The following is a 113,126-nucleotide window of genomic DNA, read 5'->3' on the forward strand; positions in this document are numbered from 1 at the left end:
TTTCACTCATTCCTTTTCTATAAAAATTGAATTGATCGATGCTCGTTGATCAGCCGTTGTAAGTCAACGGATCGTTTCCCCGTCGGCCGCCGCACTCTAAGGAGTTAATGAGCTGTGTTTCCTCTGGCGTTAGGGAGAAATCGAACACATCAAAGTTCTCTCGGATGCGGTCGTAGTGGCTGGATTTGGGGATGGGGATCTGCTGGCGTTCCAAGTGCCACCGCAGCACTACCTGATTGGCCGTTTTCCCGTATTTTTCCCCAATGGACAATATGCGGGGATCCCCCATAAAGGCCCCACGCTTGATGGGACTGTAAGCCACCAGGGCGATACCCCGATCCAGACAGAACTGGCGCAGCTCCCGCTGCTGAAAGGCGGGGTGTAACTCGATCTCGTTGATAGGGGGATAAGCCCCAAAGACTTCCTTTATTCGTTCCAACTGATCTACCTGAAAGTTGGACACGGCCACCGATCGAATCAATCCCTGGTCTTTCAACCTGAGAAGCTGCTCATAGGCGGACAGACGTCGCTTCTCCTCCGTTCCAGGCCAATGGAGCAGGCAGCAATCCAGATAATCCACGCCCAGATCCCTGAGGGACTGTTGGGCCGAGTTGGCGGGCACCTCATAGTCCTTAGGCCAAACCTTGGAGAGTATGTAGACCTTCTTCCGGTCTAACCCCGCCAATCTGAGTCCTTCGCCCACGTCTTTCTCATTGGCATACATAGCGGCGGAGTCGATATAGCGATAGCCGCACTCCAGCGCCCAGGCAACAGCCTGGGATATCTCATGTCCATAGGAGGCATAACATCCAAACCCATACCGCGGAATCTCGGTTCCATCCAGCAATGGCATCATTCCAGGCTTTGTTTCCATGACTTCACCTCCATCGAATTCAGTTTGCCCACCTTGTTTTTTATTTTATCACGATTTTTTTAAAAGTAAAATACTCTGTTACATAACTTGGTATAAGAATTACCATATAAGTTACATCATTAATGTCATCTATGTTCCTCTCTATGTGGTATGTGGATCAGTAAGACCTTTTAAATCTCTCATCGAGTTTTACAACACACAGAGGCCACATCGCACATTGAAAAACCGAACGCCCTGTCAGATGGAAGATACGTTCATGAGCGACAAATAAAGAGAGCACCTTGCTGACATAACGGGGGTTCAAATCTCGCCATTTAGACGTTTTGCGTTTTCATTTTACTCGGTTTATATGATTGGTGAGAGTGGCACTCCGCATAAGAATGCCAGAACCCCTTGCCGAAAGAGGTTCTGGCATAAAACACCCCCAACTGATCGAAACCATGACAAGCATTTGTTCAGATCGGATGGGGGTGTTCATTCGCAGTTTACCGTTGTACACGGCCGGAGCCGTCTCCGCCCACCAGGCGCTTGACCTCGTCAGCGGTGGACAGGTTGAAGTCCAGCTCAATGGTCTGCTTGAGACAGGATGCGGCGGCGGCATATTCAATAGTCTCCTGGGGGCCGTAGTCGTTCATGATTCCGTAGAGCAGACCAGCGGTGAAGGAATCTCCGCCCCCCACCCGGTCTACTAGGTGGATCATGTACTGCTTGGAGAAGTAGGGCTTACCGTTTGTATACAGCATTGCGCTCCACTCATTGTCCGAGGCACTGATGCTGCGCCGCAGGGTGACGGCTACCATCTTGGTTCCGTAGGTCTGGCAGATCTGCTCCGCCACATCTATGTAGCCCTCCCGGTTGAGCTTACCCTGGGTCACATCAGTATCACGGGCCTTAATGCCCAACACCTTCTCTGCATCCTCCTCGTTGGCCACCAGCACGTCGATGTAGGGCATCAGCTGGACCATGCACGCATTGGCCTCAGCCTCAGTCCACAGATTTTTGCGGTAATTCAGGTCACAGCTGACGGTCAGTCCCATCTCCTTGGCCTTTCTGCACGCCTTGATACACACCGAGGGGATGGTTTTACTCAAGGCGGGGGTGATGCCCGTCATGTGGAAATGGGTGGCCCCGGCAAAAATATCTTCCCAGTCAAAATCCTCATAGGCGCAGGTGGCGATAGAGGTATATTTGCGGTCATAGACGATCTTGGAGGGGCGTTGGGATGCCCCCTTCTCCGCATAAAACACACCCATCCGCTCCCCGCCGTAGGCGATATGGCTGGTCCCCACATTGAACTTGCGCAGCTCCGCCACACCGCAGGCGGCAATATCGTTGTCAGGCAGCCGAGTCACGAATTCCGTGTCCATCCCCATCATCGCCAGGGAGACGCACACGTTGGCCTCCGCACCAGTATAATTGATCTGGAAGTGGTCCGCCTGGATAAAGCGCAGATACCCCTCTGGATTGAGACGGAGCAGATAATCTCCGAAGCCTACCATTTTCTTCATTGTGATCTCTCCTTATTTCTGGATACCGTTATACAGGCCCTGAACGAGCAGCATCCCGGCAGTGGCGCCCTGGTCCTCAGTTCCCAGGGCCTTGGCCGCAAAGACGGCAGCCTTGCCGTATTTGGGCGTCATCTCTTTGGTGGACTCCAGGCCCCGCTTTGCCCCCTCCAGGGCCGCAGCGGCGGTGTCCTCCAATCCGCTTCCAGATGTGGCCGCCTGCTCCGCCGCATCGGCAGCCGGGAAGATGGCGTCCAGCACAGTGCGCTCTCCGGGGACACACTTGCCCCGCTTGGCAATTCCATCCGCGAAGCCACGCAGGAATGCCGCAAAGGCGGAGGCGTCCACCTCTTCCTTCCCTATCAGGCGCTTACCGCCCTCCATCCATCCGGAGGACATCAGTGTACCCATGGTAGAAGGAACTACGCTGGACATCTTCATGCCGGCCTTGGACAAGCGCTTGCCCATGTCTGCTTCCTCCAAGCCAGCATAAATCTCCGGCAGGGCACAGTAGCCTTTCTTCATGGTCAGGCCCAGGTCCCCGTCGCCCATGCGGGCGTCCATCTCGCACAGGTGGTCTGCCTGCTCGGTCATTATCTGAGCTACCGCCTCCATAACAGCGGTCCAATCCTTCGCTTGAATGACTTTCATGGTCGACGCTCCTTACTTCTGGCAGTAGAAGGGGGTGCTGACGGGCATATCCAGCATAGCCTTAGTCTCGCTGTCCACCTTCATGATGGAGATGGACGCCCCCATCATCTCCATGGAAGTAGCGAACTCGCCCACAAAGGTGCGGTAGATGGAGATGCCTTTGTCCTCCAACTGCTGGGAAACGCTGTTGGACAGAATGTACAGCTCCTCAATAGAGGTGGCGCCCAGGCCGTTGATGAGCAGGGCGACCTCATCGCCGGAGGCAAGGGGCATATCCTTCAGCAGGGTGTCCAGAGATTCAGCGGCCAGCTCGTCGGCCGTCTTGATGGGGCCGTTCCACACGCCGGGCTCTCCGTGGATACCCATGCCCATGGCCATCTCGTTCTCGCCCAGGGTGAAGTTGGAGTGACCCACCTCAGGAATGACACAGGGGGTCAGGGCAAAGCCCACAGTACGGGTGTTGTCCTTGGCCTTCTGGGCCGCAGCCAGCACCTCGTCCAGAGTGCCCATCTGGGCGGCCTTGGCACCGGCGCACTTGTACATAAAGAAGATGCCGGCCACACCCCGGCGGGCGGCCGGATCGGCGTTGGAGTTGACGTCGTCCGCGCCCACAATGGAAGCAGTCTTGATATCCTCCAGGTCGCACATCTCGGCGGCCATGTCAAAATTCATGATATCACCGGTATAGTTGCCATAGAGGTACAGGATGCCGCCGCCGTTGTTGACCTCTTTGCTGATCTCAAAAATCTGCTCGGCGCTGGGTGACTGGAACACGCTGCCCACAGCGCAGCCGTCCAACAGGTTCTCCCCCACATAGCCCAGGAACAGGGGCAGGTGGCCAGTGCCGCCACCAGTGATGATGGAAACCTTACCGGGAACCTTTTTCTTTGTGCAGTAGCAGCGCAGATCGTTATTGACATATCCCACCTGGTCGCTGTGGGCACGGTAGATACCCTTGAGCATATCGTCGGTGTACTGGGCGGGATCGTTGATGATCTTTTTCATGGAACAGACCTCCTTCAAGCTTTTTTTACAATGTGGACGGCAAAGCCGCCGACTTCTTCCTCCAGGTAGACCGCCACCAGGTTGCCCTTGGCGTCCACGTTCTTAAACTCCTCCCGCGTAGGGATACCCTTGGCCTTGAAATAAGCCAAGGCCCGATCGGGGGAATAGGTAAAGATGCCGATGTGTCCGAACTTGCCCGGGAACTGCTGGTTGCAGCACTCCACATAGGTACCGGCGAAGTTGGAGCGGCCGCCCTCCTTGACCTGGAAGCCGAAGCGCTCGGCGAACCAACGCGCGGTGGCCAGCCCCTCCTCCTTGCTATCCCCGTTGATGCCGATGTGGGCCAGGGAGAAGCCCAGGGATTTCTCCACTGACTTCTGGCACAGGGCGGTGATTCCTTCCCAGTCCTGGGCTTCCACCATGGCGGCGGGAGCCATGAAGCTGCCACCCACCGCGGCGATCTTGTCGCTGGAGAGATACTCCTCCATGTTACTCAGGTTGATGCCGGCGGTGGGAATGAACTGGATGCTGCCGTAAGGGCCGCACAACTGCTTAATGGTGGCCATGCCGTTCATGGGCTCGGAGGGGAAGAACTTAAAGGTGGTCAGACCCATCTCCAGCCCCGCTTCAATCTCAGTTGGGGTGATGCAGCCCGGAACTACAGGCATCTCCAGCTCCAGGCAGCGGGCTACCACCTTGGGATTGAAGCCTGGTGTGACAACGAAGTCCGCTCCGGCCTCCTTGGCCTGGTCCACCTGCTCGCAGCGCAGGATAGTACCGGCGCCAGCCAGCATCTGGGAGTCAGTTGATTTGATGGCCCGCAGACAGTCCATAGCCTTTTCCGCCCGCATGGTGACCTCGATGAGAGGCAGTCCGCCGCGGCGCAGGGCGGCGGCGACTTGGGGCGCGGTGTCCGGGTCCTTCAGGCCCAGAACGGGAACGACCCCGTGCTCCTTGATGATTTTTATTGCATCCATATGAAGAAAATTCCTTTCCAATGGCCGTGATGAGCTGCCACGGGCAGCTCATCATGGACCACATACATTCGATTTAACTCAGCCAGCCTTCTGAGCGCTAGCCTCCTTGCGCTTGCGCAGGACAGCCTTCAAAACGGGCCAGCACAAGGTGAGGATGATGGCGATGAAAAGCACACAGGACACCGGACGGGTCACAAAGGTGGCCCAGCTGCCGTGGCTCATGACCAGGGCGCGGCGCATATTGGACTCCAGCATGGAACCCAGCAGCAAGCCGAGAACGAAGGGGCCATTGGGGAATTTGAATACCTTCAGGAAGAAGCCCAGAACGGCGGCGGCAAACATAATAGCCACATCAAAGAAGGTGTTGTTCAGGGCGAAAGACCCCACCACGCACAGGATACACACGGCGGTCCAGACGGTGGGCTGGGAGACATTGAGCACCTTGGCCGAGATCTTAGCAGTAGCCAGGCCGAAGATGAGGAATACCACGTTGGCCAGCAGCATCATCAGCATGATCTGGGCGGTAAAGGAGGCGTTCTCAGTGAACATCTTGATGCCGGGCTGCATTCCGTACATGGTCAAAGAACCAATCAGGATGGCGGTCACCGCATCGCCTGGAATACCCAGGGTCATCATGGTGGTCATGGCGCCGCCGATGACGGCATTGTTGGCGGTGGAGCTGACGGCCAAGCCCTCCAGCGAGCCCTTGCCGTACTCCTCGGGGTGCTTACTCATTTTCTTGGCGTTGCCCCAGGAGATAATGGAGGCGATGTCGCCGCCCGCCGCGGGGATGGCGCCAATAATGGTGCCCTCAACTGCCGCAATCAGGGTAGGAACTGCAAGCTCCTTAGCCTGCTTGGCTGTGGGCAGGACGCGGCCAAGGGCCAAGTTGACTTTCCGAGCCTCCAACTCCTTCTCCTGGTCGGCCTTGCGGAAGGTGTAAATCTGATAGAACACCTCACCGATGCCGAACATACCAATCATGACTGGGATGAAGGAGATACCGCCCAGCAGAGCAGTCTGGCCGAAGGTGAACCGTTTGATGGACAGGATGGGGTCCAGGCCTACACAGGAAAGCAGAATGCCGGCCATACCCAGGATCAGCCCCTTGAGCACGCTGCCCTCTGAGACAGCCACCATCATCGACAGGCCAAACAGGGCCAGCATACAGTATTCGGGCGCATTAAAGGAAATGGTAAAGTTGGCAATGGGGGTAGAAAACAGAATGAGGCAAAAGGTGGAGAAAATGCCTCCAATGAAGGAGTAAATGACGTTGATGCCCAGCGCCAGACCACCTTTACCCTGACGGTAGAGGGAATAGCCGTCAAAGGACTGGGTAATGGACGCAGGGGTGCCGGGGGTGTTGACCAGAATTGCGGAAATACCGCCGGCAAAGATGGCAGCGTTCCACAGGCCCATCAGCATGGCGAAGCCGTCCGCCGGCTCAAACCAGAAGGTGATGGGCGTCATGATGGCAATGCCCATGGTGGCAGACAGGCCGGGCAGAGCACCGATGACCGTTCCAATACAAACGCCGATACACAAAAACAGGATAACAGAGGGCTGCAGGCACAGCTGTAGTGCGCCGAGCCAAACTTCAGCAGACATTCGGGTTCATCTCCTTTTACTGCTCTACTGCCTTATCGGTTGAACTGGATGGAGAAGCCGACAACAAAGGCCAGGTAGATAAACGCGGTAAAGACCACGGTATAAATGATGTTGTACTTCAGCTTTCGGCCGAAAATGGCGTTCAGGGCAAAGCACAAAATGGGCACACAGACAATAAACCGCTTTGTGGTCTGCCACAGGATGAAAAAGATTACAATGGACACAGCAGTCAGGCCCAGGCGCTTGAGGTTAAACTTGATTTCGGGGTCGACTTGGAAATACTGCACGGATCCTTTTTGCAGGATTCCGCGCACAAACAAGATGGTACCTAGAATGCCCACAGCAAAGCCCAGCAGCACTGGGAAGAAGCCCGCACCGGGCACACCGTCGGAGGACTGGGCGTTGACTCGCATGGTATCCTCCAAAAGCGTATAAATCGCCACCGAGTATCCAAAAATGGCGGTAATCAGGCCGGGAATTGTATCGCCCTTATGCATGGGAACCCTCCTTTTTTTATCAGCGAGGAAAAGCCGCGCTCACGCCCGAAGGCCTGAGCGCGGCTTGCAACAGTTATAGGTTAGGCAATGCCCAGTTCAGGAATCAGTTCGCTGTAGTAGGCCAGCTCCTCCGCGGCCTTAGCGTCCATGTCGGCGCCGTTCAGATAGGCATGCTCATAGCCGCGGTCGGCCAGAGTCTGCTTAACGGAGTCGGAGTTGATAGCGACCTCGGAAGCTTCCTCCAGGATGTCCACGATAGCCTGAGGGGTGTCCTTGGGAACAGCGAAGCCGCCCCAGCCTTGGATGGTAATGTCGTAGCCCATCTCCTGCGCTGTCTCAACCTCAGGCACTACGGAGGAACGACTCTCGCCCAGGATACACAACACCTTGAAGTCACCGGAGTCCACGTTGTTCTTTACCTCAGAGGGGCTGACGGTAACAGCCTGGATATTCTTGCCCAACAGAGCGGCCACAGCGGGAGCCGCGCCGTCGAAGGGCACATGGGTAAACTCTACGCCGCACTCCTTCTCAATGGAAGCGGCAGCAATATGCCAGATGGAACCAGTGCCGGAGTTGCCGACCTGGACCTCACCGGGATGCTCTTTGGCATAAGCCAGGAAGTCCTCAAAGGTATCCCAGGGAGCGTCAGCACGGACAGTGACGGCGGCAGGGATAGTCATAGCACGGCCCACAAACTTGAAGTCGTTGGTAGACAGGTCAGTGAAGCCCAAGGCGCTAAGCATGGTGGACTCAACGGGCATATAAGCCATGGTATAGCCGTCGGGATCGGCGTTGCGGACCTGCTCCAGGCCGATGGCGCCAGAAGCTCCCTCAACATTGGAGACGATGACGCTGGTGTCAAGGGACTGCTCCAGCTCAGAGGCGTAAATACGGGCCACGGTGTCAGAGGCGCCGCCAGCAGCGTAGGGAACGATCAGAGAGATCTGCTTTCCGTTGGGGAAATTGACCTCTTCCTGCTGGCTGGTGTTTCCAGAGTTGGAAGCGCTGCCGGAATTGCTGCTCTGAGAGGTCTGGCTGCCGTTGTTACCACAGGCGGCCAGTGACAGGGCCATCGCCGCTGCCAAGGCAAGTGAAAGAATCTTTTTCATTTTTCTGCTCCTTTTCTAGATCATAGTTATTTCACACGCTTACGCAGTGGAATACAAGGTAAGAATTAAATGTAGGGAGCAACTTGCTGCTTCAGCTGGGCAACCTGCTCGTCGGTCAGGTCCAGCAGGGGCTTGCGCATATGTCCTCCTGTCACACCGCGGAAGGTAAGGATGTTTTTAAAGATGGACATGTCTCCGCCAAACTGCATCAGCTTGACCAACTCGGTAGCGGCCACCTGCGCCTTGCGGGCTCCCTCCAGATCGCCGCTCTGGAATGCCTTGTAGACCGCTACAAAGGCTTCGGGGAATGGGCCGGAGCAGCCGGAGACAACACCGTCGCAGCCGCACACCAGGGCAGGCAGGAACAGGTCGTCCGCGCCGGGCACCACAGAGAAGTTTCCATTTCGCACTTGCAGATATTCGTTGATGCGACGCATATCGGCGAAGCTGTACTTGACGCCCACCACATTCTTGCAGGCAGCCGCAATCTGCTCCATCGTGGCAGCGCTGATGTCGTTATGCGCCAGCTGGGGAATGACGTACACATATACCGGGAAGTCATCAGGCAGGGCGGCGCACACGGTCTTGTAGTACTCCACCATGGCCCGATCGTTTACCGTAAAGTAGCTGGGGGTAACGACGCCCACGCCGTCGGCACCAATTTTGTGGGCGTGCTGGGCCAGGCGAATGGTCTCGTCCACCGTCATTGCACCCACGTGGATGAACACTGTAACTCGTCCCGCAGCCTTTTTCACAACGGTCTCGGCCACCAGTTCTCGCTCCTCCGCGGACATGAGGTACATCTCCCCCGTCGTTCCGCAGGGATACAGACACTGAATGCCCTTTTCAATCAGGTATTCTGTCTGCTCCTCCAGCGCCGCCGTATCTACCTTCCCGTCTGCGGTAAAAGGGGTAGTCATGGCGGTGATGACACCATATAGTTTCTTCAAGTTTCTCTCCTCCCAACAATAGGATAAAATGCTTTTGTGTTCAGTATTACTGAATGATTATTCAGTTATTTCACACTTTATTTGGATTTTAGCACGGCTAGTTATCATTGTCAATATAGTTTTATTATTTTTGGAATATTTGTTCTCTTTTTCACTTTCCATTTGACAAATACGTCAATGGAGGTTAGGATAATATACGATAGCAGATGTAAATGCCTCTGCATCTGTATTTTATTTGGACCAATCGCGGGCATTTTTTTCAATATGGATTGCAAAGGATGTTGCACCATGATTCTTTTAAAAGAGGATTCCGCTGAGATGGAATCCGCCTCTACTGTCAGCAGTAGAGTCACATCTACCGCCAAAGCGCTGCGGATTCTAGACTGTTTTTCTCCTGCCAGGACTGAACTGACATTGGCCCAGATCAGTCGGCTGCTATCCATGCCCAAAAGCACACTGCTCAACCAGATTCGCACGCTGGAGGAAGCCGGCTATCTGCTGCGTATCCGGGACGGCCAGGCCTACCGCCTTGGGTACAAGGTCATGCAGCTCAGCTACTGCGCCCAGGCAGGCAGTCCTGTGGCCCAGTATGCCATCCCTGTGATGGAGGACCTGCAGTCCGCCACTGGAGACATCATCTACCTTACCTCCCATATTGACGGCAAGGTGTTCTATATGGAGTGCGTCTATCCCAGCCGGCGCTCCATCTCATACTCCGTCTCCGGCAAAACACTCCCCATGCACTGTACCGGCTGCGGGAAGGCCATGCTCAGTCAAATGCCCACCGAACAGGTGGAAGCCATCATTCGCAAGCATGGCCTACCTCCCATCACACAGAACACTATCACCGACCACGACCAACTGATGGAGGCACTTGCCACATACCGCCGTAAGGGATATGCACTGGATAATGAGGAGGAAACCATGGGTGTAAAGTGCGTAGCCATGGCCATCCGCACCGGACGTGGAGACGTGGCGGGTGCCATCAGTATTTCCGGCCCCGCCATCTCTATCACACCCGAAGTAGTAGATCAATACTCCGACCTACTGGCCAGGGCCTGCAACACACTGACCCAGTGCGCCCACCTATTTCCCGCCATTCAGTTGGCCTCCAACTGAATGGCCGGATGTGGTCTGGTCAATCTGTACCTTTGAATTCTGAAAGGATGGTCGCTTATGTCTCGTATCCTCAGTTATGGCTCCCTAAATCTGGATTATGTCTATCATGTCCCCCACTTCGTTGCTCCAGGAGAGACCCTCGCCTCCTGCAGCCGGGATGTCAACTGCGGCGGGAAAGGACTTAACCAGTCAATCGCATCTGCCCGGGCAGGGGCCACCGTCTGTCACGCTGGAAAAATTGGGCCGGATGGACAGCTTTTGGCCGACACACTGGCTTCCAGCGGTGTCGACACCTCCCTCATCTCACTCAGCAGCGGCCCCAGCGGCCACACTATTATCCAAGTGGATTCCCAGGGACAAAATTGTATCCTGCTATATGGCGGCAGCAATCAGAAGATCACACACCAGGAGGTGGACCTGGCGCTGGAAGGCTTTGGTCCCGGTGACTACCTGATTGTGCAAAACGAAATCAACTGCCTGGATTACATCATGGAACAGGGCGCCAAAAAGGGCCTGTCCATCGTATTCAACCCCTCCCCCATTGACGAACATATCTCCACCCTCCCCCTGCATCTTGTCTCGCTTCTGGTTTTCAACGAAATTGAGGGGGCCGCCCTAGCCGGCACCAGCGAGGAGGGGCAGATTCTGGATATACTGCGCAGCCGCTGGCCCTCCTGCCAGCTGCTACTCACGCTAGGGAGCCGTGGATGCATATATGATGACGGCACACAGCGAATCACCCAAGGCGTTTACCGCACCAAGGCTGTAGACACCACAGCTGCCGGAGATACCTTCACGGGGTACTTTGTAGCCTGTTTAGCTGCCGGTATGGATGCGCCGTCCTGTCTGAACCTCGCCTCCCGTGCCGCCGCCATTGCTGTCTCCCGTCCAGGTGCCGCTCCCTCTATCCCTACAATGGATGAGGTGCGCGGCTCCACCCTCTCTCTGGCATGATGCCGCAAACTTTATCTGATTCTCATCTGTTTGAAAAACGCAGGCAAAACGCCTGCGTTTTTTCCTGCCCCACCCTTGTGTACTGCCTCATTTTGTGCCAGAAAACTTGTTATGGAAATATTCTGCAGACTCCCGCTTTGCTTCGATGTGTCTCCATTCATCAAATCATAGCTATATAAAAGTTTCATCGCTTTCTGACTTTATACAGTATGCTTTGCTTTGATTCATAAGGTGTTCAATTATGTCTTGGGAACGACGCAGTCCAGAAGCCAAGCTTATTTTTCATAGTGACAGAGGTTCTCAATATACATAAGAAGCCTGAACCCTTTGATACAACAAGGATTCTAGGTAAAAATTGACCCTACCTAATCCGAACAATGACAACAAATCGTTCAGATTGGGTAGGGTCATTCATTTTGGCAGGGGGTAACAATGCTGAACCCCCGGCAAAATCGCTTTCGCTGCAATGAATCCAGCCTCTGTACCTGTCACTGCTCTATGCTCTTTGGCCTATGGCATAACCTCCACGTATTTCTCTATCAGGTTTTTCAGGCAGTGGCCCGTGCTACTTAAATCAGTAGATACGATGATTTCCCACAAGAGACTGCATAATCTGTTTTACAATTGCTTTCAGTATGTACGTCAGATTTTAAATTAATTTGTTTTAAAATATTTTTATTAGTGCTTACTTGTATGTCAAATCTTCCCAGTGAGGCCGAAATAAAGTTTGGGTTGAAAATCACCAAAAATATTAATCCATCTTGCATTGTCTCAAAGATATTATTTTGACGGGTTAACGGTTGTTACATCTGTATTTTACTCAGTTAGTTCTTTTTCAGCCTTACTCATCTTATTTAGCTGATTTTTGATTGCCTTCAAACACAAATCTTCATCCCGCCCAATGGAAAAGCAGTGGACGCCTTTTTCTTTTAGCTCTTGAAGCCTTTTAGGGTCTGAGACAGATAACGTAAGAATTTTTCCGTGCTGTTTTGCCTTTTCGACAATGTAGTTTTCTGCTGCGATTACATCAGGGTGGTCCTTTTGACCGGGTACGCTAAGTGCCTGAGACAAATCAGCTTTTCCAGAGGCCACCATATCGATTCCGTCCAGAGAGAGAATTTCGTCGATATGTTCCAACCCTTCTCGACTTTCGATTTGAACTACTAAATTGAGACGATCATTTCCTATTCGCATATATTCTTCTCTGGAATAAGGTCCAAAGCGCACATTTCGAGTACCTCCATTCATTCCTCGTTTCCCAAATGGAGGGAATTTTACTGCATCAATCGCAGCCAAAGCCATCTTGCGGCTGTTTACATCAGGCAAAACAATGGCTGCTGGTTCTAAAGCCAAAATTGCAGAAATATTGTGCAGGTCTGGTACTCTAATCTGAGCAGGTAATCCTAGATGTCGTGCTGCGTTGAAAAAAGTCTGGAGAGTATTGTAATCATATAGTACATGCTCACAATCGATACGAATAAAATGATAACCCGCACAATAAGCCATATCGATTATATATGGGTCGCTCATTCCAACTACTAAGCCGAAGCTAGTTTCGGCTCTGCGGGCACGGGCACGAATATCTTGTATCTCCATCATGATTTCCTTCCTTATTAGCCTAATGTGCTTTGCTTGTGGCAGGGTACGCTTCCGGAAAAAAGAATCCACACAGGAACCGGAGTTTCAATCACGTTCCCTGTTTGTGTCAGACATCCGGTTAACAGATCAATCTCAAACTCTACGATTGTATCCGACATCTGGTTACATGCATACAGATATTTTTCGCCAGGCTCAATGGTAAAAAAGCGAGGCTTAACACCTTTAGTGGATGCCCACTGTATCGGCGAGAGTCGACCATCCTCTTGGTTGACAGAGAATACGCCGATACTATTCATTCCGCGATTGGAAACATATAAATTTTTTCCTCGGTTACCAACCATGATTTCCGAAGAAGTATTTTTGATTTCCACGTAGTCGTCAGGAATGGAAGGGACAATTTGAAAGGGAGCGAGTGTACCATTTTCCGGATTATAATGACAGGCAACCACTGTACTGGTATACTCGGTATTCACATAAGCAAAATGCCCGTTTGGGTGAAAAGAAATGTGTCGTGGGCATGACGCAGGGCGAAATGGAAGATGTTGAATTTCTTCAAAGTGCTTGGTTTCAAAGTTGATACGGTAGCTGTGAACTAAATCCAGGCCTTTGTCCGCAATCAGGATGTATCGGCCATCTGGACTAAATGGTACATGATGTGGGCGGGAATGAGGTTGAATTTTTTCATTCAGAGGTCCTTTTTGGCCGGGTAATGTAAAACCACCGAACTCTTTTTTCAGTTTTCCATCTTCTCCAATGGGTAAACAGGCTACCAGGCCACTTTTATCGGCGCTGATTAAGCAGTCTCCACTAGGACTAACCGACATAACCATTACGTTTTCGCCCGGTGTTTTTTCACTGTTTAGGTAGGTTAGAAGACCAGTTTGTTTATCTCTCTGATAGGCAGAGCAGTTTCCGCTGTTTGTGTTGACACAGTAAAGATAATCCATGTTTCGTCCGAAGGCCAAAACAGCGGGGTTCAATCCTTCGGCAATCTGCACTTGAATCCAGGTGCCATTTTCTTCGATGCGAAAGACGTAAATTCCTTTCCCGTGAGCATTACGATTATTCTTGTAATTTTCTGTCGTATATGTACCGACATAGGCATAGACAGGCATTATATACACTCTTTTCTACTTATTTGGAATGATTCTGAATTGCTTTTTTTAGGACAGGGCCGAGCAAACATACCACGATAAGAACCGCCAGGATAATACAGACGGGACGACCGAGGTAGTAACCTAAAACATCTCCTCTGGCCATAGTAATGGAACGACGCAATCCCTTTTCCGTAATAGTTCCTAATACAAGCCCTAGGGTTAGCGCGGAACTGTTGAATTTGGAAACTCGACAGAAGTAGCCCACCAGGCCGAAGATCGCAGCGATGATAAGATCGTTGATAGAGTTGGAAATAGAATAGCCACCTATTGCCACCAGCACTACAATCATAGTGTTAAGTACGGCAGGTGGAATATCTACAATATGACGAAGAAGGCGGATAAACACTTTGCCGATAAAGAACATGCCAATGTTAGCAAGCAAAAAACCAAAAATGATGGGATAGGTAATATCTGCTTCCTCAGTAAACAACTTATACCCAGGCTGCAGGCCATGAATCATCAATGCGCCTAAAAGGATGGCTGCTACTGGACTACCCGGAATACCCAAGGTCATCAATGGGATCATACTGCCCCCGGTCACAGCATTATTAGCGGCCTCCGGGCCAGCAATGCCTTCAATACAACCTTTCCCAAATTCTTCTTTGTGTTTGGAAATCCGCTTGGCCTCATTATAGCCCATAAATGCGCCGATACTGGCACCAGCACCGGGAAGGATGCCAACAAATAAACCAACAATAGAGGTATAAAGAATCGTAGGAATCAAACTGATCTTTTCTTTTAGAGTTAAATCTTCCCCTTTCAAGTTAATCATATCCTGCTTTTTTTCTTGATTTTTTCCAGATTTTTGGGCATTCAATGCATCACGAACAAGAACAAAAACTTGTGAGATAGAAAATAGCCCCAGCAATACGATGGTAGCGTTCAGCCCAGTGCGCAGATGCTTAACGCCAAAGGTGTAGCGATAAGCGGATTCCAGTGGAAATTGCCCCACGCAACTCATGCACAAACCGAAAAGGCCGGCGATACAGCCTTTTAGTAAAGAATCGGAAGCAAGGCTAGCGATTAAGCTGATTCCAAATAACCCAAGGAGAAAGTATTCTGCGGAGTCGAAAGTGAGGGAAACCTCAGCTAGTATAGGAGAAATCAACAACAAGGCAATAGCAGAGATAATACCACCGATAGTAGAAGCATAGGTGCTGGTACTTAGCGCCTTAAGTGGTAGCCCTTTTTGTGTTAAAACATAGCCATCAGTTAGAGTGGCCACCGCAGAGGTAGTACCAGGGGTATGCAGGAGAATGGCAGTATAACTGCCACCCATAATACCAGCCGTGTATATGCCCATGAGCATAGTTAGAGCTGGAATCGGAGACATACTATATGTGATTGGCATCAAAAGCGCGATGCCCGCTGCAGGATTCAAGCCGGGCAACGCTCCAATAATCAGGCCGCCTACAATGCCAACCAACAGAGCAATCACCATTTCCACAGAAAATAGAGCATTAAGAAAAGCTGGAATAGAGTCTAGAATGTAGGAATACGTATTGAACATTGTGTATCACCCCACTAAAATAGAAGCCCAGCAGGTAGACGTAGATGGAGTTCAAAAACGAACACAAACCAGGCCAGAATTTCAAATCCAACAGTAATGACCAACATAGGTATTAGCTTTCTGAAATTTTGAAAATACATGAACACCATCATGAATATAAAGGTTGAAACAAAAAAACCGATGAACGAGATACAAAGAGCATATATAATAATCATTAGGAAAGTAAGAATGGGGCCCTTCAATTCTCGCCAGGAAATTTGGAAAGTGGTATTTGTTTCACTTTTCTTGTTCATGGAGATAGTCTCTTTTATCCCGCGGATCAGGACAGGGATACACAAGATTATCATGCCTCCCGCGCACATCAAGGGGAAGTAGGTGGTTTCTGGGGCAAGATCTCTGCTGCTTAAGAAGAATAGCAGACCTACCAAAATGAAAAATACGCTTGTTAGCAGGTCCTCGTGGACATGTTTCTTCATATGATCCTGAGTGCGGTACGGAATGTATGTTAATGTACCGCCACGTACTCCCTTCTTTATAAAGATTTGACCGAGACGGATCTCCATTTAGGCGTATCCGCCTCGGTCGGCGTTAATAACAAGCTTCTTTTTAAGAAGTTCGATTCATTATGCCCAGCCGAGCAAGGGGGCGATCTCCTTGAGTTGCGCCTCTTCTTCCACCATCATCTTGGTGTACTCATCCGTGGGCTTAACATTCAAAGTAAAACCGAGACTCTTCAAAGTTTTTTGGAATTCAGGATCCTCTGTGGCATTAACAATATAATCAGCCAGGGCGTTGATAATCTCTTTATCACATTCAGGGTTCATAACAACCCCCAAACTTACGCCATTTACCACATCGATACCCTGCTCTTTAGCGGTAGGTGCATCGGGGAAGAATTCGCTGCGCTCTTCGTCAAACACGGCCAAGATCTTTAGATTACCGTCGTTGTAAACAGAGAGGGCCTCCGGGGTATTGCTCATCAGCACATCCACATGACCACCCAGAAAAGAAGCCATGTTCTCCGAAGCAGAGGAAGCATTCAGGTGAATCAACTGCTCATTGGTCAATCCGGTCTCATTCTGTAGCTTATATAGCGCGATGTCATCGGCCCCCTTATTGGATTTCACTGCCACCAGTAAGCTCTCATCAGGATTGGATTTGCACCAGTCAATAAAGTCGTTCAGGTCATTAACATCTGCAAAACGCTCATCATCAGGGCGCACACCAATCAGGTTTGGATAAGTCACAATGTTACACACTAAGGCCAGATCACGCCAAGAGGGATCGTCCTCATTCGCGGGATCCAGATCACGTTTGAAAGCGTTAGGGGTGGGAATGTTGGAAACTGTCAGACCATCGGGCTCGGCGGCCAACATATTTTCCAGTGCGGTATTCCAAAGATTGTTAACTGGCACGATAGTCTTCCCCATTGCAGGTTCCAGTTCAGTAATCAGGGCACGCATCAGGGTATCAGGACCACTGCCGGCATTACCGGCCAATTCCCAGTTGATGTCACCGGCCGGATAAGTGAACTCACTGGGCTGACTTGCCGAGAAAGATGACTGGGAAGATTGTCCAGAGGCGGAGGATTGAGATGTTTTGGAGCTGCTATCAGAGCAAGCAGCCATGCTGAGCACCATTGTACCGGTCAGGATTAGAGAAAACAATTTTTTCATACTTGTGACTCCTTTTCTTATTTGTTTTTATATCGAATATGCATTATTACATCATTTCCGCAGCGCGGTACACAAGTTTACCATCTAGGATAGTAGCTCTAACCGACAAAACCTGCTCTCCTGGTTGCTCGTTACCAAAACAATCTTGGTAAATAACTGGCCGATTTTGAATCTTAATAATCGCTGCATCCGCACAGGTACCAGGTGCCATTGTTCCCCATTTACCTGCCTGTCCAAGTATTCGGGCAGGGTTGCAGGTGACCTTTTCAATGACCCGGTCCAAAGACATCCCCATGACTAAGAATTTCCCCATGACAACTGGAAGACTCACCATAGGCGTTTTGTTCCAGTTGGCTTGGCTGGCATCGGTACTAATAGTGTCTGGTTCCAAGCCAAGATTTAACGCTGTACGGGCCACTGGGAAAGAAAAGTTCAATCGCCCGTGTGCTACATCGTAGATTACCCCCCTTTCTCTGGCCTGTAACAGGCCTTCAGATAGATGGCCGTTTTCGATGCAGGTCATTCCAACACCTTGAAAAATATGGCAAAGAATGCTACCTGGGTCTAATAGTTCAGCCAGTTCCCCCATCGGGACGGGTGGGTCTGTAGGATGAACAACTAAAGGCATTGAAAAGCGCCGCGCCAGCTCGATTGCTGCTTTCAAAGGTTTCAGGCCTAATTCACCAACTACCTTTTTACTGGTTCTAACTTTAAGTCCAAGAATCCTTCCGCGTCCATCTTCAAAGGCCTTTTGAAATAATTCGTCCTCCCATTTAGAAGGGTCAAGGGGCTCTGGGAAGTGTTTGGACATGATTTGCCCACCAGCACTGACATTGATAAAAAAACGAGTTTTTACCATCCATGCATCCGTTTGGTGGAGTAGTGCGCGATAATTTGAAACGCCTATGCTTCCTGCATCAGCTACGGCAGTCACACCGTTAGGCAGGCAGAACGTGTCGCCTGGCAATCCATTTGCACTACCTAAATAGTTGATGTGGGTATGCAGGTCAATCAATCCCGGTGTCACAATATGATCTTGGGCAGGTAGAATTTGTCCGGCCTCTACTGGTTCGCCCATGGGGATTTCCAGGAACTTTCCGTGCCGGATGGCAACGTCCCTTTGTTCGTGAATTCCACGCGCTGGGTCGATTACAGTGCCACCATGAATCAAAATATCTGCTTTCATCTTAGCTTGTCACCTCCTACTGCAGATAATCATTTGCCAAAAGATGGGGGAAGTTAGTTACGAGGCTCTTGTCACAAAACGGGAACGTTTTTTTCAGTTAATGTACGATCGATCCAATCCCTGTTGGAAGCAGATACAGCACCACTTTTATATTTTTTTCGTTTGTCCAACTCTTGTTCGTGCTTCTTGCGAGCTGCGCTTACAATATCGGCAGCATCATCAGGTCTCAACACAACAATGCCTTCTGTGTCTCCTATTACAATATCACCTGGCATGACCACAGTACCGCCGCAACTGATTGGGACGTTGATTTCACCTGGACCGTTGCGATGGCTGCCGAGAATAATACTGCCCAGAGAGAAAACTGGAATTCCGGCTTGCCGGATCCCTTCTGGATCGCGGGTCATACCATCTACGATAAAGCCAGTTACTCCTCGGGCAGCTGCATGACGGACCATCATTTCTCCTACGACGGAGCGTGTCTTGCACCCATGCGCATTCACTACAATTACATCGCCAGGCTGTGCCATATCAATGGCTTTATGAATCATTAAATTGTCACCCTCGGCGGTATTTACTGTAATTGCGGTGCCCAATAGAGGCAGATCTGTCAATGGGTGAAGTTCTTGACTCATACAGTACATTCTAGAGGTCTGGTCCGATATACAACAACTCGAAATGCCCCGGAACGCCTCCACTAGTTCATGGTCCGCACGATTTACATGTTGAAAAATTCGAAATCCAACTTTATTTTCTGTCATTACAGTGTTCCTCACTTTCCGCCGATGATACTATTCATCTAGAATCTGATAGGGAATATATCGAAAAGGACTGTTCATCTTCCCCTTTAACTGTACATTAGGAGAAAAAGCCCGCATCATTTCTTTAAACTCTTCAGGTGCGGTACTACCGGGGGGATAATGTCCCGGAATTACCACGTCAACTCCTAGCCAACTAGCTGCCATAGCTGCCTCCCGAGGAGAGAGGACACAACCAAACCGGGGTTTCCATCGATCAATGCTCAGACAGGCAATATCCGGATGATATAATTCTCGCAGCAGTTTCATGTCACCGTAGAGGCTTGTGTCGCCTCCATGGTAATAAGTTACTCCGTTATCAAACTGGATGATGAAGCCAAGGGGCGGTGCAAAACTACGAATACCATTTCCAAATTCTGTTTTAGATATATGCTGGGCCAACACAGCGCGAATAGACACACCATCAAATTCCTTGCTGTCCCCATAAATCGTAGAATAAAGACGACTACTATCGACCATGTTTCTGCATTCCTGTTTTGCACGGTAAATAACATCATTTGCAGCTACTAAAGATGCCTTCCCGTTTATCAGTAACTCAGTGGTATCTCCATAATGGTCATTTGCGTTGTGCGTCACCGCAATCAGATCCACATCATAGAAATCATAAGCATGACGGACTCGGTGTGGATTTTTGGTGAAATAAGGATCTACTAGAATTTTAAAGCCTGCTTCGTTTTCCAGTAGTACAGTCATGCCGCCAAAGAACGTTACTTTTATTCCATTTATCATATATTTTCCGCTCCCTCTAATTCCTCTACCGTGCTTGGGTGGAAAAGGTAAGATTTTCCGATGCCGGGAAATACTTGGGCCCGAGGGTATATGTACTTAATATTTTGGAGAAATTCGTCTAGGTCGTCAGTGTCGGGCATGTAATGGGTTGGAATAATATAATCGGCACCAATCCAGGAACATGCTATCGCTGCTTCTCTTGCCGACATCTCACGAGATGCATGCGGCTTGATGTTTGATACGCCAATAGCCATAATGTTAGGATGATACAATTCATGCAGCAAGTTCAGGCCTTCGTGTAGTGCCGTATCACCAGGATGAAAATAAGTCACGCCGGGTTCTACTTCAATAACGAAGCTAGCCGGTAAACCATAAACTGGTACATCGTTGACTTTTCCGCGGGAGAGGTGAATTGCTTGGGCGCAATGTGTTTTTGTTACACCAAAGCAACGAGTATCTCCATAGGCGCTGGCATATACCCGACCATTTTCTGGATCATCTTTAGGAGAGGTCAGGGGAACTTGGCATTCTTTTTTGACAAAGTAGGCTACATCACTGGGAGCAACAAGTTTGGCATTACTGTGTTCCATGATTTCCACCACGTCTCCATAATGATCACCTGCATGATGAGTGACCAAAATTAGATCTACATCGTAAAAATCCTCGGGTGTTTTGTTCGTATCCTTGTTTTTGCGGAGATATGGATCTACCAATATCTTGTATCCGTCGCTGCGCTGGATCAGCATACACATACCACCTACATAGGTGAATTTCGTTGACATTATTGCCTGACCTCCTTTATATATAATAAGCTTCAAAAGTAGAGCATTATCTGTAGGCTTAGTAAATACGGCACAATAAGGTTAGATAAAGCCTTGCTGATTTCAGTGGAATCTAATAGTAAAACTTTGGTCGTATTAGCAATGGTGTGTTTTGACCATTTTTACCAGCCTGATATGTTGATTAGGCTTGTTTCTTGTGTTAACTATATCAATAATTTAATACAAATACAAATACCAAATTTTTAAGATTTTAATAAAAATACATTATATATAGAGTAGGTAGCAAAAGTTAAAATGCCCTGTAGAAAAATTTAAACTTAGTAGTTTTGACTATTTTAATTTTTTAAAATAGATAATTTTGATTTTATATTGCAAATTATCCTATTCTAATTTATTATAAATTGTAGATATATTTGTTGGGTCAGGAGAAAGGGTATGAACGTTGAATATTATCGCAATTTTATTGCTATCATCGACGAAGGAAGTATGTCTGCAGCAGCGCAAAAACTCCACATTGCTCAGCCAGCTCTTAGCAATCAATTAAAAGTATTAGAAAAAGAATTCAATGCGGTCCTAATGGAGAGAAATGGACGTCGACTCCATCCCACAGAAGCTGGACTTATTTTGTATGATCGAGCGAAAAGCATATGTGATCATGAGGATAATGCCCAAAAGCAAATACAGGCATGTACCAGAGGGACACAAGGAATTTTGCGTCTGGGTTTGACCCACATTTTACCGGATCCTACGCTTTCTCTAATTTTGGGGGATTTTAGCCGGGCATATCCGGGAATTCGTTTTGAACTTTATGAAGCGAGCACAAAAGTCCTAATTGAAATGCTTGATGAGAATAGAATTGATGTTGGCATCTTGAGTAGTGCTTCCCTTCATACAGAGCTGAATTTAAAGTTGTCTCAAACTATCACTGCCCGAACTATGGTTGCATATCCCCGGGACAGTGACTGGTTATCTGGCGATATTGATGTGATTCCGATTAGTTTGCTACAAAATGTTCCAATTGCCTACCCTCGTGGTATTGAAAGCCGCCTGTTACAAGCTTGTCGAAAAGCGGGTTTTTGCCCTAATGTTTTTGCCGTTAGTTCTACCCGCAATGGGGCAATGCTATGGGCTCAGGTTGGTCGCGCTGTTTCTGTTTTTATCAGCACTGCTGCCGAGCACTTTGAGTCCGATAGCCTGTGTTGTCGACCAGTTAATGGTTATGATTTGAAAGTGCAGCGCGTGTTTGCATGTATGAATGACCGTAAGATTTCTCCGACAGCTGAAACTTTCTTAAATTTTGTCTCACAACGTTTGCAGGAACAGTCACTTACAACGTCACCAGCTTGATCTTCTGTAATTTTCTGTCCTGGAGAGAGGGATTTGGATGATAGAATCAACCTTTGTGGAAGCTTATATAAACAAGACTCTCAGAAACGGCGTGAGCGGTACCGGGCATTAGAGGCACTAGCAATCTTCCTGTCGATAAAGCCCGCTAGCATAGAGAATAGACCACCAGTCACAAATGCAACAGGTGTATAGATTGAAAGCATTTTCCATTGGTGGTAACAGGAGTACAACGAACACAACAACAAAGACTTTAAACACGGTGTTGTAGTGTTGTTTCAGATACTCGTTTGCTCCCTGCCGGATCGATGCTGCGATTTTTCCATTTTTCGGTTCCCTCAGAATAGCTCAAGCTCATTACCTTTTTTATTTTCTTGCGGCCAACGATATAATAGAAGCTGTCCTTATCGAAAGAGGCCATATCCCCAGTATGCGCCTAACCGTCTACCAGAGTATTCTTTGTCTCGGTCACGTTGCCCAATAACTGCAGACGATTTGGGGCCTGCCCTAAATAAGCTCTCCAGGGATATCGGGCTCAGTAATCTCGTTGCCGTCGTCATCGATCAACTTGGGATTGGCAGATAGAAAAGCTTGCCCACAGAGGCATACTTCGCCTCGTAACATCCTAGGAAACTAACTGAGGCGGAGTGGACAGGTTATTGCGACCGGCCTCAGCCATTCTATAGTCTAGAACAAACTTGACACCCTTGTTCCAGAACTCCTGCATGATGTTCAGCGGAGTAGGTGCAACTCTGGCTATAATCCACTTCAGGCTAGACAGATCCGTTTCAATCACCTCGATAGCTTGCTTGGGGCGTAGGCACGAGAGAGGTAGATGGTAAAATTAGAATTGAAACAACGAGGTATAGATATTTCCCTTTACCCTGATAGCTTGATTGAATATTCGCCTAATGCTGGCTCTGATTTCTTAAAGTTTTTAAGCCAAGCGGAGGCATTGTGCAGAGTCCGCATAGAAGCTGGATTCATCTTCGTTACGCCATAAGTATATCAAAACTGAACAGCAGTTATATCAAGGAAAGCCGGAAGTATTGATTGACGCCTCTGGGATTCTCCCACTGACGCCAGTCAATGCTTCCGGCTTCTTTTTTACAGTTTTAGACCGATTTTAACTTATAGAAGAACCAAAGGCCCCGCCCAAAGGAGTGCGGGGCCTTTACTTTCAGCAAATCCCAGTACCTGGTTTTTTTCCTGTAATAGCGGGCCGATCTGGCAGGAATCTCTGCCGGGTGACCTGTTTCAGAGAATATTGCTGCTATGCCGCGGTAGGTTTTCTGTTCCGGTTAGCAACCACAAATTTCTGGAACAAAATGATGACGAACAAACCACCTATTCCGATCAGATCAGTAATTGCGCCACTATCTATGAGCATCATAGCCGCACCAAAGGAAATGACCCTCAACACCGGATTCAGCCGGCCAAAGAGATAACCTTCTACCGCCGCGCCGATCAGCACCACGCCGATACAGGAGGTTATGACCACACGAGTACCACTGATAAAATCTATGTCCATCAGCAGGAGCTGCTGACTATAAACGAACATATAAGGGACAATGAATCCGGCCAGGGCTAGTTTTACCGATTGCCAGCCTGTCTTCATAGGATTGCCGCCCGACAATCCAGCCGCGGCAAAGGCCGCCAGAGCAACGGGGGGAGTCAGGTTGGCGAACATGGCGAAGTAGAAACAGAACATGTGGGCCGCGATAGCGGGGATCCCCAGCTCCACCAGAGCAGGAGCCGCGATGGTGGCCGTAATCAAGTAGGAGGGGATGGAAGGCAGGCCCATACCCAAGATCATACAGGTAACCATGGTAAACAGCAGGGTCAGGAACAGGTTTTGGTGACCAATGCTGATAATGGTGTTGGCCACGTTCAGGGCAAAACCGGTCAGGCCACAGATTCCCACGATGATACCCACGCAGGCGCAGGCGATAGCCACAGAAACAGTGGATTTAGCGCCCGCTACAAAGGCGTCACAGATATCCTTGACGCTCATACGGCTGATGGGCCGAAGTTGAGCCACTACAATGGTGACCACGATAGTCCAGAAGGCGCTGAAAATCACCGTCTTGCCGCTCCAGATCAACATGTAAAGCAGGAAGGCGATGGGGATGAGCAGGTGGCCGCGCTCCTTCATTACCTGTCCTACCCGAGGCAGTTGGTCCTTGGGCAGGCCCAGCAGGTTATCCTTGGTGGCCCGCATCTGTACCTGGATGATAATACCCAGATAATAGATCAGGGCCGGGATCACAGCCGCCTTGATGATCTCTCCATACTGGACGCCCAAGGTCTCCGCCATAACAAAGGCAGCGGCTCCCATGATAGGGGGCAGAAGCTGGCCGCCCACAGAGGCGGTGGCCTCCACAGAGCCGGCAAACTCTTTGCTATAGCCGGTCTTTTTCATCAGAGGGATAGTAAAGGTGCCGGTAGTCACCACATTGGCCACAGCAGAGCCGTTGATGGAGCCCAGGAAACCAGAGGCCAACACGGCCACCTTGGCGGGGCCGCCCTTTGTGTGACCAGCCAAAGCGTTGGCTATGTCATTAAAGAACTGGCCCATGCCGCACTTGTTCATGACTTCGCCAAAGATGATGAACAGCACAATATAGGTGGCGGACACCTGGATGGAGGTGCCATAAATTCCATAGATATCGGTAGTCAGGTAAGTGACGATCCGGTGCCAGGTGTAACCGCGGTGCATGAATACGCCGGGGAAAGAGCGACCGAAGATGGCATAGATTAGGAAAATCCCGCTCAAGATCGTCAGTGCCGGACCACTGATGCGGCGAGAACACTCCATGACCAGGAAGATCATGATGGTGCCCATCACTACGTCGATCATCTCTCCCTGGAAACCAGTGGAGATAAAAGTGGGATAGCGCAGAAACACATAGATGGGCATGGCCGCAGAGAAGATCAGGAACACCCAATCATACCAGACGATCTTTCTGCGGGTCGATTTTTTAAATGCGGGATACAGAGCAAAGCCCAGCACCAGGATAAGCCCCACATGGATGGCGTGGTGCTTAATGCTGACCATCTGGAGCGCCCGGATTCCAGAGGCATAGGCCAGGTGGTAGATAGTGAAGGCCAGGCAGATAAAATAAATCAGCTTTACCAGCCAGCCTGCGTCAAATTTGCGGGTACGAGACTCCTTCTCGTACTTCTCCATAATCTCTGCGCCCTTGGCCTCATCAATGGGCGACGCTTCGATCACAGGATTCTTTTCCATGTCAGCCAATGGAGAGGTACCCCCTTTTCATAATCATATCACCCCGGATTCGGCTGGCGTCCGGCAGTGTCCGAAAGTCAAAAATCTCCTCGCCATTGAGCTGCAGCCCCTTCATATAAGAAGCCGATGTGATCCACCTAAACTGCTCAAAACGGCTGTTGATCTCCTCCATCCAGACTAACCCATCCTCGATGTGGGTGGGCACGTCCATTTCTGCCGGAATTCCCGCGCCGTATCCCGCCACTGCGATGGCATCCAGGTTGAATGCGCCGTCGTCGGTCACGGTGTAATATTCGTACCAGGGAATGTGCTCAAAAGAATGTTCAATCTCCAGCCGGAGCTGGTCGCCGGGGCCAGCCGGGACTTCCAGTACGACCCGTTCGTTCTCCCTGTCATAGAGCTGGAAAACCATATGTGGGCTAAGAAATGCCCACCACAGAGCCGCGCACACCACCGCAGCTAAAACTGCCAGCGGCAGAAAAAAGTGAGCCTTGTGTCTCATTCGAATGCGTCCTCAAAAAAGGCCGGAGGACAGACTATGGTATTTGTCCTCCGGCACGAGGGTTTACATCAACAGTTACAGGTAGCCGTTGTCCTTCCAGAACTCCTCGGCGCCAGGGTGCAGGGGGAGCTGGATGTCGTCGACACCGAAGGTGATGTCAATGTTCTCGTTGGCGGTGTTGTGGGAATTTTTAATGGTATCAATGTTAGCAAAAATACCCTCCAGCATGTCGTACACCATCTCATTGCTCAGATCATCCCGGACCAACATGATGTTGTACACAAAGATGCCCTCGATATCCTCAGTGTTGTTATAGGTATTGGCGGGGATGACAGACTTGGCATAGTAGGGATACTCCTCCACCAACTTGTCGCGGCCCTCGCCGTCCAGAGGGACCACCACCATGTCATACTGAACACCCAGGTCCATAACCGTGGCGTTGGGCAAACCGGAGGTGACGAACACGGCGTCACACTGGCCGTTCTTCATGTTCTCGATAGCCTCGCCGTAGGCCAGGTAGTCTGGGGTAATGTCATCGTAAGTAATGCCATAGGCGTTAAGGATCATACGAGCGTTGATCTCCACGCCGGAGTTGGCGGCACCTACGCCCACGCGCTTGCCCACCAGGTCCTGGATGGAGGTGATGCCGGTGTCGGCGGTGGTAACCAGCTGAACATAGTTAGGCCACAAGCGCATCAGGGCACGCAGGTTCTCGGCTGGCTCGATGCCGTCATAGGCCTCGGTGCCGGTGTAGGCTTGCATGACAGCGTCCTGCATGGCGATGGCGATCTCTAGATCACCGTTGAGCATATTCTGGATGTTCTGTCCAGTGGCGTTGGTGGACTCAGCGCTGGTCTTATAGCCCCAGTCCGCCAAGGCGGTGGCAAAGGCACCGCCAATGGGGAAATAGATACCGGAGGTTGGGCCGGTGCCCACAGTGATAAACTCACCGGCGCGCTCATCCGCGGTCAGCCCCTTCTCACTGTCACCCCCAGCGGAGCCATCCGGAATAGAGGCAGAGCTTCCTCCGCCGTTAGAGCCTCCCCCGTTGGAGGTATTCTCCGTTCCGTTGGAGCAGGCGACTAGGGACAGTGCCATGGAAAGCGCAAGAGCCAAAGCCAGGATCTTCTTCATCTTTCAATTCTCTCCTTTTCTTCAAAGTAGTTCTTTTATTTCAGCGGCCATCCGTGGAAATAAAAGCGGAGCTCACAATACGCACAATTTTTCCGCTTTCTATGGCGCATTTTATGTGCAAAAAACATCTTCGTCAACGAATTTTCGGCCTAAGGTCATTTTACCTGTGAGAACGGTTGGAAACCGTGTGAGAACGGTTCCTCCACTTTCTTGAAAATCCAGCCCGTTCATGTTAAACTTATGATTGTTAAGAATCTGTTAATTGCCACAGCTATATCCGGTCCGGCCACGGCTCCTCGCCCATTTGACTTGCCAGGAACGAGGTGAACTGTATGAAGAACAGCTTGCTGATCTATCTCCTGCTTAACATCAGTCTGCTCTACATCGTCGCCGCCATTCTGACGGAGGTCCGCCCTCTGCGCATCATACTGAAGCGCAGGGTCCGTTCCGTTCCCAATCAGCTATGCCTGGGACTGATCTTCGGCCTGCTGTCCATCAGCGGGACCTATACAGGAATGAATTTCCAGGGGGCGGTAGTCAACACGCGGGTGGTGAGCACTGTGGCTGCTGGTCTTGTGGGCGGCCCCCTTTCCGGACTGTGCGCGGGCGCTCTCAGCGGCCTGCACCGCTATCTTTTTGATCCGAGCGGCTTCACCTCTCTGGCCTGTGGGGTGGGTACCTTTGGCTTTGGTATCATCGGCGCTCTGTGCTACCGCCGATTCAGCCGGTGTTCCAGGCGGAACCTCGCCCTTGTCGCCATTACTCTTGTATCCGAACTGGTACAATGTGTCTTGATTCTGATTTTGGCTAAACCCTTTGAGGCCGCTATCGCCCTGGAGAAGGTAATCCTTCTGCCCAAGATGGTGGTGAATTCTCTGGGGCTTGTCATCTTCATGACTTTGCTCAACCGACTCAACCGCAGTTTGACCATTGAACTGGTAGAGCAGCAGTACCTCGCCCTGTACATCGCTCAGAAATGCCTCCCCTATCTCCGAGAGGGTCTTGGGGATAGGCACTCCCTCCAACAGGCGACGGATACTGTCCGAGCCACCTTGCCTGATTTTCAGGTGATCATCACAGACCGGGAGCAGGTACTGGCCTCCAGTGGTATTGCCCTTCAGGGTCACCCCCTGCCCGAACCTGCCCGCCAGGCCCTAGAGCGGAGAGAACTGGTGGTAATGCAGGATTTTCCCGGCGAGGTAGACGTACCAGTTCACCAGGAAGACAATGCCGCCATTGCCGCCCCTCTTATGTGGGATGACGAGGCAGTGGGTGTTTTGATCCTGGTGGTCCCTATGGGACCCAATCTAATTCTGGATGCAGACATCCGCACGGCGGACGGTTTGGCCCAGCTTTTTTCTTCCCAACTGGAGCTGGGAGAATTCCACCACCAGATCGAGCTGCGGCGGCAGGCAGAGTTCCGGGCCCTTCAGTCCCAGATCAATCCTCACTTCCTATATAACGCACTAAACACTATCTCCGCCCTGTGCCTCACCGACTCCGAACGGGCACGAGAGACCATTCTGATTTTGGCCAGCTATTTGCGCCAAACTCTATCTATCAACGAGCCCTTTGTTACCTTAGTCCAGGAGATGTCCAATGTGGATAACTATCTGGCCCTTGTAGATGCCCGCTTTGAGGGAGCTATCCATGTGACCCGCGAGCTACCTGACGACCTGACCCGGCTCCACCTCCCTCCGCTGATTCTCCAGCCGATTGTTGAGAATGCAGTACGCCACGGAAGCACCTCTGTAGATGAGCGACACGTCTGTATCTGCATTCGCCAGGATCAGGAGCGGGCCTATATCCAAGTCTCTGACCGGGGCCACGGATTTCCGCCCCAGGTTCTAGAGATGCTTCAGGACCCGGAAGATCCAAGCTACTCCGGCCTGTTCAATGTACGGAAGCGGCTTCGCAGCATCTACGGAGAACAGTGCAAATTTACCATCGACAGCTCCCAAGCCGGCTCTACTGTGTTTTTCTCTATTCCCCTGACTCCGCCTTCCCAGTCCTATTCTGATGTGAAAAGGAGTGAGGTCCAGTGCGTATCGCAGTAATCGATGACGAGAAATATTCCCGCCTTGAGTTGATCCACCAGATTCGTCAACATCTGCCACAAGCCGAAATATTTGAGGCATCCAGTGGTGCCCAGGGAATCCAGTTGCTGGAGAAGGATACCTTTGATATTCTTTTTATAGACATCCATCTGGGTGACCTGGAGGGAACTACGGTGGCCTCCCTCGCTCGCCGTCTCATGCCATTGGCGAAGATCATCTTCGCCACTGCGTACTCTGAGTACGCGGTCACTGCCTTTGAACTTCGGGTAGACGACTATATTCTCAAACCCTTTGATCCCCAGCGGATCCGTCAGGCGCTGGACCAGTGTGTGGCAGAGCTTCAGTCTTCTCCCCACAAGACCCCTGGGCCGCTCCGTCTTGCCGTCAGCTGTAACCGTCATACCATTCTGCTTGATGTCAATGACGTGACCTATATTGAGACTGACGGGGCCGGCCGTGGTTGTGTCCTCCATACTCTGTCCGGCGAATCTTACAGCGACAACTCTCCTATGTCTGAGTATGAAAGCCGCCTGGATGGGCAGGGTTTTTACCGCATCCACAAGACTTGCCTAGTCCACCTGAAATATATCCAGGATATTTTTCCCTGGAATAACAGCAGCTTTGCCCTCCGGGTCCGCGGCTCCTCCGATTCCCTCCCCATCGGCCGGGATCGGGTAAAGGAGCTGCGCCGGCGACTTCATATTTAAATTTTTGTACTCCAGATATCTTCTCTTACCCTGACAGCTTGATCGAGTATTCGACTGATACTAGTTGTGAATTTTTAATATTTTAGTCAGATCTGCGCCAAAGTAAGGAGCAAATCAAGTCTTTGTTTGGGACTACTTGGTTTATTGAGCCAGAAATTACAGTTCGTGGTCATTTTCAGTAGGAATATTATAGAGTCGTTTGAGGCCATAAGTATCCTTGTCCGCCTTATATTTTCTCCTTAGAGTGGGTCCTTCTGGTGGATTCACCATGAATCTACCCTCGTCTACGGTCAAGACGCAAGAGCACCTTGGCGGGGCCCTTGCTTTTTATTCATCATTGGAGTTTGTATAGGTTAGAACTGAAGCTCCCATTCTCCCGCTTGACCGTGGACTGAGAGAGCCAACTCAGCGGCTATGATTCGGATCCCCGGCCAGCACTGTCTCTCGTTGTCTCATAGCGGCGGTTACCTTCTGTAATGGACCCGCCGTGCCGCAGGCAGTCGGCTCTCATGGCTCTCAGATCCTTCAGCGGCCCATCCCCTCGCAAGCTGTCACAAACCGCTACAGGATATCTTTGAATTCTGGCATGTTGAACCGGTCGTCATTGTGAGGCCACCAGGTATATCAGAACTCCTTCCCGCCGTGGCCGTAGTCAAGTCTTATATGGCCGACTGTACTGAGGGCTTTGTCCTTTTCAGGCTCCAGCTCGGAATAGAACAGTCCCGCCTCATCCGGTAAGGCAGGGCGTAAATTCTTGATTATCTTGGGGGTATGCCAAATCATGTTCCTCGCAGAACTGTTCCCAGAACTGTTCCAAGGTTATTTTCTCTCCAAGCAGGCGGAATACGCCGTTGATTCGGCGTAAGACCGTTTTCTCCCGTTTCAGTGGGTGTAGGGAGAGTATTGTGCCGTCATGATGTATGGGGGCTGCTCCGATGTTAATTCTCATAGGATCTTCTTCTTTCTGAGCTGCGCCTCATATATTGTGCCGTTTTCACCATGCTGGTGGGCAAACCACTCAGTAACCTCACGGTTCATCGTCCATGACAATTCCCTGGCATTTTGGGCGTTGAGTGGGATCACAGTGTGTTAGGCCGTCATCACATCGTCCAGACGCCGGAACAGATCGTACTCCCCCTCATTCATCAGCCTGTGTGGGTCAATAGAACGAAACATATCCAACAGATTTCTTTTGCTGAGATTCGGGTCATTGTTTGGGGACTCCGTACCGATCCACGCATACGAGAGAAACAGGGTGATATCCTGCTCACACAGATGCATAGCCGCCAATTTCAAGTAACCGAACCGGTACGGCGGTGAACATCAGAAGAAGACCTACAGCAGTTTCTGTCGCGTTGATCTGCTGTCTCATATTTTCTGCCAGAAATGGAGTACGCTGGGATCATCCAGCAGATTTCCAGCCGACAGGCTGCCGTCCTCATCGTGGATACCTACCAAGGCATGTCCATAAAAGCATGTTTGACAACCAGCGGTGACATTTTTGTGGGTCGGATGTCAAACCAAAACAGTGTGTGGGCCAGCGACTTTAAGGCGGCAAGGCGTGCCTGAGCGCCGTGTTGAATCTGTTACGGAAGGAATATTGTTGCGTTTTCCCTGAGCCGTCGTAATAATACTCCTCTGTTTCTGAATACTTTCGAGCAGGCTCTTCAGAAATATCCGCACACAAAGCCGCTGCTTCACAACGGCCTGGGTGTCCAATACACCAGCCGCCCCTTCCAAAAAGTTATGAAACGGGCTAGCATATACCAGAGTATGTCCCGCGTTTGACGCTGTCTTGATAACACCCCGATGGAGGGGTTCTGGGGTATCCTGAAAACGGGATTGTAACGCCTCTATCATTTTGAGGACTATGATACCTTTCGGGAGGCAATCTGTGCATGCATTAACTTCTATAACAACCATTGACATCAGAAAAAGCTTGGCTGTATGACGTCGGCGGAATTTATCGAAACTTCCACTAAATAAAAAACAGAGGATCCTACTGGCTATAGAATCCTCTGCTTAATTTTTTATCTTTTGCTTTGTCTGCTTGACAAGGAGCAGTTCATCGCCTTTTTGATTTGAAAAAGGGCGTTTATTTCTGCCTTTGGTTCCAAAAAGTGCAAGTCCATTCGATTTCAGGAATCCTCGTCTGGCATCTTTTTTACCTTCAGAAATTTTACAAATAAAAAGCCGCAACACCTTGGAACAGTGAGCTTACAGCCCACTATATCCAAATTGTTGCGGCTTTTTGGCGCAGAAGGGGGGATTCGAACCCCCGCACGGTTTTACCCGCCTACTCCCTTAGCAGGGGAGCCCCTTATAGCCACTTGGGTACTTCTGCATGGCTGTAAGCTACGAGTTCACTATTTACTTTGGCTAGAGATGAAAAGTGGCGGAGAGAGTGGGATTCGAACCCACGGCTCTTTCGAGTCACCGGTTTTCAAGACCGGCTCCTTAAACCACTCGGACATCTCTCCTCATCTTTTCAAACAAATCAGAGGCGAGGATTATCATACCATACCCCCACCCACTTGTCAAGAGCTAAAATGAATAGGTTGCCCATCGCTCCCCGGACGGGCCACGGGTGAGCGTCCGGGGAGTTCTTTTCAGATACCTCTGTCCAATGTCTTGCGCAGACGTATTTTTCCCTCCAGAGCCTGGTCGATCATGGAGAGGAACTTTTCCCTATCCTCCGGCAATCCGCCTTTTAGGGGCAGATAGTTAGAGGCATGATTGCTGGTAAAATGAAGCGGGTCCACATCCAGATTCTCGATCAGCAGACGGCACTCCTCCAGTACATGGTCGGCAGAGCACACCTCAAAGCGGCCAGCCAGCAAATCCTCCCCCAGCGGAGTCCCCTTGGCCGGGGCAAAGGTCATGGCGGACAAGTGCCTTGGCTTCATGGCGTTTATCATCTTGGCGGTAGACAGAATGTGCTCCCGCCAGTCGCCCCCCTCTCCCCTGGCCCCAGTCATGCCCAGGATGATGGTGACCCATAGATCGATGCCCGCCTCCACCAGCCGCTGTCCTGCCAGCAGCATCTGGTCGGCAGTAACTCCCTTCCGGATGAAACGCAGTACCGTGTCGCTGCCGCTCTCCACTCCGAGATAGGCTCTGGAAAGACCCGCCTCATGGAGCGTCCTCAGCTCCTCCGGCGATTTGGAAAGCGTACTACGGGGGCCGGCATAGACCGTGACCTTTTCCAGATGAGGAAAGGTGTCGTACAGCTTTTTCAGGATGCGGAGCATTTCCTCCGTTTTGATGATGATGGCGTCGCCGTCCATCAGAAAGACCCGCTGGAGTCCAGGACCGTAGTAGTCCCGAGCCATATCGATATCCTCCAGGATCTCCTCTGTCGGGCGGATTCGGAACTGTTTGGATTTATACATTCCGCAGAAGGTACACTGGTTGTTGGAGCAGCCAATGGTACATTGGAGCAGATAGCTCCTCCACTCTCCCGGCGGACGGTACAGAAGGTCACTGTCGTAACGCATAAGTCTCTATCCTTTCAAAATATCCTGGCAGGCCCGGCACATCGCCTCCATCTCCTGGTCAGTGCCGATGGACACGCGGAGATAGTCCCGGATGCGGGGTTTGTCAAACCAACGGACCAGGACCCCGCGGTCCCGCAGGCCCTGCTGAAGCTCTTTTCCGCCAACAGCGGGATGCGTAATAAAAATAAAGTTGGCGTTGGAATCATGGACGAAAAAGCCCAGTTCCCGCAGGCGGGCCGTGGTACGCTCCCGGGTGGTTATCACTTTACGCCGGCTCTCCTCAAAGTATTCCACATCCCGAATCGCCGCCTCCCCAGCCGCCAGGGCCAGCCGGTCCAGAGGGTAGGAGTTAAAGGAGTTTTTCACACAGCGCACAGCGGCCATCACCTCAGGACTTCCCAAGGCATAGCCGACACGCATACCGGCCAGGGACCGGGACTTGGACAGCGTGTGGACTGTAACCAGATTGGGGTAGCGGTTCAACAGCTCCACAGCAGAACGGGCACCAAAGTCGGCATATGCCTCGTCCACCATCACCACCCTGTTCGGGTCCGCCTCTAAGATGCGGCAGATCTCCTCCAGCGGAAGGGTACGGCCGGTGGGGGCATTGGGATTACACACCACCGCGCCTCCACTGCCGCGCAGGAACTTCTCCACTGGGAAAGAAAAGTCCTCATTGAGCGGTATCTCCTCAAAATCCAGTTGGAAAAGGTGAGCGTAGACCGGGTAAAAGCTGTATGTGATATCAGGGAAGATCACCCTTCTGCCCGGGGAGAAGAAGGCGTAAAAGCACAGGCCCAGCACCTCGTCAGAGCCGTTGCCGCAGAACACCTGTTCCGGAGTGAGGCCGTGGTACTCCGCGATGGTCTGCCGCAGTTGGGATGCCTCCGGGTCCGGATAGAGCCGCAATGTCTCATCAGCAGCAGAGCGGATTGCCTCCAACACTTTAGGGGAAGGCGGGTAGGGATTCTCATTGGTATTTAACTTAATAAATACCCGGTCCTTCGGCTGCTCCCCAGGGATGTAGGGTTCCAAGTCTTGAATACGGCCGCTCCAAAATCTCTTATCCATAGTGTGACCCGCCTTCCGTCCGTCTATTACTGGATGGGAGACTCACGCCCCCACCTCGCTGCCGTCCCGATATACCTTGCGGATATTTTTTTCCGCCTTGCTCCTGGGGAGCATGACCTCATGCCCGCAGCCCTGGCAGCGCAGCTTGAAATCCATCCCCACCCGCAGGACCAGCCACTCCTGACTGCCACAGGGATGGGGCTTCTTCATTTTCAGGATGTCATTGACATGGATATCCATTCCTGTCCCGTCCTTTTTTAAAGTGGTTCTATTATAGTATAGAGCTTTTGAAATTGTCAACGGGCGGCTGTTCTCTCCACAAAATAGAATAGGCCGCCGGAATTCCGGCGGCCTGTATGACACGATTTGTTCAGCCGTTTTACTTCGCCAGCTCGGCAGTATCGAGAGCGATCATCAGCTCCTCGTTAGTAGGGATAACCAGGGTGCGCACGGTGGCGTCCTGGGCAGAGATGTCGATCTCCTCGCCCCGCTTGCCGTTCTTCTCGTCATCAATCTTGATTCCCATGAACTCAAGGCCGCTAACGATGGCCTTGCGGTCGCCGGCGCCGTTCTCGCCTACACCGGCGGTAAAGATCACGGCGTCCACGCCTCCCATAACAGCGGCATAGGAGCCGATGAGCTTCTTCACGCTGTAATGGAACACATCCAGAGCCAGAGCGGCCCGCTGATTGCCCTCAGACTTTGCCTTCTCCAAATCACGGAAGTCAGAGGATACGCCGGAGATGCCCTGGACGCCGGACTTCTTGTTGAGGATGTTCAGCATCTCCTTGATATCATAGCCGTACTTGTTCATCAGGTACTCCATAATACCGGCGTCGATGTCGCCGGCACGGGTGCCCATGGGCAGACCAGCCAGGGGGGTAAAGCCCATGGAGGTATCCACGCTCTTTCCGCCGTCAATGGCGGTAACAGAGGAGCCGTTACCCAGGTGGCAGGAGATGAGCTTCAGCTCCTCAATGGGCTTGCCCAGCATGGCCGCCGCCCGCTGGGACACATACTTATGGCTGGTACCATGGAAGCCGTAGCGACGGACCTTGTCCTGTTCATAATACTCATAGGGCAGGGCGTAGGTGTAGGCCACGGAGGGCATGGTCTGATGGAACGCGGTGTCAAACACAGCCACCATGGGGGTTCCAGGCATGAGGGCCTGACAGGCCTTGATGCCGATGATATTGGCGGGATTGTGCAGAGGAGCCAGGGGGTTGCACTCCTCGATGGCGGCCATGACCTCGTCCGTGATGAGCACGCTCTTGGCAAACTTCTCGCCGCCATGGACCACCCGGTGACCCACAGCATCAATCTCCTTCATGGAGCCAATGACGCCATTGGCGGGGTCCACCAGGGCGTTCAGCACAGTCTGGATGGCCTCGGAGTGGGTGGGCATGGCCACGTCGGCCTCCTTGACGGCCTGCTTACCCTCGGGCTTATAAGTAAATTTACCGTCAATTCCGATGCGCTCACACAGTCCCTTGGCCAGCACCTGCTGGGTTTCAGGGTTGAGCAGCTGGTATTTCAGGGAAGAGCTGCCAGCGTTGATGACCAAAATGTTCATTGAGATCGATCTCCTTCACAAATCAAATTTCACAAGCTTGTGGTTGCCTTGAGCCGGGGGATGCACTATAATAGTTTCATCCTCTGTCCATGGTCCCTATTCTACCGCTTTTCCCCGGCCAGGACAACCGTTTTTTCGAAAAACAGGAAATTTTCTTTGTCAGGAGGCCTTCCATGCGGGTCATCGGCATCGTGGCGGAATACAATCCCTTCCACACCGGCCACCAATATCAGATCTCTGAGAGCCGGCGGGCCGTGGGTGGCGAGGCCGGGGTCGTGGCTGTCATGAGCGGAAACTGGGTCCAGCAGGCAGGCTGTGCCATTACTGATAAGTGGAACCGGGCCCGGCTGGCCCTGATGGGCGGCGTCGATTTGGTGCTGGAACTGCCCACGGTGTGGGCAGTCTCCTCGGCGGAGTCCTTCGCTCAGGGGGCTGTGGACCTGTTGGAGGCCACTGGAGTGGTGGATGTGCTCTCCTTCGGCAGCGAGTGCGGAGATGTGGACCGGCTCCAACGGGTGGCCGTGTGTCTCAACAGTCCGGTATACGAGACGGGAGTACGCCGTTTCGTGGACGAGGGGATGCCATTCGCCTCCTCCCGGCAGGAAACGGTGCGGAGCATCCTTGGGCCCGATAGTTCAGAGCTTCTGTCTGCTCCCAACAACAATTTGGGTGTGGAGTATCTCCGGGAGCTGGACAGGCTGAAAAGCAGTATTCTCCCTATGACCGTCAGACGGGAGGGGGCTCCCCACGGCGTACTGTTAAAGGTGGCGGAGCGCCCCCGTTTTCTCTCTGCTACCCAGCTTCGGGCCTTTTTGGAACAGGAAAGCTGGGAAGCCGCACAGCTCTATCTCCCCCAAGGAGGACTGGAGGTACTAAAGGAGGGCTGGCATGGTCCTCCCTCCTTGAAGCGGGTAGAGCGGGGTCTGCTGGCCAACCTACGCGCTATGACAGCGGAAAACTGGGCCAAGCTTCCTGACAGCGGGGCAGCGGAGGGAGCCTCCGTCCGGCTGGAGCGGGCTGGCCGAAACTGCCGCTCCCTAGAGGAGTTTTTCCATCTGGCCAAGCCCAGACATTGGACTGCGTCCCGGACGCGGCGTCTGCTGACGTGGGCCTACCTGGGGTTGACGGAGGCAGACCGCCCAGACAATCCGCCTTATCTTCGTGTGCTGGGCCTTAACGCCAGGGGGCAAGCCATTCTGAAGAAGATGAAGTCCCAGGCATCTCTGCCCATCCTCACAAAGCCGGCCCACGCCAAGGCACTGGATGAGGTGGGCCGCTCCCTTTTCGCACAGGAGGCCAGATGCACCGACCTGTATGACCTGTGCCTGGAGTCCGTTCCCGTTCCCGGGCGGGAATGGACCTCGGGACCTGTCGTTGTTGGAAATTGACCTGCCCCTTTTCTGCCCCATGGAGGCCGCTATGGAAACAAAGGTAAAACGAAAGATACACTGGGGATTGGCCGCCGCTCTGTTCCTCCCAATCCTGCTCATTGGGCTGTTTTATCTTCTCAGCCCTCTGCCCAGAGTGATGGATTGGTGGGTCTTTGGCGTAATGGCTCCTGTGGAGCAGTTTTTGGGCCGAATGTGGTCCATCTTTCCCTTCTCTGTGGCCGAGGTCCTGGTCGTCCTGGTCTTGACAGGCAGCGTGGCCTGGCTGGTCCGGGCTATCGTTTTAGCTGTTCGGCGCAGGGAGCTCTCCCCTCTCTTACGGCGGCTGCTGGCGCTGGCCGCCGTGTGGCTTTGGGTCCTAGCGGCCCTTTTCTGGTTTTGGAACGCCGCCTATCAGGCCTCCAGCTTCACCCGGCGCAGTGGGCTGGAGGTCGCTCCCTACTCAGTCGAGGCGCTGGCCGCCGTCACGGAGTATTTTGCCCAAAACGCCGCCCGGCTTTCCAGCCAGGTGGACCGGGACTCAGAGGGCCGCTTCGCTGTGCCCCGTGATTACTATTTTCACAAAGGAACACAGGTCTATGAAGGGCTTATCCAGGAATTTCCCTGTCTGGATATCCCGCCGGTCAGGGCAAAACCCCTTCTCTTTTCCAGGCTCCAGAGTATTCTGGGCTTTACTGGCGTCTACTTCCCCTTCACCGGAGAAGCCAATGTGAATGTGGACTGTCCCGCCTGCCTGATTCCGGAAACCATCGCCCATGAGATGGCCCACCAGCGGATGGTAGCCTCTGAGCTGGAGGCCAACTTTGTGGGCATCGCCGCCTGTGTCACCTGCGGCGACACCGTCTTTCAATACTCCGGCTATCTCGCCGGACTGATCCAGCTGTGTAACGCCCTGTACCCCGTAGCTCCAGACCTGTGGGACGAGATTGCCGGCCGGTGGTTTACTCTGGAGCTGGCCACAGACTGGAATGAGAACAACGCCTATTGGGCCGCCCTGGAGTCCCCTATCGAGGATGCGGCCGGACAGGCCTACGACGCCTTTTTGAAGGGCAACGGCCAGGAGCTGGGGATGCGCTCCTACGGAGCCTGTGTCGATTTGCTGGTCAGCTATTTCGGAAGAAAATGAAAGAGGGAGGGCGGCCTACAAGGCTGCCCTCCCTCACAAATACGCCGGACTACACTGCCAAATCATAGATCAGCCGCCCCAGCAGCAGGGCAAGCACCACAAAAAACATAGGGCGGATAATCTTAGCGCCCCCCTTGAAGGCCAGACTGGAGCCCACATAGTTGCCCGCCACACTGCACAGGGCGGCAGGGATCCCTACCAGCCACACGACCTTACCCGCCAGGGCATAGGTCACCAGCGCCGCGATGTTACTGGAAAAGTTGATCGCTTTGCTGTTTCCTGACGCGGTAAGCAGGTCAAACTTGGAAAGGGCGGTGTAGCCCAGTATCATAAAGGTGCCAGAACCCGGACCAAAAAAGCCATCATACCCTCCAATGACCAGGCCGATGGAAAGAGATATAGCCATAAGCTGGGCCCGACTCAGCTCACTGGACCGGTCCTCCCTTCCAAGGTCCCGCCTGACAAGGAGAAAAACCGCCACAACAGGTACAATGGCCAGCATGATATAATACAGGATCTGTTCTGGAACCATCATATTCAGCCGCGCTCCGATCCAGGAGCCTCCCAGGGCGGCCGCCGCCCCCACCAGGACGCTTGGGAGATGAACGTCCCCCTGACGGAAAAAACGGATGGTGGACAGCAGACTCCCACAGGAACTGCTGCATTTATTGGTAGCGGTGGCCCCGTGAGGAGACAGCCCAGCCAGCAGATAGGCTGGGATCGTGATGAGTCCCCCGCCCCCCACGATAGCGTCTACAATGCCTCCCAGAAAGATCAGCGGACAGACGATGACCAACGCTCTGAAAACTTCTAACTCCTCCATGCTTCCCTCTTCCCACCCCAGGCGGGGTCACTCCCTTTTTCTTTTTATCTCATCCCAGTACCGCTTGGCGGCCTGTTCTGTTTTATTCTCCCCATAGACGTAATAGCGCACATCCTTCAGCTCGTCGGGCAGATACTGCTGGTCCACCCACCGGCCTGGGAAGCTGTGGGGATAGAGATAGCCCTGCTCCCGCTCCAGACCGGAGGAATCGGCGTGGACATTCTGGAGATGCCGCGGGATGTCCCCTACCCTGCCCCGGCGCACATCGGCCATAGCGGCCTCAATGGCCATGCAGGAGGTGTTGGACTTTGGGGCAGTGGCCAAAAGGACTACCGCCTGGGCCAGAGGCAGCTTGGCCTCCGGCAGCCCAAGCTGAAGGGCATTGTCCACACATGCCTTGACGATGGGCACCGCCAGAGGATAAGCCATGCCCACATCCTCGCTGGCGGAGCACAGGATGCGGCGGATGGCGGTAATCATATCCCCCGCTTCCAGCAGCCGGGCCAGATAGTGGAGCGCCGCGTCCGGGTCAGAGCCCCTCATGGACTTCATGAGGGCTGACGCGATATCAAAATGGGCATCTCCCTCCCGGTCGTAGCGCATCGCCGACTTCTGGGCCACCGTTTTGGCATCCTCCAAGCTGACAAGGAGTTTCCCTTGCTCACGCCTCGCGGCGCTGAGTAAAAGCTCAATGGCGTTCATGGCCTTTCGGATGTCGCCGCCACAGGCCCAGGCGATGTGCTCCTTTACCCCGTCCTCGCATACTACCTGGGCGCCCAACCGCTCCTCCATGATGGAGATACCCCGCTCCACAGCGGGGAGGGCATCCTCCGCCGTGATCTGCTTAAACTCGAAAACCGTAGCCCGGGACAGCACCGCCCCAAAGACGGCGAAGAATGGGTTTTCTGTGGTGGAGGCGATAAGGGTGATGCGACCGTCCTCCATAAACTCCAGCAGGGACTGCTGCTGCTTCTTATTGAAGTACTGGATCTCGTCCAGATAGAGCAGCACACCCTCCGGCGCCATCAAAGTACCGATATCTCCGATGATGTCCTTGATGTCAGAGATGGAGGCCGTGGTGGCGTTGAGCCGGTGCAGGGGCCGGTTGGTCCGCTGGGCGATGATGTTCGCCACCGTAGTCTTGCCTGTGCCTGAGGGGCCGTAAAAAATCAGGTTGGGGATATTGCCCCCCTCAATGATCCGGCGCAGCAGGCCGTTTTCTCCCAATATATGCCTCTGCCCCACCACCTGATCCAGGCTCTGGGGGCGTATCTCATCCGCTAACGGGCGGTATGCCATCGTTTCTCATCTCCTCACGGGGTTCTCTGTCATTCCTCGTCCAGCGTTATCTCCGCCTGGAACGCCACCACTGCGTCGCCGATAATGCGGATTTCGCCGGGACGTCCCTCCTCCAGCTCCACACAGACCTCCATAGCACCTGGCCGGCCCATGGCCTCCCCCTGGACAGAGGTGAAGCGCACCTCGTCTCCATCTGTGGGGATCAGTCCAAATTGGACCAGATAGGCACCCATGGGGCCGTTAGCAATCCCCGTCACCGGGTCCTCGGCCACACCGTTCGCAGGACCGAACATTCGTCCATGGACCAGAGGCTCCTCCCCAGGATGGAGGGTAAAGACCAGATACCCGTTGCAGCCAATCTCACCACTCAACTCCTTGAGAGCCTCTAAGTCCGGTTTTAAGCTGTGAAGCTTATCCAGGTCGTTGAGGACCACCATCAGCTTGGGAGAGCCTACGGAGGCGGAAGCCATGGGGCATCCGGGCCGGAGGTCGTCCCATGTCACGCCTAGGGCGTCCAGCACGCGGGCCTGGTACTCCTGGGGCAACGGCTCTCCTACGACGGCCTTGCCCTGGGTCATGACCACCCGGTAATCACCGTTTTCCTTGCACACATCCACAGGAAAAAGGCCAGCTCCGCACTTCTGGACTACCCGGGCGCTGTCCAGACCCAGTTCCATGGCCCGGATATAGTGGGAGGCGATGGTGGCATGACCACAGACAGGTACCTCTCGGGTGGGGGTGAAAAACCGGACATGGACATCATACTCCCCCTCTTTTCCCGGGAAAAGAAAGGCCGTCTCCGAGTTATTCAGCTCCCGGGCGATGCGCTGCATCTGTCCCTCTGTCAGCCCTCGCGCGTCCGGCACCACACCGGCGGGGTTCCCCGCCAGTTTCTCCCGTGTAAACGCGTCCACCTGATAAATGGTATAATTTTTCTTCATGGTTGCTCCGCCTTTCTGCGCATATGCGCTGCTGCCCGCCAGATAGATGACATCCTGGCGAAAGGACGCTCCGGCCCTTATGCTCCTTTTCCCTGCTGCTTACTAAAAAAATCACACCAGGGCCGCAGGGTACACTGCTGGCACTGGGGCCGCCGGGCGATACAGACGGCCCGTCCATGGAGGACCAGCCGGTGGCAGAAGTCATTGGACTCCTCTGGAGGCAGGATCTTCCTCAGCTGCATCTCCACCTTGGTTGGGTCCTTGGAGCCGTCGGTCAACCCAAGCAGACCGGAGATACGGATGCAGTGGGTGTCCGCCACCACCACGCCGGGGGTGTGGTACACGTCTCCCAGGATCAGGTTGGCTGTCTTTCTGCCCACACCAGGCAGCTTCAGCAGGTCCTCCATAGTATTGGGCACCTTGCCGCCGTATTCCCGCAGAAGCATTTGGGAGGCTAGTACGATGTCCTTGGCCTTTGCCCGGAAAAAGCCCGTGGAATGTATGTACTGCTCCACTTCGGCAATCTCAGCATTGGCCAGCGACTCCAGAGTAGGAAAGCGGGCATACAGTGCCGGAGTCACTTTATTGACACGCTCGTCAGTACACTGGGCGGCCAGTCGAACGGAAAATAGAAGTTCGTAGTCCTTCCGGTAGTCCAGTGAACAGATTCCGTCCGGATATAGGGCTTTCAGCTCCTCTATAATGGCGGCCACATCGGCCTTTTTCTTTTTCATATCTGTTTCTCTCCATTCAGCTTTCTCCACACGAGGGAGAAGTTCTGTCATTTTGATATCATACCATACTTACCGGAAAATTTCGACGGCTTTTTTTCATTCCTCCATTGTTTTTTCTCCGCTTACTGATATAATATATATTATTCTGGGGGAATATCTCTTTTCCTCAGAGCAAACTGCTTATTGATATCAGGAGGAGCTATACATGGTCAAGGAGTCTATGGATTTTCTCATCGCGCAGGACCCTGAAGTGGGTCAGGCCATCCGGGCGGAGTATGACCGCCAGCAGCAGAACATCGAGCTGATCGCCTCGGAGAACATCGTCAGCGCCGCTGTTCTGGCGGCGGCCGGCACTGTTCTTACCAACAAGTATGCCGAAGGCTATCCCGGCAAACGGTATTACGGCGGCTGTCAGTGCGTGGACGTGGTGGAAAATATCGCCATCGAGCGGGCCAAGGAGCTGTTCGGCGCCAAGTTTGCCAATGTTCAGCCTCACTCCGGCGCCCAGGCCAATTATGCTGTCTACCAGGCCCTGTGCCAGCTGGGCGACACGGTCATGGGTATGAGCCTGGATAACGGCGGACACCTGACTCACGGCTCTCCTGTCAACTTCTCCGGCAAGAACTATCATATGGTGGCCTATGGCGTGGACAGCAAGGGATATATCGACTATGACCAGGTCCGGGACCTAGCTAAAAAACACCAGCCCAAGATGATCCTGGCTGGTGCCTCCGCCTATCCCCGCACCATCGACTTCAAGACCTTTGCGGATATCGCCCACGAGGTAGGGGCCTATCTTTTTGTGGATATGGCCCACATTGCCGGACTGGTCGCCGCCGGGCTCCATCCGTCCCCCATCCCCTATGCGGACGTGGTGTCCACTACCACCCACAAAACTCTCCGCGGCCCCCGTGGCGGTATGCTGCTGACCAACGACCCGGACATCGCCAAAAAGCTGAACTCCGCTATCTTCCCCGGCTCCCAGGGCGGCCCGCTGGAGCACATTATCGCCGCCAAGGCCGTGGCGCTTGGCGAAGCTCTGAAGCCCGAGTTCAAGGAATACCAGGGTCAGATCATCAAAAACGCCCAAGTTCTGTCCAAGACTATCATGGCCGGCGGCCTGGATCTGGTGTCTGGCGGCACGGACAACCACCTGATGCTGGTGGACCTACGCCCCGCCCATCTGACCGGCAAGGAGATGGAGCACCGGCTGGACGAGATCTGTGTCACGGTCAATAAGAACGCCATTCCCAACGATCCAGAAAAGCCCTTTGTCACCTCCGGCATCCGAGTGGGTACTCCCGCCGTTACCGCCCGCGGTTTTAAAGAGGAGCAGATGGAGATCGTGGGCAAACTGATCTGTGCCGCCGCCCAGGGAGACTTTACCGCCAAGGTGGATCGTTTGAAGGAGGAGGCCCTGGCCCTCACCGCCCGTTTCCCCCTGTATCAGGACTGACTTCTTTCCTTAAATCATAGTCACCGGCAGTGCCGGTGGCTATGATTTTTGAAATTTTCTCTTGCATTTTTTCTTCCCCTGGCATATAATACTCCATGGACAACTGAATCCAATGTCTTCAGGGCGGGGTGAAACTCCCCACTGGCGGTAAAGTCCGCGACCGAATGTGGTAGCACATTCGCTGACCCGGTGGAACTCCGGGACCAACGGTCATAGTCCGGATGGAAGAAGATGTGTGTTGAACAATGACACGTGTGTTTTCGCGCGTGTTCGCGCACCTCCTTGATTGTTTTAACACCTGGAAGGCATTTTGGCTTTTCAGGGGTACCAAAACAATAAAGGAGTGTTTTTTATGTCTAATCGAGAGCAGACCCGGAAATTGGTGGTCCTGGCCCTATTGGCCGGAGTATCGGTGGTGCTGGTATACTTTATCCGTATTCCGCTGATCCCTCTAGTCCCCTTTTTAGAATACGATCCTGCTGATATCCCCATTTTCATCGGTGCCCTGGCCTATGGTCCTTTAGCTGGCGTCCTGCTCACTGTGGTTGTCAGTGTGGTCCAAGGGCTTACCGTAAGTGCCGCTACCGGCGGGCTGTTTTATGGCATTATCATGCATATTATCGCTACCTCTACCATGGTGATGGTGGTTTGTTCTGTTTACCGTATTCGGCATACTAAATCTGGCGCGGTTCTTGGGTTGATTTTAGCTACGCTGGCACGGGGATTAGTTATGCTGCCCGCCAATCACTTTATTACCCCCCTCTTCATGGGCCAGCCTGTGGAGGTAGTTGATTCCCTGCTCCTCCCTGGGATTCTTCCCTTTAACCTGCTGGTAGGTACCATCAATTCCACCGTTACCTTCCTAGTCTACAAGACCGTTTCCCGCCACGTCATCCACGGCGAAGGTTGGAGCAAAAAATCCGCCCCGGCCGAGAGCGAAGCCTGACCTCCCCTGCTTACGCTCCACTGAAGCGGTCTGACCAGCCGCTTTCCTTCTAGAATTACATTTGCAACATTCAAAAAGCGGGGCAGAATTATCTGCCCCGCTTTTTTTCGCGCTTTTTTTGCTGCCGGAGAAGGAATTTCCGCCGGTCCTCCTCCTGACGCTCCAGATGCTTCTTTTCCCTTCGGGCCAGCCCTCGATCCTCCCGCTGAAGCGCGAGAGCCGCCTGGGCCTTGGTCCCTATCCCTCTGATCTGGGTAGACTTTCTCGCTTCCCGCTGAAGGCGCTTTTGTTTCTGCTCCAGGGTAGGGCGCTCCTCTTCCGACAGCTTACTGAACACCAGCCTGTGCCACTCCTTCAACACCCATTGATAGATCTGAGTGTCAGTGGGCTGGGCGCCAAAGGTGATTTTGGCCGCCTGATAGCCCTCCTCCCCCCATCGCTGGGCAATACCCACCCAAAAAGGGGACTGGAACAGCACTATAAAACTGCTCATACTTGGAACCATATTCAGTTTCCTCCCTAACATGACACGTCAGAGAAGGGACGACCCGGGAGGGAAGGCTACTTACGGGAGCGCGGACCCGCGGACGGACTACCAACCGCCTTGTGTTTTTATCTCTGCCCCTGCATTCTAATACAGAGCTGTCTCTCTGTCAATCCAGCAGGCCAGCCAGAAGCGCCAGGGCAGGAGCCAGCCGTGCGGGCGCTGTTCCCGGATAATTGACTACCAGAGTGTGGAGGGGGGCCGCCCCCGGCCGCTGCTGGTAGTCTGTGAGAAAGGAGAGCCTTACTCCGCGCGCCTCCATCTCCCTCGACAACCAACTGTCCTCCCTTTCCGTCTCCAGCTCCAGCAAAAAATGGAGTCCGGCCTCCTCTCCAAGCACACGGCAGCGGCCGGACAGAGGACTTTGGCCGATGGCTGCCAGCACCTCGTCCCGGCGATTTCGGTAAAAGACACGCATCCGGTTCACATGGGACTCAAAATAGCCCTCCTCCAGAAAGCTTGCCAGGGTATACTGCTCCATCGCCGGAACTGTACAGGAGTAGAAGCCTAGCCGACGTGGATACTCCTCCATCAGAGAGGGCGGCAGCACCATGTAGCTGACACGCAGCGAGGGGGCCAGTGACCGGGAAAAGGTATTCATATAGATGACCCGTCCTGCAGCGTCTATGCTCTTCATCGCTGGTATAGGGCGTCCTGTAAAGCGGAACTCACTGTCGTAGTCGTCCTCGATGATATATCCCCTTTGCTCCTCCGCCCATCGCAGAAGCGCCTGCCGGCGCAGGATGGGGGTCACTGTCCCTGTGGGGAACTGGTGGTTGGGCGATATATGGAGGATCTGCACCCCCCTCTCCTCTACCTCCTGGGGGCGCACCCCCCGGCTGTCCATCGGAAGGGGGATGCATCCCGCCCCGTTCAGGCCGTATATTCTGGCCGCCTTGGAGTAGCCAGGGTCCTCTACCCCGTACAGCAGGTCCCGGCCCAAAAGCTGCACAATCAAATTATACAGGTACTCCGTCCCCGCCCCCACCACAATCTGCTCCGGTGCGGCGGAAATGCCCCGGAACTGGTAGAGATGTCGGGCGATTGCCTGCCGCAGAGGATAGACACCGTTGTGGGGAGTCGCCTGAAGCAGCTCGGCTCCCCGCTCCGTAAGTATTCTTCGCATCAGCCGGGCCCAGACAGAAAAAGGGAAGCCCTCTGTCCCGCTTCCGGTCCCCCGCAGGTCCAGCCGCCACTCCCGCTGTTCCCTGTTCTTTTCCCTGGCCTCTGCCGGATTCTCCCTAACTGGTCCTGTCTCCACCGGGTTGACAAAATACCCCCGCTTTTCCCTGGCGTTCAGGTACCCCTCCGCCTCCAACTGGGCATAGGCGTTCTCCACCGTTACCACTGCGGTATTCAAATGGGTGGCCAGGGTCCGCTTGGAGGGCAGCTTCTCCCCCGCTTTCAAGCGGCCGGACAGGATGTCCTCCTTGATGCAGCGATACAGATAGTCGTACCTGGCCAGGCTCCCTCGCTTTTCCAAATCATATGTCAGCATAAACAGCCCTCCAATCTGGTCCTATAAAAAAGTTATAGTTTGGTCCTTTTAATCATATCAGATATGATTAAAATACAACTCAGTTGAAAAAGCAAGCAAAAATTTCCCCACCACTTTCAAAGGAGCGATCATCATGTCAGATACCAAGATCCGTAAGCTGGTATTAGCCGCCCTCTTTGCCGCCCTGTGTACCATCATGACCCTGGTCATCCAGGTTCCCTCCCCCATGCAGGGCTATGTCAACCTGGGAGACTGTGCCGTTCTTCTCTCCGCCTGGGTTCTGGGCCCACTCTACGGCGGGGCCGCCGCCGGCGTAGGTTCCATGCTGGCGGACCTTCTCTCCGGCTACGCTCATTATGCTCCTGGAACCTTCGCTATCAAGCTGGCGATGGCCGTAGTGGCCGCCCTGCTGTTTCAGGCTCTCCAACGGCGCCGCGCTCCAAATGTACTCCTCTCCCAGGCTGTGAGCGGCTTTGCGGCTGAGATCATCATGGTGGCCGGCTATTTCGGCTACGCCTGCCTGTGGCTGGGCAAGGGGCTGGCCGCCGCGGCCTCCGTGCCGGGGAATATCATTCAGGGGCTCTTTGGGCTGGCCGCCGCGGCCGCAGTCTACGCCGTACTCAGCCGCGGCCACGCCCTAACTCATATAACCCGCTGATTCCGACAAGGTCCCACCGCCGAAATCTTGCCCGCTAATCGAAAGAAGCTGGAGGAAAGGCACAGCCTTTCCTCCAGCTTTTCTCCTCTCTCCGCCGGGTATTCCGCGTCATATTCTAAGAAGCAGGACGGCGATACGAAAGTATACCATCAGGGATATCCCATCCGCGATGGTGGTGATCAAGGGGCTGGCCATCACAGCAGGGTCCAGATGGGCACGGCTGGCCAGAATAGGCAGGAAACAGCCCAGCAGCTTTGATACAATCACCGTCACTACCAAAGTCAGGCTGACCACTATGGCCACTATCAAATCCAGGTGGTCCAAAACAGTCAGTCGCAGCAGATTGACAGCGGCCAGGGTAATCCCACACAGCACTCCGACCTGTATCTCCTTCCAGGCCACCTTCCACCAGTCCCCATATCCTATCTCCCCCAGGGAGAGCCCCCGGATGATGGTGACGGAGGACTGGCTGCCGCAGTTCCCTCCCGTATCCATCAGCATGGGGATAAAGGCAGTAAGTACCACCTGGGCGGCCAGGGCAGTCTCATAATGGGTAATAATGGCCCCGGTAAAGGCCGCCGATACCATCAGCAGCAGGAGCCACAGCACACGCTTTTTGTAGATCTCCCACACGCTGGTTTTTAGATAGGGCCGCTCGGAAGGAAGGATGGCGGCCATCCGCTCCATATCCTCAGTGGCCTCGTCCCGCAGTACCTCCATGGCGTCCTCCGCGGTGACTGTCCCAACAAGCTTTCCCTCGTCATCCACCACGGGTAGTTCCACGCAGTCCGCCGCCTCCATCAGACGCACAGCCTCCTCCTGGTCATACTCCGGAGTAAGGACAGCCCTAGGGGCGGACATGGCCTGATCCAAACGGGCGCAGTCGGGCACCGCCACCAGTTCGTAGAGGGTAAGAGCACCCAACAGGCGCCCCTCCTCATCCACCACATAGCAGCTGCTCATAAAATCCTGGGGCACACCCACCTGGCGCAGGCGGGCCAGTGCCTCCCGGGCACGCATCCGCGGAGAGAGCTCCAGGGGCTGACGGGACATGATAGCCCCCACAGTCCCAGGGATGGCAGGGATCATATTGATGTTCTTCATAACAGCTTCCTCCTTGTCGTCGAGTTCGGTTTTTTACCGTTTCGTGACAGGAGGTCCGGCAAACTCAGCCGGCTGTCTCGGCGCCCATCCCAGGACGCCGCGTACCATATTGAGTTTGTCCGCCGGGACCTCGACTGCCGCTGTCCATGAGATGTTCACCTCTCTTTGCTTCAAAATCGCTCCGGATAGAAAAGAGCACGCAAGCCGCGGCGGCGGCAAGCGTGCTCTGCACATACCCTATCATGCCACCGTCCAAGCTTTAGCATCGCGGGGCGGTGAAGTCGCGTTAAATCCTGCCTTCTGTTCGACAGGACCTGTTCAAACCAACGAAGGATGTCTCCATCCCTTTGCGGCAGCGACCCATATCCCCACGGTAGCCTTACCTACCGGATTACGGGGCTATTATATCCTCTTTCTGGCGGGCTGTCAACCCCTGGTTAAGCGGCTTGGCCGTCACTGCACCACCACGTTCTCCGCCCCCAGCCGTTCCGTCAGGTCAGCCACCAGGGCTGGATGGATTTGGCAGTAGGAGCCCACACGCTTTTTGCAGTCCTCAAAATAAAGCACCACCCGGCTCTCTCCGGGGAAAAAAGAGAGGGCCAGCCGGACCTTACGCAGGCGAGGGTCCTCTCTGGCGGGCAGGCGGAGGTAGAGCGTCTTTTCCTCCTCCCCTGTCATCTCCCCATTTAGGTCTCCCAGGGGGCGGATCTCATCCACCATGAGCTGTGGCTCCTTCTCGTCCCGGACAGAGATCCGGCCCGTAGCCAGGATCGCCGAGTTTTCCCTGATATGGCTGCCACTATTCTCCAGCACTTTGGCAAAGCACAAAAGCTCCATCGAGGCAGTATCATCCTCCAGGTTGACATAAGCCATCAAGGTGTTATTCCGGGTGGTTCTGGTACGGTAAGTGGAAATAATACCGGCCACTGATACCCTCTGGTTGTCCCGGTACTCCTTAGGTCCATCCTCCCGCTGAAAGTCCAGCAGGATAGAGCCGATGCTCACCGCCCCCTTCCGCCTGGCCATCTCCCGGTACTGATCCATGGGGTGCCCGGACAGATACAGCCCGGTGATTTCCTTCTCCATGGTCATCAGCTCCTGAGCGCTGTACTCCGCCAGCTCCGGCAGGACCAGTGCGGGAAGGGGGGCGCTCTCCTCCACTCCGCCGAGCCCAAAGAGATCCAGCTGCCCCTCCACGTTCCGCTTCCGAGCCGCGGCAATCCCGTCCAGCACTTGGCCGTATACCTGCATCAGTTGGGACCTACGGTAGCCCATGCGGTCAAAGGCTCCGGATTTGATGAGACTCTCCACCACTCTCCGGTTTAGATCCTGGTCAAACATCCGGTCGCAGAAGTCCATAAAGTCTGTAAAGGGTCCACCCTTTTCACGTTCTGACAACATGGCGTTTACAACGTTTCGCCCTACCCCCTTCAGGGCCACCAGGCCAAAGCGGATTCCTCCCTCTACCACAGTGAAATCGGCCTGGGACTCGTTCACATCAGGGGGAAGCAGAGGGATATCCATATCCCGGCACTCTGAGATATACTCCGCCACCTTCTCGGTGGAATCCAGCACCGAGGTGAGCAGAGCGGCCATGTACTCCTTGGGGTGGTGGCACTTGAACCAGGCGGTCTGATAGGCCACCACGGCGTAACACACAGCGTGGGCCTTGTTGAAGGCGTAGTTGGCAAAATCGTTGATTTCATCGTAGATAGACTCGGCAATAGCGGCGGGTACTCCGTTGTGCTCACAGCCGACAATATTCCGCTCCGGGTCCCCGTGGATAAAGGCAGCCCGCTCCCGCTGAATATCCTTCATTTTCTTTTTAGACATGGCGCGGCGCACCATGTCGGCCTGTCCCAGGGAGTAGCCTGCCAGCTGTTGGAAGATCTGAATGACCTGCTCCTGGTAAACGATACATCCATAGGTATTGGACAGGATGGGCTCCAGGGCCGGGTGCTTATAGGTAATCTTGTCCGGATTGTTTTTGCTGGCAATAAAGCGTGGAATGGAATCCATGGGGCCAGGGCGGTAGAGGGCGATGATGGCGGTGATATCCTCGATATTCTGTGGCTTGAGGCCGAGGCACACCCCGGTCATTCCCGCAGACTCCATTTGGAACACACCGGAGGTCTTCCCCTCTGACAGCATAGACATGGTAGCCGGGTCGTTCAAGGGGATGCTTTCTAGTGTAAAGTTCTTTTCCTTGCTTCGGACCATTTTGACCGCGTCATCCAGAATCGTCAGGTTACGCAGTCCCAGGAAGTCCATTTTCAGCAGTCCCAGCTCCTCCAGAGTGGTCATCACATACTGGGTAACAGGCAGGCCGTCGTTGGTCGCTAGGGGCACATAGTCGCAGACCGGCCGGCTGGTGATAACCACACCCGCAGCATGGGTGGAAGTATTCCGCGGCATCCCTTCGATGGCCATGGCGGTATCGATGAGCTTTTTGATGCTCTCATCCCCGTCATACAGCTCTCTCAGCTGTTTAGACAGCTTCAAAGACTCCTCCAGCGTGATGTGCAGCGCTCCAGGACCACTGGGGATAAGCTTGGCCACCGCATCCACATCTCCGTAAGGCATTCCAAGAACCCGCCCCACGTCCCGGACAGATCCCCTGGCCGCCATGGTACCAAAGGTGACGATCTGGGCCACATGGTCGGCGCCATATTTTTTGTTTACATAATCAATGACCTCTTGCCGGCGGCGGATACAGAAGTCAATATCAATATCGGGCATGGATACCCGCTCTGGGTTGAGAAATCGCTCAAAATACAGGGAGTACTGCATGGGGTCCAGGTCTGTGATATTCAGGCAGTAAGACACCATGGAGCCGGCAGCCGACCCGCGCCCCGGTCCCACAGGGATGTGGTTTCCCTTGGCAAACGCGATAAAGTCGGACACAATAAGGAAATAATCCACAAAGCCCATCTTACGGATCATATCCATCTCGTATCGCAGCTGCTTCCGATATTCCTCAGGCTGGTCCGGATAGCGGCGTGCAAAGCCATCCATACACAGCTTTTCAAAGTACGCCTCCCCGTCTGTCCAGCCCTCTGGGAGCTGAAAGTGGGGCAGGTGATATTTTCCAAACTCAAATTCCACATCACACAGTTTGGCAATTTTGGCAGTGTTCTCCAGCGCCTCAGGATAGTTGGGGAACAGTGCGGCCATCTCATCCTCTGACTTGACATAGAATTGGTCGGTTTCAAACTTCATACGATTGGGGTCGTCCACAGTCTTGCCCATTTGAATGCACATCAGAACGTCCTGTGTCTCCGCATCCTCCTGGCGGAGATAGTGGGCGTCGTTGGTGGCGATAAGGGGGATGCCTGTTTCCTCATGGATGCGGACCAGCGCGGCATTCACCTGCTTCTGGGCCGCAATGCCGTGGTCCTGGAGCTCCAGGTAGTAGCCGTCCTCTCCAAACAGCTCCCGCATCTCCAGTGCCACCGCCTTAGCCTGCTCATACTCCCCCGCCAGCAGCAGCTTGGGCAGTTCTCCGCCCAGGCAGGCGGAGCAGGCGATCAGGCCGCCAGCGTGCTCCCGCAGTAAGTCCATGTCGATGCGGGGCTTAATGTAAAATCCCTCTAGATAGGCCTGAGACACCATATAGGACAGGTTTCGATAGCCCTCCTCGTTCCGGCAGAGGAGCACCAGGTGGCGGGAATCCGCGTCAAACTCATGGACCTTTTGGAAGCGGGTGCGGCCCCGTGGCGCCACATAGACCTCGCAGCCGATGATGGGTTTGATCCCCTCGGCCTTGCAGGCCCGGTAAAAATCAATGACTCCATACATACAGCCGTGGTCAGTGATGGCCACCGCATCCTGCCCCAGCTCCTTGACCCGCTCCACCAGCTTTTTGATCCGGCAGGCTCCGTCCAGTAAGGAAAACTCCGTATGCAGATGTAAATGGACAAAGGACATAGCCTTTTCTCCTCCCTGGGACAAACTGCCCCACCACTTCTTCATTTCTCGCTCTAAAATTTGATTTCTAGAGTGCGGTTCACTCCGCCGCCTGCTTTAGCCTCTCCCCCGTGAGGCGGTAAGTAGTCCACTCATCCATGGGAGTGGCGCACATCTTTTGGATATAAAAGTTAATAGAAGGGGTGTTCCAGTCCAGGCAGGCCCATTCCAGCCGCCCGCACCCACGTTCCACCGTGATACGGGCAAGTCTCTTTAGCAGGGCCTCCCCGTAGCCCTTTCCACGCTCCTCAGGCAAAACGAACAGGTCCTCTAGATAGATGCCCGCCCGGCCCAAAAAGGTGGAGAAGTTGTGGAAGAACAGAGCAAAGCCCACCTCTCTCCCACCGGCCGCAGCGAAGATGACCTCCGCCTTCTGTTTCTCAAAAATCCATTCCCGCAGCAGCTCCGGTGTGGCCACCACCTGGTCGGACATATGCTCATAATCCGCCAGAGCCCGGATAAAGGACAGGATCAACTCCTCATCCCCTGGGACCGCGGTCCGAAATGTACAAACTGTCATCGTATCTCTCCTTGTCATAGGCGCGCTTTTGATTGGCTAGGGCCTGTCCCTCTTACCGCTTTTTTCTTAACTGCTTTTTGCTTCTCTCCGCTTCCCCTGTCCATGGGTCCTATATTTCCATATTGAACCAGAGAACAGCGGGGCAGCTCAAAATCTGTCAGCTTGTGCTTTGGGACTCCCAGGGAATGCGATCCGGCTAACCATTTTGCGCCTTCCCTGCATACGCCCGTTCATCTATCCTTCCTCTCTCCCCAGCTCTACCAGCTTCCGCAGGCGGTGGTTCAGTGCTGACTTGGTGATCGGTGGATCACACCGCTCCGCCAGCTGGGACAGGGTGTCCTCTGGATGGGCTAGTCGAAGGGCGGCGGTCTCCTTCAGCTTGTCCGGCAGAAGGGCCAGCCGGCCCCGCTCCTCCAGGCGCCGTATGGCCTCCAACTGGACCATGGCCGCCTCCACCGCCTTATCCAGATTGGCGGCATCACAGTTTACCCTTCGGTTCACGCTGCCCCGGATGTCCTTCTCCAGCTTGGCGTTCATCACTTCCATAGCGGACACAGGGGCACCGATGGAGGTAAGAAAATCCTCGATCCGGTCACTCTGCTTAAAGTAAATGACAGAATTTCCCTTCCGCTGGGCCGCTTTGGGCTCCAGCTCCATTTCCCGCATCAAGGCCTCCAGCTCCCGGCTGACGCTCTGGTGCGTGGTAGCCAGCTCCAGGTGGTAGCCCTTTCTGGGGTCGGTCACCGATCCGCCCGCCAGGAAGGCTCCCCGCAAAAAGGAGGTCCGGCAGCAGCTCTCCTCCAGTACAGCAAAATTCAAATGGAGGGCCAGCGCGCCCAAGTCGCTGCCGAAGGTCTGATGGACAGCGGCCAGCTTATCCCGGTCCATGATGGAGAAGATATACTTCCCCTCCCCGTCTGGCAGGCGGTCAAAGGTGATACGAAACGCCTTTTTCAGCAGTGGAGGCAGCCGCTTGGCAAAGGCTTCGCTCTCTGTCATCACCCGGATCTCCCGGGCACTGAAGGTATTGCAGTAGAGCAGCACACCGTAGGCCTCCGCCTGGGCACAACACCGCCGGTTGAGTGGGATCCGGCATAGCTCAGTCTTTACATCTCCGGAAAAGGACATGGTCATTCCTCCAATATGTAGCGCCTCTCTCCCCGGAAGATGCGCACCGCCCGCTGACGGTAGATCTCCAACAGGGCGGCCGCCAGCTTATCCGGGTCATGGCGGGCAAAATCGCCCTTGTCGGAGGCCAGAGGCCGCTCCTCCAGCTCCAGCCCCATCGCGGCGACGCGCTCCCGGTCCACCGTTAGAGGCGCCGCGTCCTCCACCCGGTATTTCTCCACTAGCCCAGGATGGACTGGCGCACTGTTGGCCAGACACAGGTCCAGCAGCCCCGGCTCCCCGTGGACCAACAGGGCTTCCAGGTGGTCAGCGGCGGTATACCCCTCTGTCTCTCCATCCTGAGTCATGATGTTGCACACATAAATCTTTGGCGCGTCCGACTGGGCGATGGCTTTGGCCACCCCGTCCACCAGCAGATTGGGGATCACACTGGTATACAGGCTCCCCGGCCCCAGCAGGATCAGATCCGCGTCACGGATGGCCTCCAGAGCGGCGGGCAGAGGGGCGGGCCGCTCTGGGATCAGCGCCACCCGAGAAATCCGGCAGTCCTGCTCTTTTTTAAAATGGTATATCTTGGACTCTCCCACCACACGGGCCCCGTTTTCAAAGATGGCCTCCAGCTGCACGTCCGCACTGGTAACCGGGATGACTCGGCCCGTGATCGCCAGCACCTGGCTCATCTGGCTGACCGCCTCCTCAAAGGAGCCGGTCACCCCATTCAGGGCCGCCAGAATCAGGTTGCCAAAGGACTGTCCGGAGAGGGAGCCCTCAGTAAAGCGGTAGGTCAGCAGCTTCTCCATGATGGGCTCCGTGTTGGCCAGGGCCTCCATACAGTGGCGGATATCACCCGGGGGCGGCATTCCAATATCCCGGCGAAGCATTCCAGAGCCTCCCCCGTCATCCGCCACAGTGACGATGGCGGTCAGATTCTTGGTATATTTTTTTAAGCCGCGCAGCATGGTGGAAAGGCCCGTACCGCCGCCCACAGCGACGATCTTGGGCCCCCGCTCCCACTGCTGGAGGCTGGGCAACGTATCGCTCATAACCGCTCCTTTCCCTGAAAGGACAGACCTGCTCCGTGTCCCGTATCCAGGCCACGGCCCCTGCCATCAGTTTCTTCCCAAGTCCCGGTGGCTCTCCGCCACAGGCCAGCCCTGTCCTCTGATCCGCTCGGCTAGAGCATGGGCGATGGCCACGGACCGGTGGTGCCCGCCGGTGCAGCCCACGGCGATGACTAGAGCCGTCTTGCCCTCCTCCTCATACCGGGGAAGGAGCCAGCCCACCAGGGCCCACAGCCGCTCCAAAAACTCCTCTGCCTGCCCGCCGTGAAACACATAGTCCCGCACCCCCTGGTCCAGTCCGGTAAGGGGACGCAGGTCAGCTACATAGTAGGGGTTGGGCAGGAAGCGGACATCCAGGACCAGATCGGCCTCCATAGGCACCCCGTGCTTGAATCCGAAGGAGGACACCCGAATGTCCATCCGCCCCTCTGTGGAACTGCCCTTAGCAAAAATGCGGCGCAGCTCTCCCTTCAGCTTGGCGGGGGACAGATTAGTGGTGTCGATTATATATTCCGCCCGCCGGCGCAGGGGCTCCAGCATCTGCCGCTCCAGAGAGATGGCCTGCTCCAGACTGTCGCACTCCTCGGCCAGAGGGTGGCTGCGGCGGCTCTCCTTATACCGCTTGATAATAGTTTCGTCCGAGGCATCCATAAAGAGGATCCTGTAAGCGCACTTCATGGCCTTCAGGTCAGTTAGGGCCTGGAACAGGCTATCAAAGTTGGTGCCGCCCCGGATGTCGGTGACCAGAACCACCCGGTCATACTCCCCGGAGCCAGCCATACCGAGTTCTGCGAACTTGGGGATCAGGGGGGCGGGCAGATTATCCACACAGAAGAAATCCATATCCTCCATAAAAGAGGCGGCTTTGCTCTTTCCCGCTCCGGACAGGCCGGAGATGATAACAAATTCCATCCAATCACACCTCACCGCCGCCTCTCCGCCAAGGACCAGGCGGCTTTTCTCTTTCTATAAGGTCCAACAGGCGGCATGGGACCTTCCACCGGGTAGAGCGGCAGGCCCCTAGGGCAAGCACCTGGACACCTCTATTCCTAGAGCATAAGCCAGCGGCTTGTCGCCAGGACCCTCCCGTCACCGTAGGACTTTCACTTCCATCTCCAGTGCTACGCCAGTTTCCGCCAGGACACGGGCCTTCACCCGCTCTACCAGCTCCAGCACATCCGCGCAGGTGGCGCCTCCCCGATTTACGACGAAACCGGCGTGCTTCTCCGACACCTGAGCGCCTCCCACACACACACCCTTCAACCCACACTGATCGATGAGGGCGGCAGCAAAGTGGCCTGTTGGGCGCTTGAACATAGAGCCGGCGCTGGGGTATTCCAGAGGCTGCTTCTCGCTGCGTCGCCGGGCCAGTTCCTCGATTTTCGCCCGGATCTCCTCCGCTTCCCCTTGGGGCAGAGAGAACTCCGCCTTCAGGATAAGCCAGTCGGGGTGCCGAGCAAAGATGCTGCTGCGGTAGCCAAACTCACACCCGGCGGCGGGGATGGTATGCTCGTTTCCCTCCCCATCCAGATAGGTGACGGCAGTGACCACCTGAGACAGCTCACCCCCATAGGCCCCGGCATTCATCATTACACCGCCCCCCAGGGACCCCGGTATGCCGTGGGCGAACTCCAGCCCGGCCAATCCCCGGCCCAAGGCCGCCCAGGCCAGGCGGGCCAGTGAGATCCCGCTCTCCGCCCACAGGCGGCGGTTCACCTCCTGGATCTGATCTAAGCCGCACAGCTTCACCACAAATCCTCGGTAGCCCTCATCCGGCACCAGCAGGTTGGAGCCGTTGCCCAAAAAGAAGGGACGGATTTCCAACTCCCAAGCCGCCCTCACCGCCGCCTTTGCCTCCCCTACTGTTCTGGGCAGGGCCATCAGGGCTGCCGGCCCGCCAATCCGGAAGGTGGTATGCCGAGACATAGGTTCCTCCGTCCTCAGCTCCAACTCTGGGCAGCGATCTCTTAAATTACGCAACAACTGTTCCAATCGATCCATATTGCCTCCTGCATCCTCAGGATAAAATCATGTACCGAATTATTATAACAAATTTTTTCTCCAAATAGAATAGGCAGAATCAGAAATATATCCTCTCCGGGCTCCCCCCTCTGTTCGGTCAGTACCCCTTTCACGGGTTCCACTCCGTAATGCCGCAAAAAATGGGCCCCTCCCTGTGTGGGGAGGGGCCGGTTTTACGGTTCCTGCTTTTCAGACTGCTCCGTTTTCCACTTTTTATACTTTCGCAGGCCTGCCCAGCCGCCGATGGCCGCGGCAGCAATCAAGATGACTAGGACCACCAGGTTGTAGGACATCCACACTAGCAGCTCCTGAGCGCCCCGGACAAAGCCCTCGCAGCTGGCCTTGAAGCCGGCGGTCATCCGCTGGCCGAGGGTAGAGCTCTCCCCCACCTCCTGGACCACCTTTCCTACCTCTTGCAGATAGATGGTAAAGGTAGAGTAGCTGATCAACGCATCGTAGCGGTTCAGGGTGGAGGACAACTGCTCGATCTGATACTCCACATCACCCAGGGCATTCTCCAGAGAGATGATATCCTCCATGGTGTCCGCCTGCTCCAGCAGGGCAAGCAGGCGCTCCTGCTTGGTCCGCTGCGTCTTCAACCGGGTCTCAGCGTCATAGTACCGCTCCCCCACGTCCTCGCTGCTCTCGCTGCTCTCCGTGATATAGCCCAGTGTCCCGGCGCTATTGAAAAAGTCGCTGTACCGCTCTGCCGGCACTCGGACGACGTACTCCCCCCAGCGGCTGGCACTGGCATCCCGGTAGCTCCCTCCGCGCACAGCGGCGGTTTCAAAATATCCCCCGCACTCTGACACTAGACGGTCCAGGGCCTGGGCCGTCTGGTCGAACTGCTCCGTCTGGATGCTGAACTCCGCCCGGCGGACCAGTTTGGCTCCGGCGTTCTGATAGACGGAGCTATCCGTGCCCTGTTCGTCCGCGCTGGGCTCCATAGGAGCGGCCTCCCCGCCAAAGCCTATGTCCCAGCCGGAAGATATGTCCGCGCTGGAAGCCGTGTTTCCCGCAGCGGCCCCAGAGTCCTTGCCATTGTTTCCGCTGCCACAGCCTGCCAGCAGCAAAAACAGCAGAGTCAGCCCCGTGGCCAGTGTCTTTTTTCCTCTCATAACAGATCCCCCTTTTTCATTTCGTCTCGACTCTTTCGCGCGTCACTTCCCACCAAGGGGGAAGCCTTCCGCGGCCTCTAATTCTCTAGACGAAATCTGTGGGATCTGGTTCGGATTTTTTTATTAAAATTTTATATCATGTCGCACAACAGAGCGGCCCCTACCACTCCGGCGTCGTTGCCCAGTGCGGCCCGCTCCAGCCGGGTGGGCATGGATTTGTCATAGGAGCCCTTCTTTACCAGCTCCCGCAGGGGAGTCAGCAGCAGATCGTCGTCCGCGTTGCTGATGCCACCGCCCAGACAGATGATCTGGGGCTGTAAGATATTGACCAGATCGATTAGACCTATGGACAGCCCCTGGCGGTAATTCTCCAGCACCCGAAGGGCGGTTCCGTCCCCCTGTCTGGCCCCCTGGAAGGCGGTCCGCCCCTGGACCTTGGAGAGATCGCCGCCGCATAGCTCCCACAGGACACTGTGCCGGTCCTGCTCCATCGCCTGGCGGGTCATCCGAATGAGGGCGGTGGCCGAGCCATACTGCTCCCAGCAGCCGTAATTGCCGCAGCCGCAGGGGGCACCGCCGGGCTGGATAATCATGTGGCCCGCCTCCATGCCCGAATTGGCATACCCGGTAAACAGCCTGCCTCCCACCACCATACCGCTGCCGATTCCTGTGCCCAGGGTGACCACCACTGCCGGATCACAGCCTTTCGCGGCGCCGGCCCAGTACTCACCGATGGCCGCACAGTTGGCGTCGTTGCCCAAAAAGAACGGCACATCCCACTCCTGCTGGAACAACTGACGCACCGGCGTATCCCGGAAGGGCATATTGGCGGTCTGGACCACCACGCCGGTCCTGTTGTCCACCAGGCCCGGAAAGCCGGCTCCCACAGCTTGGATCTGATCCAGGGCCACCCCCTCCTCCCGGCATACCTCTACGGCCAGCCGGACCAGCTGGCGACACAGCCCCGCGCCATCTAGGGACTTGTCCACCGGCACCCCGGCTTTCCTCAGGATACTGCCCTCCCGGTCCACCAGACCGGCGACCAGGTTGGTCCCTCCTACATCGATACCCACATAGTACATGGTCACAGATCTCCCTCTTCCATCAGCTTTTCGAAGTGCCGGTCCATCCGGTTGGTCAGCTCCAGAGCGGCATTGTGGCCCATCTTGCGGTTGCGGTTGTTCATGGCCGCTACCTCGACAATACTGGCCAGGTTCCGGCCGGGCTTCACCGGGATAGTGGCCTCCGGCACCTTGACCCCCAAAATATCCGTCTGCACGGTATCCAGCCCCAGCCGGTCGTAGACCGCATGGTCGTCCCAGGGCTCCAGGTCGATGACCAGATCGATCTGCTGCTTGTCCTTGATAGCTCCCATACCGAATAGCCGGCGCACGTCGATGACTCCGATGCCCCGCAGCTCCATGTAGTGCCGGATCAGTTCGGGAGCAGTTGCCTCCACAGTGCCGTGGTTCGTCAGGCGGATCTCCACCGCGTCGTCCGCCACCAGGCGGTGGCCGCGCTTGATCAGCTCGATAGCTACCTCGCTCTTACCCACGCCCGACTCCCCCTGGAACAGAACACCCTCTCCATATACCTCCATCATAACTCCGGACCGAGTGATTTTGGGGGCCAGGCGGTCACATAGGCTGCCGATCAGGTTGCTCATGAAGGCGGAGGTCTGTGCCTTGGTGCGCAGCACCGTGCGGTCGTACTTTTCCGCCATCTCCATACACTCAGGGAAGGGCTCCATCCCACGAGTGACGATCAGGCCGGGGACCGGGTAAGACAGCAGCGCCTCAAAGCGTTCTCTCCGCTTCTCCGGCTCCAGTGTCTCCAAATAGGTGTACTCCGTCAGACCGATGAGCAGCAGCCGCGCGGTATCAAAATGCTCAAAAAATCCAGTCAGCGGCAGACCGGGACGGTTCACGTCCACCGTCCGGAGTGGGACGTTCTCATAGTTTGTTCCTTTGTTCAGCACCTCCAGACCAAATTCCTGGATAATATCTCCCAGCCGGACACTGCTTATTCCTTCCGCCATTGGGACACGCTCCTTTCACTGCGTTATCAATGGGGCATCCCCCCTTGATCTTCCTTATTTTTCAGTATAGACGAAAAGCGACTGGGACGCAAGCGCACCGCCCCTCTTTCTAAAATTTTTTCGTGGCCAGTTTTTGAAAAAAGTGCTTGCATTCTGCCGGAATATCTGTTATGATATCAGTCGAAGCTTTTTGGAAAGCGATTCTCATAGCGAGGAGGTAAGCAACATGGCCAAATGCGAATTCTGCGACAAGGGCGTCACCTTCGGCATCCAGGTCTCCCACTCCCATCGTCGTTCCAACCGCACCTGGAAGCCCAACGTGAAGCGCGTGAAGGCGATCGTGAAGGGCACTCCCACTCACGTGTACGTCTGCACCAGATGCCTCCGTTCCGGTAAGGTCACCCGCGCTGTGTAATGGAATATGGCAAATAGAAAGTCAGCCGCCCATACGGGCGGCTGACTTTTTTAGTCCTCTATCCATCTGTGTGCTCTCCCTGGCCGTTTATCACGATATCCCAGACATAGTTTAGATAGGCCCATCCCGGCCGGTCGGTCCGAGTATAGTAATCGATCATATACACGGTTCCATCCTCCTCCAGCAGATCAGACAAAATCGGAACGGTTTCCATCTCCCAAATCTCCTCCCCGATCTGAACTACCACATGTGTCTGATCAGTTACCTTCAGGACCTGTGCCACGCCCGTATGGGCGGTATATCCGGACATCCAAACAAAGTAGGCGATCTGTGCCCCTGCCAGCAACGCCAGGGTCAGCGCCAGAGCCCAATACCGCCGCCAGCGTTTTTGCCGTACTATACGCCATAGCACCGCGATCAGCCATATCCAGGTGGCCGCCACAGTAATCAGGATCACCAGGTTAAATATCTCATGAAGGCCGTAGGACACATATCGGTAATTCCCCTGACCCGCCATTCCCTCCTGCCAGAGGTACACCATCCAGATCATAACGATGGCAAAAATGCCGACTAACGCCCGCACCACATGAAAGCCCACCGTCCTTGCTGTCCGCTCCAGCACCTTGGCGCCGTCCTCCGGCGGGGCAGCGGAGGGGGAGCCGGGGATAATTTCCTCCTCCCCTCTCAGCTTGTCCAGCAATTCCCGGCAGCTCTGACAGTCTGTCAGGTGCTCCTCCACCAGTTTGGCGCTTTCCTGACTGCATACCCCGTCCACATACAGGGGCAGCAGGTCACGGACGATATCACAGTTGTTTTTCATTTTTCTCCCTCCTCTATCATGGCTCTTAATTTTTCCCTGGCCCGGTGATAGGTCACACGGGCCCAGCTCTCACTCTTCCCGTATTGAGCAGAAAGCTCCTCATAGGGGCGCTCCTCCAGGGCCTTAGCTACAAAGACAGAACGGTATGGCTCCTCCAGGCGCTCTACCAGATCCAGCCATTCCCAGAGGGAGCTATCCCACGCTCCGCGCTCCTGACACACTGGAAACGGCTCCCGCCGCCTCCGCGTCTCATGGGTCAGCCAGGTATTTTTTGCGATCTGGCACAGCCAGACAGACAGCCTGCACTCCCCTTTGAAGCGGTGGATATGAAGCAGAGCCTTAACAAAGGTATCCTGAGTTAGGTCCTCCGCCTCTTGTGGAGGGCATCCACGGCTGACAAGAAAGCGATATACCAGCCTTGCGTTTTCCCGATAGACCAATTCAAACTCCCGGTAATCTTCCCAGCTCAACCGTTTCTCCCTCCCCCTTCTGTTTTTAACTATAAGACTATCGACGAGGCCCTTTTGTTACAAAGAAACACTGCACCGCATCAGAAAAGGCCGCCCATGGGCGGCCTTTGAAGTGTTTTTTCCGACGTACACGCTGCCGAAAAAAACAGATTATCATTCTTTCGCGCCTTCCGGCGCGAAAGAATGCGAGGCTTTTTTCTGAGCAGCACTCAGCTCTCATCCGCCGTGGGAAGCCTCCAGGGGACATCCTTAAACGCTTCTCCGGCCTCCAGCGCCTCCACGGTGCCGGCGGACACGTCCAGGATGTGGGCGGCAAAGTCCTCCGCCCGCTCCTCGGGCAAGAGGGCAGACAGCACGACGTCCACCCCATAGTCCACAGCTTCCACCACGCCGCCGAAGGAGCCGATCTCCCGGCGCATCCCCTCAAACTGGGCATAGGTGCAGGGGACCTCCATGGCCACCCACCGGCGGACCACCGAGATCCCCGCCCCATCCAGGGCGTCCTTGGCGGCGGCGGAATAGGCCCGAACCAGCCCCCCAGCCCCCAGGAGGATCCCACCAAAGTACCGGGTGACCACACACACCACATCATTGACGTTCTCCCGTTGGAATACATTGAGCATGGGCTGGCCCGCCGTGCCCTGGGGCTCGCCGTCGTCGGAGTATCGCTCCACGCCCCCCTCCCGCAGCCGGTAGCACCAGCAGTTGTGCCGGGCGTCATAGCGCTTCTTTTTGGTCTCCTCAATCCGGGCCCTGGCCTCCTCCTCAGAGGACACCCGCCACACCTGGCCGATAAACCGGGATCGCTTCTCTACCAGTTCTGTCTGGCTGTGCTGGGTAGGAATATAGTATTCGATCATATAGTCACCTCAGTGCAGATAGTATGCGTTTGACCAGCCCGCCGGGCGGGGCACCCTATTCCTCCTCGGGAAACAGCTGGATGTCCAGCGCCTCGCAGATGCGGAAGAACTGTTCCAGAGAAGGATTTTTACGGCCTCTCTCTATTTCACTCAAAAATGTTTGCGTAATCCCAAGCTGCTGGGCCAGTTTATGCTGGCTCAGGCCTTTTGCTTCTCGCTTTGCTCTCATAATCTTACGATAATCCTTCATTGCAATCACCTGCTTTAAATTATAGTATAGCTGATAGCTATTCTTTTTGAAACAAGAGCTTACAGCTCTTGCTCGATTTAAGGTGATAGTATGGAAACCGCAGCGCATGGCTGGAAGACTTTTCCGAAAGCTGTGACTCCCTGCTGGAAGACGCCATTCTCCTTCGTGTCGCCATACGATATCTGACCACGACCTGTTCTCCCTGAGCGGGATCTTTACAAAATAAGCGGGACGGCGCTGGCCGTCCCGCCTCTCCTTATTTCAGCTTTGCGTACATACAGTAGTCGTGGAGCTGTCCATTTTTGATTACTCCCCGCGCCATCACGCCCTCCAGATGGAAGCCTGCCTTCTCCAGCACCCGCCGGGAGGCAGCGTTATGGGCATAGGGCTCGGCAAAGATGCGAACGATATCCCAGCGATGGAAGCCCAGGCGGCACAGCTCCTCCACAGCGGCCGACATAATGCCTCGGCCCCAGAATTCCCGCCCCAGCCAGTAGCCCAGCTCGGCGGAGAGGCGGTATACGTCTGTCCCTCTGGTCAGGGCGATGCTGCCCACTGCTTGCCCGTTCACAGAGATGGCTCGGAAGATAGCCTGTCCCTCATCCGCCGCCATACAGCTTTGGATAAACTCCCGTGCATCGGACAGGTGATAGGGGGCAGGAAATATGTCCCGGAGATTGGCCGCCACCTGGGGGTCATCTGCGTACCGGGTAATGGAGGGGGCGTCCTCCGGACGCCATTCCCGAAGCTCAAAGCCCACCGTCATTCCTCCCAGGGCTCTCTGTGAGGCTTCCACCCCTCCACCAGAGGGCCAAGCTGGCCGATGACCTTGGGGGTGCAGACCGCCACCACGTCGATGGTCTCACCATACTCCACGTTCTCCACCTTCGCGTCCTGGTATAGCTTTTCCAGCAGTCCGCCCCGGTCATAGGGCAGATGGATCGTAACCCGCCTGGCTCCGTTGTCCAGCCGCTTCCCTATGGCGGCCAGCAGCTCAGGCACCCCCTCCCCGGTCTTGGCAGAGATGGATACAATGCCCTCCCCGTGGGGCCGGATGTCCCCCGTCCACAGGTCGCACTTGTTGAATACCTCGACGCGCGGAGTTTGGTCCGCTCCCAGCTCATGGATCAGTTGGTCCACCACCTGGGCCTGTTCCCTCCACTGGGGGTTCGAGGCGTCGATGATGTGTAGCAGCAAATCGGCATACTCCAGTTCCTCCAATGTGGCCTTGAATGCCTCTACCAGATGGTGGGGCAGCTTACGGATGAAGCCCACCGTGTCGGACAGCAGTACAGTACAGGTGTCAGAGATCTCCAGAGTCCGGGTAGTGGTGTCCAACGTGTCGAAGAGCCGGTCGTTTGCCGGGATTTCCGCCCCGGTCAGGTGGTTGAGCAGTGTGGACTTGCCCGCGTTGGTATACCCTACAATGGCCACCACCGGGACCTCGTTCTTGATGCGGCGCTCCCGCTGGGTGGCTCGTACCCGGCGGACCTCCTTCAAGTCCCCCTCCAGCTTGGATATCTTTTTCCGGATATGCCGGCGGTCGCTCTCCAACTGGGTCTCGCCGGGGCCACGGGTGCCGATGGCGCCCTCCTGGCGCTCCAGGTGCTTCCACATACCCAGCAGCCGCGGCAGCAAATATTTGTACTGGGCCAGTTCTACCTGGAGGCGGCCCTCCTTGGTTCTGGCCCGCTGGGCAAAGATGTCGAGAATGAGGGCGGATCGGTCCAGAACCGCCACTCCCAGGTCCTCTGTGAGGGCCCGCTGCTGTGAGGGGGAAAGGGCGTTATCAAAGACGACCATGTTGGCATCCATGGCCTGGACCAGCTCTTTTACCTCGGCAACCTTGCCCTCCCCGATAAAGGTGCGGGGGTCTGGGCTGTCCTTGGACTGGGTGACCACACCCACGGTCTCTCCCCCCGCAGTCTCCAACAGAGCGGCCAGCTCCTCCATCGTCTCCTCGGTGGCGTTCTCCTCCTGGGACATGCTGAAGGCGTTCAGCCCCACCAGCACAGCCCGGTCAAATTTTTCTTGCGTAAGTTTGTCTGACATTTTTCCTCCGAATCACAGCGCGGGACTGCCCCCGCCTTATTTTTGCAGAACTTCCACGATTTCCCCGATGTACAGGGTGTGGTAATCCTTCTCCGGGTACCACTTCTCCCGGATCTCCTGGGGGATGTTTTTGGCATCCAGTGCCTGGGCAAATCGCTTACGGCACACCAGCACCAGTTCGGCCTGCTCGAAATAGGGAGCGCCACATTCCGCGGTTTTTACTGTAAAGCCGCATTCCTTTACCTTATCGATATCCCGTCCGCTCTTGGAACCGCATAGGGATAGGGCCTTCCGGTACTCCTCCCCAAAAAAGGTCAGGGTGAAATATTCTTCTTGGTCGATGAACTCCTTGGTATACCGCTGTGGCCGGATATAGCAGGTGGCCGCGGGCGCCCCCCAGATGACACCCAGCCCGCCCCAAGAGGCGGTCATCGTATTGCACCGCTCCTCTGTTCCAGCGGTGATCAGCATCCATTTGTCCCCGATCAGTGAAAAGGGATTTTCTTTCAGCTCCTTAGGCGCGATTTTCTTGAACATGACATTGTCCTCCTTAATTTAATATCATATAGGACCATTAAATAGGGTATGCGGCTGACCCGTCTTTTTTGCAGCGATACGCAAAAAGCCGCACCGATTCCTCGGTGCGGCTTTTGAAGGCGGGATCTTACTTGGCCAAGCCAAACTTCTTATTGAAGCGGCTGACACGGCCACCGGTGTCTACCATCTTCTGCTTGCCGGTGTAGAAGGGGTGACACTTGGAGCACACTTCCACGCGGATATCCTTCTTAGTGGAACCAGTTTCGATCACGTTGCCGCAGGCGCACCGGATGGTGGTCTGCTCATAATTAGGGTGGAGGCCTTCCTTCATTGTATGTTCACCTCTTTCTCCATGGAGGGTATTCTCGTAAACGCAACTGATATAATAGCATAGTTTTTGTGGAAAAGCAACCACTTTTTTCAAAAAAGTTTAGTCCCTCCCACTCCAAAATATCTCTTGACAAAGGGCCCTCCTTCGGCTAAAATGATGGGCAAGAAAATGCGATGAAGGGGAAAAAGGCAGGCCCCTCTCACCCAGAGAGCCGGCGGTTGGTGCGAGCCGGTGTGAGTCAGCCTGTGTATAACTGGCCCCCGAGCAGTCCATCTGAACCAGCGAGTAGGGTGGAACGTCTGGCCCCGTTACCGGCCGCGGCCTTGTTGGAGGCTATGAGGGCTGTGTGGGAGACCCACAGCTGAACCAGGGTGGTACCGCGTGGTTATAATACACGCCCCTGACTTTTAAAAGTCAGGGGCGTTTTTTCATCCCCTGATGGCCGCTCCGCCGCCAACTACAGCGGAGCAAACAAAAAGGAGGAACTCATTATGAACCCAGGCTACAAAAAGTACATCCCCTTCCAGCCCCAGAAGATCGTGGGCCGCACCTGGCCGGACAAGGTCATCACAAAAGCCCCCGTGTGGTGCTCCGTGGACCTGCGGGACGGAAACCAGGCTCTGGTAGACCCCATGAATATGGAGGAAAAGCTGGAATATTTCCACACCCTGCTGGACATTGGCATCAAGGAGATTGAGATTGGCTTCCCCTCCGCCAGTGAAACCGACTATGAGATCTGCCGGGAACTGATCGAGGGAGGGCACATCCCAGACGACGTGACCATCCAGGTGCTGGTCCAGGCCCGTGAACACCTGATCAAAAAAACCTTTGAGGCCATCCGCGGCGCCAAGCACGTCATCCTCCACTTCTATAACTCCACCTCCACCCTCCAGCGCAAGGTGGTATTCCATATGGACACTGACGGCATCACCAAAATCGCCACTGACGCCGCTGACCTGATCTATGAGATGGCCCAGCCCCTCATCCAGGAGGGCATGGACCTCCGCTTTGAATACTCCCCTGAGTCCTTCATGGGCACTGAGATGGACTACGCGGTAGAGATCTGCCAAGCTGTGCTGGAGCGTCTCCACGCCACCCCGGAAAATAAGGTCATCCTGAACCTACCCACTACCGTGGAAAACTGTATGCCCAACCAGTTTGCCGATATGCTGGAGTATTTCTGCAAGAAGATCCCTAGCCGGGACAGCGCCATCATCTCCCTCCATCCCCACAACGACCGGGGCTGCGGCGTGGCCACAGCGGAGATGGGCCTGCTGGCCGGAGCCGAACGGGTGGAGGCCACCCTGTTCGGCAACGGCGAGCGCACTGGAAACGTAGACATTGTCACCCTGGCCATGAATATGTATACTCAGGGCATCGACCCCAAGCTGGACTTCTCCAACATCAACAAGATCCGTGAGATGTATGAGCGGTGCACCAAGATGCCGGTAGGCGACCGGCAGCCCTATGTGGGCAAACTGGTATTTACCGCGTTCTCCGGCAGCCACCAGGATGCCATCAACAAGGGTACCCAGTATATGAAGGAGTCCAACTCCGACTACTGGGAGATCCCTTACCTGCCCATCGACCCAGCCGATGTGGGCCGGGAGTATGAACCAGTCATCCGTATCAACTCCCAGTCCGGTAAGGGAGGCGCGGCCTATATCATGGAGCACAACTTTGGCTTCGATCTGCCCAAGGCCATGCACCCCGACTTCGGAGCCGTGGTCCAGAAGGAGACTGACGCTGTGGGCAAGGAAATCAGCCCCGAGCGTATCTTTGAGCTGTTCCAGCAGGAGTACATCGAGGCCAAGGAGCCCTACAAGCTGCTCAAGCACGCCTTTGCGGAAAACATTGATAGCGAAGGTCATTCCCATGTCGCCTTCTGGGGCACCCTCCAGCACACCGATACTATTTTTAAGGTATCCGGCGAGGGCAACGGCCCCATTGACGCCTTCTTCAATGCCATCAAGGATGAGAAGATGTCCCACTTTACCTTCCTGGACTACTCCTCCCACGCCATCACCGACGGCTCTGACTCCCAGGGCGTGGCCTATATTCTGCTCCAGGACCAGCGCACTGGGAAGAAATACTGGGGCGTTGGCCTGTCCCACAACATCAATCTGGCCCCCCTGCGGGCCATCCTGTCCGCCATCAACCGCTCCAAGCGCAGTTGACCAGACGCGTCCCTCTCCCACACGGGAGGGGGACGCGTCTTCATATTCCGGTTCTTCCTTTTGGCTTTTACCCCTTCTAACGCCATCCCTTTTTTATGATCTCTCTTAACAATCTCGTTATCTTCTCATTTTTACCGCTTACTTCCGAGATTACCCATTGATTGTTTGGGCGATATGGTTTAAGATATAGAAAAACCCTTATGCGGAGGAGATAAGCCAATGCCAAAGCGCACCGACAATACACAAAAGGCCGTCAAGGCCCCTGCCCGTATGTCCAAAAAGGACCCGCTCACTCGGGAGCAGCTCCACGCCATCGACGCCTGGTGGCGGGCCGCAAACTACCTGTCCGCCTGCCAGCTCTATCTGCTGGACAACCCCCTCCTGCGGGAACCTTTGAAGCCCGCTCATTTGAAGCAGAACATCGTGGGCCACTGGGGCACCTGCCCCGGCCAAAATTTTATCTATACCCATCTCAACCGCGCAATCGTCAAGTATGAGCTGAACATGATCTACATCTGCGGCCCCGGCCACGGAGGGAACGCCGTGGTAGCCCAAGACTACTTGGACGGCTCCTACAGCGAGGTCTATCCCAACATCAGTCAGGACACCGAGGGAATGAAGCGGCTGTTCCGCCAGTTCTCTTTCCCCGGCGGCATCCCCTGCCACACAGCCCCTGAAACCCCAGGTTCCATCAACGAGGGGGGAGAACTGGGCTACTCCCTGTCTCACGCCTTCGGCGCCGTCATGGATAACCCGGATTTGATCGCCGCCTGCGTCGTTGGCGACGGCGAGGCGGAGACCGGCCCTCTGGCTACCGCCTGGCACTCCAACAAGTTTCTCAATCCCATCAGCGATGGAGCTGTCCTGCCTATCCTCCACCTCAATGGCTTTAAAGTGGCTAACCCTACCATCCTCTCCCGCATCTCCCACGAGGAGCTGGAGATGTTCTTCAAGGGCTGCGGCTGGGAACCCCGTTTTGTAGAGGGGAGCGAGCCCAGGACCATGCATCAGAAGATGGCCGCGGCCCTGGACTGGGCAGTCCGTGAGATTCAGCGTATCCAGGAGTACGCCCGCACCTCAGGTGATGCCTCCCGTCCCCGTTGGCCCATGATTGTTCTGCGCTCCCCCAAGGGCTGGACCGGCCCCAAAGAGGTAGACGGTAAGCAGGTTGAGGGCAGCTGGCGGGCCCACATGGCTCCCATCCCTGTCCATGATGGACAGCCCGGCCGTATCCAGGAGCTGGAACGCTGGCTGCGCAGCTATAAGCCGGAGGAGCTCTTTGATGAAAACGGCTCTCTCCTCCCCGCTATTCGAGAACTGGCCCCTCAGGGAGAGCGCCGCATGGGGGCCAATCCCCACGCCAACGGCGGACTCCTGCTGCGGGATCTGCGGGTGCCCGACTTCCGGGAATACACCCTGGACGTCCCCCAGCCCGGCATGGTGGAGGCCGCCGACATGGATGTGCTGGGAGGATATGTCCGGGACGTGATGAAGCGGAATCTGGAAAACCGGAACTTCCGTGTCTTTGCTCCAGACGAGGCCGCTTCCAATCGGCTCTCTCAGGTCTTTCAGGCCAGCGGCCGCCGCTGGACCGACTCCATCGACTCCAGGTCGGACGAGAACCTGTCCCATGACGGCCGTGTCATGGACGCCGCCCTGTCCGAGCACCTGTGTCAGGGCTGGCTGGAGGGCTATCTGCTCACCGGACGGCACGGCTTTCTCAGCAGCTACGAGGCATTCATCCGCACAGTGGACTCTATGGTATCCCAGCACGCCAAGTGGCTGAAGGTGGCCCGGCAGCTCCCCTGGAGGCAGTCCATCGCCTCGCTGAACTATGTGCTGTCCTCCAACGTGTGGCAGCAGGACCATAATGGCTTCACCCATCAGGACCCCGGATTTCTGGACCATGTAGCCAACAAAAAGGCCGATGTGGTTCGGCTCTATCTGCCCCCCGACGCCAACTGCCTGCTGTCCTGCTTCGATCACTGTATCCAGAGTAAGAACTATATCAACGTAATGGTGGCCTCAAAGCTGCCCCGGCCCCAGTGGTTGAATATGGACGAGGCTATTAAGCACTGTACCCACGGCATCGGCATCTGGCAGTGGGCCTCCAACGACCAGGGCTACGAGCCGGACGCTGTGCTGGCCTGCTGCGGCGACACCCCCACCCTGGAGACTCTGGCCGCAGTCACCATCCTGCGCCATTACCTCCCTGACCTAAAGATCCGGGTCATCAATGTGGTGGACCTGATGAAGCTCCAGCCCCATACCGAGCACCCACACGGCCTGACCGACGAGGACTACGACGCCCTGTTCACCACTGAGGCCCCCATCATCTTTGCCTTCCACGGCTATCCCACCCTGGTCCACGAGCTGACCTACCGCCGGCACAACAAAAAGCTCCACGTCCGCGGCTACAAGGAGGAGGGCACCATCACCACCCCCTTCGATATGCGGGTACGCAATGACATCGACCGCTTCCACCTGGTGATGGACACGGTGAAGCGGCTGCCTCAGCTTGGCAACAGCGCCTCCTATCTTATTCAGGAGATGAAGGACAAGCTGGTGGAACACCGGCAGTATATCACCACCTATGGTCAGGATCTGCCTGAGGTACGGGAGTGGAAATGGAACGGCGGCAAAGGCAATTACTAAAAGGGGACCCCAGGGGGTTGACCTCTTAGGGCAGCCTATGCTATAATTCAATCAATGTCGGCAGGAAGCCGGCGTCCGCGCCCATAGTTCCATATCTTCTGAAAATCAATACCGTGAAGGTATCTCCTGCCCAGAAGGGCGGGAGCCTTCCCGGTATTTTTTCATCTGTATGTAAAGGAGAACATTTATGACAACGACCAAAAACAGCACTTCCATCAAGCGTATGGTCATCGCCGCCCTAATGCTCGCCCTGGCCTACATCCTTCCCAACTTTACCGGAAACATCCCCCAGATCGGTAATATGCTGCTGCCTATGCATCTGCCAACCATCCTGTGCGGCTACTTGTGCGGCGGCCCCTGGGGCGCAGCGGTGGGCTTTATCGCGCCCTTGATGCGCTCCGCTATCCTCGGTATGCCGCCGCCGTTCCCCACCGCCATCTCCATGGCCGTTGAGATGGCGGTCTACGGCTTTGTGTCCGGCTTCCTGTACCGGCGTCTGCCCAAGACTCTGGGCGGCATCTATGCCTCTCTCATCTCCGCCATGCTTATCGGCCGGGTAGTCTGGGGCGTGGTCCAGCTCACCCTGCTCACCTCCAGCGGTACGGAATTTCCCTTCTCCGCCTTTGTCGCCGGTGCCTTTACCAACGCCATCCCCGGCATCATCCTCCAACTGGTGGCCATCCCCATCATCGTTCTGGCCCTTCAGCGAGCCAATCTGATCCCCCAAGAGGGTTGAGCCATGTCTGATCTGGCGGAGCTCCTGAAGGAGCATTATGACAACCATCCGGCCATGGAGGTTCGGGACGCCATAAAATTTATCTATCAGAGTCATATGGGACCAGGGCATCTCATCTCCGACGAGAGGGCGGCCCTAGACCGGCTGGCGGAGGAGTGGGCCCGTCTGCCGGCCGATCCAAGCTCTCCTCTGTCCGAGCCCCTTGGAAACGGCCTGTGCAGGCTGTCGCTAAGTGCCTGTAAAGGGATAAAGCTATCCATCAAAACATTGAATCGCCTTTTTGTCCTCACCGCCCGAAAGACAGTCCTTGACCGGGCAGGGTTGGAGCAGGACTTAGAATTGCTCCAAGCCCTCCCCTTTTCCCAGGAGAGTTCAAAGCAATATCTGGCCCAGTACCGTGCCCAAGGCTGTCCCGCGCTTAGTCACAGCAAGACCTATTGTGATACCTACTCCCCTGCTTACCGTGTGGTATCTCAATATTATGTAAATCAAATACCGCTCCTGGCCGCTGTAGACCAGTTGCTTACCCAGGGGCAGCCCGTCCTTGTCGCCATCGACGGCCCCTGCGCCTCTGGCAAGTCTACCCTAGGTGCCGCTCTGGCAGAGCTCTACTGCTGTCCCCTGCTCCATATGGACGACTTCTTTTTACTGCCTCAGGACAGGACGCCGGAGCGTCTGGCCAAGCCGGGAGAAAATGTGGACCATGAGCGGTTTGACCGCGAGGTTCTCTCCCCCCTCTGCCATGGCCAAACTGCGGTATACCGGCCCTGGCAGTGCCGGTCCGGCTGCTTTGGCCCGGCTGTCCCTGTGGAGCCAGGCCCCCTCACTGTGGTAGAGGGAAGCTACTCTCTGCACCCCAGCCTACGGGACCGCTACCAGCTTCGGGTATGGGTAGAGGCCCCCTGGGAGGTCCGCCGGACCCGTCTGGAACGGCGGGACCCCGGCTGCGTAGATCGTTTTTTGAACATCTGGGTCCCTCTGGAGGACCACTATTTCCAGGCCTGTCATGTGAAAGACTGCTGTCAGATCCACTGTTCCGGGCAATAAAAAGCTGCCGGTCCTTTCAGAAGAAAGACCGGCAGCTTTTTTACTTTTGAATAAATTCCTCCACTTGGGCGGTAACCTGTACCAGATCCCGCCGAATAGAGATATGCTGGGGACACAGCTCCTCACAGCGGCCACAGCCCACGCAGTTGGCGGGACGTGCCCCCTCCCCCAGCCCTTTCCAGGACCGGCGCGTCAATCTCTGGTTCTCATACATCCCCATGCTGTTCCAGATCCTGAAGCTCTCAGGGATATCCACGCCAGCAGGGCAGGGCATGCAGTAGCGGCAGCCAGTACAGCCGTTCTTTACCCGCTGTTTCAGCAGCAGGGTGGTCTCATCCACTCCAGCCTCCTCCTCAGGACACAAGGGCCGAAATTGCCCCAGGGTGGCCAGGTTGTCCTCTAGCTGCTCCATAGTGGTCATTCCACTGAGCAGAACAGCTGCGCCGGGCCGGCTGGCCACCCAGCGCAGAGCCCAAGACGCATCAGAGGCCTCCGGGTCCAGCACTCGGAGCGGAGCGGCCACCTCCTCCGGCAGCTTGGCCAGCAAGCCGCCCTTCACCGGCTCCATCACCACCACTGGGACCCCCAGACCTCTGGCCAACTCCAGCCCTTTCAGGCCGGCTTGGTGCTCTGTGTCCATGTAATTGAGCTGGATCTGACAAAAGTCCCAGTGCCGGAACCGGAGTATCTCCTCAAACACCTCATAGTCGTCGTGAAAGGAAAATCCCAGTTTTCTGATTTTTCCCTGGCGCTGGTACTCCTCCAGCAGGGAGGGAATTTTCAGTTCCACCATTTTTGTCCAGGTACGGCGGCTCAGGCTGTGGAGCAGATAGAAGTCCACATAGTCCCTGTCCAGCCGTTCCAGCTGGGTATGAAAGAGCTCCTCCGCCTTCTCCCGGCTGTCCACCAGCCAGCAGGGCAGCTTCGTGGCCAGATAGTAGCTCTCCCTGGGGTACTCCTTCAGGGCCTGCCCTAAAAAGGATTCGCTCTCTCCCTCGTGGTAAGTCCAGGCGGTATCGTAATAGTTGATGCCCGCCTCCATAGCCCTCCGGATCAAGTCTGCCGCCTTTTCCCGGTCGATCTTTTTTGTCTCTCGATCCAGGGGATAGCGCATCCCGCCGTAGCCCAACAGAGAGGGCTCCAGCCCGCTTATCTCACGCCGCTCCATCCTTCATCCTTCCAATTCCGCCACCATCTGGTCGATTGCCTGGGCCACATAGACCGGGAGCGCCTGTTCCCTCACCCCGGCCACCAGGACCCCGCAGCTGTTCATGGGGACCAGGAACTTCTTTGCCCTACAACTGCCCACGGCCTGTGCCATAGCCGGAGTCACTTCCCCCAGGATGGCGTTTGCCACCACGATGCCTACTGGGCCCAGAATCGCGTCCGCGTCCTCTACGCCCCGCAGGACCGGATTCTCTCCCGTGGCGCCGTGGTCCGCCCCTGCCTTTAGCATGGTAGAGGTGGCGATACTGTTGGTCCCCAAGGCATATACTTCCGCCTGGGGGACGCGGGACTTGACCCCCTCCACTAGCAGCTTGCCCAGGCGGCCCCCCTGGCCGTCTACGACTACGATTTTCATCGATCTTTCCTCCCCTCCCCGGATCTGCCCGAAGATTCTCTCTCATTTATTATACTAAATTTCCGTCTATCACACAAGGAAAAAGGCCCCGGAAGCCGACCGCTCCGAGGCCTTTTCTCCGCCGCAGTTTAGTTTCCGATGTTGGTCAGGGCCTCCAGCACATCGTAGCGGTCCATATCAAACTCTTTGGTCATCGCCAGGGCCTCCTCCATATCCAGGTCCACGATACGGCCGTCCCGGGTGGCGATAATCCGGTTCCCACGTCCCTGGGCCAGCGCCATGACTGCCTCGTATCCCATGCGGCTGGCAGTCTCCCGGTCCCGTGCGGAAGGTGAGCCGCCCCGCTGGATGTGCCCCAGCACTGTGACACGGGGATCGATCCCCACCTCCTCATGGATGCGTTTGCCGATCTCAATAGCGCTGCCCGCCCCTTCGGCTACCACCACCATGTAGTGGGTGGAGCCAGCCAGACGCGCCCTGCGGATTTTCTCTACTACATCCCGCTCAAAATCTACCGTCCGTTCGGGAATCAGGACAGCGGTAGCGCCCACAGCGATGCCTACATAGAGCGCCAGGTAACCGGCGTGGCGGCCCATGACCTCTACCACAGAGCAACGCTCATGGGACTGCATGGTATCCCGCAGCTTATCGATACACTCGATGGCGGTGTTACAGGCAGTATCAAATCCAATGGTATAGTGGGAACAGCCGATATCGTTGTCGATGGTAGCAGGGATGCCCACCACCTCCAGCTTGTGGCCAGATTCCGCTATCTGCCGTGACAGGGCCAGTGCCCCTCGGAAGGTACCGTCCCCTCCGATGGCTACAATGCCGTCCAACCCCAACAGCTTGCAGGTGGCGATGGCTTTCTCCCGGCCCTCATGCTGCATAAACTCCAGACTGCGGGCCGTATAGAGCATAGTTCCGCCCTTGTCAATAATATGGCTGACACTGGAACCGCTCAACTGCACAAAGTCGCTGTTGATCAGGCCGCTCCAGCCCCGGCGAATGCCAACACACTCAATCCCCTGGTTCACAGCGGTGCGGACCACTCCACGGACCGCGGCGTTCATGCCAGGGGCATCGCCGCCGCTGGTCAGTACGCCGATGCGCTTCACTTGGCTGCTCATTTCCTGGAACCTCCTCACGATATGCCGGACTGGAACGCCGGCTCTCGATTTAACTCTATCGTTTTATCATTATAGCTGTCATGCTCCTGGCCTGTCAAGGCTCTCAGATCTGCATCAGAAAAGACGGTTTATTTTGCCCAGAGCGTAAAAAAATGGACCCGAAAATTTTTACGCCAAAATTTTGCATTTCCCTGTTGACAAGCGGGAAACAGTTTAGTATAATAAGCAAGCCGTCGCAAGAGCGAGCACAGTGGGGAGCATAGCTCAGCTGGTAGAGCACATGCCTTACAAGCATGGGGTCACAGGTTCGAGCCCTGTTGTTCCCACCACTTTTTCCTGATGGTCCATTTCTTCGGACTACCTGGCTCGGTAGTTCAGTTGGTTAGAACGCCGGCCTGTCACGCCGGAGGTCGAGGGTTCAAGTCCCTTCCGAGTCGCCATTTGCCTCTGTAGCTCAGTTGGTAGAGCAGAGGACTGAAAATCCTCGTGTCGTTGGTTCGATTCCGACCGGAGGCACCATCCCCCGCATAGGAAACTTCGCGGGGGATCCAAAACGCGAGTGTAGCTCATCTGGTAGAGCGCCACCTTGCCAAGGTGGAGGTAGCGAGTTCGAGCCTCGTCACTCGCTCCAGTTAGATGGAGCAAAGACCTCTTTGCTCCATCTTTAAATAAGGTGCCATAGCCAAGTGGTAAGGCAGAGCTCTGCAAAAGCTCCACTCCCCAGTTCAAATCTGGGTGGCACCTCCATAAAAATAACCACACCTAACGGTGTGGTTATTTTTATGGATACCTGAGATGTTTAAAATGCTCGGCGGAAATGAGCCCGCGCCGCCCCATCGTGCTGGGCTCCAGTTTCAGCGGACCAAAGCCGCTTTCATTCTACGGAGATTCAAATACACGAGGTGGGACAAATATTGATCATGATTTATGAAGGAGCGCCAGGAACCTACCCGGCGCTCCTTTTCTTCACAGTCTGCGCTCCAGATCATTCTTATCTGTCAGCTTTACACCACCCCGAAACAATTCCACAGCCCCGGAGGCGGCCAGCTTCTTCAGCGTTCGGGTCACCGCCTCCCGGGCGCTACCAATGGCCTGGGCCATCTGCTCCTGGGTAACCTTCAAGGTATCGGTCCCCAGCCGCTCACACTCCTCCAGCAAGTAGGCCGCCAGCCGCTGCTCCAATGTGCGGAACAGCATCTGCTCCACAGCAGTGAGCACCTGGGAAAAATGCTGGGTGGCACCCCGGTACAGGAAATTTTCCACATACAGGTTATCCCGCACCAGCGTCGACAGACACACCGCAGGAATGACCACCACCTCCACCCTGCCCTCGGCCTGGACCTGGACATCGAAGGAGGACACAGACATAGTACAGGCGGCCGTCATAATACAGACTTGCCCCCCGGAAATACGAGAGATAGTAGCTTCCCGCCCATCCTCGGACAAGAGGAACAGCCGCACGACGCCTGATCGGATCAACAGCAATCCCAGACAGTCCCGCTCCCCAGACCAGATCATCTGCCCCGGCTCATAATCCGCCTCATAGGCGGCTGCCCTTACCCGGTCCCGCTCCTGGTCAGAGAGCTTATCCCAAAACGCCAGTTCTTCCAAACAGTATCCAGTCATGGGCACCCCTCCTTTTCTTTTGACTCTATGATAGCTGTTTTCTCTGAAAAAAACAAGAGTCCTTGTAACTCGGTCACAGAACTGCCTCTCCATCTCTTAGTATATTAAAGGCAATATCTCCGCCTTGACAGCCTGTATTCCATGCTTTACCCTTAATCCCTGAAGCCGATATATCTATATAAAATAATAGGAGGGCCCTATGACCTATTTCATCACCTTTTTGGAGGGTATTATCACCTTCATCTCCCCATGTCTATTGCCTATGCTGCCCATCTACCTATCCTATTTCGCCGGGGGCAACCCAGATGAGAGTCAGGGCACGGTACTAAAAAACGCCGTCGGCTTCGTCCTGGGCTTCACCACAGTTTTCGTGGCTATGGGGGCTTTTGCTGGCTCCATCGGCGCCCTGCTTCGGCAATACCAGACGGCCGTCAATCTCGTCAGCGGCCTGCTGGTCATTCTCTTTGGTTTGAACTTTCTTGGTCTGTTCAATCTTAATATCTTCAAGGGTACTCGGGGATTCAGCCAGACCCATGAGATGGGCTTTCTCTCCGCTCTGCTCTTCGGGCTCATTTTCGCAGTGGGCTGGACTCCCTGTGTAGGTGCCTTTCTAGGCTCCGCCCTTATGCTGGCCTCCCAGCAGGGCTCGGCCCTCCAGGGTATCCTCCTCTTGTTGTGTTATTCTGCCGGCCTTGGCATTCCTTTTCTGGCCAGCGCCCTACTCATCCAATCCCTAAAGAGCGCCTTCGGCTGGATCAAGGCCCACTATGGAATTATTACAAAACTGTCCGGCCTGCTCCTCGTCTTGGTTGGTATAATGATGGCCACTGGCACCATGGGGCAGCTTCTGACCTTTTTGGCATAGGGAGGGAATTCTATGAAACGTTCTAAAAAGACTTTTATTCTGGCCGCCGTCCTGGTTCTGCTCCTCGCGGGAGCCGGATTGCTGTACAACAAACTTTCCCAGGGCAGATCCCCTGGCCTGCCCCCGGTAGAGGACAGTGCTTCCTCCTCCAAGGAGAGCAGCCCCGTCCCCGCTCCTTCCTTTCCCCTTGAGGCCCCGGAAGGGAATTTATTGGATTTGTCCGACCTGATTGGAGACAAACCGGTGGTGCTGAACTTCTGGGCCAGTACCTGCCCCCCCTGCAAGGAGGAGATGCCGGACTTTCAGGCGGCCTTTGAACAGTACGGTCAGGAGATCCATTTTGTCATGGTCAATGTGGGGGACGCCATGCAGGGGGAGACGCGAGAAAAGGCGGAGGCTTTTCTCATGGAGACAGGGTATTCCTTCCCTGTATATTACGATATCGACTATCAGGGCATCCTGACCTACGGAGTCACCGGCTTCCCCCACACCTATTTTATCGACAGCCAGGGAAATCTGCAGCTCTACGCCCCTGGAATGATCAGCGCCGCAGGGCTCCAGCAGGGGCTGCACTCCATCAGCCCCGATCTGGTGCCTGCTCCAGAATCTTAACCCAAAGGCTTCTCTAGAAGGACTTTTACCCCCTTCTCCCCTTGCCAGCGAGACAAAAAAGAGGTATAATATTTTTTATGTGGAATATGCGGTGAAGTTCTATTTTCAAGCTGCTATACCCTGTCCGCCGGATGCCAAACTGCGGCATCCGGCGGATGTACGACAGGCCCCTATGTTGAAGGAGAAACCCATGAAAAAATTTTTATCTGCCTTTCTTTCCCTGGCGGTCGCTCTGTCCTTAACGGCACTGCCTGCCTCCGCCCTAGAGCTGGAGGACGCCAAAACCCTACTCCAGACCTACTATGTGGATCCCCTGCCGGATGAGATCTGGTCCCTGGACTCTCTGGACGAGATTTTAGAGGCCATCGGCGACCCCTACACCGTCTACATGAACACCGAGGAATATCAGGCCTTTCTCTCCTCGGTCAATGGGGACACAGTCGTCGGAATTGGCGCCTCTGTGGAAAACGCCTATAACGACGGCTACCGTATCATGTCCATCCTGCCGGACTCCCCCGCCCTTGAGGCTGGGCTGGAGGCCGGGGACCGCATCATTGCCGTAGACGGCGTAGCTACTGCCGCCGGGGTGGATCCCCGCACTATGATCAGCGGCCAGGAGGGCACTACGGTCACCATCACTGTCATCAGTCAGTCAGATGGGCAGCGGCGGGATTACACGATGGAGCGCCGCTCGGTCCTCATCCCTATCGTCACCTATGATCTGGTGGATGGAGTGGCAGTCATCGACTGCACCAGCTTTGGCGCCAGCACCGCCTCTGTGGTCCAGGCTGCCATTGAGGAACTGGACAACCAGACCGCCATCTGGCTGATGGATCTGCGCTCCAACCCCGGCGGTACAGATGAGTCCGCCGCGCTCACTGCTGGCCAGTTCATCGGCAGCGCCATCATGGTCTACTTCCGTGACAGCGCCGGCGGCTATTACTACCGGGCCACCTCCCCCCTGGTGGAGGACCTGACGGACAAGCCCCTGGTCATCCTGACCAGCCCCCATTCCGCCAGCGGCTCCGAGCTCTTCGCCGCCGCAATCCGAGACTATGAGGCGGGGATTGCCCTGGGTCAGCGCACCTTCGGCAAGGGGATTGCCCAGAACATCTATGACGAGAGCAACACTACCGGTATTTTTGATGGGGACTGCCTGAAGATCACCACCCTCCGCTTCTTCTCCCCCGACGGCACCACCAACCATATTGTAGGCGTCCTTCCTACCCTGGTCATTTCCGCTGAAAACGCCCCTGCCGCCGCCCTCCTGTTGGGCCAGGAGGAGCCCAGCCGAGCCTCCGGCCATCTGAAGCTGTCTCTGGCCGGCCAGACCTTCTATCTGAAGATCAGTGAGGCGCTCAACGCAGACAACAAGGCTGCCTTTACCGAGCTGCTGGAGGCTCTGCCCCCTTCCGCCCTTCTGTATCAAGGCGCCGGCACCCGGACCTGGACTGAGGTATCCCCCGCCGACCTGGCACGGGAGAAGCAGTTGGACTTTACCGCCCGTTCCTTCTCCGACTTGGAAGGGAGCGAGTTTGAGCGGGAGATCCGCACGCTGGCCACCTATCAGCTGCTGGGCGGCTATGAGGACGGCACCTTCCGCCCGGACAACACTGTCACCAGGGCTGAGTTCTGCGCTATGGCGGCCACTGCCCTGGCACTCCCCGCCGACCACAGTGTGCTGGACCAGTTCTCTGATGTGAGTGCCCAGTCCTGGTATGCTGACGGCATCTCCGCCATGGCCGATATGGGGTTTATCTCCGGCTACGGTGATGGCACCTTCCGCCCGGACAGCACCATCACCTATCAGGAGATGGTGACCATTCTCTCCGCCGTGGCCGCTTGGGCCAATATGAATATATACGATCTCAGCCAACAGGAGGTGTCTGCCGCCGACTGGGCAACCTACTACGAATACGCTCCGTGGGCTCAGGCACCCGCCCGAAATCTGGCCTCCCTGGACGCGCTGGTGGGCGATCTGGCCCCCGCCGATCTGGGGACCCGCCAGGTGGCTGCCGGGATGCTGTATCAGATTATGGAGGGCATCGGACTGCTCTGGGATTGACCGGCATTCCCGCTGTACCCCTCCTTAGGCCCCCAAACAGAGGGCCCCAGGCCATCAATATTTCTCTGTGAAAGGATATGACTGTTATGACAAAGATCGATATTATCTCCGGGTTTTTGGGCGCTGGTAAGACCACGCTCATCAAGAAGCTGCTGGATGAGGCCTTTCAGGGCGAGAAGATCGTCCTCATCGAAAATGAGTTCGGTGAGATTGGGATCGACGGTGGCTTTTTGAAAGACGCCGGTGTGGAGATCACGGAGATGAACTCCGGCTGTATCTGCTGCTCCCTGGTAGGCGATTTCGGCGCCGCTCTGAAGCAGGTGCTGACCGATTATTCCCCTGACCGCATCGTGATCGAGCCCTCTGGGGTGGGAAAGCTGTCTGACGTGGTCGCTGCCGTGGAGCGGGTGCAGAAGGAGGCCCCCGGCCTCCACCTCCACAGCTTCGTCACTGTGGTAGATGCCTCCAAGGCCAAGGTGTATATGAAGAACTTTGGCGAGTTCTTCAACGACCAAGTAGAACACGCCTCCGCCATCATCCTGTCCAGGACCCAAAAGTTGGACCCCGCCAAGCTGAACGGCGCTGTCCACCTCCTTCGGGAAAAAAATTCCCAGGCGGCCATCCTCACCACCCCCTGGGATCAGCTTACTGGCAGCCAAATCGTCGCTGCCATGGAGGGTGGCCACACTCTGGCGGAAGATCTGATGGCTGAGATCGAACACGAGCATCATGACCACGACGACCACTGTGACTGTGGCTGCCATGACCATCACCACCACGAGCATGAACATCACCACGCCCATGAACACGAGCATCATCATGAGCATGGGCATGAACACCACCACGACCACATCTGTGACGACACCGCCTGTGACACCTGTATGGCCTGTGGCGCAGACCACCATCACCACCACGACGCCGACGAGATCTTTACCTCCTGGGGCCGGGAAACACCCCGGAAATATAGTCGTGAGGAGCTGCAGGAGGCCCTGTCCGCCCTGGCTATGGGCGAGGATTACGGCTATATCCTCCGGGCCAAGGGCATGGTGCCCTGTGACGACGGGCAGACCTGGCTCCATTTCGACTTGGTGCCTGAGGAGTTCCAGATCCGTGAGGGTGGCGCCGACTATACCGGCCGGCTGTGTGTCATCGGCTCCGAGCTGAAGGAGGACCAGCTGGAAAAGCTGTTCCTGCTGGCCTAATTTGCTAGATGGGCGGCCCATGGCCGCCCATCCATATCATACCACGAGGTGAAGATCATGCCCGATAGTAGGATCCCCCTGTATCTTATCACCGGCTTTTTGGACGCCGGCAAAACCACCCTTCTTACCGACACACTGAATATGGATTACTTTAACGACGGTCAGCGCACCGTCCTCCTCATGTGCGAGGATGGCGAGGAGGAGTACGACCCCCAGTTTCTCTCCCAGCGCAACTGTCGCCTGGTCCCCATCGAGGGGCAGGAGCAGCTCAACACCGAATTTCTGAAGGAAGTAGACCGGCGCTATCAGCCGGAACGGGTCCTGATGGAGTTCAATGGGATGTGGCCGGTGGACCTTCTGCGCAAGCTGAAGCTGCCCAAGACCTGGGGGCTGTACCAGGCCATCCATGTGGTGGACGGCACCACCTTTGAGATGTATCTGGCCAATATGCAGTCCATGTTCATCGACATGGTGACTGAGGCGGATATGGTCCTTTTCAACCGCTGCACTCCCGATATGCCCATGGCCGGCTGGAAGCGGTCCATCCGGGCGGTGAACCGTATGTGCGAAATCGTCTTTGAGGACGAGAAGGGGGAGGAGTTAGAGGTGGAGGATATCCTCCCCTACTCCCTGGAGGAGGACCACATCACCTTGGAGGACCCGGATTACGGCATCTGGTACCTGGATATCCAGGAGCACCCTGACCGGTATGTGGGCAAGACCATCACCATGAAAACCCAGGCCATGACCGGCTCCAAGCTGCCCCGTGGCACCTTCGTCCCCGGCCGCAACGCCATGACCTGCTGTGCCGAGGATATCCGCTTTTTCGGTTTCCTCTGTAAGTATGACAGAGCCCGCTCCCTGAAAAAGGGAGAGTGGGTCAAGGTCACCGCTGAAATCCGGTGGGAGCGCGCCGACGTCTACGATGGAGAGGGCGTGGTCCTGTACGCCCAGTCGGTGGAGAAGGCGGAGCGCCCTGAGGATCCCCTGGTATATTTCAGATAAGCAGAACGGCGCCCGGTACTTTGTACCGGGCGCCGCTTTTTTCTTCCCTTTTGGCCGGGAGCATCCGCAAACTCAATCGCTCCCCCCTCCCTTATCAGAAAATACTTAGATACATCCGCTTAGACAACTCCTCCAACACCTTAATACCTGCCAGGCTGTTTCCCTTTCCATCCAGCCCAGGGGAAAAGATACCGATTCCCATTCTGGTGGGCACCACAGCCATAATGCCGCCTCCCACTCCACTTTTGGCCGGCACGCCTACATTGACCGCGAAATCTCCTGAGCCGTCGTACATCCCACAGGTCATCAAAATGGCGTTGACATAGGTGGCATACCGGCTGGGGAAGATCCGCTCCTCTGTCTGAGGCAGCTTCCCACGGTTGGCCAGCACAAAACCGATGTGGGCCAAGTCCTTGCTGTTCACCGAGATGGAACAGGCTTTGAAATAGCAGTCCAGCACCTGTTCCACATCGTCCTCGATCATGCCATAGGTCTTCAGCAGAAAGGCCAGTGCCCGGTTTTTATTTCCCGTCCGCTTTTCCGACAGGTAGACCTGCTGATCCAGATCGATCTCCTGGTCTCCGGCCAGCTGCCTGGTCAGGTCCAGCAGGCGCCGGAATCGCTCCTCATAGTCCTTTCCCTTAATCAGAGTGCACATGGCGATGGCGCCCATATTGACCATGGGGTTCAAGTGGTCGCTGAACAAGGTCTGGTCCGTGACATTGATGGCGTCAAAGGGCTTGCCCGTGGCCTCTACGCCCACCCGGGATCGGACGTACTCCTCCCCGTTGTCCATCAGCGCCAGCAGCAGGAGGATAGGCTTGACCACGCTCTGGATGGTAAATCGCTTCTTGTAGTCCCCCGCCTGATAGTGCCGCCCGTCGCTGCGGAGCACATAAATCCCCAGGTCATTGGCATCTCCCTTCGCCAGCTCCGGGATATAAGTGGCCACCTTTCCCTGCTGGGTATAGGGCCGGCAATCCTCCAGTAACTGCTCCAACAACTCTTCCATTCCCCATCCTCCTTGTATTTTTTCAACAGGAGCACTCCATTTTTATGGATTTATTATAGCTGACTTTCATAATAAAGTCAATGAAAGCATAAATTCTTCCCCGTTTCAGAATACATAGGTCAATGCGCAAAACAGTGGCATCTCGCGAAATGTCCAAGGTAGAAAGATTTTTCCTCTTGACATCTCGCTCCTTCTTACTATAATTGTATAGTACAAATGTTCTATATTTGTGTTGGAGGCGAACACCATGGAACTGCTAGACAAGCTGAATATCCTGGCAGACGCTGCGAAATATGACGCTGCCTGCACCTCCAGTGGACTGGACCGTGCAGGACGCTCCGGAACCATCGGAAGTACCTCCATGACCGGCTGCTGCCACACCTTCTCCGCCGACGGGCGCTGCGTCTCTCTTTTGAAGGTGCTGATGACCAACATCTGTATCTACGACTGCCTGTACTGTATCAACCGACGGACTAACGACGTCCGGCGTGCCGCATTCTCCCCTAGAGAGCTGTGTGATCTCACCATGGGCTTCTACCGCCGGAACTACATCGAAGGTCTGTTCCTCTCCTCAGCTGTGGTTCGGAATCCGGACTATACCACCGAATTGATGATTCAGACTCTCCACCTGCTGCGGACAGAGCACCGCTTTGGGGGCTATATCCACGCTAAGGCCATTCCGGGGGCCGATCCCCTCCTCACCCACCAACTGGGCCTGCTCGCCGACCGGTTGAGCGTCAATATCGAATTGCCCAGTGCCAAAAGTTTGGCCCTTTTGGCACCGGACAAGAAAAAGGAGGCCCTTTTGGCCCCAATGAAGCAGATCCGGGATGGCATCTCCCTATCCAAGCAGGAGTTGAAACTATACCGCCATACCCCCCGCTTCGCTCCCGCGGGACAGTCCACCCAGATAATCATAGGGGCCACGCCGGAGAGTGACCGGCACATTCTCGCCCTCACCCAAGGACTTTATGACCGATATTGTCTAAAGCGGGTCTTTTTTTCCGCCTATATGCCCGTATCCACCAGCCCTCTCCTCCCCTCTTTCCAGGACTTTAAGCCCCCGCTCCTACGGGAGCACCGGCTGTACCAGGCGGACTGGCTGCTCCGCTTCTACCACTTCCGGGCAGAGGAGCTGCTGGATGAGAGCCAGCCTGATCTGGATCCCAGGATGGACCCCAAGTGCTGCTGGGCGCTGCGGCATCTGCAATTTTTTCCGGTAGAGGTGAACCGGGCCGACTACGAGGCCCTTCTCCGGGTGCCAGGTATCGGGGTAACAAGCGCCCGGCGTATTCTCACCGCCCGACGGGTGGGTCCACTGACCTTTGAGGGTCTAAAGAGGTTGGGCGTGGTACTGAAACGAGCCCAGTACTTCCTCACCTGTTCCGGTCGTTGCCTGGAGGGACTGCGGGTCAGCGAGGACGGCCTGCTGCGCCACCTGCTCGCTTTGGAGCCCCCCGCTCAGACCTCTCCCATGGGCGAGCAGCTGTCTCTGTTCGACCAAGCTGTTTGAAGCGGGCTACTCCATACTATTCAGGAGGTGATCTCATGCCTTGGACCCAAGTATGCTGCCACTATGACGGCACCTTTTCTGGTTTTCTCACCTGTGTTTTTGAAACATATGTCAATCAGGAAGAACCAGTTGAGTTCCGCACACCGGAGGACCCCTGCTGCTCTCTGTACCCCCAGAGAACCATTATCACCGTGGAGGAGCACGCCCAGCGTGTATACCGCTCCTTCTCCCCCAAGCTGGGGCATGAGGGGCGGGAACTGGCCGCTCGCGGATTTCTCACTTGTCTGCCGGAGAAGGAGCTGTGGCTCTGGAGGCTTATCCGCCTGGGCTATGAGCGGGGCCCGGCCTTTGTCCGGGATCTGACCGACCCGACTGTGGACAAGGTACGGAAAGCGGTCCAGCAACTGAACAACGAGGCGCACCTATACACTGGCTTTGTCCGCTTTTCCGACCAGGGCGGCGTGCTGGTCGGAGAGATTGAGCCCAAGAACCGGGTCCTCCCCCTACTTCGTCCCCATTTCTGCTCTCGATATCCCCAGGAGCGATTCGTCCTCCACGACCGCACTCATGGCGAGGCGCTGTTCCACCAGCCGAACCAGTGGGCCATCCTGCCAGTGGAAGATTTTCATCCTGGACCGGCCGGCGAGAGCGAGCTGGCCTACCGCCGCCTGTGGAAATCCTTCTATGATACGATTTCCATCCGGGGACGGGAAAATCCCAGGTGCCGCATGACCCAGATGCCTAAGCGGTATTGGGGTATGATGACCGAGTTCCAAAAGGAGTGGGACCGTGCCCTGCCGGAGGTCCATGGCTGACCTTAACGCCAGTGGAAGCTCTGACAACACCCTCCGTGGCTGCCGTAAGGCCGCCCCTTGTTTCTCGCCCTATTCCGTGGTATCATTGTCCCTGCCGCCGGTGATGCTACGGCGAGCTTGCCCGAATATGGGCATCTTAGGAGGACAGTACCATGAAGCTTGCCATTGGAGCGGCTCCGCGCAAAGTCTGACCGGGCGGATTTGCGTGGAGCGTGTATTTTCTCATTCCTTACCGCCCCTGCCGGACTTTGCGCCTGTTTTATCCCTATAAAACAAAAAAGGAGCAAAGTCCCATGTCATCTGTCTTTTCTTTTATTGGTGAGCTGAAGTCCTTTCTGATCCTTTGGTTCACCCAGTTGCTGTCCACTCTGGGCAGCTCCATGACCAGTTTCGCCCTTGTGCTCTGGTCGTATCAGGATCGGGGCTCCGCCCTGACCACAGCCCTGCTCTCCGTATGCTCCTATGCCCCATATGTACTGGTGAGCATCTTCGCAGGTGCTCTTAGCGACCGTTGGAATAAGAAGGCTACCATGCTCTGTTGCGACACCTTTGCCGCCCTGTGCACCTCGACCGTGCTTCTGCTGGCGGCATCCGGTCAGCTTCATATGTGGCATCTATACCTTCTCAACGGTTTGACCGGCCTGATGAACACAGTTCAGCAGCCTGCCGCTGACGTGGCGGTCACTCTGCTGACACCGGAGAAGCACTACCAACGGGTCAGCGGCCTTCGTTCTCTGTCCTACTCGCTGAACAATATGCTGGCTCCCGCCCTGGGCACTGCCCTATACACCCTGCTGGGACTGGAGTGGGTCATTCTCTTTGACTTGGCTACCTTTCTGCTGGCCTTCTGCTCCCTGCTGCTATTCATCCCCATTCCGCAGGGACCAAAGCCGGAGCGGACGGAGAGCCTTCTACGCTCCACCCAGGCCGGTCTCCGCTATCTCGGTGAGAACCGAGGTATTTTAGATCTGATTCTCTTTTTGGCCGCCATCAACCTGACGGCCTCCATGTTCAACGCGGCCCTGCCTGCCCTGGCCCTTACTCGTCCTTGGGGTGGCGAAAATGTCCTGGGCCTGGTCCAGAGCGTCAGCGGTGTGGCCATGCTTGGGGGCAGCATAGCCGCTTCCCTCCTACCGGCCCCAAAAAGCCGGGTGCGTGTCATCTACAATACCCTGCTGTTGGCAATGTCCACAGAAAATTTTATTCTCGCCCTGGGGCGTGATCTTTCTCTGTGGTGTGTGGGCGCCACCCTCGGCTGGGTGGGTATTCCCATCATGAACGCCAATCTGGACGCCCTATTCCGATCCAGGATCCCTGTGGACATCCAGGGGCGGGTATACGCCGCCCGCAACTCCTTTCAGTTCTTCACCATTCCGGTGGGTTATCTGCTGGGCGGCTTTCTGGTAGATCAGGTGTTTGAGCCTCTCGCCGCCGCTCTTGGTCCAGATAGTCTCTGGGCTGCCCTCTTTGGGACCGGAAAGGGCGCCGGCGCCGCCGGGCTGTTCCTGGCCATGGGCTTTCTGGGTGTGGCCACCTGCCTGCTCTTCCGGCGGGACAAGCGAATCTGGGCCCTAGAATGCCAGGGATAGTCCTCCCATAACACCAAACAGGTCCTGACCTTATGGTCCGGGACCTGTTTTCTTTCCCAATCCTCCTTCCGTGCACTGTTTGGCCATCCGCTGTAAGGTGATACTGTTTATACGTCCATTGGGCCCGCCAAATTTCTCCTCTACTTTTTTCCTCTCCCTTGCAATATCCCGCAAAACGGCCTATAATGTGGAATGAGATTTTATGTACACTGGCCCCCACATAGGAGGGAACTTATGACCATTGACCAACGGGGCGCCGGTCTGTGGCGCCGGATCGCTCCCGCCCAGCGGACCGCCTTTTTCAGCTGCCTGATCACAGGCCTTTTAGTCCATTTGTACGCCTTCACCAACCTCATCCCCAACTCTGACGGCTTGAGCCGGGTCCATGATCTTCAACAGATGACTATCTCCGGCCGCTGGTTTCTCCATTACGCCTCCGCTCTCAACAGTTACACCCAGATGCCGGCAGCCATCGGCCTGCTGTCCCTGCTCCTCCTGGGAACCGCCGCTGCCCTGACCGTCAGTCTGCTTCGGCTGGACAGCCGGGTACTCGCTGGGCTAGCCGGTGCGGTGATGGCTGCTTTCCCAGTGATGGGATACACCTTTTTATACCTGTTTACCGCTTCCGCCTACTGTCTGGCTATTTTGCTCGCGGTGCTGTCCGTCTGGCTGGCTAGGCGGGGAACCCTTCTGAGTTGGGCGGCTGGAGTGGTGGCTCTCGCTCTGTCCATGGGGACTTATCAGGCCTATGTGACTGTGGCCATCTCTCTGTCCCTACTGGCAGTGTTTCGGGCTGCTCTGGACCCTGAGTTCACCTTCCAATCCACCCTCCGCCTAGGTCTCCGGCTGATGGCCTATTTGGCTGCCGGCGCCCTGCTGTACTACGGTGTCCTTCTGCTGTTCCTACAGTTCAAGGGCCTGGAGCTGTTATCCTATCTGGGAATGGACGCCGCCAGTTCCGGCTATCCCTTCGATCAGCTTCCCCGGCTTATCCTGGATTCCTATAAACAGGTGGTGTCCTTCTTTTTTCTTCCCGGCTCCGCCAACGGCTTCGCTGATTTGTGGATGGTCATTCTGGATCTGGCCGCTCTGGCTTTGGGGGGAGCCTGCTTTCTCCTCCACCTGGGGAAAAAGGGGCTTTATCGGGATAGGTGGCGGCCCCTGACCGCCCTGTCTATGGTCGCCCTCCTGCCTCTGGGCATGGACTTTGGCCAGATTCTCAGCCCATGGTCTGTCCCTACTCCCCTAATGAAATACGCCTTTGTATCTGTCTATCTTCTGGTCCTCCTGGCCGTCGGGCTGTTGGACAGTCAAGGGGCCTCCGCCGGTCCTGGGGCCTGGGTCCCTCCCGCCGCTGTCCTGTGGGGAGTGCTTCTGCTGGTGTTCTGCCTGAATACCAACAATCTGCTGTACACCGCCTCCGCCCAGGCCCACCGGGCTACAGAGAGCTATCTCACCCGGCTTTTTGCCCGTGTGGAGGCCTGCCCCGGCTATGAGCCGGGGATGGAGGTCGCTATCGTGGGCGCTATCCCGGAAGATCAGCTGACGGCCCAGATTGACATCTACGATCAGGTGGACCATTACAGTGTCCCCCGTGATACAGTGGCCCCCCTGAACAAGCACATCTACTACTACCTGAACGACTGGCTCAACATTCCCGTGGCGGAACCTGACGAGGACACCATGATCGCTGTGGCCGCTTCTCCGGAGTTCCAGTCCATGCCCCTCTACCCCGCCCAGGGCAGCGTCCAGATGGTGGGCGGCCGAGTGGTTGTGAAGCTCCAGGAGGAGTACACCCCAAAATCTGACTTCGAGATCGCTTATGAGAACAGGAGATAAGCAAATGGAAGACACCCTAAGATCCGGCCTGCTGTCCGTCGTTCTGCCCTCCTACAACGAGGAGGCCTCTATCCCACGGGCGGCGGACACCATTACCGCCATCCTGATAGATGCGGACATCCCCCATGAGTTAGTATTCGTGGACGACGGCTCCCGGGACCGCACCTGGACCGTCATTCAGGAACAGGCGGGCCGCCATCCCCAGGTCCGTGGGGTCCGCTTCTCCCGGAATTTCGGCAAAGAGGCCGCCATCTTCGCCGGTTTGGCCCAGGCCCGTGGAGACTGCACTTTAGTCATGGACTGTGATCTGCAGCACCCGCCAGAGAAGGCGGTGGAGATGTACCGCCTGTGGCAGGAGGGCTACCAGGTTGTGGAGGGGGTCAAGGCCAGTCGTGGCAAGGAAAACCCCTTGCATACCTTTGCGGCTAAAAGCTTTTACTCCATCATCAGCCGGGCTACGGGCATTGATATGTCCCGTGCCTCCGACTTCAAGCTGTTGGACCGCCGAGCGGTGGATACCCTGCTCGCTATGCGGGAGAAAAATGCCTTTTTCCGTGCCCTCTCCTCCTGGATCGGCTTTCAGACCACCCAAGTGGAGTTTGAGGTACAGCCTCGGTTGGAGGGCGAGTCCAAGTGGTCCATCCGCAGCCTGGTCCGATACGCCATCACCAACATCACCTCCTTCTCCGCCGCCCCCCTTCAACTGGTCACCCTGCTGGGCGTAGTGGTCTTTCTCTGCTCGGTGGTGCTGGGCATCCACTCTCTATGGCAGTGGGCCTCTGGCAACGCGCTGGAGGGCTTTACCACCATCATTTTGCTCCAGCTGTTCATCGGCAGCATCCTGATGATCTGTCTGGGCGTCATCGGCTATTACATCGCCAAAATCTATGAGGAAATCAAGGACCGGCCACGGTATATCGTGGCCGAACGATGCGAGGGGGACCGGGATGAAGGAACTGCTAAAAAAGATATTTGATCCCACCTTCTTCCGTTTCATCCTGGTGGGGATTGTCAATACCCTGGTCGGCTATGGCGTCATGTTCGGGCTCTACAACCTAGCGGGACTCTACACCTGGGGCGAGGTGGGCGAGTGGGTCTCCTCCGCCGCTAACTATATTGTAGGCAGCGTAGTCAGCTTCTTTTTGAATAAGCACTTCACCTTCCGCAACCAGGAGAAAGGGGCTGGGGTCGTCCTTCGGTTCGCGCTCAATATCACTGTCTGCTGGTTACTGGCCTACGGTCTAGCCCAGCCTCTCATGGGCTGGCTGCTGGCCGGTATGGGTCTTAGCCCACAATGGGAAGGCAACCTTACCCTACTAGCCGGCTCCGGTCTGTTTGTAATTCTGAATTACTTTGGTCAACGCTTTTTCGCCTTCCGGGCGAAATAAAAAATTGGGGTTTTCGGTACAGCCCTAGGACCGAAGATAAAAGGCGGTGTGTTCTTTATCAGAACACACCGCCTTTTTATCCTTGACAGCCAGGGCAGCCAGAACAGCCTCCCTGCCTACTCACTTCCTCCCGCCGCTTCTTCCGTATACTGGCGGCCCACAGGTCCGCCCCAATCAGGACGGCGCACCAGGTTAGCAGTAGAGTCAGCACCAAAACGGCACAGTTCCGGAAAAATTCCTGGGGCAAAATCAGGATAACCGGGTCCTCCCACCAGTTAAAAAGCCAGTTCTCTTTTCCTGGGAAAAACAGAGCATGGAACACCACAAAGGCCCGGTCAAAGTCCAAGGCCGCCAGTCCGCCCACCACCAGGAAGATAGCACCCAGCGCGGACGCGGCCCAGAATCCGGGACCTCGTCCAAGAAAACAATGGGGGCGAGCCTTTTTTCTCCTGCACCAGAAAAACAGGACCACAAGTCCGGCCAGGGACAGTACAAGTACCCACAGGTCCAGGAGGAACAGCCCCCTCACATCGGCAAAATGGCTGGCCCCGGAGGCTGAAAAGGGGAGCACGCCGGCGGCAAAGTTCGGACGCTGGCCCAGGCAGTAGTCCATCATCTGGTCAAACGCCTCTGTGATCTGCTCCCTGGTCAGGCCAGTATACTCCACCAGCCCCAGTGCGTCGATATGCGCGTAGTAAAATGGGCGGCATAGCAGAGGGGCGGCGATGGAGCCGCTAAGAACCGCCAGGGCGGTGAGGAGAGAAAGCAGCAGGGACAGCGGTTTACTGGTTTTCATAGTCATGACCTCGCAATACAGCATCTGGAAGTAGGGATAAGGCAAGCCGCACCTGACCGGTCAGGTCCCCCCCACACACATACCGACACCGGAAACGTGCTCCAGCCACCTGGGCGCTCCCCGGACTATCGATAATTTCCATACAAATATCACAGCACAAAAATCGTCGGCCCCAGAGGAAACAGGTGAAACCTCCTGTGGCATCCACATGTAGGAAATCTCCATAGGCCGCTGTCAGGACCAGCAGGAACACAGTAACCGAGCGCTGCGCTCCCTCACCGGCCGCTGACTCACCTTTTCCAGATTATCTTAATCATAACACAGTTGGTCCGGCACCGCAACAAAAAGCGGGCCCGGCGTACCGGGTCCGCTTTTGTCGTTCGGATGGAAAAATCAGGCGGCCTTCTTCTTGCCGAAGATGGTCTTGCAGCCCTCCACAGCCAGTACGATGGCCAGCACAAACAGGGCGGCACCCAAGATAGACTGAGCATAAGGAGCCCAGTCGAAATTGCCGGCCTTGTCCAGAGGCATACCGCCAGCGGCCATGATCTTACCAGCCTGGGTGGTGATAGTCTGGACCAAAGAAGTCAGAGTGACTACCAGCATGAAGGCCATGGGGATATAGAACATCTTGTTGTTGCGGCCGATGTTGCCCAGCCAGGCACACACAGTCAGCAGGGCCAGAGCGGCCAACAGCTGGTTGGCTGCGCCGAACAGGGGCCAGATCTTGGAGTAGCCAGTCATGCCCAGGCCAACGCCCAGCACCACGGTGATGACAGTGGCCACGAAGGGGTTGCACAGGATGGCCTTGAAGCCGGTGGCATCCTTATAGGTCTGGCCGGGCTCCAGCCAGAACTCCTGGAACATGTACCGTGCCAGACGGGTGGCGGTGTCCAGAGAGGTCAGGCAGAACACGGACACGGTCAGGACCAGCAGGGAACTGATGGTACTCTGGGCGCCAGCCAGGCCGGGGATGGAGGCGACCATGCGGGAGATGCCGGTAGCGAATACCTGTGTGGGAGTTACGATCTCGCCGGAGGCATACTCGTTCCAGATGAAGGACACGGCGGACAGGGAGATCAGAGCCAGGGCGCACTCGATGAGCATACCGCCGTAGGCGATGGGCTTGGCGTCCCGCTCGTGGTCCAGCTGTTTAGCGGTGGTGCCGGAGCCCACCAGGGAGTGGAAGCCGGAGATGGCGCCGCAGGCGATGGTAACGAACAGAGCTGGGAAGACATAGCCCAGAGAGGTCCCGGTCGGGGCGATGGTGTCATACGCGCCGGTGAAGGCGGGCATATCCATATGAGCGGCGTCCGCGCCGGTGAGGCCGGCACCGATCACGCCCACGGCCGCGATGACCATCATGGCGTACAGCAGGAAGGAGGACAGATAGTCACGAGGCTGGAGCAGAATCCACACGGGGGCCACGGAGGCGATCAGAATGTACACACCGATAATCCACATCCAAGCGGTGTTGGACAGGTAGATAGGGTGCCACTTCAGACCGATGGCCAGGCAGATCACGATACCGATGACGCCCACGATGGTAGCTACGGACAGAGAAGCGCCCCGACGGTAGACGAAAAAGCCAAAAAGAATAGCCATAATAATGAACAGCAGGGAAATCATAGCCACAGAGGCATTCGTCCCGGAAGCGGCCACATCCACCACACCGTCTACATAGGTGGCCTGGAAAGTGCTGGCCACGATGGAGGCAAAGGCGGCCACCACGAGCACCAGGGTCAGGTAAGAGAAGGTCAGAAACAACTTTTTAGCCCGCTCACCGATGTTCAGTGCCACCACTTCGCCCAGGGACTGACCCTTGTGGCGGATGGAGGCGAACAGGGCGCCATAGTCATGGACAGCGCCGAAGAAGATACCTCCGATCAGAACCCACAGCACCACAGGAACCCAGCCAAAGACAGCGGCCTGGATGGGGCCGTTGATGGGGCCGGCGCCGGCGATGGAGGAAAAGTGGTGTCCCATCAGGACAGGGGCCTTGGCAGGGACGTAGTCCATGCCGTCCTCCAGCTCATGAGCTGGGGTGACCTTGGAGTCATCAACACCCCACTGTTTGGCAAGCCAGCCGCCGTAGAAGATGTAGCCTACGATCAAAATAGCGATGCCAACGATAACAACTAACATTGCATTCATTGCGTTTTCTCCTCTCCTAAATGATATGCAGAGATGATACTCCCTGTCAGCCGCTTCAGATCTTTTTGAATCGCTCTTCCCGCGCGGTTGACAGTGATTTCTCCCGTGGACAGGTCCACGGCGGCTATTCTAAACTCCATCCATCCATGGAGCGATAGCTTGTATTCCCGGCGCTTCTTCAGCTTCCTCAGCTTGGCCAGGGCTTGGGGCTCGGCGCTGTCATATAGCGTCACCGCCGTCAGATAGGTATACATATGCTGTATATGGGGGTGCACACGGGGCTCTCCGTCCTCCAGCACCCGCTGAAAGATCTGGTCCACAGCCCCCTCATCCAGGTGGTCCACCGCACAGAGATAGAGATACTCATGGTTTTCCGCCGCCCACAGCTCCGCTTTTTTGACCAGAACATACTGGCTATCCCGCATATGATAGGCGCACAGCGCCTTGAGCGGAGTACCGTCTTCTATATCCTCAATATCGTAATAGGCGGCATAGGCCCGTTTCAAGCGGTCCAGCGCCAGTTGACTCATTCGGGACAAGGTATCCTCGCTTTCCAGCTCCCGCCCACAGACATAGTAAAACAGCCAGACTTACAAAGGACGGCTGTTTTGTGTGATCGCCCTGTTGAACACAGAGGCTCCCTGGTGTAAACCTGCGGGAATTATGAACAATCTATTAATATCATCGCTATCATATCAGATTGTAGAAAAATTTGCAAGTAGTATTTGCTATCTTCAGGTCAAAAAGCGCCTTATTTCTCTCCATATTTTATTCATATTGTACAATTTTTGAGCGGTTTTTTATCAGGGCATAAAATCTTAAATTTTTTCTCTCCGCCTTCCCTGCATTGACAGCCTAACGGGAATGGACTAGAATAAAAATACATTTCTTAGCCGGAGGATCTTAATCATGAACGGATCTGTTCCGCTTCGGGGCCTTCCTATCCCAGAGCGGTGGCGGAGGCTTGCCCTCCCTTCCCTGTTTTTCGCCGCGGTCATCTACTATGAAGAATTATTCTTGAAGCTGTACTGCTTTTACTCCCTGTCCCCTGTTGGAATGCTGTTCACCCTACTGTTCACTCTGCCTGTGGCCCTCCTCTTGGGACTCTTGTGCGGCGGCCTGCCCCCCCGCCAGGGCCGGGTCCTGTTACCTCTGCTCACGCTGCTCCTCTCCCTGTGGATCGGGGCCCAGGCCATCTACTATCACCTGTTCAAGACCTTTCTGACCATCTTCTCTCTCACCAAGATGGCGATGGTCGCCGGGGCCTTTGGCGATATGGCCACCATGGAGGTATTAGTCAACTGGTTCCCTGTGCTGATGATGGCCATTCCGGTGATTCTGTCCTTCCTCTTTCGCCAGCGGCTAGTCCCAGACCATCCTCCTCTGGTCCGGGGCCAGAGGAGACGATGGGCGGTCATGGCCGCCGCTATCCAGTTGGCCACCATGTGCATCGTGCTGCTGTGCAGCGGCGGTGCCATGTCCCTGCGGTATATCTACACCCAGGCCGCTGTCCCGGCTCTGGAAACGCAATATTTCGGCATGATGACCCAGACACAGTTGGAGATCCGCCGGGTCCTCTTTGGCATCGACCCAGACCAACCTGCCGACCCGGATATCTCCCAGGAGCCTGACGGCACAGAAGTGAACGGTTCCACGCCAAACCGCAGCGGCGACCACGTGATGGACCTCCCCTTTGACACTCTCATCCGGCAGGAAACGGATGCAGATATGCTGGCGATGCATCAGTGGTTCTCCCAGCGGGAACCCACGGCTAAAAACCAGTGGACCGGCTATTTTAAGGGTAAAAATCTGGTCTGGATCGTGGCAGAGGGCTTTTCCACCCTGGCCATGGATCCCCAGCGCACCCCCACTCTGTGGAAGCTGTCCCACCAGGGCTTTGTATTTGAGAACTTCTATACCCCCTTGTGGGGAGTATCCACCTCGGACGGTGAGTATGTTACCACTACCAGTCTGATCCCCAAGTCGGGTGTTTGGAGCTACTCCCAATCCTCGGACAACTATATGCCCTTCGCGCTGGGTACCCAATTCCGCAAGGAAGGCTACCGGACCATGGCCTTCCACGACTACCTCTACGACTACTACGACCGGAATCTATCCCACTCCAATATGGGCTATGAGTACTATGCCATCGATCAGGGGTTACGGGCGGAGGATGTGATTCCTGCCGACGATCTGGCTGCTGGGCGGATTTTTCCCCCTTCTGACGAGATGATGATGGATACCATTGTCCCCATGTTTGTGGATGAGGACCAGTTCATGGTCTACTGCCTGACAGTCAGCGGCCACCTGAATTATACGCTGGAGGAGAATATCATGTCTGCCCGCCACTGGGACGAGGTCAAGGACCTGCCGTACAGCGACCCGGTCAAGTGCTATCTTGCCAGCCAAATCGAGCTGGAGCTGGCTGTGGAGAGCCTGGTAGAGCAGTTGGAGGCGGCGGGCAAACTGGAGGATACGGTCATTGTCCTGTCCGCCGACCACTACCCCTACGGCCTCACTGACGAGGAGTACAGCGAGTTGTTGGGCCACCCGGTGGACCCAATATTTGAGATCTATGAAAATACTTTGATCCTGTGGAGCGCCGACCTGGAGGAGCCGGTCTATGTGGACAAATACTGCTCCAGCCTGGACGTAATGCCAACCCTATCTAACCTCTTTGATTTGGAATATGACTCCAGATTGCTCATGGGGTCGGACATTTTGTCCGACAGCCCGGAGCTGGTGATTTTCGCCGATTACAGCTTTATCAACGAGCGGGGCTACTACAACTCCTCCGACGACTTGTTCACCCGCTGGGACGGCAGCGAAACCGATTTGGAGGCCCTGGTCCCCCTGGTCAATGAGGTACAAAATCGGGTGGCCTATTCCGCCTCCATTCTGGATACAGATTACTACCGTCTTCTCTTCCACGCCCCTACTGACTAAAGACGCCCCCTGGATAACCAGGGGGCGTCTTTCCTGTATATCAAACCCGCGGGCGGGGTATTTTTGGTCTGCCGCCCCGAGGCCGGCTGAGGGGCAGCAGTGAGCGGGCCGGTCCTTCTCCTGGCGTTCTGCCTGATAGAGAAGTCCGGGGGCCGGCGCAGTGGGGCGTCATCGGCCCAGACGGCCCATTGTCCGTCATTTCAAAGAATGGGTCAGCGGGTATCCACCCTTGACCTAATCTTAGGATACCATGTACACCCAGGGAATTTTTCACAGAACTGCAAATAATTCATGAACCTTCCATGAACAGGCCTATGGTACATTCCAGCAAGGTGTCCTGGATATCCATGGGTATCGCGGCAGCCGTTCTCTGATCCTGTTCCCCACCTTGAAGAGAGCCTAAAAATATTGTATAGTTACAAATATCCCATCATTGAAGCCCCACTGACCGGGGCACACACCAGTGGCATAAGGAGGACAACTATATGGCCTTTGATTTCAAAAAAGAATTCAAAGAATTTTATATGCCAAAGGACAGGCCGGAGATCGTAGAGGTCCCGTCCACCAACTACATCGCAGTGAGAGGCGAGGGAGATCCCAATGCAGAGGGCGGTGCGTACCAGCGGGCGATCAGTATCCTATATGCCGTTGCGTACACGTTAAAAATGAGCTACAAGAGCGATTATAAGATTGAGGGCTTTTTTGAGTATGTCGTTCCCCCACTGGAAGGGTTCTGGTGGCAGGGCGGTACAGCCGGGGCGGGCTATGGGCGTAAAGAGGACTTTCACTGGATCTCCGTCATTCGTCTGCCGGATTTTGTGACCAGAGAACACTTTGGCTGGGCAGTCCAAGCTGCTGAGAAGAAGAAGCGGATAGACTGCTCATCGGCCGAATTCCTGACGATCCATGAGGGTCTGTGCGTCCAGATCATGCATCTTGGCCCATTTGACGAGGAGCCCAAGACCGTGGCTCTGATGGAGGAATATTTAGAAAAACATGGATATGTGACAGATCTCACAGCCGACCGCCTGCATCACGAGATCTATCTGTCCGACGCGAGAAAAGTGGCGCCTGAACGGTGGAAAACAGTGATCCGCCATCCCATCAAGAAAAAGGCATAAGTCTTTGTCAGTCCAATTTGAGGCCCTTCCCTCCAGGGAGGGGCCTCTTTATATTATTTTTTATGAAGCGTATATGCCACAACCGTACATATGATGATCCCAACGCTAAACGGAACGGCATACAGAAAGGCAACGCTGGCCGGCGCGCTGTAGCAGGAGTGCTCAATACCGCAAAGCATATCACGGTAATGATAGGCAACCACGAAACACATTATGTCAGATAGTACAATCGCGAGCGCCGTGAACAAATAACTCAACTTTTTCATATGCCTGCCCCCCAATTCATTTTTTTCGCAATATTAGTGCTAATCCTATAACCATCGAAAGCACGCAGAGAATGATAAGTATACCAGATCCGCTCAAAGTAACTGTTGAAGCAGCATTAAGCTGTTCCGCTGCGCTTGGACTCAAAACCATCATAGCTCCGAACAGGATCAGACAGATAGCACCCACCAAGCAAAGCTCTATGCCCACTTTCATTTCGATTGCTTTTGGATCTTTGGTTTTTTCTAGTTCCTGTGGCACTTCATTTGTCCCTTGAGTAAATGCCTCGTCTTTCACAAGTTCGTCGATAGTAATGTCAAAGCACTCGCTCAATGCTAACAGTTTTTCTAATTCAGGCGTTGATATTCCACTCTCCCATTTGGAGATAGCCTGTCTTGAAACGCCTATTTTCTCCGCCAGCTGTTCCTGAGAAAGCCCGCTGTTCCGCCTGAACTGATAGATCCTTTCAGACAACATCTTCTTTCCCTCCCTATAAGCACTATACCGCCATTCCTAGTTACATACTATCAACTATGGTTGAAACTTCCGCAACCGGCGGTTGCGGAAGCAATTTTTTTCTTCTATAACAGATATCCTTATCCCGCACCGTAGTCAAGAAGTGAATATCAATAGTATACTCCCGATTCTTTTTCACTGCCAGAGGTATCTCTTCTCTAGCTATCGGTATCCAACGACGGTCTCCCCCCTGATCTTAATTGAGTCCTCCATCCCCTCTTAAGGTTTTTACCGGCCACATAAAAAGCCCGCTATCTCTTTTCAGAGATAGCGGGCCTGTTTCAGTTAATACCCAGTTGAGTCCAGAGCTCGTTGTACAGATTGCGGATATCGGGCGGGGTGACCAGATAGGCTTCGCACCGGTCCAACACCTCCTGGGGAGCGGCCATGATCTCATACAGCTCCATATCCAGAGGCTCGCCGTACTGCTCCTCGTACCAAGCGGGGTACTGCTCCAGCGCCTCGCTGTTGGGAGAGGCATACCAGATATAGTCCATGTTGGCCAGGTTGGCCTCGGTGGAGGCAATAAAATTAATCCATTCATGGGCCTCGTCCACATTCTGAGCGTTTTTCAGAATGCACATGGCGTCCACGAACCAGTTGGAACCCTCCTCAGGCACCACATAGGCCAAATCAGGGTTGTTCTCCCGCATGGTCAGGTAGTCGCCGGCGTAATAGGCGGTGATAGCGGCGTTGCCCCGCTCCATGGCCTGGAAGATCTCGTCCATATAGAATGCCTGATAGACGCCCTTGGCGTTGGCATCAGCCAGCAGCTGATAGGCCTCACGGATCTCACTCTCATCAGTGGTATTGACGGAATAGCCCAGATAGTACAGCGCAATACCCAGGGCGTCACGGGAGTTGCGGATCATCACCACATTGTCGGCGTACTTCTCATCGAACATAGAGCTCCAACTGGTAATGGGCTCGTCTACCATAGTGGTGTTATAGATGATGCCCAAAGTACCCCAGGTGTACGGTACGGTATACAGGTTCTCTGGATCATAGGACAGATTCTGGAATCGTGGGTCGATCTTCTCAAAGTTGGGGATCTTGCTGTAGTCCAGCTCCTGAAGCATCCCCTCCTCAATCAGCTGAGAGATCATATAGTCAGAGGGGACGATAACATCATAGTTCGCTCCGCCCAGGGCCAGGGTAGAATACAGCGCCTCGTTGCTCTCGGCGGTCTGGTAGTTGACCTCGATGCCGGTCTTCTCCTCAAATTCATCGATCAGGCTTGTGTCGATATACTCACCCCAGCTGCACACATTGACTACCCGCTTTCCGGTGTTGGTGCCGCTGCTGTTGTTGCCCGCGCTGCCGGTACTGCCGCTCCCCGCGGTATCCCCTCCATTGTCCTCCATGGCGCATCCGGACAGGAACAGGCCCAGCGCCATGGTCATGGCGAGGGTCAAGGCTGCAATTTTTTTCAATTTATCATTCCTCCAGTAATTTTTAAGAATATATCTCCAGGCCGGCAGGCCCTGAGAACAAAATAGGGGGATTATCGTCTTTGCTTTCTGGCCTTCTCCAAACGGGCTTCCCTCACATTGTTGATAATGAGCAGGAGCAGCACCGTAGCAAAGAGCAGGGTGGAAATGGCGTTGATCTTAGGGGTAATCCGCTTCTTAGTCATGCCGTAAATGGTCATGGCCAAGGTGGACACTGAGGAGCCGGCAGTAAAGTAGGAGATGACGAAGTCATCCACGCTCATGGTGAAGGCGATGAGCGCGCCGGACACAATTCCCGGCTTGATTTCGGGCACCACGACCTTCCAGAACGCCTGCATCCAGGTGCAGCCCAGGTCCTGGGCCGCGTCGATGAGGTGGCCGTCCATCTGCCTCAGCTTGGGCATGATGCACAGCACCACATGTGGGATATCAAAGCAGATATGGGCGATCAGTAAGGAGCCAAAGCCCATATACAGCCTGGGCGCGGTAAGCCGATGGGTCGTTTCCATCCATTCCACAAAACCGTTCCAGGCGCCGAAGGCAGCCACGAAGAACAGACACAGCGCCACGCCGGTGACGATATCGGCGTTGATCATTGGGATGTTGTTGACCGTCACCAGGGGCTCCCGCCAACGCCGGCGCATATTGTAAAAACCGATGGAGGCAAAGGTGCCCACAACAGTAGATACCACTGTGGCGATCAGGGATACCGTCAGCGTGGTATATACGCTCTGCATAATGATCCGGTCCTTGAACAGCTCCTGATACCACTTTAGAGAAAAGCCCTGCCAGACCGCGTTACTATTTCCCTCGTTAAAGGAGAAGATGATAAGCAGAAAGATAGGGGCATACAGGAACAGAAACACCATGACCATAAAGGCACGGGAAGCGATACCATTTTTTCTCATAGCGTCACCGCCTGTTCTTCGCCCTCTCCAAAGCGATTCATAATCCACATACAGGTGACCACAATGACCATCATTACCAGGGAGATAGCCGAGCCCAGCCTCGGGTTGTAGGCGTTGCCCAGAAACTGCATCTCGATCAGGTCGCCCAGCATGATCTGGGTGCCGCCGCCCAGCATTTTGGAGATTGCAAAGGTGGAAACGGCCGGAACAAACACCATAGTAATGCCGGACAGCACACCGGGCAGGGACAGGGGCAGGGTAATCTTCCGGAATACCCGGGCAGAGCTGGCCCCCAAGTCCCTGGCTGCCTCCAGCAGAGAGTTGTCCAGCTTAAGCAGCACCGAATAGATGGGCAGGATCATAAAGGGCAGGTAGTTGTAAACCATGCCAAGCACCACAGCGCCCTGGGTGTTGAGCAGCTTAAAAAACTTCATATTGGTCGGCCGGGCTGCATCCAGCAGGAAATCGGCTGGCAGCAGCTCCCCGATCCCCGGCAGATCTTTCAGGGCCGGCAGCACCGTCGTGTTGATGGCCGCGCAGACATCATTGAGCCAGCCATTCAATAAATTGCCCAGATCTATGATGCCCACCGCCTGGAAAAACTGGTTCAGAATGCCGCTGTTGTCCAGAATGGACATCCAGGCGTAGGTCCTCAGGAGGAAGTTCATCCACATGGGCAGCATAATGATGACCATGGCCATCTTCTGAAAGCCAGGGCCCTCCTTGGCCATGAAGTAGGCCAAGGGATAGCCGATGAGGACGCAGATAGCCGTGGCGATGATGGCCAGCTTGAAGGAGCGGGTAAAAACCACCGCGTAGGTGCCCATCCGGGCAAAATTATCCAGGGTAAACGCCTCTCTCCAGTTGCCCGCCGCGATCAATTCGGCGCTGTTCGCCGTGGTAAAGGCGTAGAACACCACCATAAAGATGGGGACAATGGTGAATACCGCCATCCACAACACATAGGGGGCGGCAAACAGGGAAAGTAGCTTATTCCTTTTCATCTCCGTCCTCCCCATCCGCCTCGTCCGGTTCCAGGGAGGCGTCGCCGATCTCCTCGTACTCCTCGGAGTAAGAGGAGTAGTCGCCAAACATCCCGGAGTATTGGCTCTTCTTCATAACGTGGATGCCATCGGGATCAATCTTGATGCCGATGCGGCTGCCCACGGGGGACAGGTCGGTAGTCTGGATCAGCCACTTGAAGCCATAGAAGTCTACGATGATGTCGTACTGCATTCCCTTGAAGGTCACGTTGGTGACCGTGCCCCTCAGCTGGCCCTGGTCCTCGGGGACGATATCCACGTCCTCGGGCCGGATGACCACATCCACCGCCTCGTCCTTCTCAAAGCCTCCGTCCAGGCACTGGAACCGCCGGTTGAAGATCTCCACCACTCCGTCCTCTCGCATGATGCCGTCGATGATATTGGACTCACCGATAAAGTCGGCCACAAAGGCATTTTTCGGCTCATTATAGATGTCCTCAGGAGTGCCGATTTGCTGGATCTTGCCGCCGTCCATGACCACTACAGTGTCGGACATGGCCAAGGCCTCCTCCTGGTCGTGGGTAACATAAATAAAGGTGATCTCCATAGCCTGCTGGATGCGCTTGAGCTCATTCTGCATATCCTTGCGCAGCTTCAGGTCCAGGGCGCCCAAGGGTTCGTCCAGCAGAAGCACCTTGGGCCGGTTCACCAGGGCCCGCGCAATGGCCACCCGCTGCTGCTGGCCGCCGGACAGCTGGCTGATGTGCCGCTTTTCAAAGCCCTTCAGGTTGACCACCTCCAGCATCTCCATGACACGCTGGTGGATCTCCTTTTCCGGCAGCTTGACTTTTTTCCCCTTATCATCCGCCTTCGGGATACGCAGGCCAAAGGCCACGTTCTCATATACGTTCAGGTGGGGAAACAGGGCATACTTCTGGAATACCGTGTTCACCGCCCGTTTATGGGGCGGAACAGCATTAATCCTCACACCGTCAAAAAAAACATCGCCAGAGGTGGGCGTCTGAAAACCACCAATGATTCTGAGTGTGGTGGTCTTGCCGCACCCGCTGGGACCCAGCAGTGTGAGGAATTCCTTGTCGTTGATATACAAATTGATTCCATCCAGCACCACTTCGCCGTCAAAGGACATGGTGCAGTTGGACAGACGGATCAGCTCCTTGGACATCTCGCTTATCCCCCTTTAGTCTGATAAAAACTTGTCAGCTCCCTCGATTTATTCACCCGGTTCGGCGTCCGCCCGCTGTGGACATCCGGGGGGCCGGGTTTTCACGGATAGCGAGATACACTATATCCGGTCATACCCCAAATGTCAATGATTTTCCCTAAAATTTTTTCTGACTTTTCCCCTCCGCTCCCCCGCAGCATGTCCAGACCGGTTTTGGACCCAAACAGGACAGCGGGAGAGGGTCCTTTCCCTCTCCCGCCGATCCTAATCCAAATTCAGATAAACCACGCGGCCCATCCCCCGCTCATCCAGCTGGACCAGCTGGTGGGAAGCGCCCGCTTCCGTCCCCAGAGTGTAGACAGACCGCTCTGTGTCTCCAGTCCGGTCCCTCTGGGTCACAAGGGCCCAGACCGCCCCCTGGGGCCGCTCCAGGGACAGCCCCTCTCCCACTTCCTCCATGGTCAGCGTCCTGCGGTCCAGCAGTTCCTCCTCTCCGTACCAGCGGACCTCCAGCTCTGTCACCCGCTCCACAGATTCCATCGTTACTTCCGCCGTAAAAGAGAATATTTCCTCCTCCCCATCGGCGGTCTTGGTTTGGGTGTCTGTGACCTTAGTGGTAAATCCCCCCATACCGCCGTAGCTGTTTCCACTGCCGTCCAGATAGACCGTGCCATCCTCCATCTGGTACACCTGATAGGCAGTCCAGCAGTAGTCAAACTCGTTTGTATTCCAGTTTCTGTCATCCAAAGGCGGTCCAAAGTAGACCGTTCCGCTGATAGACTCCTCCTCATCGCCCACTTTAATATGAGCGCCCGCCAGGCCGCTGGTACCGGCATATTGAGTACCGCCTTCTTCCAGCTCCTCCTCGGCCAAAAAGCAGTTCAGGCCAGGCAGACCTGGAAATTCATAGTCCTGTCCGTGAGGATCGTCGGTAAACCGTCCAATTAAAATCTTTTTGGGAAAGGACAGGGTGCCGAAGTCCTCTGTTTTCATTTCCTCTGTGCCGTACTCCACCCAGTGACTCTGGTCCACCGGGATCTCCTCCCCCTCCTTCGGCATCTTCTCCAATACCATGTGAAAACCGATAAACTGGTCCGCTCCGGGGTCCTCCCTCTCTGGCCGGGCCAGTCTGCCAGAAGTGCTGGCGGCTAGGGCCGCCAGAAAGCAGGCCAGCAGGACGGCCGCCGCCCCTGTCTTCCCCTTAGTCCACAGTTTCTTCATCTTTGTCCTCCAATCGTCCGTCAAAGTGGAGAATGTCCCCCACCTGACAGTCCAGATAGTAGCATATCTTATTGATGGTGTGGAAGCGCACACCGCTGGCCTTCCCGGAGCGCAAGATAGACAGGTTAGCCTCGGTAATTCCCACCTTGGCACATAGCTCCTTAGAGGTCATGCCCCGCTCCTTCAGCACGTCGCTCAAATATACTCTGATTGCCATGGCTTTCCCTCAAATGATGGAGTCGTTGTCCTCCTGGAGGACCGCCCCCCGCTGAAGGCAGCGGCACAGGAGAAACAGCCCGGCGGAGGCCGCCAGTGAGAACAGCGGGAGGGTGATGGAGAAGCTGGCGGAAAGCAGCTCCCCCACCAGGGCCAGTTGGAGCAGGTTGGCAAAGACAGTCAGCGTCACAGTAGCTTGCGCCGCCGTCTTGCAGGCCAGAGCAACACGGCCGCACAGCTCCGCCCCCGCCTGGTCAAAGGTGCCGCCCCCCAGGACGGAGGCCAGCTCGGAGCCCCAAACCATAGTTACAGCTACCAGCAGGCCGGGGGCGGCGTTCAGCACCCCCAGAACAATCAGAACCGGCAGCGTCAGCCCTCCAGGGTTCGTGTTGCCTTCCACCACTTGGGCCCACTGGGCAGCTACCCCGGCGGCCCCTCCGTAGGCCACGGAAAAGGCACACAGCAGGGCACAGCCGGAGAGCAGCGCCCCAAAGGCGGCAGCTAGGCGCTGGGTGGGCGCCCCATCCAGGCCCCGGAGCAGCTTCAAAACCAGCCACGCCGCCCCCATAGACAGCACCGTACACCCTCCGGCTAAGGGGAAGATCTGGGCCGCGGTCTCCCCCAACTGGGTCGGATTGGCCAAATAAAAGAGCCAGCAGAAGATCACAGGGGCCATCAAGCCAAGAAGGAGATCCTCCATCCCTCTGCCCTTCTTCCCTATCCGAATCAGGAGCAGCAAGGGCGCCCCGCTGACCAGCAGGACTACCAACCAGGCCAGCAGGTCGCCCCCAAAGCCAGACAGGGACAGCACCCTTAGACCCCGCCCTACTGATAGGATAGGGTCATTCATCGTGCTCCACCCGGCTTTGGCGGACAACAGCCCTCCGGCCAGAGCCGCCAGCAGCCCCAGAATGGCTCCCCCTGTTAGCATCCACAGTTTTTTCTTCATATCTATTCCGCCCTTCAATTATTGTTTAACAATAATTTTAAATATAAGATATCAAAAAAATTATTGTTTGTCAATAATATATTCAATAAAAAAGAGCCGAGGCTGCCCCGACTCTTTTCCAGCCTATTCACCGGGAGGACGGCTCTCTCCCGGCCTCTGGCCAAGCTCCAAAATACTCCCGGACAAAGTCCACGTCCTCCACCTGAAAGGTCCGGCCATTCAGGTGCTCCAGAGGTCCGGCATCGGTGGTGAAGTGGAAGGCGAGCTTATAGGAGTACAGGGCCTGCCCATGGCGGCCATACTTTCGATTCTCCCGCTCACTGCCGTACTTGCCGTCCCCGATGAGGGGGTGTCCGGCATGGGCGAATTGGGCACGGATCTGATGGGTCCGCCCGGTGATCAGGTCGCACTCCACCAGGGACAGGCCATTTTTCACCGCAAGCGTCTTATATAAGGTAACGGCAGTTTTGGCCCCCGGCCCCGGCCGGCCGCGGACATAGACCTGCTTTTTGACCTCGTCCTTAAAGAGATAGCCTTCCAGTTTCCCCTCCTTGGGCGCCATCCTGCCCTGGACTACACACAGGTAGTATTTGCTTAACTCCCGGTCCTTGATCTTCTGGTTCATCACCCGGAGTCCCTCCGCCGTCTTAGCCGCAATGACTATGCCCCCCGTGTTCCGGTCGATACGGTTGCACAGGGCTGGCGCAAAGGAATTCTCCCAATAGGGAGACCACTCCTTCTTCTGATATAAGTAAGCCTGGATATGGGTAAGCAGGGTATTGACTCGCTCGTTCTCATCCGGATGGACCACCAGGCCGGGCCGCTTGTCCAGCAGCAGGATATGCTCATCCTCATACAGGATATTCAGCTTCGGCTGGTACAGGGACAAAAAAGCGTTTTCCGGGGTGGGGCGGTCAAAGAACTCGTCGTTGATATATAACTGGAGCACATCTCCCACATTCAGCCGGATGTCCCGCTTGGAGCCCTTTCCGTTGACCTTTACCCGCTTGAGGCGGATATACTTCTGGGCCAGCGGGGCAGGCAGCAGGGGGATCGTCTTGGCCAGCCAGCGGTCCAGCCGCTGACCTGCGTCATTTTTTCCAATGGTAAATTCTTTCATGGCGGCTCTCTCCTACAAAGGCTGTAAAAAGTGCCCTATCTTCCCAAAATTGGACCATAAAAAATTATATTTGTCAATCAGAAAAAAAGATTTGACAAGTTGGGAACTTTTCTCTATAATACTTTCCGTACCATTATGCGAGTTTAGGGTCAAACCCAGGAGGAAGCCATGCGTCTGGATCTGAAAGATATCATTCATAAGCCAGACGCCCGCAAGACCTTCCAGTTCCAGGCAGACCTGTCCGGTCTGGAATTTTATGGGAGGAAACCCATCACCCGCCCCGTTCTAGCCCAGGGCAGCGTGACCAACCACGCGGGTGCTCTTGTGCTGGAGGGGACGGTCAGTTCCCTGTTGGATCTGGTCTGTGACCGCTGCGGGAAGGAATTTTCCCGTGAAAAGGTGGTCCGGCTGGACAGTCTGGTTGCCCAGGCCCTGGAGGATGAGGAGAACGACGAGATCATCCTTCTGGATGGAACTGAGTTGGATCTGGACCAGGTGGTGACGGAGGCTTTCGTACTCGAGATGGATACCAAAAACCTTTGCTCAGACGACTGCAAAGGGCTGTGTGCCAAATGCGGGGCTGACCTGAATCTCGGTCCCTGCGGGTGCAGACCTGAAGTAGATCCAAGACTGGCGGCCCTTGCGCAGCTGTTGGATGGCGAAACTGAGTGAGTAGTCGAAGTGCCGCACGGCACGTAAACCGAAGGAGGTGTCACCCATGGCGGTTCCTAAGAGAAAAGTGTCCAAGGCCCGGCGCGATAAGCGGCGCAGTTCCCACTGGAAGCTGGAAACTCCCGGTATCGTGACCTGCCCCAAGTGCGGGGCGTTCCGGCTGCCTCACCGGATGTGCAAGAATTGTCTGACCTATAACGGCCACACATTTGGCCAGGTCGAGGCCCAGCAGTAATGAATATTGCGGAAAAAGCCCGCTGTGGAACTCCACAGCGGGCTTTTTTTGAATCATATCCCTCCGGTCTGTATCCCTTTGTAAAAATCCAGCGTCTGAAAGCCCCGCTCCAGTTGGGTATGGAGATATGCCTCTGTCAGATCCGCCAGCTTGGTCAGCCCTTCCCCGCCTATCGAAAAGGAGAAGAGCCGCTTTGGATCTCCATAGGCGATATGCTCCATAGCCCGCAGCGCGTGGAGGTTGAGAGGCATGGAGATGCCCTCCACCATCTCTCCCCGGCAGGCAGCACAGTGGACCACGCCCTCTCGCAGATGGAAGCGCGGCTCCTCCGGCGGGGTCCTGCCGCAGACGGCACAGCCGTCCAGCAGCGGCTCGTATCCAGACAGGCACATGGCCTTCAGTTCAAAGGCCGCCTTAACCAACGCCAGGGGTTTCTCTTTCATTTTATCCAGTGCGTGCAGGCTGTTCAATATCAATGAGAGCAGCTCAGAGCTGGCGACCCCTTCCACTGCCAACAGCTCCGCCACCTCGGCGAAATAGCAGCCCAAAGCCAGCCGCTCCAGGTCATCCCTCACCCCCTGGAACAGCCGTTCCGTGGATGCCTCCTTCACGGTCCAGCGCCCCTGGTAGTCGTATAACACCATTTCTGACCAGGCCAATAGCTGGCATGGCGCGGCCAGGGCGCTACCCTTTTTTCGGCAGCCCCGGGCGGAGGCAGTGAGTTTCCCCTGCTCCTGGGTAAAGAGCGTCAGGATCTTATCCGACTCCTTATAGTCCACCTGACGGAGGACCAGAGCCTTAGTGGTCATATGCATAGCGTATCTCCTATGTACCGGGGCACAGCCTCAGGACTATGCCCGGTCCGCCCCCTTGGGCTGAGGCCGAAACGACGGCCTGGCCGGCAGTGCCGGTCCCTCCCGGTCCAGGGCCGCGAGCATCAGATAGGCTTCTGGCAGACCGGTTTCCCAAAATAAGCTCCACAGTCCGTTCTCATTCATACTCCAGTCCTCCCACAAATCTCTCCGCAATTAGACTGGGCTTTTCTCATGGAAAGTATGACCGGGAAATTCTGTTTATTGCTGGCGTCAGCTGCAATCAATCCTGGTGGTAGCCAAAATTCTGAATTGCCGCGGGATTATCACGCCAATTTTCCTTGACCTTTACCCAAGTCTGGAGGTACACCTTAGTCCCCATAAATCGCTCCATATCTTGCCGGGCCAGGGTGGATATCTTTTTCAGCATGGCACCGCCCTTGCCGATGATGATACCCTTATGGCTGTTCTTTTCGCAGTAGATGGTGGCCTCTACCTCAATGACCTCGTCCTCCCGCTCTACGAAACGGGTAATCTCCACCGCGGTCCCATGAGGGATCTCCTTATCCAGGGACAGAAGCAGCTTTTCCCGTAAGATTTCCCCCATCATCTGCCGCTCCGGCTGGTCGGAGGTCATGTCCTCCGGGAAGAGCTGGGGCCCATCGGGAAGGAAGCCCTCCAGCACGCCCAGCAGCTCCTCCACCCCCTCGCCGGTCTTGGCGGAGATAGGAACCACGGCCTGAAAGTCGTGTTCCTGGCTGTAAAGCTGTATCACTTCAAGGAGCTTGTCTTTCCGCTCCAGCGTATCCGCCTTGTTGATGACCAACACGGCGGGACAGCCCAGGGTCTTGACGCGGGCGATAAGCTGTGCTTCCGGCTCCCCAATATTCGGGATGGGCTCCACCAGCAGAGCCACCGCATCTACGTCAGCCACACTCTCCCTGACCACATTCACCATATAGTCCCCCAAGCGAGTACGGGCTTTATGCAGACCCGGCGTATCCACAAAGACAAACTGGCTCTCTCCCCGTGTCAGAATACCGCAGATGCGGTTCCGAGTGGTCTGGGGCTTGTTGGTAACGATAGCTACTTTCTCCCCCACCAGGGTGTTTATCAAAGTGGACTTACCTACGTTGGGCCGGCCGCACAGAGTAATGATACCGGATTTTTTGATAATCGGCATAAGATAATCCTCACTTTCTCAGGTGTGAACAATTTCCCGTCTACAAATATTTTTTATCATTATCTTTCAAGTCAGAGAAAGGCCACCTCTCCCTTTTCTGCTTTTTATTTTATCATATTTGACGGAAAATAGCAAACGGCCCGCCGATTTGGCGGGTCGTTTGCCGACCGTGTTACACAATGCCCATAAAATACTCGACCGCGATTGCCACTACTACCACCAAGGCAGAGATAATAAATCCGTGAATCATGGGGTTAATGCCAGATTTACGCATTTCCCGGAAATCAGTATTTAAGCCGATGGCTGCCAGAGCTGCCACCATTAGGAATTTGCTCAACTCTTTTAAGCCAGAAGACAACTCCTGCGGAAACACTCCCAGGCTGTTAATGGCTGCCATTCCCAAAAAGCACAGGATGAACCAGGGAAAGATAGAGGTAATCTTCACTTTTTCTCCCTGAGACACTATCCCGGCCTTCCGTTTCTCCCGCACCTCGATCAGGCTGAATACCAGCACAGTGGGGATGATGGCCAAGGTGCGAGTCAGCTTCACCATTGTGGCAAAATCGCCGGCTCCCTCTGAAAAGGCGTATCCTGCCGCCACCACGCTGGAGGTGTCGTTCACCGCCGTCCCGGCCCATAGTCCATAGGCCATATCGCTTAATCCCATGGCCTGCCCCATAATAGGAAAAAGGACGATCATCACCATGTCAAATAGAAAAGTGGCCGACATGGCATAGGCAATATCCTTATCCTCCGCATCGATCACCGGGGCGATGGCCGCAATCGCAGAGCCTCCGCAGATCCCCGTCCCGGCAGAAATCAGGTTAGACAGCTTCCAGTTCAGGCCAAGTGCCCGCCCCACAAAATATCCGCCGCCGAAGCAGGTCAGCAGGGTAAACATCATGACTACCAGGGACAGCCGGCCTACATTGAGCACTACCTTGATGGACAGCGAGGCTCCCAAGAGAATGATGGCGAATTTCAGAATTTTTTTGGATGTGAACTTCAGACCCTTGGCCACACCATCGCTCGGCTTCCTGATCTGGTTGAGTCCCATACCGATGAACAGGGCAATGACTGACGCCCCAATGAGATGGATCGGCAGTAGACCCTCAATGAATTTGGCACAAGCCGCGATAGCCAATGCCAGTAAAAGTCCGGGAATAAGCTCCCCTATCCGGTTCAACACCTTCATAGCTCCACTTCCTTTTGCAATATTTCCCTCTGGTCACACTCATCATAACATCGGTTGATTATAAAATCAAATTATGTTATATTATATATAATAAATATTTTTAATGGACGTGAACATATGCTGGACCAAAAACTTCAGACCTTTCTCACTGTAGTGGAGCTACGCAGCTATACACTGGCCGCCCAGGCCCTTCATATCACCCAGCCCGCCGTTTCTCAACACATCCGAAAGCTGGAGGAGCACTACGGTTCCCAGCTCATCGATTTCACAGGCCATCAGCTCGCCCTCACCCGAGCGGGAGAATTGATGTATCGATACGCCACCTTTCAGGCAGCCAACGAGCACAGGCTGCTGGAGCAGCTCAACCAAAGCGCCCAAACTCTCCGGGTCGGTGCCACCCTGTCCATTGCCGACTATTATCTTCCCCCTCTTTTGGCCCCCTTCCTGGCCCAGTCCTTCCGTCCCCTGGCGCTCCATGTAGGCAATACGGAAGAAATGCTGTCCGCCTGTGTTCGGGGAGAGCTGGACTGTGCCCTCATCGAAGGGATCTTTTATGACAATGACTTCTGCAGCCACATTTTTCATACTGCCCGGTTTTTACCTGTGGCTGCCGCCAGCCATCCTCTTTCACAGAAAGAACACAGGCTGACAGATCTGTTTTCTTATCCTCTCATTTTGCGTGAGCCCGGATCAGGCACCCGCGCCATTCTGGAAAACAGACTCTTTCAAGCCGGCTGCTCTCCCCAATCCTTCTCCTCTGTACTGGAGTGCGGCAGCTTCCGAATGATTAAGGAACTGCTGAAAGCAACTCATGCTGTCAGCTTCATGTATGAGCAGGTGGCCGCCCAGGAGGTGGCGTGTGGTACACTGACCTATCTGCATCTGTCCGATTGGCAGATCCTGCGCCCCCTCTATTTTGTCTACCCCAGGCACAGTATGTCCCACAAAGCCTGTCAGAATTTTTATGACGAATGTCTTTGTCCCAAATAGAACAGACGGAGCCAAGTCCTATGACTTGGCTCCGCTGTGTTATGTCCGGTCAAGACCCATCTCCGTCAAAATTTTTTCTTCTCTTTCCCGCATCTGCCGCTTCATCGGGCCCTCGTCCAGGTGGTCGTAGCCCAGCAAATGGAGGACCGAGTGTACCGTTAGATAGCACAGCTCCCGCTCCAGGGAGTGACCGTACTCCTCGGCCTGCTCGTTTGCCCGCTCCAGGGAGATCACCATATCCCCCAAAAAGACTTTGCCCGTGTCTGGGTCCGCCCACTCGGCTCTGGGCTTTTCTCCGGGAGACAGCTCGAACATGGGAAAGGACAGCACATCGGTGGGCCGGTCCACCCCTCGCGTTTCCAGATTGGTCTGATGGATGCCCGCGTCATCTGTGATAAGCACATCGACGGCGCAGGGCACGTCCACCCCCTCCGTCTCCAAGGCTGACTCGATAACCCGCTGGAGCTTTGACTCGTAGGGCCAGTCCTCCTCACAGTCCACACACACGCAGTGGGACGTCCCCTTTTGTCCTTTGCCAAGCAGCATATCTTCCACCCCTGCCCTTACCAGGCCGCCACAGTGCCATCGCACCGAGGCTCGGTCCCGCCAACTAGCATTCCGTTCTCCGTCCGCCAAATGATTTGCCCGCGGCCCATGGTGATGTTGGTGTTCAAAACCTCCACCTCATGGCCCATGTCCGCCAGCTCTCTGCCGATGTGGGCGGGAACCTCCCGCTCCAGCTGGATATGCTTTCCGCCCACCCACTGAATTCTCGGGGCATCCAGCGCCTCCTGGGGATTCATATGATAGTCGATGGTGTTCACCGCCACCAGCACATGGCCCTGGGGCTGCATGAAGGCGCCCATGACGCCGAAGGGGCCAACAGCATCTCCGTCCTTCATCATAAAGCCGGGGATGATGGTGTGATAGGACCGCTTCCCTCCGGCCAGGCAGTTGTCGCTGTTCTCCTCCAGGGAGAAGTTGGCGCCCCGGTTCTGTAAGGAGATACCAGTGCCGGGGATGGCCACGCCGGCGCCGAAGGTGGTATAGTTGCTCTGGATAAAGGATACCATGTTGCCCTCTGGGTCGGCAGTACACAGGTAGATGGTCCCGCCGCAGGAGGGGTCTCCCGCCTCCGGCATCAGCGCCCTGTCAGAGATGAGGGCCCGGCGCTGGGCGGCGTACTCCTCGGACAGCATATCCTCCACCTTGGTCTTCATGTACCGGGGGTCCGCCACATAAGTCTTAGTGTCCGCGAAAGCCAGCTTGATGGACTCCAGGATCTTGTGGTAGGTGTCGGCGCAGTCCTTCTCCTGGGACAGCTCCAGCCCCTTTAGGATATTCAGCGCCATCAGCACTGTGATGCCGTGGCCGTTGGGCGGTATCTCGCACACGGTATAGCCC

The 113,126-nt window shown here is 55.3% G+C and carries 104 protein-coding genes, 7 tRNA genes, 2 riboswitches and 1 other annotated feature (1 of these 114 running past the window's edge); of the genes, 36 read left to right on the plus strand and 75 right to left on the minus strand.

What is annotated here, in order from left to right:
* Positions 1-49: 49 nt before the first annotated feature.
* From WKS99_RS00005 to WKS99_RS00045, 9 genes are all read right to left on the minus strand, one after another.
* Positions 50-874 (minus strand): aldo/keto reductase, encoded by an 825-nt coding sequence (locus WKS99_RS00005; RefSeq protein ID WP_340405128.1) that lies wholly within the window; start codon positions 872-874, stop codon positions 50-52.
* A gap of 485 nt (positions 875-1,359) precedes the next feature.
* Positions 1,360-2,382 (minus strand): sugar kinase, encoded by a 1,023-nt coding sequence (locus WKS99_RS00010; RefSeq protein ID WP_240288030.1) that lies wholly within the window; start codon positions 2,380-2,382, stop codon positions 1,360-1,362.
* A gap of 12 nt (positions 2,383-2,394) precedes the next feature.
* Positions 2,395-3,030 (minus strand): dihydroxyacetone kinase family protein, encoded by a 636-nt coding sequence (locus WKS99_RS00015; protein ID WP_186852137.1) that lies wholly within the window; start codon positions 3,028-3,030, stop codon positions 2,395-2,397.
* 12 nt (positions 3,031-3,042) lie between these two features.
* Entirely contained in the window at positions 3,043-4,035 is a 993-nt protein-coding gene (locus WKS99_RS00020; RefSeq protein WP_240288032.1) for a dihydroxyacetone kinase subunit DhaK, read from the minus strand.
* A gap of 14 nt (positions 4,036-4,049) precedes the next feature.
* Positions 4,050-5,012 (minus strand): bifunctional 4-hydroxy-2-oxoglutarate aldolase/2-dehydro-3-deoxy-phosphogluconate aldolase, encoded by a 963-nt coding sequence (locus WKS99_RS00025; RefSeq protein ID WP_147571175.1) that lies wholly within the window; start codon positions 5,010-5,012, stop codon positions 4,050-4,052.
* Between the two features lie 78 nt (positions 5,013-5,090).
* Positions 5,091-6,620, minus strand: a complete 1,530-nt coding sequence (locus WKS99_RS00030; RefSeq protein WP_147571176.1) for a tripartite tricarboxylate transporter permease — start codon at positions 6,618-6,620, stop codon at positions 5,091-5,093.
* A gap of 32 nt (positions 6,621-6,652) precedes the next feature.
* Positions 6,653-7,117 carry a tripartite tricarboxylate transporter TctB family protein gene (locus tag WKS99_RS00035; protein ID WP_147571177.1) on the minus strand — a complete coding sequence of 155 codons (465 nt, stop codon included), beginning with the start codon at positions 7,115-7,117 and terminating at the stop codon, positions 6,653-6,655.
* Positions 7,118-7,197: 80 nt separating this feature from the next.
* Entirely contained in the window at positions 7,198-8,226 is a 1,029-nt protein-coding gene (locus WKS99_RS00040; RefSeq protein ID WP_147571178.1) for a tripartite tricarboxylate transporter substrate binding protein, read from the minus strand.
* Between the two features lie 65 nt (positions 8,227-8,291).
* Positions 8,292-9,176: a dihydrodipicolinate synthase family protein gene (locus tag WKS99_RS00045; RefSeq protein ID WP_186852135.1), complete on the minus strand. Its 885-nt coding sequence runs from the start codon at positions 9,174-9,176 to the stop codon at positions 8,292-8,294.
* Between the two features lie 288 nt (positions 9,177-9,464).
* On the opposite strand from WKS99_RS00045, the gene WKS99_RS00050 reads away from it, so the two are divergent.
* Together WKS99_RS00050 and WKS99_RS00055 are read left to right on the plus strand one after the other, a co-directional pair.
* Positions 9,465-10,295: an IclR family transcriptional regulator gene (locus WKS99_RS00050; RefSeq protein ID WP_340405129.1), complete on the plus strand. Its 831-nt coding sequence runs from the start codon at positions 9,465-9,467 to the stop codon at positions 10,293-10,295.
* Positions 10,296-10,352: 57 nt separating this feature from the next.
* Positions 10,353-11,249 carry a ribokinase gene (locus WKS99_RS00055; protein ID WP_262670534.1) on the plus strand — a complete coding sequence of 299 codons (897 nt, stop codon included), beginning with the start codon at positions 10,353-10,355 and terminating at the stop codon, positions 11,247-11,249.
* An 816-nt stretch (positions 11,250-12,065) separates the two neighbouring features.
* On the opposite strand, the gene WKS99_RS00060 is transcribed toward WKS99_RS00055, so the two are convergent.
* The 9 genes from WKS99_RS00060 to WKS99_RS00100 form a co-directional block, all read right to left on the minus strand.
* Positions 12,066-12,848: an HpcH/HpaI aldolase family protein gene (locus tag WKS99_RS00060; RefSeq protein WP_186852132.1), complete on the minus strand. Its 783-nt coding sequence runs from the start codon at positions 12,846-12,848 to the stop codon at positions 12,066-12,068.
* A 14-nt stretch (positions 12,849-12,862) separates the two neighbouring features.
* Positions 12,863-13,963: a lactonase family protein gene (locus WKS99_RS00065; protein WP_186852131.1), complete on the minus strand. Its 1,101-nt coding sequence runs from the start codon at positions 13,961-13,963 to the stop codon at positions 12,863-12,865.
* Between the two features lie 19 nt (positions 13,964-13,982).
* Positions 13,983-15,515, minus strand: a complete 1,533-nt coding sequence (locus WKS99_RS00070; protein WP_186852130.1) for a tripartite tricarboxylate transporter permease — start codon at positions 15,513-15,515, stop codon at positions 13,983-13,985.
* A gap of 14 nt (positions 15,516-15,529) precedes the next feature.
* Positions 15,530-16,078, minus strand: coding sequence for a tripartite tricarboxylate transporter TctB family protein (locus WKS99_RS00075; RefSeq protein WP_262669814.1), 549 nt, complete (start codon positions 16,076-16,078; stop codon positions 15,530-15,532).
* Between the two features lie 60 nt (positions 16,079-16,138).
* Positions 16,139-17,191 carry a tripartite tricarboxylate transporter substrate binding protein gene (locus WKS99_RS00080; RefSeq protein WP_186852128.1) on the minus strand — a complete coding sequence of 351 codons (1,053 nt, stop codon included), beginning with the start codon at positions 17,189-17,191 and terminating at the stop codon, positions 16,139-16,141.
* A gap of 46 nt (positions 17,192-17,237) precedes the next feature.
* The gene (locus WKS99_RS00085) at positions 17,238-18,377 is read right to left on the minus strand and encodes an amidohydrolase family protein (protein WP_262669815.1); all 1,140 of its coding nucleotides are present in this window, start codon (positions 18,375-18,377) and stop codon (positions 17,238-17,240) included.
* A 71-nt stretch (positions 18,378-18,448) separates the two neighbouring features.
* Positions 18,449-19,138, minus strand: coding sequence for an RraA family protein (locus WKS99_RS00090; RefSeq protein ID WP_186852126.1), 690 nt, complete (start codon positions 19,136-19,138; stop codon positions 18,449-18,451).
* 30 nt (positions 19,139-19,168) lie between these two features.
* Positions 19,169-19,924: an MBL fold metallo-hydrolase gene (locus WKS99_RS00095; protein ID WP_262669816.1), complete on the minus strand. Its 756-nt coding sequence runs from the start codon at positions 19,922-19,924 to the stop codon at positions 19,169-19,171.
* Complete coding sequence (locus WKS99_RS00100; protein ID WP_262669817.1) at positions 19,921-20,706, minus strand: MBL fold metallo-hydrolase; 786 nt, start codon at positions 20,704-20,706, stop codon at positions 19,921-19,923. The genes WKS99_RS00095 and WKS99_RS00100 overlap by 4 nt, the downstream gene beginning before the upstream one ends.
* A 435-nt stretch (positions 20,707-21,141) precedes the next feature.
* On the opposite strand from WKS99_RS00100, the gene WKS99_RS00105 reads away from it, so the two are divergent.
* The gene (locus WKS99_RS00105; protein WP_262669818.1) at positions 21,142-22,053 is read left to right on the plus strand and encodes a LysR family transcriptional regulator; all 912 of its coding nucleotides are present in this window, start codon (positions 21,142-21,144) and stop codon (positions 22,051-22,053) included.
* Positions 22,054-23,323: 1,270 nt separating this feature from the next.
* Here WKS99_RS00105 and WKS99_RS00110 read toward each other — a convergent pair.
* From WKS99_RS00110 to WKS99_RS00120, 3 genes are all read right to left on the minus strand, one after another.
* A complete protein-coding gene (locus WKS99_RS00110; RefSeq protein WP_340405429.1) occupies positions 23,324-25,300 on the minus strand; it encodes a TRAP transporter permease in 1,977 nt (658 codons plus the stop codon).
* Position 25,301: 1 nt separating this feature from the next.
* A complete protein-coding gene (locus WKS99_RS00115; RefSeq protein ID WP_240287186.1) occupies positions 25,302-25,802 on the minus strand; it encodes a DUF1850 domain-containing protein in 501 nt (166 codons plus the stop codon).
* A gap of 75 nt (positions 25,803-25,877) precedes the next feature.
* Complete coding sequence (locus WKS99_RS00120) at positions 25,878-26,936, minus strand: TAXI family TRAP transporter solute-binding subunit (RefSeq protein WP_186852121.1); 1,059 nt, start codon at positions 26,934-26,936, stop codon at positions 25,878-25,880.
* Between the two features lie 332 nt (positions 26,937-27,268).
* On the opposite strand from WKS99_RS00120, the gene WKS99_RS00125 reads away from it, so the two are divergent.
* A complete protein-coding gene (locus WKS99_RS00125; protein ID WP_340405130.1) occupies positions 27,269-28,993 on the plus strand; it encodes a LytS/YhcK type 5TM receptor domain-containing protein in 1,725 nt (574 codons plus the stop codon).
* Positions 28,978-29,700 (plus strand): LytR/AlgR family response regulator transcription factor, encoded by a 723-nt coding sequence (locus WKS99_RS00130; RefSeq protein ID WP_186852119.1) that lies wholly within the window; start codon positions 28,978-28,980, stop codon positions 29,698-29,700. The genes WKS99_RS00125 and WKS99_RS00130 overlap by 16 nt, the downstream gene beginning before the upstream one ends.
* A 1,089-nt stretch (positions 29,701-30,789) precedes the next feature.
* Here WKS99_RS00130 and WKS99_RS00135 read toward each other — a convergent pair.
* The 7 genes from WKS99_RS00135 to WKS99_RS00165 form a co-directional block, all read right to left on the minus strand.
* Positions 30,790-30,981, minus strand: a complete 192-nt coding sequence (locus WKS99_RS00135) for a hypothetical protein (RefSeq protein WP_240287182.1) — start codon at positions 30,979-30,981, stop codon at positions 30,790-30,792.
* Between the two features lie 971 nt (positions 30,982-31,952).
* Positions 31,953-32,044 (minus strand) — tRNA-Ser (locus WKS99_RS00140).
* Between the two features lie 49 nt (positions 32,045-32,093).
* A tRNA-Ser gene (locus WKS99_RS00145) sits at positions 32,094-32,180 on the minus strand.
* A gap of 129 nt (positions 32,181-32,309) precedes the next feature.
* Positions 32,310-33,197, minus strand: coding sequence for a B12-binding domain-containing radical SAM protein (locus WKS99_RS00150; protein WP_340405131.1), 888 nt, complete (start codon positions 33,195-33,197; stop codon positions 32,310-32,312).
* Between the two features lie 6 nt (positions 33,198-33,203).
* On the minus strand, positions 33,204-34,268 hold the full coding sequence (hisC, locus tag WKS99_RS00155) for a histidinol-phosphate transaminase (protein WP_240287397.1): 1,065 nt from the start codon (positions 34,266-34,268) through the stop codon (positions 33,204-33,206).
* A 42-nt stretch (positions 34,269-34,310) separates the two neighbouring features.
* Positions 34,311-34,508, minus strand: coding sequence for a DUF951 domain-containing protein (locus tag WKS99_RS00160; RefSeq protein WP_147572196.1), 198 nt, complete (start codon positions 34,506-34,508; stop codon positions 34,311-34,313).
* A gap of 139 nt (positions 34,509-34,647) precedes the next feature.
* A complete protein-coding gene (locus WKS99_RS00165; RefSeq protein WP_186852114.1) occupies positions 34,648-35,841 on the minus strand; it encodes an acetate/propionate family kinase in 1,194 nt (397 codons plus the stop codon).
* Between the two features lie 173 nt (positions 35,842-36,014).
* On the opposite strand from WKS99_RS00165, the gene WKS99_RS00170 reads away from it, so the two are divergent.
* Complete coding sequence (locus WKS99_RS00170) at positions 36,015-37,229, plus strand: tRNA(Met) cytidine acetate ligase (RefSeq protein ID WP_240287395.1); 1,215 nt, start codon at positions 36,015-36,017, stop codon at positions 37,227-37,229.
* A gap of 31 nt (positions 37,230-37,260) precedes the next feature.
* Entirely contained in the window at positions 37,261-38,355 is a 1,095-nt protein-coding gene (locus WKS99_RS00175; protein ID WP_186852112.1) for a DUF3810 domain-containing protein, read from the plus strand.
* A 49-nt stretch (positions 38,356-38,404) separates the two neighbouring features.
* Here the strand turns inward: WKS99_RS00175 and WKS99_RS00180 are convergent, their stop codons facing one another.
* The 4 genes from WKS99_RS00180 to nth all read right to left on the minus strand — a co-directional run bounded on the left by WKS99_RS00180 (position 38,405) and on the right by nth (position 42,152).
* Entirely contained in the window at positions 38,405-39,178 is a 774-nt protein-coding gene (locus WKS99_RS00180; RefSeq protein ID WP_240287392.1) for a TSUP family transporter, read from the minus strand.
* Between the two features lie 27 nt (positions 39,179-39,205).
* On the minus strand, positions 39,206-40,477 hold the full coding sequence (locus WKS99_RS00185) for a replication-associated recombination protein A (protein ID WP_147572192.1): 1,272 nt from the start codon (positions 40,475-40,477) through the stop codon (positions 39,206-39,208).
* A gap of 29 nt (positions 40,478-40,506) precedes the next feature.
* Entirely contained in the window at positions 40,507-41,418 is a 912-nt protein-coding gene (locus WKS99_RS00190) for a PhzF family isomerase (protein ID WP_147572191.1), read from the minus strand.
* A 77-nt stretch (positions 41,419-41,495) separates the two neighbouring features.
* Entirely contained in the window at positions 41,496-42,152 is a 657-nt protein-coding gene (gene nth, locus WKS99_RS00195; RefSeq protein WP_240287388.1) for an endonuclease III, read from the minus strand.
* A 205-nt stretch (positions 42,153-42,357) separates the two neighbouring features.
* On the opposite strand from nth, the gene glyA reads away from it, so the two are divergent.
* Together glyA and WKS99_RS00205 are read left to right on the plus strand one after the other, a co-directional pair.
* Positions 42,358-43,608 (plus strand): serine hydroxymethyltransferase, encoded by a 1,251-nt coding sequence (gene glyA, locus WKS99_RS00200; RefSeq protein WP_340405132.1) that lies wholly within the window; start codon positions 42,358-42,360, stop codon positions 43,606-43,608.
* A 110-nt stretch (positions 43,609-43,718) separates the two neighbouring features.
* Positions 43,719-43,845, plus strand: a riboswitch (FMN riboswitch).
* A gap of 115 nt (positions 43,846-43,960) precedes the next feature.
* Positions 43,961-44,554 carry an ECF transporter S component gene (locus tag WKS99_RS00205; RefSeq protein WP_340405133.1) on the plus strand — a complete coding sequence of 198 codons (594 nt, stop codon included), beginning with the start codon at positions 43,961-43,963 and terminating at the stop codon, positions 44,552-44,554.
* A gap of 88 nt (positions 44,555-44,642) precedes the next feature.
* On the opposite strand, the gene WKS99_RS00210 is transcribed toward WKS99_RS00205, so the two are convergent.
* Both WKS99_RS00210 and pdxR read right to left on the minus strand, forming a co-directional pair.
* Positions 44,643-45,059, minus strand: coding sequence for a YjdF family protein (locus WKS99_RS00210; protein ID WP_262669827.1), 417 nt, complete (start codon positions 45,057-45,059; stop codon positions 44,643-44,645).
* Between the two features lie 148 nt (positions 45,060-45,207).
* On the minus strand, positions 45,208-46,596 hold the full coding sequence (gene pdxR, locus WKS99_RS00215; protein WP_147572186.1) for a MocR-like pyridoxine biosynthesis transcription factor PdxR: 1,389 nt from the start codon (positions 46,594-46,596) through the stop codon (positions 45,208-45,210).
* 133 nt (positions 46,597-46,729) lie between these two features.
* On the opposite strand from pdxR, the gene WKS99_RS00220 reads away from it, so the two are divergent.
* Entirely contained in the window at positions 46,730-47,254 is a 525-nt protein-coding gene (locus WKS99_RS00220; protein WP_262669828.1) for an ECF transporter S component, read from the plus strand.
* 108 nt (positions 47,255-47,362) lie between these two features.
* Here the strand turns inward: WKS99_RS00220 and mgtE are convergent, their stop codons facing one another.
* From mgtE to hprK, 10 genes are all read right to left on the minus strand, one after another.
* Positions 47,363-48,358 (minus strand): magnesium transporter, encoded by a 996-nt coding sequence (gene mgtE, locus WKS99_RS00225; protein ID WP_340405134.1) that lies wholly within the window; start codon positions 48,356-48,358, stop codon positions 47,363-47,365.
* 236 nt (positions 48,359-48,594) lie between these two features.
* Positions 48,595-48,756: riboswitch (M-box (ykoK) riboswitch) on the minus strand.
* A 55-nt stretch (positions 48,757-48,811) separates the two neighbouring features.
* A complete protein-coding gene (locus WKS99_RS00230; protein ID WP_186852107.1) occupies positions 48,812-52,285 on the minus strand; it encodes a DNA polymerase III subunit alpha in 3,474 nt (1,157 codons plus the stop codon).
* 79 nt (positions 52,286-52,364) lie between these two features.
* Positions 52,365-52,844, minus strand: coding sequence for a GNAT family N-acetyltransferase (locus tag WKS99_RS00235; RefSeq protein ID WP_186852106.1), 480 nt, complete (start codon positions 52,842-52,844; stop codon positions 52,365-52,367).
* 234 nt (positions 52,845-53,078) lie between these two features.
* Positions 53,079-53,972: a DNA-binding protein WhiA gene (whiA, locus tag WKS99_RS00240; RefSeq protein ID WP_186852105.1), complete on the minus strand. Its 894-nt coding sequence runs from the start codon at positions 53,970-53,972 to the stop codon at positions 53,079-53,081.
* Positions 53,973-53,974: 2 nt separating this feature from the next.
* Positions 53,975-55,015: a gluconeogenesis factor YvcK family protein gene (locus WKS99_RS00245; protein WP_186852104.1), complete on the minus strand. Its 1,041-nt coding sequence runs from the start codon at positions 55,013-55,015 to the stop codon at positions 53,975-53,977.
* Between the two features lie 66 nt (positions 55,016-55,081).
* A complete protein-coding gene (gene rapZ / locus WKS99_RS00250; protein ID WP_147572179.1) occupies positions 55,082-55,945 on the minus strand; it encodes an RNase adapter RapZ in 864 nt (287 codons plus the stop codon).
* Between the two features lie 177 nt (positions 55,946-56,122).
* Complete coding sequence (gene murB, locus WKS99_RS00255; protein ID WP_340405135.1) at positions 56,123-57,034, minus strand: UDP-N-acetylmuramate dehydrogenase; 912 nt, start codon at positions 57,032-57,034, stop codon at positions 56,123-56,125.
* Between the two features lie 194 nt (positions 57,035-57,228).
* Complete coding sequence (locus tag WKS99_RS00260; RefSeq protein ID WP_340405136.1) at positions 57,229-58,173, minus strand: DUF4349 domain-containing protein; 945 nt, start codon at positions 58,171-58,173, stop codon at positions 57,229-57,231.
* A gap of 131 nt (positions 58,174-58,304) precedes the next feature.
* Positions 58,305-59,255 (minus strand): ROK family protein, encoded by a 951-nt coding sequence (locus WKS99_RS00265; protein ID WP_340405430.1) that lies wholly within the window; start codon positions 59,253-59,255, stop codon positions 58,305-58,307.
* A gap of 2 nt (positions 59,256-59,257) precedes the next feature.
* Positions 59,258-60,211, minus strand: a complete 954-nt coding sequence (gene hprK, locus WKS99_RS00270) for an HPr(Ser) kinase/phosphatase (protein WP_147572176.1) — start codon at positions 60,209-60,211, stop codon at positions 59,258-59,260.
* A 226-nt stretch (positions 60,212-60,437) separates the two neighbouring features.
* On the opposite strand from hprK, the gene rpmB reads away from it, so the two are divergent.
* The gene (gene rpmB, locus WKS99_RS00275; RefSeq protein ID WP_087288054.1) at positions 60,438-60,626 is read left to right on the plus strand and encodes a 50S ribosomal protein L28; all 189 of its coding nucleotides are present in this window, start codon (positions 60,438-60,440) and stop codon (positions 60,624-60,626) included.
* 58 nt (positions 60,627-60,684) lie between these two features.
* Here rpmB and WKS99_RS00280 read toward each other — a convergent pair whose 3' ends face one another.
* From WKS99_RS00280 to rpmE, 8 genes are all read right to left on the minus strand, one after another.
* Positions 60,685-61,446 carry a zf-HC2 domain-containing protein gene (locus WKS99_RS00280; RefSeq protein ID WP_340405137.1) on the minus strand — a complete coding sequence of 254 codons (762 nt, stop codon included), beginning with the start codon at positions 61,444-61,446 and terminating at the stop codon, positions 60,685-60,687.
* Positions 61,443-61,916 (minus strand): RNA polymerase sigma factor, encoded by a 474-nt coding sequence (locus tag WKS99_RS00285; protein ID WP_186852102.1) that lies wholly within the window; start codon positions 61,914-61,916, stop codon positions 61,443-61,445. The genes WKS99_RS00280 and WKS99_RS00285 overlap by 4 nt, the downstream gene beginning before the upstream one ends.
* A 209-nt stretch (positions 61,917-62,125) precedes the next feature.
* On the minus strand, positions 62,126-62,776 hold the full coding sequence (locus tag WKS99_RS00290) for an IMPACT family protein (RefSeq protein ID WP_147572173.1): 651 nt from the start codon (positions 62,774-62,776) through the stop codon (positions 62,126-62,128).
* Between the two features lie 55 nt (positions 62,777-62,831).
* Complete coding sequence (locus WKS99_RS00295; RefSeq protein ID WP_147572299.1) at positions 62,832-63,026, minus strand: helix-turn-helix domain-containing protein; 195 nt, start codon at positions 63,024-63,026, stop codon at positions 62,832-62,834.
* A 256-nt stretch (positions 63,027-63,282) separates the two neighbouring features.
* Entirely contained in the window at positions 63,283-63,792 is a 510-nt protein-coding gene (locus WKS99_RS00300; RefSeq protein ID WP_340405138.1) for a GNAT family N-acetyltransferase, read from the minus strand.
* A complete protein-coding gene (gene hflX / locus WKS99_RS00305; protein ID WP_340405139.1) occupies positions 63,789-65,078 on the minus strand; it encodes a GTPase HflX in 1,290 nt (429 codons plus the stop codon). Before hflX ends, WKS99_RS00300 begins: the two co-directional genes overlap by 4 nt.
* A gap of 36 nt (positions 65,079-65,114) precedes the next feature.
* Positions 65,115-65,615, minus strand: coding sequence for a flavin reductase family protein (locus WKS99_RS00310; protein WP_147572170.1), 501 nt, complete (start codon positions 65,613-65,615; stop codon positions 65,115-65,117).
* A gap of 127 nt (positions 65,616-65,742) precedes the next feature.
* The gene (rpmE, locus tag WKS99_RS00315) at positions 65,743-65,946 is read right to left on the minus strand and encodes a 50S ribosomal protein L31 (RefSeq protein ID WP_147572169.1); all 204 of its coding nucleotides are present in this window, start codon (positions 65,944-65,946) and stop codon (positions 65,743-65,745) included.
* Between the two features lie 164 nt (positions 65,947-66,110).
* Positions 66,111-66,351: a binding site (T-box leader), on the plus strand.
* 86 nt (positions 66,352-66,437) lie between these two features.
* Here rpmE and leuA point away from each other — a divergent pair.
* The 4 genes from leuA (at position 66,438) to WKS99_RS00335 (ending at position 72,561) form a co-directional block, all read left to right on the plus strand.
* Entirely contained in the window at positions 66,438-68,123 is a 1,686-nt protein-coding gene (gene leuA / locus WKS99_RS00320) for a 2-isopropylmalate synthase (protein WP_340405140.1), read from the plus strand.
* A 270-nt stretch (positions 68,124-68,393) separates the two neighbouring features.
* Positions 68,394-70,778, plus strand: a complete 2,385-nt coding sequence (locus tag WKS99_RS00325; protein WP_240288887.1) for a phosphoketolase family protein — start codon at positions 68,394-68,396, stop codon at positions 70,776-70,778.
* Between the two features lie 187 nt (positions 70,779-70,965).
* Entirely contained in the window at positions 70,966-71,514 is a 549-nt protein-coding gene (locus WKS99_RS00330; RefSeq protein WP_262669835.1) for an ECF transporter S component, read from the plus strand.
* 3 nt (positions 71,515-71,517) lie between these two features.
* A complete protein-coding gene (locus WKS99_RS00335; RefSeq protein WP_340405141.1) occupies positions 71,518-72,561 on the plus strand; it encodes a uridine kinase family protein in 1,044 nt (347 codons plus the stop codon).
* 40 nt (positions 72,562-72,601) lie between these two features.
* On the opposite strand, the gene WKS99_RS00340 is transcribed toward WKS99_RS00335, so the two are convergent.
* The 3 genes from WKS99_RS00340 to pfkA form a co-directional block, all read right to left on the minus strand.
* Positions 72,602-73,729: an aldo/keto reductase gene (locus tag WKS99_RS00340; protein ID WP_147572165.1), complete on the minus strand. Its 1,128-nt coding sequence runs from the start codon at positions 73,727-73,729 to the stop codon at positions 72,602-72,604.
* A 3-nt stretch (positions 73,730-73,732) separates the two neighbouring features.
* Positions 73,733-74,143 carry a DUF3842 family protein gene (locus WKS99_RS00345; protein WP_240287370.1) on the minus strand — a complete coding sequence of 137 codons (411 nt, stop codon included), beginning with the start codon at positions 74,141-74,143 and terminating at the stop codon, positions 73,733-73,735.
* A 128-nt stretch (positions 74,144-74,271) separates the two neighbouring features.
* Positions 74,272-75,273, minus strand: coding sequence for a 6-phosphofructokinase (gene pfkA, locus WKS99_RS00350; protein WP_147572163.1), 1,002 nt, complete (start codon positions 75,271-75,273; stop codon positions 74,272-74,274).
* Positions 75,274-75,526: 253 nt separating this feature from the next.
* Here pfkA and WKS99_RS00355 point away from each other — a divergent pair.
* From WKS99_RS00355 to WKS99_RS00375, 5 genes are all read left to right on the plus strand, one after another.
* A tRNA-Val gene (locus WKS99_RS00355) sits at positions 75,527-75,602 on the plus strand.
* Between the two features lie 34 nt (positions 75,603-75,636).
* Positions 75,637-75,713, plus strand: a tRNA-Asp gene (locus tag WKS99_RS00360).
* Between the two features lie 3 nt (positions 75,714-75,716).
* Positions 75,717-75,792 (plus strand) — tRNA-Phe (locus WKS99_RS00365).
* 36 nt (positions 75,793-75,828) lie between these two features.
* Positions 75,829-75,904: transfer RNA gene (locus tag WKS99_RS00370), tRNA-Gly, on the plus strand.
* 41 nt (positions 75,905-75,945) lie between these two features.
* Positions 75,946-76,020, plus strand: a tRNA-Cys gene (locus tag WKS99_RS00375).
* A gap of 219 nt (positions 76,021-76,239) precedes the next feature.
* Here WKS99_RS00375 and WKS99_RS00380 read toward each other — a convergent pair.
* Entirely contained in the window at positions 76,240-76,899 is a 660-nt protein-coding gene (locus WKS99_RS00380) for a Crp/Fnr family transcriptional regulator (RefSeq protein WP_147572162.1), read from the minus strand.
* A 199-nt stretch (positions 76,900-77,098) separates the two neighbouring features.
* Here WKS99_RS00380 and WKS99_RS00385 point away from each other — a divergent pair, with 199 nt between their 5' ends.
* From WKS99_RS00385 to WKS99_RS00405, 5 genes are all read left to right on the plus strand, one after another.
* On the plus strand, positions 77,099-77,764 hold the full coding sequence (locus tag WKS99_RS00385) for a cytochrome c biogenesis CcdA family protein (RefSeq protein WP_340405142.1): 666 nt from the start codon (positions 77,099-77,101) through the stop codon (positions 77,762-77,764).
* Between the two features lie 12 nt (positions 77,765-77,776).
* A complete protein-coding gene (locus tag WKS99_RS00390) occupies positions 77,777-78,376 on the plus strand; it encodes a TlpA family protein disulfide reductase (protein ID WP_147572160.1) in 600 nt (199 codons plus the stop codon).
* A gap of 190 nt (positions 78,377-78,566) precedes the next feature.
* Positions 78,567-80,441: a S41 family peptidase gene (locus WKS99_RS00395; RefSeq protein ID WP_240287365.1), complete on the plus strand. Its 1,875-nt coding sequence runs from the start codon at positions 78,567-78,569 to the stop codon at positions 80,439-80,441.
* An 86-nt stretch (positions 80,442-80,527) separates the two neighbouring features.
* Positions 80,528-81,643, plus strand: coding sequence for a CobW family GTP-binding protein (locus WKS99_RS00400; protein WP_147572158.1), 1,116 nt, complete (start codon positions 80,528-80,530; stop codon positions 81,641-81,643).
* Between the two features lie 57 nt (positions 81,644-81,700).
* The gene (locus tag WKS99_RS00405) at positions 81,701-82,648 is read left to right on the plus strand and encodes a TIGR03943 family putative permease subunit (protein ID WP_186852092.1); all 948 of its coding nucleotides are present in this window, start codon (positions 81,701-81,703) and stop codon (positions 82,646-82,648) included.
* A 94-nt stretch (positions 82,649-82,742) separates the two neighbouring features.
* Here the strand turns inward: WKS99_RS00405 and glsA are convergent, their stop codons facing one another.
* Positions 82,743-83,660 (minus strand): glutaminase A, encoded by a 918-nt coding sequence (gene glsA / locus WKS99_RS00410; RefSeq protein ID WP_147572156.1) that lies wholly within the window; start codon positions 83,658-83,660, stop codon positions 82,743-82,745.
* 247 nt (positions 83,661-83,907) lie between these two features.
* Here glsA and WKS99_RS00415 point away from each other — a divergent pair, with 247 nt between their 5' ends.
* The 6 genes from WKS99_RS00415 to WKS99_RS00440 all read left to right on the plus strand — a co-directional run bounded on the left by WKS99_RS00415 (position 83,908) and on the right by WKS99_RS00440 (position 90,804).
* Positions 83,908-85,173, plus strand: coding sequence for a putative DNA modification/repair radical SAM protein (locus WKS99_RS00415; RefSeq protein ID WP_240287359.1), 1,266 nt, complete (start codon positions 83,908-83,910; stop codon positions 85,171-85,173).
* Positions 85,174-85,208: 35 nt separating this feature from the next.
* Positions 85,209-85,988 carry a TIGR03915 family putative DNA repair protein gene (locus WKS99_RS00420; RefSeq protein WP_340405143.1) on the plus strand — a complete coding sequence of 260 codons (780 nt, stop codon included), beginning with the start codon at positions 85,209-85,211 and terminating at the stop codon, positions 85,986-85,988.
* Positions 85,989-86,281: 293 nt separating this feature from the next.
* Entirely contained in the window at positions 86,282-87,577 is a 1,296-nt protein-coding gene (locus WKS99_RS00425; RefSeq protein WP_340405144.1) for an MFS transporter, read from the plus strand.
* A gap of 234 nt (positions 87,578-87,811) precedes the next feature.
* Positions 87,812-89,416 carry a glucosyltransferase domain-containing protein gene (locus WKS99_RS00430; protein WP_262669841.1) on the plus strand — a complete coding sequence of 535 codons (1,605 nt, stop codon included), beginning with the start codon at positions 87,812-87,814 and terminating at the stop codon, positions 89,414-89,416.
* A gap of 4 nt (positions 89,417-89,420) precedes the next feature.
* Complete coding sequence (locus WKS99_RS00435; RefSeq protein ID WP_147572151.1) at positions 89,421-90,392, plus strand: glycosyltransferase family 2 protein; 972 nt, start codon at positions 89,421-89,423, stop codon at positions 90,390-90,392.
* On the plus strand, positions 90,364-90,804 hold the full coding sequence (locus tag WKS99_RS00440; protein ID WP_147572150.1) for a GtrA family protein: 441 nt from the start codon (positions 90,364-90,366) through the stop codon (positions 90,802-90,804). The genes WKS99_RS00435 and WKS99_RS00440 overlap by 29 nt, the downstream gene beginning before the upstream one ends.
* A 76-nt stretch (positions 90,805-90,880) precedes the next feature.
* On the opposite strand, the gene WKS99_RS00445 is transcribed toward WKS99_RS00440, so the two are convergent.
* From WKS99_RS00445 to WKS99_RS00455, 3 genes are all read right to left on the minus strand, one after another.
* Positions 90,881-91,600 (minus strand): TIGR01906 family membrane protein, encoded by a 720-nt coding sequence (locus WKS99_RS00445; protein WP_186852086.1) that lies wholly within the window; start codon positions 91,598-91,600, stop codon positions 90,881-90,883.
* A 393-nt stretch (positions 91,601-91,993) separates the two neighbouring features.
* Entirely contained in the window at positions 91,994-93,754 is a 1,761-nt protein-coding gene (locus WKS99_RS00450) for a carbon starvation CstA family protein (RefSeq protein ID WP_147572148.1), read from the minus strand.
* Positions 93,751-94,284 (minus strand): hypothetical protein, encoded by a 534-nt coding sequence (locus WKS99_RS00455; protein ID WP_186852085.1) that lies wholly within the window; start codon positions 94,282-94,284, stop codon positions 93,751-93,753. Before WKS99_RS00455 ends, WKS99_RS00450 begins: the two co-directional genes overlap by 4 nt.
* Positions 94,285-94,663: 379 nt before the next feature.
* Here WKS99_RS00455 and WKS99_RS00460 point away from each other — a divergent pair, with 379 nt between their 5' ends.
* Both WKS99_RS00460 and WKS99_RS00465 read left to right on the plus strand, forming a co-directional pair.
* Entirely contained in the window at positions 94,664-96,700 is a 2,037-nt protein-coding gene (locus WKS99_RS00460; RefSeq protein WP_240287352.1) for an LTA synthase family protein, read from the plus strand.
* 485 nt (positions 96,701-97,185) lie between these two features.
* On the plus strand, positions 97,186-97,821 hold the full coding sequence (locus WKS99_RS00465) for a GyrI-like domain-containing protein (RefSeq protein ID WP_340405145.1): 636 nt from the start codon (positions 97,186-97,188) through the stop codon (positions 97,819-97,821).
* Between the two features lie 282 nt (positions 97,822-98,103).
* Here the strand turns inward: WKS99_RS00465 and WKS99_RS00470 are convergent, their stop codons facing one another.
* The 9 genes from WKS99_RS00470 to WKS99_RS00510 all read right to left on the minus strand — a co-directional run bounded on the left by WKS99_RS00470 (position 98,104) and on the right by WKS99_RS00510 (position 106,635).
* Positions 98,104-98,562, minus strand: coding sequence for a helix-turn-helix domain-containing protein (locus tag WKS99_RS00470; protein WP_340405146.1), 459 nt, complete (start codon positions 98,560-98,562; stop codon positions 98,104-98,106).
* A gap of 320 nt (positions 98,563-98,882) precedes the next feature.
* Entirely contained in the window at positions 98,883-100,034 is a 1,152-nt protein-coding gene (locus WKS99_RS00475) for an ABC transporter substrate-binding protein (protein ID WP_340405147.1), read from the minus strand.
* A 71-nt stretch (positions 100,035-100,105) separates the two neighbouring features.
* Positions 100,106-100,960: an ABC transporter permease gene (locus WKS99_RS00480; protein WP_147572143.1), complete on the minus strand. Its 855-nt coding sequence runs from the start codon at positions 100,958-100,960 to the stop codon at positions 100,106-100,108.
* The gene (locus tag WKS99_RS00485; protein WP_240287341.1) at positions 100,957-101,964 is read right to left on the minus strand and encodes an ABC transporter permease; all 1,008 of its coding nucleotides are present in this window, start codon (positions 101,962-101,964) and stop codon (positions 100,957-100,959) included. The genes WKS99_RS00480 and WKS99_RS00485 overlap by 4 nt, the downstream gene beginning before the upstream one ends.
* The gene (locus WKS99_RS00490) at positions 101,951-103,129 is read right to left on the minus strand and encodes an ABC transporter ATP-binding protein (protein ID WP_147572142.1); all 1,179 of its coding nucleotides are present in this window, start codon (positions 103,127-103,129) and stop codon (positions 101,951-101,953) included. Before WKS99_RS00490 ends, WKS99_RS00485 begins: the two co-directional genes overlap by 14 nt.
* A 264-nt stretch (positions 103,130-103,393) precedes the next feature.
* Positions 103,394-104,350 (minus strand): hypothetical protein, encoded by a 957-nt coding sequence (locus tag WKS99_RS00495; RefSeq protein WP_340405148.1) that lies wholly within the window; start codon positions 104,348-104,350, stop codon positions 103,394-103,396.
* Complete coding sequence (locus tag WKS99_RS00500) at positions 104,331-104,567, minus strand: helix-turn-helix domain-containing protein (RefSeq protein WP_147572140.1); 237 nt, start codon at positions 104,565-104,567, stop codon at positions 104,331-104,333. The genes WKS99_RS00495 and WKS99_RS00500 overlap by 20 nt, the downstream gene beginning before the upstream one ends.
* Before the next feature lie 9 nt (positions 104,568-104,576).
* Positions 104,577-105,515 (minus strand): hypothetical protein, encoded by a 939-nt coding sequence (locus WKS99_RS00505; RefSeq protein ID WP_340405149.1) that lies wholly within the window; start codon positions 105,513-105,515, stop codon positions 104,577-104,579.
* A 127-nt stretch (positions 105,516-105,642) separates the two neighbouring features.
* Positions 105,643-106,635 carry an RluA family pseudouridine synthase gene (locus WKS99_RS00510; protein ID WP_147572138.1) on the minus strand — a complete coding sequence of 331 codons (993 nt, stop codon included), beginning with the start codon at positions 106,633-106,635 and terminating at the stop codon, positions 105,643-105,645.
* A gap of 168 nt (positions 106,636-106,803) precedes the next feature.
* On the opposite strand from WKS99_RS00510, the gene WKS99_RS00515 reads away from it, so the two are divergent.
* Complete coding sequence (locus WKS99_RS00515; RefSeq protein WP_147572137.1) at positions 106,804-107,307, plus strand: YceD family protein; 504 nt, start codon at positions 106,804-106,806, stop codon at positions 107,305-107,307.
* 46 nt (positions 107,308-107,353) lie between these two features.
* Entirely contained in the window at positions 107,354-107,542 is a 189-nt protein-coding gene (rpmF, locus tag WKS99_RS00520) for a 50S ribosomal protein L32 (RefSeq protein ID WP_147572136.1), read from the plus strand.
* A 53-nt stretch (positions 107,543-107,595) separates the two neighbouring features.
* On the opposite strand, the gene recO is transcribed toward rpmF, so the two are convergent.
* The 4 genes from recO to WKS99_RS00540 all read right to left on the minus strand — a co-directional run bounded on the left by recO (position 107,596) and on the right by WKS99_RS00540 (position 110,732).
* The gene (recO, locus tag WKS99_RS00525) at positions 107,596-108,357 is read right to left on the minus strand and encodes a DNA repair protein RecO (protein ID WP_340405150.1); all 762 of its coding nucleotides are present in this window, start codon (positions 108,355-108,357) and stop codon (positions 107,596-107,598) included.
* A 36-nt stretch (positions 108,358-108,393) separates the two neighbouring features.
* Complete coding sequence (locus WKS99_RS00530; RefSeq protein ID WP_262669847.1) at positions 108,394-108,540, minus strand: hypothetical protein; 147 nt, start codon at positions 108,538-108,540, stop codon at positions 108,394-108,396.
* Between the two features lie 97 nt (positions 108,541-108,637).
* A complete protein-coding gene (gene era / locus WKS99_RS00535) occupies positions 108,638-109,537 on the minus strand; it encodes a GTPase Era (RefSeq protein ID WP_262669849.1) in 900 nt (299 codons plus the stop codon).
* A gap of 172 nt (positions 109,538-109,709) precedes the next feature.
* Complete coding sequence (locus WKS99_RS00540) at positions 109,710-110,732, minus strand: YeiH family protein (RefSeq protein WP_186852077.1); 1,023 nt, start codon at positions 110,730-110,732, stop codon at positions 109,710-109,712.
* A gap of 117 nt (positions 110,733-110,849) precedes the next feature.
* On the opposite strand from WKS99_RS00540, the gene WKS99_RS00545 reads away from it, so the two are divergent.
* Positions 110,850-111,722, plus strand: coding sequence for a LysR family transcriptional regulator (locus tag WKS99_RS00545; RefSeq protein ID WP_147572126.1), 873 nt, complete (start codon positions 110,850-110,852; stop codon positions 111,720-111,722).
* A gap of 39 nt (positions 111,723-111,761) precedes the next feature.
* On the opposite strand, the gene ybeY is transcribed toward WKS99_RS00545, so the two are convergent.
* Both ybeY and WKS99_RS00555 read right to left on the minus strand, forming a co-directional pair.
* Positions 111,762-112,268, minus strand: a complete 507-nt coding sequence (gene ybeY / locus WKS99_RS00550) for an rRNA maturation RNase YbeY (RefSeq protein ID WP_340405151.1) — start codon at positions 112,266-112,268, stop codon at positions 111,762-111,764.
* Between the two features lie 17 nt (positions 112,269-112,285).
* A protein-coding gene (locus WKS99_RS00555) for a gamma-glutamyltransferase family protein (protein ID WP_147572124.1) crosses the window boundary here: on the minus strand, positions 112,286-113,126 show its 3' portion. 788 nt of this gene lie beyond the right edge of the window; only the last 841 of its 1,629 coding nucleotides appear in the window; its start codon lies beyond the right edge, outside the window — the gene reads right to left on this strand; the stop codon is at positions 112,286-112,288.

Origin of the sequence: Flintibacter sp. HCN-6482 (assembly GCF_037892565.1) — a bacterium.
GTDB lineage: Bacteria > Bacillota > Clostridia > Oscillospirales > Oscillospiraceae > Lawsonibacter > Lawsonibacter aceti.

What these genes read in the sequence shown, in the direction of transcription:
- WKS99_RS00005 (WP_340405128.1), bottom strand. Translation starts at nt 874, where the DNA reads ATGGAAACAAAGCCTGGAATGATGCCATTGCTGGATGGAACCGAGATT.
- WKS99_RS00010 (WP_240288030.1), bottom strand. Translation starts at nt 2,382, where the DNA reads ATGAAGAAAATGGTAGGCTTCGGAGATTATCTGCTCCGTCTCAATCCA.
- WKS99_RS00015 (WP_186852137.1), bottom strand. Translation starts at nt 3,030, where the DNA reads ATGAAAGTCATTCAAGCGAAGGATTGGACCGCTGTTATGGAGGCGGTA.
- WKS99_RS00020 (WP_240288032.1), bottom strand. Translation starts at nt 4,035, where the DNA reads ATGAAAAAGATCATCAACGATCCCGCCCAGTACACCGACGATATGCTC.
- WKS99_RS00025 (WP_147571175.1), bottom strand. Translation starts at nt 5,012, where the DNA reads ATGGATGCAATAAAAATCATCAAGGAGCACGGGGTCGTTCCCGTTCTG.
- WKS99_RS00030 (WP_147571176.1), bottom strand. Translation starts at nt 6,620, where the DNA reads ATGTCTGCTGAAGTTTGGCTCGGCGCACTACAGCTGTGCCTGCAGCCC.
- WKS99_RS00035 (WP_147571177.1), bottom strand. Translation starts at nt 7,117, where the DNA reads ATGCATAAGGGCGATACAATTCCCGGCCTGATTACCGCCATTTTTGGA.
- WKS99_RS00040 (WP_147571178.1), bottom strand. Translation starts at nt 8,226, where the DNA reads ATGAAAAAGATTCTTTCACTTGCCTTGGCAGCGGCGATGGCCCTGTCA.
- WKS99_RS00050 (WP_340405129.1), top strand. Translation starts at nt 9,465, where the DNA reads ATGATTCTTTTAAAAGAGGATTCCGCTGAGATGGAATCCGCCTCTACT.
- WKS99_RS00055 (WP_262670534.1), top strand. Translation starts at nt 10,353, where the DNA reads ATGTCTCGTATCCTCAGTTATGGCTCCCTAAATCTGGATTATGTCTAT.
- WKS99_RS00060 (WP_186852132.1), bottom strand. Translation starts at nt 12,848, where the DNA reads ATGATGGAGATACAAGATATTCGTGCCCGTGCCCGCAGAGCCGAAACT.
- WKS99_RS00065 (WP_186852131.1), bottom strand. Translation starts at nt 13,963, where the DNA reads ATGCCTGTCTATGCCTATGTCGGTACATATACGACAGAAAATTACAAG.
- WKS99_RS00070 (WP_186852130.1), bottom strand. Translation starts at nt 15,515, where the DNA reads ATGTTCAATACGTATTCCTACATTCTAGACTCTATTCCAGCTTTTCTT.
- WKS99_RS00075 (WP_262669814.1), bottom strand. Translation starts at nt 16,078, where the DNA reads ATGGAGATCCGTCTCGGTCAAATCTTTATAAAGAAGGGAGTACGTGGC.
- WKS99_RS00080 (WP_186852128.1), bottom strand. Translation starts at nt 17,191, where the DNA reads ATGAAAAAATTGTTTTCTCTAATCCTGACCGGTACAATGGTGCTCAGC.
- WKS99_RS00085 (WP_262669815.1), bottom strand. Translation starts at nt 18,377, where the DNA reads ATGAAAGCAGATATTTTGATTCATGGTGGCACTGTAATCGACCCAGCG.
- WKS99_RS00090 (WP_186852126.1), bottom strand. Translation starts at nt 19,138, where the DNA reads ATGACAGAAAATAAAGTTGGATTTCGAATTTTTCAACATGTAAATCGT.
- WKS99_RS00095 (WP_262669816.1), bottom strand. Translation starts at nt 19,924, where the DNA reads ATGATAAATGGAATAAAAGTAACGTTCTTTGGCGGCATGACTGTACTA.
- WKS99_RS00100 (WP_262669817.1), bottom strand. Translation starts at nt 20,706, where the DNA reads ATGTCAACGAAATTCACCTATGTAGGTGGTATGTGTATGCTGATCCAG.
- WKS99_RS00105 (WP_262669818.1), top strand. Translation starts at nt 21,142, where the DNA reads ATGAACGTTGAATATTATCGCAATTTTATTGCTATCATCGACGAAGGA.
- WKS99_RS00110 (WP_340405429.1), bottom strand. Translation starts at nt 25,300, where the DNA reads ATGGAAAAGAATCCTGTGATCGAAGCGTCGCCCATTGATGAGGCCAAG.
- WKS99_RS00115 (WP_240287186.1), bottom strand. Translation starts at nt 25,802, where the DNA reads ATGAGACACAAGGCTCACTTTTTTCTGCCGCTGGCAGTTTTAGCTGCG.
- WKS99_RS00120 (WP_186852121.1), bottom strand. Translation starts at nt 26,936, where the DNA reads ATGAAGAAGATCCTGGCTTTGGCTCTTGCGCTTTCCATGGCACTGTCC.
- WKS99_RS00125 (WP_340405130.1), top strand. Translation starts at nt 27,269, where the DNA reads ATGAAGAACAGCTTGCTGATCTATCTCCTGCTTAACATCAGTCTGCTC.
- WKS99_RS00135 (WP_240287182.1), bottom strand. Translation starts at nt 30,981, where the DNA reads ATGCATCTGTGTGAGCAGGATATCACCCTGTTTCTCTCGTATGCGTGG.
- WKS99_RS00150 (WP_340405131.1), bottom strand. Translation starts at nt 33,197, where the DNA reads ATGCGTTACGACAGTGACCTTCTGTACCGTCCGCCGGGAGAGTGGAGG.
- hisC (WP_240287397.1), bottom strand. Translation starts at nt 34,268, where the DNA reads ATGGATAAGAGATTTTGGAGCGGCCGTATTCAAGACTTGGAACCCTAC.
- WKS99_RS00160 (WP_147572196.1), bottom strand. Translation starts at nt 34,508, where the DNA reads ATGGATATCCATGTCAATGACATCCTGAAAATGAAGAAGCCCCATCCC.
- WKS99_RS00165 (WP_186852114.1), bottom strand. Translation starts at nt 35,841, where the DNA reads ATGAACATTTTGGTCATCAACGCTGGCAGCTCTTCCCTGAAATACCAG.
- WKS99_RS00170 (WP_240287395.1), top strand. Translation starts at nt 36,015, where the DNA reads ATGCGGGTCATCGGCATCGTGGCGGAATACAATCCCTTCCACACCGGC.
- WKS99_RS00175 (WP_186852112.1), top strand. Translation starts at nt 37,261, where the DNA reads ATGGAAACAAAGGTAAAACGAAAGATACACTGGGGATTGGCCGCCGCT.
- WKS99_RS00180 (WP_240287392.1), bottom strand. Translation starts at nt 39,178, where the DNA reads ATGGAGGAGTTAGAAGTTTTCAGAGCGTTGGTCATCGTCTGTCCGCTG.
- WKS99_RS00185 (WP_147572192.1), bottom strand. Translation starts at nt 40,477, where the DNA reads ATGGCATACCGCCCGTTAGCGGATGAGATACGCCCCCAGAGCCTGGAT.
- WKS99_RS00190 (WP_147572191.1), bottom strand. Translation starts at nt 41,418, where the DNA reads ATGAAGAAAAATTATACCATTTATCAGGTGGACGCGTTTACACGGGAG.
- nth (WP_240287388.1), bottom strand. Translation starts at nt 42,152, where the DNA reads ATGAAAAAGAAAAAGGCCGATGTGGCCGCCATTATAGAGGAGCTGAAA.
- glyA (WP_340405132.1), top strand. Translation starts at nt 42,358, where the DNA reads ATGGTCAAGGAGTCTATGGATTTTCTCATCGCGCAGGACCCTGAAGTG.
- WKS99_RS00205 (WP_340405133.1), top strand. Translation starts at nt 43,961, where the DNA reads ATGTCTAATCGAGAGCAGACCCGGAAATTGGTGGTCCTGGCCCTATTG.
- WKS99_RS00210 (WP_262669827.1), bottom strand. Translation starts at nt 45,059, where the DNA reads ATGGTTCCAAGTATGAGCAGTTTTATAGTGCTGTTCCAGTCCCCTTTT.
- pdxR (WP_147572186.1), bottom strand. Translation starts at nt 46,596, where the DNA reads ATGCTGACATATGATTTGGAAAAGCGAGGGAGCCTGGCCAGGTACGAC.
- WKS99_RS00220 (WP_262669828.1), top strand. Translation starts at nt 46,730, where the DNA reads ATGTCAGATACCAAGATCCGTAAGCTGGTATTAGCCGCCCTCTTTGCC.
- mgtE (WP_340405134.1), bottom strand. Translation starts at nt 48,358, where the DNA reads ATGAAGAACATCAATATGATCCCTGCCATCCCTGGGACTGTGGGGGCT.
- WKS99_RS00230 (WP_186852107.1), bottom strand. Translation starts at nt 52,285, where the DNA reads ATGTCCTTTGTCCATTTACATCTGCATACGGAGTTTTCCTTACTGGAC.
- WKS99_RS00235 (WP_186852106.1), bottom strand. Translation starts at nt 52,844, where the DNA reads ATGACAGTTTGTACATTTCGGACCGCGGTCCCAGGGGATGAGGAGTTG.
- whiA (WP_186852105.1), bottom strand. Translation starts at nt 53,972, where the DNA reads ATGTCCTTTTCCGGAGATGTAAAGACTGAGCTATGCCGGATCCCACTC.
- WKS99_RS00245 (WP_186852104.1), bottom strand. Translation starts at nt 55,015, where the DNA reads ATGAGCGATACGTTGCCCAGCCTCCAGCAGTGGGAGCGGGGGCCCAAG.
- rapZ (WP_147572179.1), bottom strand. Translation starts at nt 55,945, where the DNA reads ATGGAATTTGTTATCATCTCCGGCCTGTCCGGAGCGGGAAAGAGCAAA.
- murB (WP_340405135.1), bottom strand. Translation starts at nt 57,034, where the DNA reads ATGGATCGATTGGAACAGTTGTTGCGTAATTTAAGAGATCGCTGCCCA.
- WKS99_RS00260 (WP_340405136.1), bottom strand. Translation starts at nt 58,173, where the DNA reads ATGAGAGGAAAAAAGACACTGGCCACGGGGCTGACTCTGCTGTTTTTG.
- WKS99_RS00265 (WP_340405430.1), bottom strand. Translation starts at nt 59,255, where the DNA reads ATGTACTATGTGGGTATCGATGTAGGAGGGACCAACCTGGTCGCCGGT.
- hprK (WP_147572176.1), bottom strand. Translation starts at nt 60,211, where the DNA reads ATGGCGGAAGGAATAAGCAGTGTCCGGCTGGGAGATATTATCCAGGAA.
- rpmB (WP_087288054.1), top strand. Translation starts at nt 60,438, where the DNA reads ATGGCCAAATGCGAATTCTGCGACAAGGGCGTCACCTTCGGCATCCAG.
- WKS99_RS00280 (WP_340405137.1), bottom strand. Translation starts at nt 61,446, where the DNA reads ATGAAAAACAACTGTGATATCGTCCGTGACCTGCTGCCCCTGTATGTG.
- WKS99_RS00290 (WP_147572173.1), bottom strand. Translation starts at nt 62,776, where the DNA reads ATGATCGAATACTATATTCCTACCCAGCACAGCCAGACAGAACTGGTA.
- WKS99_RS00295 (WP_147572299.1), bottom strand. Translation starts at nt 63,026, where the DNA reads ATGAAGGATTATCGTAAGATTATGAGAGCAAAGCGAGAAGCAAAAGGC.
- WKS99_RS00300 (WP_340405138.1), bottom strand. Translation starts at nt 63,792, where the DNA reads ATGACGGTGGGCTTTGAGCTTCGGGAATGGCGTCCGGAGGACGCCCCC.
- hflX (WP_340405139.1), bottom strand. Translation starts at nt 65,078, where the DNA reads ATGTCAGACAAACTTACGCAAGAAAAATTTGACCGGGCTGTGCTGGTG.
- WKS99_RS00310 (WP_147572170.1), bottom strand. Translation starts at nt 65,615, where the DNA reads ATGTTCAAGAAAATCGCGCCTAAGGAGCTGAAAGAAAATCCCTTTTCA.
- rpmE (WP_147572169.1), bottom strand. Translation starts at nt 65,946, where the DNA reads ATGAAGGAAGGCCTCCACCCTAATTATGAGCAGACCACCATCCGGTGC.
- leuA (WP_340405140.1), top strand. Translation starts at nt 66,438, where the DNA reads ATGAACCCAGGCTACAAAAAGTACATCCCCTTCCAGCCCCAGAAGATC.
- WKS99_RS00325 (WP_240288887.1), top strand. Translation starts at nt 68,394, where the DNA reads ATGTCCAAAAAGGACCCGCTCACTCGGGAGCAGCTCCACGCCATCGAC.
- WKS99_RS00330 (WP_262669835.1), top strand. Translation starts at nt 70,966, where the DNA reads ATGACAACGACCAAAAACAGCACTTCCATCAAGCGTATGGTCATCGCC.
- WKS99_RS00335 (WP_340405141.1), top strand. Translation starts at nt 71,518, where the DNA reads ATGTCTGATCTGGCGGAGCTCCTGAAGGAGCATTATGACAACCATCCG.
- WKS99_RS00340 (WP_147572165.1), bottom strand. Translation starts at nt 73,729, where the DNA reads ATGGAGCGGCGTGAGATAAGCGGGCTGGAGCCCTCTCTGTTGGGCTAC.
- WKS99_RS00345 (WP_240287370.1), bottom strand. Translation starts at nt 74,143, where the DNA reads ATGAAAATCGTAGTCGTAGACGGCCAGGGGGGCCGCCTGGGCAAGCTG.
- pfkA (WP_147572163.1), bottom strand. Translation starts at nt 75,273, where the DNA reads ATGAGCAGCCAAGTGAAGCGCATCGGCGTACTGACCAGCGGCGGCGAT.
- WKS99_RS00380 (WP_147572162.1), bottom strand. Translation starts at nt 76,899, where the DNA reads ATGACTGGATACTGTTTGGAAGAACTGGCGTTTTGGGATAAGCTCTCT.
- WKS99_RS00385 (WP_340405142.1), top strand. Translation starts at nt 77,099, where the DNA reads ATGACCTATTTCATCACCTTTTTGGAGGGTATTATCACCTTCATCTCC.
- WKS99_RS00390 (WP_147572160.1), top strand. Translation starts at nt 77,777, where the DNA reads ATGAAACGTTCTAAAAAGACTTTTATTCTGGCCGCCGTCCTGGTTCTG.
- WKS99_RS00395 (WP_240287365.1), top strand. Translation starts at nt 78,567, where the DNA reads ATGAAAAAATTTTTATCTGCCTTTCTTTCCCTGGCGGTCGCTCTGTCC.
- WKS99_RS00400 (WP_147572158.1), top strand. Translation starts at nt 80,528, where the DNA reads ATGACAAAGATCGATATTATCTCCGGGTTTTTGGGCGCTGGTAAGACC.
- WKS99_RS00405 (WP_186852092.1), top strand. Translation starts at nt 81,701, where the DNA reads ATGCCCGATAGTAGGATCCCCCTGTATCTTATCACCGGCTTTTTGGAC.
- glsA (WP_147572156.1), bottom strand. Translation starts at nt 83,660, where the DNA reads ATGGAAGAGTTGTTGGAGCAGTTACTGGAGGATTGCCGGCCCTATACC.
- WKS99_RS00415 (WP_240287359.1), top strand. Translation starts at nt 83,908, where the DNA reads ATGGAACTGCTAGACAAGCTGAATATCCTGGCAGACGCTGCGAAATAT.
- WKS99_RS00420 (WP_340405143.1), top strand. Translation starts at nt 85,209, where the DNA reads ATGCCTTGGACCCAAGTATGCTGCCACTATGACGGCACCTTTTCTGGT.
- WKS99_RS00425 (WP_340405144.1), top strand. Translation starts at nt 86,282, where the DNA reads ATGTCATCTGTCTTTTCTTTTATTGGTGAGCTGAAGTCCTTTCTGATC.
- WKS99_RS00430 (WP_262669841.1), top strand. Translation starts at nt 87,812, where the DNA reads ATGACCATTGACCAACGGGGCGCCGGTCTGTGGCGCCGGATCGCTCCC.
- WKS99_RS00435 (WP_147572151.1), top strand. Translation starts at nt 89,421, where the DNA reads ATGGAAGACACCCTAAGATCCGGCCTGCTGTCCGTCGTTCTGCCCTCC.
- WKS99_RS00440 (WP_147572150.1), top strand. Translation starts at nt 90,364, where the DNA reads ATGAAGGAACTGCTAAAAAAGATATTTGATCCCACCTTCTTCCGTTTC.
- WKS99_RS00445 (WP_186852086.1), bottom strand. Translation starts at nt 91,600, where the DNA reads ATGAAAACCAGTAAACCGCTGTCCCTGCTGCTTTCTCTCCTCACCGCC.
- WKS99_RS00450 (WP_147572148.1), bottom strand. Translation starts at nt 93,754, where the DNA reads ATGAATGCAATGTTAGTTGTTATCGTTGGCATCGCTATTTTGATCGTA.
- WKS99_RS00455 (WP_186852085.1), bottom strand. Translation starts at nt 94,284, where the DNA reads ATGAGTCAACTGGCGCTGGACCGCTTGAAACGGGCCTATGCCGCCTAT.
- WKS99_RS00460 (WP_240287352.1), top strand. Translation starts at nt 94,664, where the DNA reads ATGAACGGATCTGTTCCGCTTCGGGGCCTTCCTATCCCAGAGCGGTGG.
- WKS99_RS00465 (WP_340405145.1), top strand. Translation starts at nt 97,186, where the DNA reads ATGGCCTTTGATTTCAAAAAAGAATTCAAAGAATTTTATATGCCAAAG.
- WKS99_RS00470 (WP_340405146.1), bottom strand. Translation starts at nt 98,562, where the DNA reads ATGTTGTCTGAAAGGATCTATCAGTTCAGGCGGAACAGCGGGCTTTCT.
- WKS99_RS00480 (WP_147572143.1), bottom strand. Translation starts at nt 100,960, where the DNA reads ATGAGAAAAAATGGTATCGCTTCCCGTGCCTTTATGGTCATGGTGTTT.
- WKS99_RS00485 (WP_240287341.1), bottom strand. Translation starts at nt 101,964, where the DNA reads ATGAAAAGGAATAAGCTACTTTCCCTGTTTGCCGCCCCCTATGTGTTG.
- WKS99_RS00490 (WP_147572142.1), bottom strand. Translation starts at nt 103,129, where the DNA reads ATGTCCAAGGAGCTGATCCGTCTGTCCAACTGCACCATGTCCTTTGAC.
- WKS99_RS00495 (WP_340405148.1), bottom strand. Translation starts at nt 104,350, where the DNA reads ATGAAGAAACTGTGGACTAAGGGGAAGACAGGGGCGGCGGCCGTCCTG.
- WKS99_RS00500 (WP_147572140.1), bottom strand. Translation starts at nt 104,567, where the DNA reads ATGGCAATCAGAGTATATTTGAGCGACGTGCTGAAGGAGCGGGGCATG.
- WKS99_RS00505 (WP_340405149.1), bottom strand. Translation starts at nt 105,515, where the DNA reads ATGAAGAAAAAACTGTGGATGCTAACAGGGGGAGCCATTCTGGGGCTG.
- WKS99_RS00510 (WP_147572138.1), bottom strand. Translation starts at nt 106,635, where the DNA reads ATGAAAGAATTTACCATTGGAAAAAATGACGCAGGTCAGCGGCTGGAC.
- WKS99_RS00515 (WP_147572137.1), top strand. Translation starts at nt 106,804, where the DNA reads ATGCGTCTGGATCTGAAAGATATCATTCATAAGCCAGACGCCCGCAAG.
- rpmF (WP_147572136.1), top strand. Translation starts at nt 107,354, where the DNA reads ATGGCGGTTCCTAAGAGAAAAGTGTCCAAGGCCCGGCGCGATAAGCGG.
- recO (WP_340405150.1), bottom strand. Translation starts at nt 108,357, where the DNA reads ATGCATATGACCACTAAGGCTCTGGTCCTCCGTCAGGTGGACTATAAG.
- WKS99_RS00530 (WP_262669847.1), bottom strand. Translation starts at nt 108,540, where the DNA reads ATGAATGAGAACGGACTGTGGAGCTTATTTTGGGAAACCGGTCTGCCA.
- era (WP_262669849.1), bottom strand. Translation starts at nt 109,537, where the DNA reads ATGCCGATTATCAAAAAATCCGGTATCATTACTCTGTGCGGCCGGCCC.
- WKS99_RS00540 (WP_186852077.1), bottom strand. Translation starts at nt 110,732, where the DNA reads ATGAAGGTGTTGAACCGGATAGGGGAGCTTATTCCCGGACTTTTACTG.
- WKS99_RS00545 (WP_147572126.1), top strand. Translation starts at nt 110,850, where the DNA reads ATGCTGGACCAAAAACTTCAGACCTTTCTCACTGTAGTGGAGCTACGC.
- ybeY (WP_340405151.1), bottom strand. Translation starts at nt 112,268, where the DNA reads ATGCTGCTTGGCAAAGGACAAAAGGGGACGTCCCACTGCGTGTGTGTG.